The 113522-nt window shown below is 69.3% G+C and carries 107 protein-coding genes, 1 tRNA gene and 2 pseudogenes (2 of these 110 only partly in view); 42 read left to right on the forward strand and 68 right to left on the reverse strand.

Annotated elements, in window-relative coordinates; translation table 11 throughout:
* Window positions 1–333, reverse strand: partial view of a DUF2127 domain-containing protein gene (locus tag ACSHXN_RS13955; RefSeq protein WP_355139479.1) — the 5' end (the start) only. It extends 438 nt beyond the left edge of the window; only the first 333 of its 771 coding nucleotides appear in the window; it begins with the start codon at window positions 331–333; the stop codon falls past the left edge of the window.
* A gap of 355 nt (window positions 334–688) precedes the next feature.
* Window positions 689–2071 carry a cation:dicarboxylate symporter family transporter gene (locus tag ACSHXN_RS13960; protein ID WP_355139481.1) on the reverse strand — a complete coding sequence of 461 codons (1383 nt, stop codon included), beginning with the start codon at window positions 2069–2071 and terminating at the stop codon, window positions 689–691.
* A 205-nt stretch (window positions 2072–2276) separates the two neighbouring features.
* Between ACSHXN_RS13960 and ACSHXN_RS13965 the strand changes: the two genes are divergently transcribed.
* From ACSHXN_RS13965 to ACSHXN_RS13985, 5 genes are all read left to right on the forward strand, one after another.
* Window positions 2277–3935 carry a sensor histidine kinase gene (locus tag ACSHXN_RS13965; protein ID WP_355139483.1) on the forward strand — a complete coding sequence of 553 codons (1659 nt, stop codon included), beginning with the start codon at window positions 2277–2279 and terminating at the stop codon, window positions 3933–3935.
* A complete protein-coding gene (locus tag ACSHXN_RS13970) occupies window positions 3932–4624 on the forward strand; it encodes a response regulator (protein WP_355139485.1) in 693 nt (230 codons plus the stop codon). Before ACSHXN_RS13965 ends, ACSHXN_RS13970 begins: the two co-directional genes overlap by 4 nt.
* Before the next feature lie 169 nt (window positions 4625–4793).
* On the forward strand, window positions 4794–6188 hold the full coding sequence (locus ACSHXN_RS13975; protein WP_355139487.1) for an extracellular solute-binding protein: 1395 nt from the start codon (window positions 4794–4796) through the stop codon (window positions 6186–6188).
* Entirely contained in the window at window positions 6185–7051 is an 867-nt protein-coding gene (locus ACSHXN_RS13980; RefSeq protein ID WP_355139489.1) for a carbohydrate ABC transporter permease, read from the forward strand. The genes ACSHXN_RS13975 and ACSHXN_RS13980 overlap by 4 nt, the downstream gene beginning before the upstream one ends.
* A 1-nt stretch (window position 7052) precedes the next feature.
* A complete protein-coding gene (locus tag ACSHXN_RS13985; protein WP_355139491.1) occupies window positions 7053–7892 on the forward strand; it encodes a carbohydrate ABC transporter permease in 840 nt (279 codons plus the stop codon).
* A 152-nt stretch (window positions 7893–8044) separates the two neighbouring features.
* Here the strand turns inward: ACSHXN_RS13985 and ACSHXN_RS13990 are convergent, their stop codons facing one another.
* Window positions 8045–8734 (reverse strand): cysteine hydrolase family protein, encoded by a 690-nt coding sequence (locus tag ACSHXN_RS13990; RefSeq protein WP_438303185.1) that lies wholly within the window; start codon window positions 8732–8734, stop codon window positions 8045–8047.
* Window positions 8735–8788: 54 nt separating this feature from the next.
* Between ACSHXN_RS13990 and ACSHXN_RS13995 the strand changes: the two genes are divergently transcribed.
* Window positions 8789–9301 (forward strand): PadR family transcriptional regulator, encoded by a 513-nt coding sequence (locus tag ACSHXN_RS13995; protein WP_355805555.1) that lies wholly within the window; start codon window positions 8789–8791, stop codon window positions 9299–9301.
* Window positions 9302–9351: 50 nt separating this feature from the next.
* On the opposite strand, the gene ACSHXN_RS14000 is transcribed toward ACSHXN_RS13995, so the two are convergent.
* The 4 genes from ACSHXN_RS14000 to ACSHXN_RS14015 form a co-directional block, all read right to left on the reverse strand.
* Window positions 9352–10431, reverse strand: coding sequence for a sensor histidine kinase (locus ACSHXN_RS14000; protein WP_438303186.1), 1080 nt, complete (start codon window positions 10429–10431; stop codon window positions 9352–9354).
* Window positions 10424–11119, reverse strand: a complete 696-nt coding sequence (locus ACSHXN_RS14005; protein WP_355139494.1) for a response regulator transcription factor — start codon at window positions 11117–11119, stop codon at window positions 10424–10426. Before ACSHXN_RS14005 ends, ACSHXN_RS14000 begins: the two co-directional genes overlap by 8 nt.
* 68 nt (window positions 11120–11187) lie before the next feature.
* Complete coding sequence (locus ACSHXN_RS14010) at window positions 11188–11898, reverse strand: VanZ family protein (protein ID WP_355139496.1); 711 nt, start codon at window positions 11896–11898, stop codon at window positions 11188–11190.
* 171 nt (window positions 11899–12069) lie between these two features.
* Window positions 12070–13095 (reverse strand): ATP-dependent 6-phosphofructokinase, encoded by a 1026-nt coding sequence (locus ACSHXN_RS14015; RefSeq protein ID WP_355139498.1) that lies wholly within the window; start codon window positions 13093–13095, stop codon window positions 12070–12072.
* A gap of 334 nt (window positions 13096–13429) precedes the next feature.
* Between ACSHXN_RS14015 and pta the strand changes: the two genes are divergently transcribed.
* The 3 genes from pta (at window position 13430) to pyk (ending at window position 18251) form a co-directional block, all read left to right on the forward strand.
* A complete protein-coding gene (pta, locus tag ACSHXN_RS14020) occupies window positions 13430–15517 on the forward strand; it encodes a phosphate acetyltransferase (RefSeq protein ID WP_356114816.1) in 2088 nt (695 codons plus the stop codon).
* A complete protein-coding gene (locus ACSHXN_RS14025; RefSeq protein WP_355139502.1) occupies window positions 15514–16722 on the forward strand; it encodes an acetate kinase in 1209 nt (402 codons plus the stop codon). The genes pta and ACSHXN_RS14025 overlap by 4 nt, the downstream gene beginning before the upstream one ends.
* A gap of 98 nt (window positions 16723–16820) precedes the next feature.
* The gene (gene pyk, locus ACSHXN_RS14030) at window positions 16821–18251 is read left to right on the forward strand and encodes a pyruvate kinase (protein WP_355139504.1); all 1431 of its coding nucleotides are present in this window, start codon (window positions 16821–16823) and stop codon (window positions 18249–18251) included.
* Window positions 18252–18358: 107 nt separating this feature from the next.
* Here pyk and ACSHXN_RS14035 read toward each other — a convergent pair whose 3' ends face one another.
* The 4 genes from ACSHXN_RS14035 to ACSHXN_RS14050 all read right to left on the reverse strand — a co-directional run bounded on the left by ACSHXN_RS14035 (window position 18359) and on the right by ACSHXN_RS14050 (window position 22580).
* On the reverse strand, window positions 18359–19645 hold the full coding sequence (locus ACSHXN_RS14035; protein WP_355139506.1) for a hypothetical protein: 1287 nt from the start codon (window positions 19643–19645) through the stop codon (window positions 18359–18361).
* Window positions 19635–20183: a DUF6114 domain-containing protein gene (locus ACSHXN_RS14040; protein ID WP_355139508.1), complete on the reverse strand. Its 549-nt coding sequence runs from the start codon at window positions 20181–20183 to the stop codon at window positions 19635–19637. Before ACSHXN_RS14040 ends, ACSHXN_RS14035 begins: the two co-directional genes overlap by 11 nt.
* Before the next feature lie 135 nt (window positions 20184–20318).
* Window positions 20319–20984 (reverse strand): DUF6230 family protein, encoded by a 666-nt coding sequence (locus ACSHXN_RS14045; RefSeq protein ID WP_355139509.1) that lies wholly within the window; start codon window positions 20982–20984, stop codon window positions 20319–20321.
* A 621-nt stretch (window positions 20985–21605) separates the two neighbouring features.
* Entirely contained in the window at window positions 21606–22580 is a 975-nt protein-coding gene (locus ACSHXN_RS14050) for a tetratricopeptide repeat protein (RefSeq protein ID WP_355139511.1), read from the reverse strand.
* 269 nt (window positions 22581–22849) lie between these two features.
* Here ACSHXN_RS14050 and ACSHXN_RS14055 point away from each other — a divergent pair, with 269 nt between their 5' ends.
* The gene (locus tag ACSHXN_RS14055) at window positions 22850–23464 is read left to right on the forward strand and encodes a TetR/AcrR family transcriptional regulator (RefSeq protein ID WP_355139513.1); all 615 of its coding nucleotides are present in this window, start codon (window positions 22850–22852) and stop codon (window positions 23462–23464) included.
* 209 nt (window positions 23465–23673) lie between these two features.
* Window positions 23674–24825 carry a DUF3103 family protein gene (locus tag ACSHXN_RS14060; RefSeq protein WP_438303187.1) on the forward strand — a complete coding sequence of 384 codons (1152 nt, stop codon included), beginning with the start codon at window positions 23674–23676 and terminating at the stop codon, window positions 24823–24825.
* Window positions 24826–24900: 75 nt separating this feature from the next.
* Here the strand turns inward: ACSHXN_RS14060 and ACSHXN_RS14065 are convergent, their stop codons facing one another.
* From ACSHXN_RS14065 to ACSHXN_RS14075, 3 genes are all read right to left on the reverse strand, one after another.
* Window positions 24901–26601, reverse strand: a complete 1701-nt coding sequence (locus ACSHXN_RS14065; RefSeq protein ID WP_355139517.1) for an acyl-CoA mutase large subunit family protein — start codon at window positions 26599–26601, stop codon at window positions 24901–24903.
* 122 nt (window positions 26602–26723) lie between these two features.
* Complete coding sequence (locus ACSHXN_RS14070; RefSeq protein WP_355139519.1) at window positions 26724–27062, reverse strand: DUF3817 domain-containing protein; 339 nt, start codon at window positions 27060–27062, stop codon at window positions 26724–26726.
* Window positions 27063–27126: 64 nt separating this feature from the next.
* Window positions 27127–27636, reverse strand: a complete 510-nt coding sequence (locus ACSHXN_RS14075; protein ID WP_355139521.1) for a MarR family winged helix-turn-helix transcriptional regulator — start codon at window positions 27634–27636, stop codon at window positions 27127–27129.
* A gap of 125 nt (window positions 27637–27761) precedes the next feature.
* Between ACSHXN_RS14075 and ACSHXN_RS14080 the strand changes: the two genes are divergently transcribed.
* On the forward strand, window positions 27762–28193 hold the full coding sequence (locus tag ACSHXN_RS14080) for an SRPBCC family protein (RefSeq protein WP_355139523.1): 432 nt from the start codon (window positions 27762–27764) through the stop codon (window positions 28191–28193).
* A gap of 89 nt (window positions 28194–28282) precedes the next feature.
* Here ACSHXN_RS14080 and ACSHXN_RS14085 read toward each other — a convergent pair whose 3' ends face one another.
* The 4 genes from ACSHXN_RS14085 to ACSHXN_RS14100 all read right to left on the reverse strand — a co-directional run bounded on the left by ACSHXN_RS14085 (window position 28283) and on the right by ACSHXN_RS14100 (window position 30605).
* On the reverse strand, window positions 28283–28915 hold the full coding sequence (locus ACSHXN_RS14085; RefSeq protein WP_438303188.1) for a TetR/AcrR family transcriptional regulator: 633 nt from the start codon (window positions 28913–28915) through the stop codon (window positions 28283–28285).
* Window positions 28916–29069: 154 nt separating this feature from the next.
* Complete coding sequence (locus ACSHXN_RS14090; RefSeq protein WP_355139586.1) at window positions 29070–29822, reverse strand: hypothetical protein; 753 nt, start codon at window positions 29820–29822, stop codon at window positions 29070–29072.
* Window positions 29823–29967: 145 nt separating this feature from the next.
* The gene (locus tag ACSHXN_RS14095) at window positions 29968–30264 is read right to left on the reverse strand and encodes an MTH1187 family thiamine-binding protein (RefSeq protein ID WP_355139528.1); all 297 of its coding nucleotides are present in this window, start codon (window positions 30262–30264) and stop codon (window positions 29968–29970) included.
* Window positions 30261–30605, reverse strand: a complete 345-nt coding sequence (locus ACSHXN_RS14100) for a DUF3817 domain-containing protein (RefSeq protein WP_355139530.1) — start codon at window positions 30603–30605, stop codon at window positions 30261–30263. The genes ACSHXN_RS14095 and ACSHXN_RS14100 overlap by 4 nt, the downstream gene beginning before the upstream one ends.
* 250 nt (window positions 30606–30855) lie before the next feature.
* On the opposite strand from ACSHXN_RS14100, the gene ACSHXN_RS14105 reads away from it, so the two are divergent.
* The 4 genes from ACSHXN_RS14105 (at window position 30856) to ACSHXN_RS14120 (ending at window position 33500) form a co-directional block, all read left to right on the forward strand.
* The gene (locus tag ACSHXN_RS14105; protein ID WP_355139588.1) at window positions 30856–31488 is read left to right on the forward strand and encodes an AIM24 family protein; all 633 of its coding nucleotides are present in this window, start codon (window positions 30856–30858) and stop codon (window positions 31486–31488) included.
* A 1-nt stretch (window position 31489) separates the two neighbouring features.
* Window positions 31490–32140, forward strand: a complete 651-nt coding sequence (locus ACSHXN_RS14110; RefSeq protein ID WP_355139532.1) for an AIM24 family protein — start codon at window positions 31490–31492, stop codon at window positions 32138–32140.
* A 38-nt stretch (window positions 32141–32178) separates the two neighbouring features.
* A complete protein-coding gene (locus ACSHXN_RS14115; protein ID WP_438306461.1) occupies window positions 32179–32931 on the forward strand; it encodes an AIM24 family protein in 753 nt (250 codons plus the stop codon).
* A gap of 92 nt (window positions 32932–33023) precedes the next feature.
* A complete protein-coding gene (locus tag ACSHXN_RS14120; protein ID WP_355139536.1) occupies window positions 33024–33500 on the forward strand; it encodes a MarR family winged helix-turn-helix transcriptional regulator in 477 nt (158 codons plus the stop codon).
* A gap of 454 nt (window positions 33501–33954) precedes the next feature.
* Here the strand turns inward: ACSHXN_RS14120 and ACSHXN_RS14125 are convergent, their stop codons facing one another.
* The 3 genes from ACSHXN_RS14125 to ACSHXN_RS14135 all read right to left on the reverse strand — a co-directional run bounded on the left by ACSHXN_RS14125 (window position 33955) and on the right by ACSHXN_RS14135 (window position 37696).
* On the reverse strand, window positions 33955–35310 hold the full coding sequence (locus ACSHXN_RS14125; protein ID WP_438303189.1) for an MFS transporter: 1356 nt from the start codon (window positions 35308–35310) through the stop codon (window positions 33955–33957).
* 180 nt (window positions 35311–35490) lie between these two features.
* Window positions 35491–36447 (reverse strand): methylmalonyl Co-A mutase-associated GTPase MeaB, encoded by a 957-nt coding sequence (meaB, locus tag ACSHXN_RS14130; RefSeq protein WP_355803064.1) that lies wholly within the window; start codon window positions 36445–36447, stop codon window positions 35491–35493.
* Window positions 36448–36493: 46 nt separating this feature from the next.
* Entirely contained in the window at window positions 36494–37696 is a 1203-nt protein-coding gene (locus tag ACSHXN_RS14135; protein ID WP_438303190.1) for an acetyl-CoA C-acetyltransferase, read from the reverse strand.
* A gap of 148 nt (window positions 37697–37844) precedes the next feature.
* Here ACSHXN_RS14135 and mce point away from each other — a divergent pair, with 148 nt between their 5' ends.
* The 7 genes from mce (at window position 37845) to ACSHXN_RS14170 (ending at window position 47548) form a co-directional block, all read left to right on the forward strand.
* A complete protein-coding gene (mce, locus tag ACSHXN_RS14140) occupies window positions 37845–38285 on the forward strand; it encodes a methylmalonyl-CoA epimerase (protein ID WP_345552138.1) in 441 nt (146 codons plus the stop codon).
* A 233-nt stretch (window positions 38286–38518) separates the two neighbouring features.
* Window positions 38519–42304, forward strand: a complete 3786-nt coding sequence (scy, locus tag ACSHXN_RS14145) for a polarized growth protein Scy (RefSeq protein ID WP_355139544.1) — start codon at window positions 38519–38521, stop codon at window positions 42302–42304.
* Window positions 42305–42485: 181 nt separating this feature from the next.
* Window positions 42486–43421 (forward strand): cellulose-binding protein, encoded by a 936-nt coding sequence (locus tag ACSHXN_RS14150; RefSeq protein ID WP_355139546.1) that lies wholly within the window; start codon window positions 42486–42488, stop codon window positions 43419–43421.
* 84 nt (window positions 43422–43505) lie between these two features.
* On the forward strand, window positions 43506–44483 hold the full coding sequence (locus tag ACSHXN_RS14155; RefSeq protein WP_355139548.1) for an ABC transporter ATP-binding protein: 978 nt from the start codon (window positions 43506–43508) through the stop codon (window positions 44481–44483).
* A gap of 3 nt (window positions 44484–44486) precedes the next feature.
* Window positions 44487–45257 (forward strand): ABC transporter permease subunit, encoded by a 771-nt coding sequence (locus ACSHXN_RS14160; protein ID WP_355139550.1) that lies wholly within the window; start codon window positions 44487–44489, stop codon window positions 45255–45257.
* Between the two features lie 174 nt (window positions 45258–45431).
* The gene (locus ACSHXN_RS14165; RefSeq protein WP_355139552.1) at window positions 45432–46682 is read left to right on the forward strand and encodes an ABC transporter ATP-binding protein; all 1251 of its coding nucleotides are present in this window, start codon (window positions 45432–45434) and stop codon (window positions 46680–46682) included.
* The gene (locus ACSHXN_RS14170) at window positions 46679–47548 is read left to right on the forward strand and encodes an ABC transporter permease subunit (RefSeq protein ID WP_355139554.1); all 870 of its coding nucleotides are present in this window, start codon (window positions 46679–46681) and stop codon (window positions 47546–47548) included. Before ACSHXN_RS14165 ends, ACSHXN_RS14170 begins: the two co-directional genes overlap by 4 nt.
* A gap of 7 nt (window positions 47549–47555) precedes the next feature.
* Here ACSHXN_RS14170 and ACSHXN_RS14175 read toward each other — a convergent pair whose 3' ends face one another.
* Complete coding sequence (locus ACSHXN_RS14175; RefSeq protein WP_356107031.1) at window positions 47556–47888, reverse strand: ATP/GTP-binding protein; 333 nt, start codon at window positions 47886–47888, stop codon at window positions 47556–47558.
* Between the two features lie 218 nt (window positions 47889–48106).
* On the opposite strand from ACSHXN_RS14175, the gene ACSHXN_RS14180 reads away from it, so the two are divergent.
* Complete coding sequence (locus ACSHXN_RS14180; protein WP_355139558.1) at window positions 48107–49135, forward strand: LLM class flavin-dependent oxidoreductase; 1029 nt, start codon at window positions 48107–48109, stop codon at window positions 49133–49135.
* 102 nt (window positions 49136–49237) lie between these two features.
* Here ACSHXN_RS14180 and ACSHXN_RS14185 read toward each other — a convergent pair whose 3' ends face one another.
* Window positions 49238–49630 carry an SCO5389 family protein gene (locus ACSHXN_RS14185; RefSeq protein ID WP_059130027.1) on the reverse strand — a complete coding sequence of 131 codons (393 nt, stop codon included), beginning with the start codon at window positions 49628–49630 and terminating at the stop codon, window positions 49238–49240.
* 417 nt (window positions 49631–50047) lie between these two features.
* Here ACSHXN_RS14185 and nucS point away from each other — a divergent pair, with 417 nt between their 5' ends.
* Window positions 50048–50719 (forward strand): endonuclease NucS, encoded by a 672-nt coding sequence (nucS, locus tag ACSHXN_RS14190; protein ID WP_355139560.1) that lies wholly within the window; start codon window positions 50048–50050, stop codon window positions 50717–50719.
* Between the two features lie 66 nt (window positions 50720–50785).
* On the opposite strand, the gene ACSHXN_RS14195 is transcribed toward nucS, so the two are convergent.
* The 3 genes from ACSHXN_RS14195 to ACSHXN_RS14205 all read right to left on the reverse strand — a co-directional run bounded on the left by ACSHXN_RS14195 (window position 50786) and on the right by ACSHXN_RS14205 (window position 54896).
* The gene (locus tag ACSHXN_RS14195) at window positions 50786–53332 is read right to left on the reverse strand and encodes an ATP-binding protein (RefSeq protein ID WP_438303191.1); all 2547 of its coding nucleotides are present in this window, start codon (window positions 53330–53332) and stop codon (window positions 50786–50788) included.
* A gap of 246 nt (window positions 53333–53578) precedes the next feature.
* Window positions 53579–53902 (reverse strand): STAS domain-containing protein, encoded by a 324-nt coding sequence (locus tag ACSHXN_RS14200; protein WP_059130024.1) that lies wholly within the window; start codon window positions 53900–53902, stop codon window positions 53579–53581.
* Window positions 53903–54047: 145 nt separating this feature from the next.
* Window positions 54048–54896, reverse strand: coding sequence for a 3-hydroxyacyl-CoA dehydrogenase family protein (locus tag ACSHXN_RS14205; RefSeq protein WP_355139564.1), 849 nt, complete (start codon window positions 54894–54896; stop codon window positions 54048–54050).
* Window positions 54897–55230: 334 nt separating this feature from the next.
* Here ACSHXN_RS14205 and ACSHXN_RS14210 point away from each other — a divergent pair, with 334 nt between their 5' ends.
* Entirely contained in the window at window positions 55231–55674 is a 444-nt protein-coding gene (locus tag ACSHXN_RS14210; RefSeq protein WP_438303192.1) for a hypothetical protein, read from the forward strand.
* Window positions 55675–55755: 81 nt separating this feature from the next.
* A complete protein-coding gene (locus ACSHXN_RS14215; protein ID WP_355139570.1) occupies window positions 55756–56328 on the forward strand; it encodes a cob(I)yrinic acid a,c-diamide adenosyltransferase in 573 nt (190 codons plus the stop codon).
* Between the two features lie 18 nt (window positions 56329–56346).
* Here ACSHXN_RS14215 and ACSHXN_RS14220 read toward each other — a convergent pair whose 3' ends face one another.
* The 4 genes from ACSHXN_RS14220 to ACSHXN_RS14235 are packed head-to-tail and all read right to left on the reverse strand — an operon-like array spanning window position 56347 to window position 59232.
* On the reverse strand, window positions 56347–56574 hold the full coding sequence (locus tag ACSHXN_RS14220; protein ID WP_355139572.1) for a hypothetical protein: 228 nt from the start codon (window positions 56572–56574) through the stop codon (window positions 56347–56349).
* Window positions 56574–56975: a hypothetical protein gene (locus tag ACSHXN_RS14225; protein WP_356293866.1), complete on the reverse strand. Its 402-nt coding sequence runs from the start codon at window positions 56973–56975 to the stop codon at window positions 56574–56576. The genes ACSHXN_RS14220 and ACSHXN_RS14225 overlap by 1 nt, the downstream gene beginning before the upstream one ends.
* A gap of 48 nt (window positions 56976–57023) precedes the next feature.
* A complete protein-coding gene (locus ACSHXN_RS14230) occupies window positions 57024–58487 on the reverse strand; it encodes a sensor histidine kinase (protein WP_383356406.1) in 1464 nt (487 codons plus the stop codon).
* A gap of 49 nt (window positions 58488–58536) precedes the next feature.
* Entirely contained in the window at window positions 58537–59232 is a 696-nt protein-coding gene (locus ACSHXN_RS14235) for a response regulator transcription factor (protein WP_355139578.1), read from the reverse strand.
* A gap of 226 nt (window positions 59233–59458) precedes the next feature.
* Between ACSHXN_RS14235 and ACSHXN_RS14240 the strand changes: the two genes are divergently transcribed.
* Window positions 59459–61285 (forward strand): glycosyl hydrolase family 18 protein, encoded by a 1827-nt coding sequence (locus ACSHXN_RS14240; RefSeq protein WP_438303193.1) that lies wholly within the window; start codon window positions 59459–59461, stop codon window positions 61283–61285.
* Window positions 61286–61348: 63 nt separating this feature from the next.
* Here ACSHXN_RS14240 and ACSHXN_RS14245 read toward each other — a convergent pair whose 3' ends face one another.
* From ACSHXN_RS14245 to ACSHXN_RS14365, 25 genes are all read right to left on the reverse strand, one after another.
* Window positions 61349–61795, reverse strand: coding sequence for a DUF2550 domain-containing protein (locus ACSHXN_RS14245; protein WP_355139582.1), 447 nt, complete (start codon window positions 61793–61795; stop codon window positions 61349–61351).
* Between the two features lie 131 nt (window positions 61796–61926).
* The gene (locus ACSHXN_RS14250; RefSeq protein ID WP_059130015.1) at window positions 61927–62301 is read right to left on the reverse strand and encodes a F0F1 ATP synthase subunit epsilon; all 375 of its coding nucleotides are present in this window, start codon (window positions 62299–62301) and stop codon (window positions 61927–61929) included.
* 176 nt (window positions 62302–62477) lie between these two features.
* On the reverse strand, window positions 62478–63914 hold the full coding sequence (gene atpD / locus ACSHXN_RS14255; RefSeq protein WP_355133550.1) for a F0F1 ATP synthase subunit beta: 1437 nt from the start codon (window positions 63912–63914) through the stop codon (window positions 62478–62480).
* Window positions 63914–64831, reverse strand: coding sequence for a F0F1 ATP synthase subunit gamma (locus ACSHXN_RS14260; RefSeq protein ID WP_355133548.1), 918 nt, complete (start codon window positions 64829–64831; stop codon window positions 63914–63916). Before ACSHXN_RS14260 ends, atpD begins: the two co-directional genes overlap by 1 nt.
* A 21-nt stretch (window positions 64832–64852) precedes the next feature.
* Complete coding sequence (gene atpA / locus ACSHXN_RS14265) at window positions 64853–66445, reverse strand: F0F1 ATP synthase subunit alpha (protein WP_355133546.1); 1593 nt, start codon at window positions 66443–66445, stop codon at window positions 64853–64855.
* A gap of 115 nt (window positions 66446–66560) precedes the next feature.
* A complete protein-coding gene (locus tag ACSHXN_RS14270; protein WP_355133544.1) occupies window positions 66561–67376 on the reverse strand; it encodes a F0F1 ATP synthase subunit delta in 816 nt (271 codons plus the stop codon).
* The gene (locus ACSHXN_RS14275) at window positions 67373–67924 is read right to left on the reverse strand and encodes a F0F1 ATP synthase subunit B (protein WP_329509640.1); all 552 of its coding nucleotides are present in this window, start codon (window positions 67922–67924) and stop codon (window positions 67373–67375) included. The genes ACSHXN_RS14270 and ACSHXN_RS14275 overlap by 4 nt, the downstream gene beginning before the upstream one ends.
* A gap of 39 nt (window positions 67925–67963) precedes the next feature.
* On the reverse strand, window positions 67964–68209 hold the full coding sequence (gene atpE, locus ACSHXN_RS14280) for an ATP synthase F0 subunit C (protein WP_059130009.1): 246 nt from the start codon (window positions 68207–68209) through the stop codon (window positions 67964–67966).
* A gap of 77 nt (window positions 68210–68286) precedes the next feature.
* Window positions 68287–69057, reverse strand: coding sequence for a F0F1 ATP synthase subunit A (gene atpB, locus ACSHXN_RS14285; protein WP_355133566.1), 771 nt, complete (start codon window positions 69055–69057; stop codon window positions 68287–68289).
* Between the two features lie 273 nt (window positions 69058–69330).
* Window positions 69331–69768, reverse strand: coding sequence for a hypothetical protein (locus tag ACSHXN_RS14290; protein WP_356107003.1), 438 nt, complete (start codon window positions 69766–69768; stop codon window positions 69331–69333).
* Between the two features lie 299 nt (window positions 69769–70067).
* Window positions 70068–71402: an MraY family glycosyltransferase gene (locus ACSHXN_RS14295; protein WP_355133539.1), complete on the reverse strand. Its 1335-nt coding sequence runs from the start codon at window positions 71400–71402 to the stop codon at window positions 70068–70070.
* Window positions 71403–71529: 127 nt separating this feature from the next.
* On the reverse strand, window positions 71530–72771 hold the full coding sequence (gene glyA / locus ACSHXN_RS14300; protein WP_355133537.1) for a serine hydroxymethyltransferase: 1242 nt from the start codon (window positions 72769–72771) through the stop codon (window positions 71530–71532).
* A gap of 126 nt (window positions 72772–72897) precedes the next feature.
* A complete protein-coding gene (locus ACSHXN_RS14305) occupies window positions 72898–73566 on the reverse strand; it encodes a protein-tyrosine-phosphatase (protein WP_059130005.1) in 669 nt (222 codons plus the stop codon).
* The gene (locus ACSHXN_RS14310) at window positions 73563–74210 is read right to left on the reverse strand and encodes an L-threonylcarbamoyladenylate synthase (protein WP_059130004.1); all 648 of its coding nucleotides are present in this window, start codon (window positions 74208–74210) and stop codon (window positions 73563–73565) included. Before ACSHXN_RS14310 ends, ACSHXN_RS14305 begins: the two co-directional genes overlap by 4 nt.
* 55 nt (window positions 74211–74265) lie before the next feature.
* On the reverse strand, window positions 74266–75111 hold the full coding sequence (prmC, locus tag ACSHXN_RS14315) for a peptide chain release factor N(5)-glutamine methyltransferase (protein ID WP_059130003.1): 846 nt from the start codon (window positions 75109–75111) through the stop codon (window positions 74266–74268).
* Between the two features lie 26 nt (window positions 75112–75137).
* Window positions 75138–76205 (reverse strand): peptide chain release factor 1, encoded by a 1068-nt coding sequence (gene prfA, locus ACSHXN_RS14320; protein ID WP_355133534.1) that lies wholly within the window; start codon window positions 76203–76205, stop codon window positions 75138–75140.
* A gap of 144 nt (window positions 76206–76349) precedes the next feature.
* Window positions 76350–76571 carry a 50S ribosomal protein L31 gene (rpmE, locus tag ACSHXN_RS14325; protein WP_059130001.1) on the reverse strand — a complete coding sequence of 74 codons (222 nt, stop codon included), beginning with the start codon at window positions 76569–76571 and terminating at the stop codon, window positions 76350–76352.
* A 235-nt stretch (window positions 76572–76806) separates the two neighbouring features.
* A complete protein-coding gene (locus tag ACSHXN_RS14330) occupies window positions 76807–77946 on the reverse strand; it encodes an LCP family protein (protein WP_355133532.1) in 1140 nt (379 codons plus the stop codon).
* A gap of 413 nt (window positions 77947–78359) precedes the next feature.
* Window positions 78360–80312, reverse strand: coding sequence for a transcription termination factor Rho (gene rho, locus ACSHXN_RS14335; protein ID WP_438303194.1), 1953 nt, complete (start codon window positions 80310–80312; stop codon window positions 78360–78362).
* A gap of 408 nt (window positions 80313–80720) precedes the next feature.
* Entirely contained in the window at window positions 80721–81638 is a 918-nt protein-coding gene (gene thrB, locus ACSHXN_RS14340; protein WP_355133528.1) for a homoserine kinase, read from the reverse strand.
* A 244-nt stretch (window positions 81639–81882) separates the two neighbouring features.
* Entirely contained in the window at window positions 81883–82941 is a 1059-nt protein-coding gene (thrC, locus tag ACSHXN_RS14345; RefSeq protein WP_438303195.1) for a threonine synthase, read from the reverse strand.
* A 6-nt stretch (window positions 82942–82947) separates the two neighbouring features.
* The gene (locus tag ACSHXN_RS14350) at window positions 82948–84294 is read right to left on the reverse strand and encodes a homoserine dehydrogenase (protein ID WP_355133564.1); all 1347 of its coding nucleotides are present in this window, start codon (window positions 84292–84294) and stop codon (window positions 82948–82950) included.
* A 167-nt stretch (window positions 84295–84461) separates the two neighbouring features.
* On the reverse strand, window positions 84462–85853 hold the full coding sequence (gene lysA, locus ACSHXN_RS14355; RefSeq protein ID WP_355133524.1) for a diaminopimelate decarboxylase: 1392 nt from the start codon (window positions 85851–85853) through the stop codon (window positions 84462–84464).
* A 17-nt stretch (window positions 85854–85870) separates the two neighbouring features.
* Window positions 85871–87181: an ArgS-related anticodon-binding protein NrtL gene (gene nrtL / locus ACSHXN_RS14360; protein ID WP_438303196.1), complete on the reverse strand. Its 1311-nt coding sequence runs from the start codon at window positions 87179–87181 to the stop codon at window positions 85871–85873.
* 235 nt (window positions 87182–87416) lie between these two features.
* The gene (locus tag ACSHXN_RS14365; RefSeq protein ID WP_438306462.1) at window positions 87417–88019 is read right to left on the reverse strand and encodes a response regulator; all 603 of its coding nucleotides are present in this window, start codon (window positions 88017–88019) and stop codon (window positions 87417–87419) included.
* Between the two features lie 281 nt (window positions 88020–88300).
* Here ACSHXN_RS14365 and ACSHXN_RS14370 point away from each other — a divergent pair.
* Window positions 88301–88372, forward strand: a tRNA-Arg gene (locus tag ACSHXN_RS14370).
* Window positions 88373–88831: 459 nt separating this feature from the next.
* Window positions 88832–89596 carry a hypothetical protein gene (locus ACSHXN_RS14375; protein ID WP_438303197.1) on the forward strand — a complete coding sequence of 255 codons (765 nt, stop codon included), beginning with the start codon at window positions 88832–88834 and terminating at the stop codon, window positions 89594–89596.
* A gap of 197 nt (window positions 89597–89793) precedes the next feature.
* Here ACSHXN_RS14375 and ACSHXN_RS14380 read toward each other — a convergent pair whose 3' ends face one another.
* The 12 genes and pseudogenes from ACSHXN_RS14380 to ACSHXN_RS14435 all read right to left on the reverse strand — a co-directional run bounded on the left by ACSHXN_RS14380 (window position 89794) and on the right by ACSHXN_RS14435 (window position 99362).
* Complete coding sequence (locus ACSHXN_RS14380) at window positions 89794–91836, reverse strand: TerD family protein (protein WP_438303198.1); 2043 nt, start codon at window positions 91834–91836, stop codon at window positions 89794–89796.
* Between the two features lie 236 nt (window positions 91837–92072).
* Window positions 92073–93446 carry a tyrosine-type recombinase/integrase gene (locus tag ACSHXN_RS14385; RefSeq protein WP_438303199.1) on the reverse strand — a complete coding sequence of 458 codons (1374 nt, stop codon included), beginning with the start codon at window positions 93444–93446 and terminating at the stop codon, window positions 92073–92075.
* A complete protein-coding gene (locus ACSHXN_RS14390) occupies window positions 93443–93613 on the reverse strand; it encodes a helix-turn-helix transcriptional regulator (RefSeq protein ID WP_181923369.1) in 171 nt (56 codons plus the stop codon). Before ACSHXN_RS14390 ends, ACSHXN_RS14385 begins: the two co-directional genes overlap by 4 nt.
* A gap of 16 nt (window positions 93614–93629) precedes the next feature.
* Complete coding sequence (gene repSA / locus ACSHXN_RS14395) at window positions 93630–94997, reverse strand: replication initiator protein RepSA (RefSeq protein ID WP_438303200.1); 1368 nt, start codon at window positions 94995–94997, stop codon at window positions 93630–93632.
* Window positions 94990–95175 carry a hypothetical protein gene (locus tag ACSHXN_RS14400; RefSeq protein ID WP_438303201.1) on the reverse strand — a complete coding sequence of 62 codons (186 nt, stop codon included), beginning with the start codon at window positions 95173–95175 and terminating at the stop codon, window positions 94990–94992. The genes repSA and ACSHXN_RS14400 overlap by 8 nt, the downstream gene beginning before the upstream one ends.
* Before the next feature lie 92 nt (window positions 95176–95267).
* The gene (locus ACSHXN_RS14405) at window positions 95268–95579 is read right to left on the reverse strand and encodes a SpdD-like protein (protein ID WP_356293852.1); all 312 of its coding nucleotides are present in this window, start codon (window positions 95577–95579) and stop codon (window positions 95268–95270) included.
* 22 nt (window positions 95580–95601) lie between these two features.
* Entirely contained in the window at window positions 95602–95757 is a 156-nt protein-coding gene (locus ACSHXN_RS14410; protein ID WP_220292400.1) for a hypothetical protein, read from the reverse strand.
* Between the two features lie 13 nt (window positions 95758–95770).
* Window positions 95771–95962: a mobile element transfer protein gene (locus ACSHXN_RS14415; protein ID WP_345547375.1), complete on the reverse strand. Its 192-nt coding sequence runs from the start codon at window positions 95960–95962 to the stop codon at window positions 95771–95773.
* A gap of 22 nt (window positions 95963–95984) precedes the next feature.
* On the reverse strand, window positions 95985–96647 hold the full coding sequence (locus ACSHXN_RS14420) for a DUF2637 domain-containing protein (protein WP_438303202.1): 663 nt from the start codon (window positions 96645–96647) through the stop codon (window positions 95985–95987).
* Between the two features lie 82 nt (window positions 96648–96729).
* Window positions 96730–98084 (reverse strand): annotated as a pseudogene (locus tag ACSHXN_RS14425) (FtsK/SpoIIIE domain-containing protein).
* Window positions 98085–98086: 2 nt separating this feature from the next.
* Entirely contained in the window at window positions 98087–98443 is a 357-nt protein-coding gene (locus tag ACSHXN_RS14430) for an SCO3933 family regulatory protein (RefSeq protein ID WP_115976300.1), read from the reverse strand.
* Between the two features lie 139 nt (window positions 98444–98582).
* Window positions 98583–99362, reverse strand: coding sequence for a GntR family transcriptional regulator (locus ACSHXN_RS14435; RefSeq protein WP_361162028.1), 780 nt, complete (start codon window positions 99360–99362; stop codon window positions 98583–98585).
* A gap of 18 nt (window positions 99363–99380) precedes the next feature.
* Between ACSHXN_RS14435 and ACSHXN_RS14440 the strand changes: the two genes are divergently transcribed.
* Together ACSHXN_RS14440 and ACSHXN_RS14445 are read left to right on the forward strand one after the other, a co-directional pair.
* Complete coding sequence (locus ACSHXN_RS14440) at window positions 99381–99848, forward strand: NUDIX hydrolase (protein ID WP_438303203.1); 468 nt, start codon at window positions 99381–99383, stop codon at window positions 99846–99848.
* Window positions 99849–99868: 20 nt separating this feature from the next.
* A complete protein-coding gene (locus tag ACSHXN_RS14445) occupies window positions 99869–100078 on the forward strand; it encodes an e9imm peptide (protein ID WP_438303204.1) in 210 nt (69 codons plus the stop codon).
* Between the two features lie 190 nt (window positions 100079–100268).
* Here ACSHXN_RS14445 and ACSHXN_RS14450 read toward each other — a convergent pair whose 3' ends face one another.
* Entirely contained in the window at window positions 100269–100991 is a 723-nt protein-coding gene (locus tag ACSHXN_RS14450; RefSeq protein WP_438303205.1) for an NUDIX domain-containing protein, read from the reverse strand.
* Between the two features lie 525 nt (window positions 100992–101516).
* Between ACSHXN_RS14450 and ACSHXN_RS14455 the strand changes: the two genes are divergently transcribed.
* The 10 genes and pseudogenes from ACSHXN_RS14455 to ACSHXN_RS14500 all read left to right on the forward strand — a co-directional run.
* Window positions 101517–102254, forward strand: coding sequence for a hypothetical protein (locus ACSHXN_RS14455; RefSeq protein WP_438303206.1), 738 nt, complete (start codon window positions 101517–101519; stop codon window positions 102252–102254).
* A 683-nt stretch (window positions 102255–102937) separates the two neighbouring features.
* Window positions 102938–104416: a PIN-like domain-containing protein gene (locus ACSHXN_RS14460; protein ID WP_438303207.1), complete on the forward strand. Its 1479-nt coding sequence runs from the start codon at window positions 102938–102940 to the stop codon at window positions 104414–104416.
* A 35-nt stretch (window positions 104417–104451) separates the two neighbouring features.
* Window positions 104452–106980: an ATP-binding protein gene (locus ACSHXN_RS14465; protein ID WP_438303208.1), complete on the forward strand. Its 2529-nt coding sequence runs from the start codon at window positions 104452–104454 to the stop codon at window positions 106978–106980.
* Entirely contained in the window at window positions 106977–108773 is a 1797-nt protein-coding gene (locus ACSHXN_RS14470; protein ID WP_438303209.1) for a DEAD/DEAH box helicase family protein, read from the forward strand. Before ACSHXN_RS14465 ends, ACSHXN_RS14470 begins: the two co-directional genes overlap by 4 nt.
* On the forward strand, window positions 108773–109360 hold the full coding sequence (locus ACSHXN_RS14475; RefSeq protein WP_438303210.1) for a hypothetical protein: 588 nt from the start codon (window positions 108773–108775) through the stop codon (window positions 109358–109360). The genes ACSHXN_RS14470 and ACSHXN_RS14475 overlap by 1 nt, the downstream gene beginning before the upstream one ends.
* 638 nt (window positions 109361–109998) lie before the next feature.
* Entirely contained in the window at window positions 109999–110676 is a 678-nt protein-coding gene (locus ACSHXN_RS14480; protein ID WP_438303211.1) for a hypothetical protein, read from the forward strand.
* Window positions 110677–110836: 160 nt separating this feature from the next.
* A pseudogene (locus ACSHXN_RS14485) lies at window positions 110837–111558 on the forward strand (LysR substrate-binding domain-containing protein).
* Window positions 111559–111601: 43 nt separating this feature from the next.
* A complete protein-coding gene (locus tag ACSHXN_RS14490; protein ID WP_355133484.1) occupies window positions 111602–112180 on the forward strand; it encodes a MaoC family dehydratase in 579 nt (192 codons plus the stop codon).
* Entirely contained in the window at window positions 112177–113034 is an 858-nt protein-coding gene (locus ACSHXN_RS14495; protein ID WP_438303212.1) for an HpcH/HpaI aldolase/citrate lyase family protein, read from the forward strand. The genes ACSHXN_RS14490 and ACSHXN_RS14495 overlap by 4 nt, the downstream gene beginning before the upstream one ends.
* Window positions 113031–113522, forward strand: partial view of an acetyl-CoA hydrolase/transferase family protein gene (locus ACSHXN_RS14500; RefSeq protein WP_355133480.1) — the 5' end (the start) only. The gene runs 801 nt beyond the window's last position; the window shows 492 of its 1293 coding nt (coding positions 1–492); the start codon lies at window positions 113031–113033; the stop codon falls past the right edge of the window. The genes ACSHXN_RS14495 and ACSHXN_RS14500 overlap by 4 nt, the downstream gene beginning before the upstream one ends.

The raw sequence follows: 113522 nt of genomic DNA on the forward strand, positions 1-113522 counted from the left end.
GAAGAGCCGCCGTACCGCGTCCTGGCTGTTGCTGAACCTCCATACGGCGACCGCCACCAGGACGATGAACACACCGCGCACGGCCCGTTCGGCGGCGAGGAAGCGCAGGATGAACAGGTCACGCAGCACCTTGCCGCGCGGCACGAGCGGCGCCTCGGCCGCCGGCCCCGAGCCGTGCGGCGCACCGAGGACGAAGTCGCCGCAGCGCAGGCACCGCCACACCTCGCCCAGCGCGCTGTCGGCGCGCAGCCGCACCCGAAGCCGGGGGTCGTCCGGCGCGTAGGTCACATGCCCCCGGCGTGCGCAGGTCCGCCGGTCCCAGTCGATCTTCATACCCCCGTGCCTCCCGCGGAAGGTGCCGTGCCGGGTCCCTACGGCACGGCACGGTAGTGCATGCCCTACAAGACGTAGGAGCGGGGCACGAGGTTCCGCGGCAGGTCAGCGGGCTCCGCGGCAGCGCTCCCGGACCGCCCGCCCGGTCGCCCGCCGGACCACCGGGCGGGCGGTTCCGGGCAGGACCGAGCGGCCGCGCCCACGGGGGGAGGCTCGGCCGCTCGGTGGTCTTTCCGTGGTCCCGGGCGCCCGGCCCGGGTTCAGGCAGGGCCGGGCGCCCGGCGTACAGGGCGGGCAGGTGCGCATCGCACCGCCGGAGGGCGTCGGGCCGCGTGGCCCACCTCCGGCCAGGCGCCTACGCCTTGGCCAGCTCCCTCTCGCCGCCGTCCCCGGAGGGCTCGGCGGGCGTGGACGCCTCGTTCTCGTCGAGCAGCGTCCGCTCGTCGAAGGGCAGCCGTCCGGCGAGCACCTCCTGGACGCGCTCCTTGTCGATCTCCTTCGTCCACGTGCCGATCAGGACGGTGGCCACGGCGTTGCCCGCGAAGTTCGTGAGGGCGCGGGCCTCGCTCATGAAGCGGTCGATGCCGACGACCAGGCCGACGCCGTCGACCAGCGCGGGCTTGTGGGACTGCAGGCCACCGGCCAGCGTGGCGAGGCCGGCGCCGCTGACGCCCGCCGCGCCCTTGGAGGCGAGGAGCAGGAAGAGCAGCAGCGGGATCTGCTCGCCGACCGACAGCGGCGTGCCCAGGGCGTCGGCGATGTAGAGCGACGCCATGGTCATGTAGATCATGGTGCCGTCGAGGTTGAAGGAGTAGCCGGTCGGGACGGTGATGCCGACGACCGGCTTGCTGACGCCCAGGTGCTCCATCTTCGCGATGAGCCGCGGCAGCGCGGACTCGGAGGAGGACGTGGACAGGATCAGCAGGAATTCACGGCCCAGGTACTTCAGGAGCGTGAACACGTTCAGGCCCGCGACGATGCGCAGCAGCGCGCCGAGCACGACGAAGACGAACAGCACGCAGGTGATGTAGAAGCCGAGCATCAGCACCGCGAGGCTCTTGAGCGCGTCCAGGCCGGCCGAACCGACGACCGCGGCGATCGCGCCGAACGCACCGATCGGGGCGGCCCACATGACCATGGCGAGGATACGGAAGACGAGCCGCTGGATGTGCTCGATGCCGCGCAGCACCGGAGCGCCGGCCTGTCCCATCGCCTGAAGGGCGAATCCGGTGAGGAGCGCGATGAGGAGGGTCTGCAGGACCTGGCCCTCGGTGAAGGCGGAGACGAAGGTGACGGGGATGATCGAGAGCACGAAGTCGACCGGCGGCAGTGCGTCCGCCGACACCTGGGCGTGACCCGCGTCCTTGATCGCGTTCGTCAGGTGCAGACCCTCACCGGGGTGCAGGATGTTGCCGACGACCAGGCCGATGGCCAGTGCGACCAGGGACATCACCAGGAAGTAGCCGAGCGCGAAACCGCCGACGGCGCCGACCTTGGCGGCCTTGCGCACCGAGCCGATGCCCAGCACGATCGTGCAGAAGATGATCGGCGAGATCATCATCTTGATCAGGTTCACGAAGCCCGTACCGAGGGGCTTGAGCTCGACCGCGGCATCGGGCCAGATGAGGCCCACGGCTATGCCCAATGCCACCGCGACGATCACTGCGATGTAGAGATAGTGGGTGCGGTCCCGCTTGACCGCGGGCGCGGCGGATGCCGTTGGGGGTGTGCTGGCCACGGCTGCCCTCCTCGACGACGTCGTCGGATCTTCCGGCGTGCGGCTCACGTCCGGGGGGAAACGGGAGATGTGCTCCCGGCGGCCGGGAGGCGGCGTGCTCCCCGGCGATGCGGTGACTATCTCCCGCCCTGTGACGGCGGTCACCCTTCCGTTCATTTAGTTCACGCTTATATGGAGAGCCGGAGCCGCAAGGCAGACTGAACGCATGCGCGTCCCCACCCTCCCGAGCCCCCGCAGCCTCGCCGGCCAGCTCTTCGCGATGCAGGCCGTGCTGATCGCGGTCCTCGTCGCGGGGTACGCCACCTTCACCTACCTCAGCGACCGCGGCCAGGCCCAGGACGCGGCCGGCCGCCAGGCGATGGCAGTGGCCCGCTCGGTCGCGGACGCCCCCTCCGTCCGCGCGGCGATCCGCACCCCCGACCCGACGAGCACGCTCCAGCCGTACGCGACCGAGGTCCAGCAGCACACCGGCGTCGACTTCGTCACGATCATGAACCCGCGCGGGATCCGCTGGACGCACCGAGATCCCGCGAGGATCGGCGAGCACTTCCTCGGCCACACGGCCCGCGCACTCGCGGGCGAGTCGTTCACCGAGACCTACACCGGCACCCTGGGGCCTTCGGTGCGCGCCGTCACGCCCATCCACGACGACGGCCGGATCGTCGGCCTGGTGAGCGCCGGGATCAAGGTCGACACGGTCACGGCACGGGTCCAGGAACAGGTGACGACCCTGCTCGGTGTCGCGGGCGGCGCCCTTGCGCTGGGCGCGATCGGCACCTATGTGATCAACGCCCGGCTGCGGCGCTCCACCCACGGCATGAACGCGACCGAGTTGAGCCGGATGCACGACTACCACCAGGCGGCGCTGCACGCCGTGCGCGAGGGCCTGCTGATGCTGGACGGCCGGTTCCGGGTGGCACTGATCAACGACGGCGGCCGGGAACTGCTCGGAGTGAGCGGCGAGGTGGTGGGCCGCTCGGTGGCGGAGCTGGGTCTGCCGGCCCAGCTGACGGGCGCGCTGCTGTCCTCCGAGCCCCGGGTGGACGAGGTTCATCTGACCGCCACACGTGTCCTGGTCGTGAACACCTCCCCGGTCTCCGGCGGCGAACGGCGCGGCACGGTGGTCACCCTGCGCGATGTCACGGAGCTCCAGTCCCTGACGGGCGAGCTGGACTCGGAACGCGGCTTCACCCAGGCGTTGCGCTCCCAGGCGCACGAGGCGGCGAACCGGCTGCACGCCGTGGTCTCGCTGATCGAGCTGGGTCGCGCCGACGAGGCCGTCGACTTCGCCACGGCCGAGCTGGAACTGGCCCAGGCCCTGACGGACCAGGTCGTCGCAGCCGTGAACGAACCGGTCCTCGCGGCCCTGCTGCTGGGCAAGGCGGCGCAGGCCAACGAGCGGGGCGTGGAGCTGGTGGTGTCGGACGACAGCCGGATCGACGACGGCCTGCTGCCGCCGTCCCTGCCCGCCCGGGACCTGGTGACGATCCTCGGCAATCTGATCGACAACGCGATGGACGCCGCTCAGGGCACGACGGGCGCCCGGGTCACCGTGACGGCGCGCACCGACGACTCCGGCCTGGTCCTGCGCGTCTGCGACACGGGCGCGGGCGTGGATCCGTCGCACAAGGAGGCCGTGTTCGAGCGCGGCTGGTCGACCAAGCCCGCGACCGCCACCGGGGGCCGTGGGCTGGGCCTTGCCCTGGTCCGCCAGACCGTCCGCCGGCACGAGGGCACACTGACCGTGTCGCAGGCGGCCGCGGGCGGGGCCGAGTTCACGGTGCGGGTGCCCCTGCCCACGGTGAGGGTGCCCGCGCCGGCGGTACCGGAGGCCGGGGCCGCCCTGTCAGGAGGTGTCGCATGACCGAGCCGATCCGCGTCCTGGTCGTCGAGGACGACCCGGTGGCCGCCGACGCGCACATCATGTACGTCGGCCGGGTCCCGGGCTTCACGGCGGTCGGCACGGCGCACACGGGCGCGGAGGCACGGCGGCTGCTCGACCGTACGCGGGTGGATCTGCTGCTGCTCGACCTGCACCTGCCGGACGTGCACGGACTGCAGCTGGCGCGCTCGCTGCGGGCCGCCGGATACCAGGCGGACGTCATAGCCGTCACATCGGCACGCGATCTGGCCGTGGTGCGGGAAGGGGTCTCGCTCGGGGTGGTCCAGTACGTGCTGAAACCGTTCACTTTCGCAACACTGCGGGACCGTCTTGTGCGCTATGCGGAGTTCCGTGAGGCGGCGGGCGAGGCGAGCGGGCAGGACGAGGTGGACCGGGCCCTGGCGACGCTGCGGGCGCCGGGGCCGGCGGCGCTGCCGAAGGGACTGAGCGCACCGACGCTGGAGCGGGTGACGAGCGTGCTGCGGGAGCGTGCGGAGGGACTCACCGCCGCCGGGGTCGCCGAGAACGTGGGGATCTCACGGATCACCGCCCGGCGGTACCTCGAACACCTCGTGGAGGCGGGGCGTGCCGGACGCAGTCCGCTCTACGGTCAGGTGGGGCGACCCGAGTTGGTCTACCGCTGGGTGCGGGGGGCCGAGAAGTCCCGCTAGGCCAAGCGGAGTTCGGGGTGCGGCACGGGCGCCGCAGGGTGGCGCCGCAACCGGAGCGCAGGTCACGGGCGAAGTATCCCCCGCACACTCATTGACCTGACTAGACCACTCCTCTTACCTTCACACGGCAGTCGTCCCGGCCGACAACGATGTAGGCCAGTAGGAGGTCGTGCCCGTGCGCCCCACCGCCGCCCGCTTCCGTTCCACTTCCGTACTCACTGCACTCCTCGCCGTCTCCCTCGCCGCTCCCACGCTCACGGCGTGCGGCAGCGGGTCCGGCAGCGACCCGGACACGGTGAAGATCTCCTTCAAACAGTCGACGGACAACTCGATCCATGTCATGGACGACTATCTCGCCGGCATCAAGAAGCAGTTCGAGAAGGAGAATCCCGGCAAAAAGGTCGAGCTCGTCCCCATCAAGGCTCCGGACTCGGAGTACTACACCAAGCTCCAGCAGATGCTGCGCTCCCCGAAGACGGCTCCCGACCTCGTCTACGAGGACACCTTCCTCATCAACTCGGACATCACCAGCGGCTACCTCAAACCCCTCGACCCCTACCTCGCCAAGTGGAAGGACTGGGATCAGTTCATCGACACGGCGAAGGCCGCGGCCAAGGCCGAGGACGGCAAGACGTACGGAGTCCCGGACGGCACCGACACCCGTGGGCTCTGGTTCGACAAGGGCATCTTCGAGAAGGCGGGACTGCCCACCGACTGGCAGCCGAAGACCTGGGACGACGTCCTGGCCGCCGCCCGCACGGTCAAGGAGAAGGTCCCCGGCGTCACGCCCCTCAACGTCTACACCGGCAAGCCCGCCGGTGAGGCCGCCACGATGCAGGGCTTCGAGATGCTCCTGTACGGGACGGGCGACGGCACGGCGGATCCCCTGTACGACAAGGGGACCAAGAAGTGGATCGCCGGCGGCCAGGGCTTCAAGGACGCCCTCGGTTTCGTCCACACCGTGTACCAGGAGAAGCTGGGCACGGATGTCTCCCAGGCGCTCGACCCCAACATCCAGACGATCGTGCGCGGTGAGCTGCTTCCCAAGGGCAAGCTCGCCATCGACCTCGACGGCTCCTGGCTCCCGCAGGACTGGCTGCCGGGCAGCGGCCACGAATGGCCCGAGTGGTCGAAGGAGCTGGGGCTCGCGTACATGCCCACCCAGCACGGCCAGGCCCCCGGCAAGGTGAGCATGTCCGGCGGCTGGACCTGGTCGATCCCCGCCAAGGCGGGCAACCCGGACCTGGCCTTCAAGTTCATCCAGACGATGCAGACCAAGGCCAACGCGCAGAAGTGGTACATCGCCAACTCCGGCATCGCGGTCCGCAAGGACGTGGCGTCCGACCCCGCGTACGTGAAGGCGCAGCCGGGGATCAAGTTCTTCACGGACCTGGTGAGCAGCACCCACTACCGGCCTGCCTACCCGGCCTACCCGAAGGTGTCCACCGCGATCCAGGAGGCCATGGAGGGCGTGACGACGGGTGACGCCTCGGTGGACAAGGCGGCGAGCGACTACGACGACGCGCTCAAGGCGGCGACCGACAACCAAGTGGTACAGAAGTGACCGATCCGCGCCGCTCCCTGGCCCGTGCGCTGCCGGTGGCCCCCGCCGTGGTCCTGCTGCTGCTCTTCCTGGCGGGCCCGATCGCCTACTGCGCGTACATCGCCTTCACGGACCTGCAACTCACGGGCCAGGCGCACTCGTCCTTCGTCGGCTTCGCCAACTTCCGTACCGCGTTCGGGGACGAGGCCTTCCTCAACGCCGTCTGGCTGACGCTCGTCTTCACCGTGGTGTCCTCTCTGGTCGGCCAGAACACACTGGGGCTCGCCCTGGCGGCGCTCATGCAACGGGCCTCGAAGCCGGTGCGCACTCTGACGGGCGGGGTCGTGATCACGGCCTGGGTGCTGCCGGAGGTGGTGGCGGGCTTTCTGCTCTACGCCTTCTTCCGCAAGGAGGGCACCCTGAACGCGATCCTCGACGCGCTGCACCTCCCGTCCCAGAACTGGCTCTACACCCTGCCGATCCTGGCCGTCTCGTTCGCGAACGTCTGGCGGGGGACGGCGTTCTCCATGCTGGTCTACTCGGCGGCCCTGAACGAGATCCCGAAGGAGATCACGGAGGCGGCCGAGGTGGACGGCGCGGGCGGACCCCGCCGTCTGTGGCACATCACGCTGCCGATGATCCGCCGGTCCATCGGCACGAACCTGATGCTGAACACGCTCCAGACGCTCTCGGTCTTCGGGCTGATCTGGGTGATGACGAGGGGCGGCCCCGGCAACAAGAGCCAGACCCTCCCCCTCTTCATGTACGAACAGGCCTTCCAGAACAGCATGATCGGGTACGGGACGGCGGTGGCGCTGCTGCTGCTGCTCGTCGGTTCGGTGTTCTCGGTCATGTACATGCGACTGCTGCGAACGGAGGTGTGAGGTGGCGTCCACGCTCGCCTCCCGCCGCACGGGGCGCCGGCTGGCGGCCGACACCGGTCTGCTGGTGACGGCCGCCGCGTTCGCGCTGCCCCTCGTGTGGGTGATCCTCTCCTCGGTGGACCCGCAGGCGGACCTGCGGGTGAAGGCCCCCGACGGCATCACCCTGGACAACTTCGACGCCGTGCTCAAACCCGACATCACCTTCACACCGCTGCTCAACAGCCTGATCCTGTGCGGCGGGGGAACGCTGCTGACCGTGGTGTGCGCGGCCCTCGCCGCGTACCCGCTGTCGCGCTTCAGGTCCCGCCTGAACCGGCCTTTCCTGCTGACGATCCTGTTCGCGACCAGCCTGCCGATCACGGCGATCATGGTGCCGGTCTACGCGCTGTTCGTGCAGGTCGACCTGATCGACACGATGCAGGGCACGATCCTGTTCTTCGCCGCCTCCCAACTGCCGTTCGCCATCTGGCTGATGAAGAACTTCATGGACGGGGTGCCGAAGGAGCTGGAGGAGGCGGCGTGGACGGACGGCGCGTCGCCGATGCAGTCGCTCGTACGGATCGTGCTGCCGCTGATGGGTCCTGGAGTGGCGGTGGTGACGGTGTTCTCGTTCGTGATGATGTGGGGCAACTTCTTCGTGCCCTTCATGCTGTTGCTGACCCCGGACCAGATGCCGGCGTCGGTGAGCATCAACGAGTTCTTCGGCAACCGGGGAATGGTGGCGTACGGCCAACTGGCCGCGTTCTCCGTCATCTACTCGACGCCGGTGATCCTGTTGTACGTGCTCGTCGCACGGCGTCTCGGCGGCGGATTCGCGTTGGGCGGGGCCGTCAAGGGGTGAGCGCGAGGAGGCGGGCCGCCGCCCTGTGCACCGGCTCCACGCCGGGCGGGGCCGCCGCGGGCGAGGACACCCGCGCCGGCCCCGCCCGCATCGTGGAGAACCTCGGAGCGCGGTGGGGAGGACCGTTCGCCGGAGCGGCTCCGAGGGCTGCTTCAGGCGCTGTCGTCCCCGCCCTCGCCGACTGACGCGCCCGGGGGCGCGCTCAGTCGGTCCGTGATCTCCTCGGCGCTCAGCACGAGCGCGAACCCCTTGCGCAGGACCGCGAGTTCGGGCTCCTGCCGGGACTCGTCGTCGGTGGCCGTGACATCGGATCCGAAGACGACTCGGTAGCCGCGTTCGTATGCCTGCCGGGCGGTGGTGCCGCAGCAGTAGTTGGTGAGTGTTCCCGTCACGACGACGGTGTCCCGGCCGAGGTTGCGCAGCATAGTGTCGAGCGGGGTGTCGTAGAACGCGCCGTAGGAGGGCTTGCGGATCAGGGCCTCGTCGGGGCGGCGGTCCATCGGGGCCCATACCTCGGCGGGGCCCGGCCGGTGCCAGTCGGTGTCGGCGTGCGGGAGGAAGCGCAGGCCGTGGGGCCGGTCGAGCCCGAGATGCGTGTCGTCGAAGACGGTCCAGATCACCGGGACGGCTGCGGCCCGGCACACCTGCACCAACTGCCGCAGCCGGGGTGCCATCCGGGTCGCCGCGGGCACCCAGTAGGGGCTCCAGCCGGGCCGGACGAATTCGTCCTGCATGTCGATGACCAGCAGCGCCGTCCGCTCGGGCCGTATGCCGAACGACGCCCGGCCGTGCCGGTAGGCGTCCCGTGCCCGGGCGGTCACCCATTCCTCGGAGTACGTCACCCTCACCCCTACATCGATTCGATGTACCTCGGTTCGATGTGCGAGAGTAGCAGCATGCTCGAACTCGCGATCCTGGGATTCTTGGCCGAAGGGCCGCTGCACGGCTATCAGCTGCGCCGTCGAATCGCGTACTTGTCCGGCCATACCCGGCCGGTCAGCGACGGCAGCCTCTACCCCGCGATCAACCGGCTGGTCGATGCCGGGCTGCTGGAGCGCCGCACCGAACCGGGCGCCTCAGCCGCTCATCGGCACACCCTGCGCCTGACCGACGCCGGCCGGCGTGAGCTGCTGCACCGGCTGCGGGACGCCGACGGCCTGGACATCAGCGACGGCACCCGGTACTTCACGGTGCTGGCCTTCCTCTCCCAGCTGCCCGACACCGCCGACCAGCACGCGGTCCTGCGCCGCCGCCTGGACTTCCTGGAACAGCCCGCGAGCTTCTTCCACGACGGTGACCGCCCACTGACCGCCGCGGAGACCGACGACCCCTATCGCCGGGGCATGCTTGTCGTCGCCCGTGCCACCAGCCGCGCCGAACGCTCCTGGCTGCGGGAAGTCCTGGCGTGACGCGTCGCCGCACACCCCGGCGAGACGCAGGGGCCGCTCGGGGACGATGCCTACGGCGTACCGGGAAGCCGGACCGTGACGAGGAGACCGCCGGCGGGGCGCGCGGCGAGCTCGAGGGTCCCGTCATGGGCGCGGACGATGCTGTGCACGATGGCCAGGCCGAGGCCGACGCCGGCGTGTTCGTCGGTGCGTACGCGTTCCGTGCCGCGCTGGAAGGGTTCGACGAGGGTCGGTACCCGTTCCGGTGGGAGCCGGCGGCCCGTGTTCTCCACCCGCAGCACGCTCGTGCCGCCGTACGCCTCGGTGTGGACCGCCACGGTGCCGCCGGCGGGGAGGTTGTGGACGATGGCGTTCTGGACGAGGTTCGTCACCATCCGCAGCAGGAGCTCCGCCGAGCCCCTGGTCGGTGTCGCCCGGCCGGTGACGTCGAGGGTGATCCCGCGCTGTTCGGCGAGGTGGAGCAGGGTTTCGGCGGCCTCCTCGACGACGAGGGAGAGGTCGACGCTCTCGCGGACGAAGTTCCCGCGGTCACTGCGGCTGAGCAGCAGAAGGGCCTCGGTGAGGTCGATGGCGCGCGTATTGACGGTTTGCAGGCGTTCGATGAGTTCGCCCCGGTCCCGCGTGGGGTCCTTGCGGGCGACGTCGAGAAGTGTCTGCGAGATGGCCAGCGGGGTGCGCAGTTCGTGGGAGGCGTTCGCGGCGAACCTCTGCTGCTCGACCACGTGGGACTCCAGTTGTTCGAGCATCGAGTCGAACGCGTCGGAGAGTTCGCGGAATTCGTCCTGGCGGCCCTTCATGCGGATCCGGTGGGACAGCGATCCGTTCCCGGCCGTCCGTGCCGCGTCCGTGATCTGGGTGAGCGGTGCGAGCATCCGGCCGGCGAGGATCCATCCCCCGACCAGGCCGAACAGAAGCAGGAAGACCATCGCCACGGCCGCGGCGGGGGCGAAGGTGCGCACAAGGAGGTAGCGGTTGGGCGCGATCCCGAGAAGGCCCTTGGAGGTGTCGGGTACGTAGCGCAGCAGGAACGCCCACACCACGGCCAGCAGGAGAGCGCCGGCGACGGCGAGGAACCCGGCGTAGCTGACGGTGAGTTTCAGCCGGACGCTGAGCCCTGGGCGCCTAGGCACGCGTACTGCCGGGGCGGACGGTGCCGGGGCCGGTGTCGATGCGGTAGCCGACACCCGGCACCGTGGCGATGATCCATGGCTCGCCGAGCCGCTTGCGCAGTGCGGAGACGGTGATGCGGACGGCGTTGGTGAAGGGGTTGGCGTTCTCGTCCCAGGCTCGCCTCAGCAGCTCTTCGGCACTGATGACCCCGCCCTCGGCCGCGACGAGGACTTCGAGCACGGCGAACTGTTTGCGGGTGAGCGCGACGTGGCGTCCGTCGCGGAAGACCTCCCGGCGGAAGGGATCGAGCCGCAGGCCCGCGATCTCGCGGACCGGGGGCCGGGCGTACCCGCGTCTGCGGTCGAGCGCCCTCAGCCGCAGGACGAGCTCCCGCAGCTCGAACGGTTTGGTGAGGTAGTCGTCGGCGCCGAGCCCGAACCCGGAAGCCTTGTCGTCGATCCGGTCGGCGGCGGTGAGCATGAGGATCGGGATGCCGCTGCCGGAGGCGACGATGCGCCGGGCGACCTCGTCACCGGAGGGGCCGGGGATGTCGCGGTCGAGGACCGCGAGGTCGTAGGCGTTGACGCTGAGCAGTTCCAGGGCGGAGTCGCCGTCGCCGGCGATGTCGGCGGCGATCGCCTCCAGACGCAGACCGTCACGGACGGCTTCGGCCAGGTAGGGCTCGTCCTCCACGATCAGTACGCGCATGCCCGAAGCCTAGGCACCCCGACATATCGCCGCCGTATGCGAAGACGTGCGGACACCGCAGCCGCGGGTCAGCCGGCCGCTGCCGGTGCGGGCCGAGGCCGGTCCGACGGCGCTTGTGCCGCAGTGCGCCACCAGCGCCGTGACGCAAGCGCGGCCAGCAGGGCGCCTGTGGCGTTGACCAGCACGTCGTCCACCGAGGACACCCGGTCCAGCCACAGGACGTACTGTGCGGTCTCGACCAGGACCGAGCAGCCCGCCCCGATCGCCAGGACCCTCGGCACGGACGCCAGGGCCGCGAACCGCATCGGGGCGAAGAACCCCAGCGCCGCGAAGACCAGCAGGTTGCCGACGATCCCGAGCGGGCCCATCGTGACCAGGTCCCGCAGCGGTACCAGGCTCACCCGACGGGGAGCGACACCGGGACCGGCGCCCGGCATCATCGTCAGCCATACGAGCGGCACCGTCCCGTGGACCATGCCCACCTCGGCCAGCGACGTGCGCCACGCCCGCGCCGACGGGACCCCGGCGGCGCGCCGGACGCGCGCCAGAGCCCACACCACCAGCGCGGCCAACGGCAGCGCGACCAGCGTCATGAGCACCACACCGTTGAACGTGTCGAAGCAGCCGTGCCACCGCCCCGCCATGCACATCGGAGCCGACATCATGAGCGGCCGCCGCACGACGGACACGGCGCTCCCGATACCGAGGATCGCCAGGCCGAGGAGCACCGTCCGCCGTGTGCGGCCGGTCGGCGCCGACGGGGATGCGTTGTGGTTCATGCCCCCATCGCAGACGGAGGGCCGTTGCGGTGGCGTATGCGATTTTCGATACGCCCGCGATACACGCGGTCCCCGGCGCCGGGGAACCGGGGCGGACCGGCTGCGGGACGGTCCCGCCGCCGGTGATCGACAGCTGCAGCGGTCGCGGGACGACCCGTCGCGGGCGAACCCTCAGAAGACCGACTCCGCCTCGTCCATCCGGTCCTTCGGCACCGTCTTCAGCTCGGTGACCGCCTCCGCGAGCGGCACCATCAGCACGTCCGTGCCCCGCAGCGCCGTCATCCTGCCGAACTCCCCGCGGTGCGCCGCCTCGACCGCGTGCCAGCCGAAGCGGGTCGCGAGCACCCTGTCGTACGCGGTGGGCGTGCCACCGCGCTGGACGTGGCCGAGGATGACCGGCTTGGCCTCCTTGCCGAGCCGCCTCTCCAACTCGTAGGCGAGGGCCGTGCCGATGCCCTGGAAGCGCTCGTGTCCGTACTGGTCGATCTCGCCCTTGCCGTAGTCCATGGTGCCCTCGGCGGGGTGTGCGCCCTCGGCGACGCAGACCACCGCGAACTTCTTGCCGCGGGCGAAGCGCTCCTCGACCATCTTGACCAGGTCGGCGGGGTCGAAGGGGCGCTCGGGGAGGCAGATGCCGTGGGCGCCGGCCGCCATGCCCGACTCCAGCGCGATCCAGCCGGCGTGGCGGCCCATGACCTCCACGACCATCACGCGCTGGTGGGACTCGGCCGTGGTCTTCAGGCGGTCCATCGCCTCGGTGGCCACGGTCACCGCCGTGTCGAAGCCGAAGGTGCGGTCCGTCGAGGAGATGTCGTTGTCGATCGTCTTGGGCACGCCGACGACCGGCAGGCCCGCGTCCGAGAGCATGCGCGCCGCCGTCAGCGTGCCCTCGCCGCCGATCGGGATCAGGGCGTCGATGCCGAAGTCGCGGATCATGTCCGACGCGTTCTCGCAGGCCTCGCGCAGACGGTCGCGCTGCAGGCGCGAGGAGCCGAGGATGGTGCCGCCGAGCGCCAGGATGCCGCTGACCGCGTCGAGGTCCAAGGTGCGGTAGTGACCGTCGAGCAGACCGCGGTAGCCGTCGTCGAAACCGATCACCTCGTCGCCGTACTGCGCCACCGCCCGGTGCACGACCGACCGGATCACTGCGTTCAGGCCCGGGCAGTCGCCGCCTGCGGTGAGTACTCCGATGCGCATCGTGCTGTGTCTCCTGCTCGCTGTTGATTCCGGTGAGCCAATCCGATTGTTTCACGGCGCACAGACGGGTGCCGCGCCCGCACCCCGTCTTGCGCCGAGCCCTTGACCCCGGGATGCTGACGGGCGCCTTATCCAGCCCCAGGGGTATTGTCAAGAGGGTTCTGCCGACCCCCCATGGACGACAGTCGCGTGCCGCAGAACCCCACAAAAACATGCAGAACCGGTCAATGACGCCCGCCTCGGCTCCGGCCGCAGGGGGAGGGCGCGGAACGACCGGAGGGCCGCCCGCGCCCCTGCCCGCCACCCCGCACGAGAGACGAAACGGAGAGCACGCGTGACGCGCAGCGTGTACGTGACCGGGATCGACCGCGGCGACGGCCGCCAGGTCGTCGAACTGGGAGTCATGGAGCTCCTGACCCGGCAGGTCGACCGGGTGGGCGTGTTCCGCCCGCTCGTCCACGACGGCCCCGACCGCCTCTTCGAGCTGCTGCGCGCCCGCTACCGGCTGTCGCAGGACCCGACGACGGTGTACGGCATGGACTACCACGAGGCGTCCGCGCTCCAGGCCGAACAGGGGACGGACGAGCTGGTGTCCACCCTCGTCGACCGCTTCCACCTCGTGGCCCGCGACTACGACGTGGTCCTCGTCCTCGGCACCGACTTCGCGGACACCCAGCTCCCCGACGAGCTGTCCCTCAACGCCCGGCTCGCCAACGAGTTCGGGGCGTCCGTGATCCCGGTGGTGGGTGGGCGCAGCCAGACCACCGACTCGATACGGGCCGAGGTCCGCAACGCCTACCGGGCGTACGACGGACTGGGCTGCGACGTCCTCACCATGGTCGTCAACCGGGTGGCGGGCGAGGACCGGGAGGAGATCGCCCAGCGGCTCGACTCCCGGCTGCCCGTCCCCTGTTACGTGCTCCCCGACGACCCCGCCCTCTCCGCGCCCACGGTCGCGCAGATCACCCAGGCCCTCGATGCGCGGGTGGTTCTCGGCGACGACGCCGGCCTGGCGCGGGACGTCCTCGACTTCGTCTTCGGCGGCGCCATGCTGCCCAACCTCCTGGGCGCCCTGACTCCGGGCTGCCTGGTGGTGACGCCGGGCGACCGCGCCGACCTGGTCGTCGGCTCGCTCGCCGCCCACAGCGCGGGCAATCCGCCGATCGCCGGACTGCTGCTCACCCTGGACGAGGTGCCCGGCGAAGGGATCCTCTCCCTGGCCGACCGCCTCGCCCCGGGCACACCGGTGCTCTCCGTGTCCGGCAACAGCTTCCCCACCGCCGCCCGGCTGTTCTCCCTGGAGGGGAAGCTGAACGCGGCCACACCGCGCAAGGCGGAGCGCGCGCTCGGTCTGTTCGAGCGGTACGTCGACACCGCCGACCTGCTCCAGCGGGTGTCCGCCCCGAGCAGCGACCGGCTCACGCCGATGATGTTCGAGCACAAGCTGCTGGAGCGGGCCCGGGCCGACAAGCGCCGGGTGGTGCTCCCCGAGGGCACCGAGGAACGCGTGCTGCACGCCGCCGAGGTGCTGCTGCGCCGGGGCGTCTGCGACCTGACGCTGCTCGGACCGATCGACGGGATCCGCAAGAAGGCCGCCGACCTCGGCATCGACCTCGGCGACGCCCAGCTGATCGACCCCGCCACCTCCGCGATGCGCGACACCTTCGCCGAGCGGTACGCCCGGCTGCGTGCCCACCGGGGCGTCACGGTCGAGCTGGCGTACGACGTCGTCGCCGACGTGAACTACTTCGGCACGCTCATGGTCGAGGAAGGCCTCGCCGACGGCATGGTGTCCGGGGCGGTGCACTCCACGGCCGCCACCATCCGGCCCGCCTTCGAGATCATCAAGACCAGGCCGGACGCGAAGATCGTCAGCTCCGTCTTCTTCATGTGCCTCGCGGACAAGGTGCTCGTCTACGGCGACTGCGCGGTGAACCCCGACCCGAACGCCGAGCAGCTCGCCGACATCGCCGTCCAGTCGGCCGCCACGGCCCGGCAGTTCGGGGTGGAGCCGCGGATCGCGATGCTGTCGTACTCCACCGGGACCTCCGGCTCGGGCGCCGACGTCGACAAGGTGCGTGAGGCCACCGAGCTGGTGCGGCTGCGCGGCGGCGACCTGATGATCGAGGGCCCGATCCAGTACGACGCCGCGGTCGAGCCCAGTGTGGCGGCGACCAAGCTCCCGGGCTCGGACGTCGCCGGACAGGCGTCCGTGCTGATCTTCCCCGATCTCAACACCGGCAACAACACCTACAAGGCCGTGCAGCGCTCGGCCGGTGCGATCGCCGTCGGCCCCGTACTGCAGGGTCTGCGCAAGCCCGTCAACGACCTGTCCCGGGGCGCTCTCGTCCAGGACATCGTCAACACCGTCGCCATCACGGCGATCCAGGCCCAGAACCCCGTCGAGAAGGCAGACCGGTGAGCCCGACCCACGTACTCGTCCTCAACTCCGGCTCGTCGTCGGTGAAGTACCAGTTGCTGGACATGCGCGACAGCAGCCGGCTGGCCACGGGCCTCGTCGAGCGCATCGGCGAGCAGACCTCGCGGATCAAGCACACGGTGGCCGCCACCGGTGACACCCGTGAGCAGAACGGCCCGATCGCGGACCACCAGGCGGCGCTCAAGGCGGTCGCCGAGGAACTGGCCAGGGACGGGCTGGGGCTCGACTCGCCCGAGCTGGCCGCCATCGGCCACCGCGTGGTGCACGGCGGCATGTTCTTCAGCGAACCCACCGTCATCGACGACGCCGTGCTCACCGAGATCGAGCGGCTGATCCCCGTGGCACCGCTGCACAACCCGGCCAATCTCACCGGCATCCGCACGGCGATGGCGCTCCGTCCGGACCTGCCGCAGGTCGCCGTGTTCGACACGGCGTTCCACACCACCATGCCGGAGCACGCGGCACGCTATGCCATCGACACGAAGATCGCGGACCGGCACCGGATCCGCCGGTACGGGTTCCACGGAACCTCGCACGCGTACGTGTCCCGGAAGACCGCGGGGCTGCTGGGCAAGGCGCCGGAGGACGTCAACGTCATCGTGCTGCATCTGGGCAACGGTGCGTCCGCCTCTGCGGTCCGGGGCGGACGGTGCGTGGACACCTCCATGGGGCTCACACCCCTGGAGGGGCTCGTGATGGGGACGCGTTCCGGTGACCTGGATCCTGCCGTCATCTTCCATTTGGAGCGTGTTGGCGGAATGTCCATGGACGAGATCGACACTCTCCTCAACAAGAGGAGCGGTTTGTTCGGTCTGTGCGGCGACAACGACATGCGGGAAATTCAGCGCAGGATCGACGAGGGCGACGCACAGGCGCGGCTCGCTTTCGACATCTACATCCACCGGCTGAAGAAGTACATCGGCGCCTACTACGCGGTACTCGGCAGGGTGGACGCGATCGCCTTCACGGCGGGAGTGGGTGAGAACGCCGCCCCGGTGCGCGAGGCTGCCGTCGGGGGCCTCGAGGGGATGGGTCTCGCGGTGGACGGCGATCTGAACGCGGTACGCGGCGACGGGCCGCGGCTGATCTCGCCCGCCGGTGCGCGGGTGGCGGTCGCCGTGGTGCCCACCGACGAGGAACTGGAGATCGCCACACAGACCTACGCATTGGTCGGAAAGGGCAGCTGAACCTATTCGACGGCTCTCGCCTGAGCGCGAACCCGCCCATTTGTATCTTCCGCCAGACGGAATATTCCGTAGCGAAACAAACCGATAGGATCGCCCCCATGCGCCGTTCGAAAATCGTCTGTACCCTCGGCCCCGCGGTCGACTCCCATGAAATGCTCGTAGCGCTGATCGAGGCCGGCATGAACGTGGCCCGCTTCAACTTCAGCCACGGCACGCACGAAGAGCACGAGACCCGGTACGTCCGCGTCCGCTCCGCAGCCGCCGAAGCCGGCAAGGCCATCGGTGTCCTCGCCGATCTGCAGGGCCCGAAGATCCGCCTGGAGACCTTCGCGGAGGGTCCCGTCGAGCTGGTGCGCGGTGACGAGTTCACCATCACCGTCGAGGACGTCCCGGGCGACAAGCACATCTGCGGTACGACGTACAAGGGCCTGCCGGGCGACGTCTCCAAGGGCGACCCGATCCTGATCAACGACGGCAACGTCGAGCTGAAGGTCCTGGACGTCGTGGGCCCGCGGGTGAAGACGATGGTCATCGAGGGCGGCGTCATCTCCGACCACAAGGGCATCAACCTGCCCGGTGCGGCGGTGAACGTCCCGGCGCTGTCCGAGAAGGACATCGACGACCTGCGGTTCGCGCTGCGCATGGGCTGCGACATGGTCGCGCTGTCGTTCGTGCGCGACGCCAACGACGTCAAGGACGTCCACCGGATCATGGACGAGGAGGGCCGGCGCGTCCCGGTCATCGCCAAGGTGGAGAAGCCGCAGGCGGTGGCCAACATGGAGGACGTCGTGATGGCGTTCGACGGCGTGATGGTCGCCCGCGGCGACCTGGCCGTCGAGTACCCCCTGGAGAAGGTCCCGATGGTGCAGAAGCGGCTCATCGAGCTGTGCCGCCGCAACGCCAAGCCGGTGATCGTGGCGACCCAGATGATGGAGTCGATGATCACCAACTCCCGTCCGACCCGCGCCGAGGCCTCGGACGTCGCCAACGCCATCCTGGACGGCACCGACGCGGTCATGCTGTCCGCCGAGTCGAGCGTGGGCGCGTACCCGGTCGAGACCGTCAAGACGATGTCGAAGATCGTGCAGGCGGCCGAGGAGGAACTGCTCTCCAAGGGTCTGCAGCCGCTCGTGCCGGGCAAGAAGCCGCGCACGCAGGGCGGTTCGGTGGCGCGCGCCGCGGCCGAGATCGCCGACTTCCTGGGCGGCAAGGGCCTGGTGGCCTTCACCCAGTCCGGAGACACCGCCCGCCGGCTGTCCCGCTACCGGGCCTGCCAGCCGATCCTGGCGTTCACCACGGACGAGTCCACCCGCAATCAACTGGCACTGAGCTGGGGCGTGGAGTCGCACGTGGTGCCCTTCGTGAACAGCACCGACGAGATGGTGGAGCTGGTCGACCAGGAGCTGACGCGGCTCAAGCGGTTCGACGACGGAGACATCGTGGTCATCACCGCCGGCTCCCCGCCCGGTGTCGCCGGCACCACGAACATGGTCCGGGTGCACCACCTGGGCCGGGAGCACCGCGGCTGACGCTGCGCGCGCCGTCCCGCACAAAGAGCCGTGGCCCGGTCCCCCTTCGCGAAGGGGGACCGGGCCACGGCTCTTTGTGCGGCTCCCGGACAGGTCTTGGGGAGTGCTCAGCCACCGGTGACGTACTGGTGCATGCCGGGCACCGTCAGCGTGCCGCCGAACTGGCCGGCCTGCGTGACCTTCACGTTGGTGAAGTAGATGATCGGGATGTTCAGCGGCGGCGGGCTGTCCGGGCTGAACGTCACCGGGATCAGCCCCAGCAGGTTGCCGGAGATGCTCTCGGTGTACATCACCGTCTTGCCGTCGCGGATCGTCGAGGTCGATCCCTTGGCGGCCTGGACGTGGTACGTCTCGCCCTTCTGGCCGTCGACGAGCTGGTGCAGGTCGCCGATGTCGGTGCCGTTGGAGATGACGTACTTCAGGACCTTCTTGACGGTGCCGTTGGCCGTGCGCACCTTCACGACGCCCTGGTAGTCGGCGCCCTTGAGCAGCAGCGAGCTGGCCTGCAGGTGCCACGGGGCGTCCGGCAGGGCCGTGATCTTCTCGACGCCGCCCTCGTCGTCGGTGGCCGCGACACAGTCGTCCGGGAGCTCGCTGGAGCCCGGGGACGGGGTGCCGGCCGCGGACGCCACGGACTTCACCGCGTCGTCGGCCGACTTGGTGACCTCCGAGACCGCCTTGCCCGCCGTGTCCGTCGTGTCCTTCACCGTGTCGTTGACGGTGTCGGTCACCTTCTTGGTGGTGTCCTTCACGGCGCCGGACAGGGACGAGTCCTTCGTCGCGGAGGCCGAGGCGGACGGCGCGGGGCTCGTGCTCGACGACGCACTCGAACCGGAGTGGGAGCCGCCGAGGATGCCCGAGAGGGTGTCCCCGATGGTGCCCAGCAGGTCGCCGCCCTCGGAGGCCGACGGGGCCGGTGTGGTCGTACCGCCACCGGACGCGCCGGTGGAGGACGCGGACGGCTTGGGCGTGCCCTTGTCGTCGGAACCTGAATCCGACGAAGAGGTCTTGCCCGGCGTACCGTCCGACGGCTTGTCCGCGGAGGCCGACGACGTCGGATCCGGCGTGTCCGACTCGGACGCGCTCGCCGAGGCGGACGGCGACGGCGAGGCCGAAGCGTCCTTGGAGTCCTGGGGGTCCAGGGCCTCCACGCACTTCTGGTACTCGTCCACGGACATGCTCTTGGACGGCGAGTGGTCGTCGCCACGGGCGAACGCCGTGTTGATCCCCACCCCCATGAAAACCGCTGTCGGCATCGCCGCCAGGGCCATCGCCTTGCCCGCAGGCATGTGGAACCTGGTGAACAGCGGCTTCCTGGGGGCCGCGTGGCGCGGCCCGGTTCTCGCACGGGACGCGTCCACGTCAGTCCCGTCGGTCACCTCGTCAGCCGGCACTGTGCCTCCCGTTCGCCCCGTTGGCCGGGCTCGTTCCTGACAGATCGTTCGGCGCGATCATTCCGTCCACCGTCTTGCCGTGCCCGGTCTCCGGAGCGCCGCCCTGCGCCCCGTCGGCATCCTCGGCCGCCTGCGGCTCCGACGACTTCCCCGGCGCCCACGACACGGCCATCGCCCCGCCGATGAGCGCGAGCAGGAAGCCGACGATGAAACCGCCGAAGTTGGAGACGGGAAGGGACACCAGTCCCAGCAGAATCGCCGCGACACCGGCGAAAGTGCGGATGTGCTTCTGGAACCAGAGGCTGATGCCCAGGACGACGAGCAGCACACCGATGATCAGGGAGCCGGCGCCGGCGGTGGTGGCCATCGCCAGGGTCAGGTGTCCGACCTGCAAGTGCGCATACGGGAAGTACATGATCGGAAAGCCACCGAGCATGACGAACAAGCCGGCCCAGAACGGCCGGGTGCCCCGCCAGGCGCGGAACTGCAGCCTCCGGCGGGTGAACTGGCCGGATACGGCAGGAGTCTCGGCGCTCATGGAAAACAGCTCCCAGGTGCAGCGTTGCTGTGGTGAGGGTGTGGTGCGATGGAGATGTGGGGGGTGTGTGAATCGCGACCGGAGATTGGTACGGGCGGGAGGCGCCGTCGGCTCCCCCCGCCCGTCACCGAGCGCCTAGTAGCACTCGTGCGTGCCCGTCTGCAGCTTCATCTTCAGCCCGGGGAGGGTGAAGGTGCCGGCCGTGGTCGCCCACGCCGTCTGCTGCACGCCGTACAGGTCCGCCCCGGCGGCCTGCTGAGCGAAGCCGTAGGGGTTGGCCTGCTCCTTGCCGCCCTTCATGCCGGGGCCCTTGCCGCCCTTGTCGGCACCCGTGTCGCCCGCGGCAACACCGATGTCGATGCCATGGAAGACGGCGCCGCCCTTGGCCTCCAGGTCCGCGACATCGATGTACAGATTGTCGGCGGAGACCTGGTTCTTCTTGTCGTCGCTGTTGCCCGCCGTCAGCGTCAGGCTGACGGATCCCAGAATCGGGATGTTCGGGGTGACGACCGACTGGCACAGGTTCTTGATCGTCGCGTCCTTGAAGGACGAGACCGCCACCGGGTGAATCGTCTTCTCACCGGTGAGCGTGTAGCCGGAGTCGATCGCTCCGTACTGCGCGAAGCCGTTGCCGTGAAGCTCGTCGGCCGAAACCTTGAACGACTGTCCCGACACGCTGAACGACGCGGCCAGTGCGCCCTGCGCCAGGGCCACGCCTATCGCTGCCGTCGCGGCGACGCTGGGCACCATGACCACAGCGAACCGCTTCCATCTGGTCCCGCCACGCACCTGGGACTCCATATTTCCTCCTTCTCGGACGTACATCTCCTGACCCCGAATCACCACCGGTCGGCGGCTCTGCCGGGCAGGGATGGGAGAAGTGCTACGTCCTCGGGAAGGAGAGCGCCCGAGCTCGGAGGCGCGAATCGCGCCCCAATCACTGGCGATCACCCCCGAGCGACAACCACTGGTCGCGCCTGACACGCATCACGCACAACCTGCCGGACAGGCTCCGCTTCAGCGGAGACCCCCCTGTCCAGGAGCCGACGCCACTGCCGCCGGCTCCTGCTCGGTGGGGACCCACGGACACCCGTATCCCCGGCTGGTTGTCGGGTACGGCGATGGACCGAGCGTCGCCGATCGTGGTGCATTCTCGCCTCCCCCGCAAGGGGGTTCGTTACTCGGCAGTAACGGCCGGATAACCGAACCACGACGGGCGGGCGTCGGCCGGCAACTCTTCGTGGCGCAAAGGGAGATGACGAAACAGCCGAAGAAGGGACAGAACCCGACAGAACAACGGCCCCGACTTACTCCAAGTAACAGCGACCGCGATTACCAAGATTTGGTAAAGCGCGGCCGCCGTGCACTTCTGTCGGCAAATCTTTCACCTGGGCATCACAGGCCCTGGCGTTTAGCGACTGGTCAGAACAAGGCCCTCGCAAGCGCTCTGCGCGCCGCGGTGACCCGCGGGTCCTCGGCGCCGACGACTTCGAAGAGTTCCAGCAGCCGCAGCCGCGCGGCGTCCCGGTCCTCACCCGCCGTACGCCGCACGGTCTCGACGAGCCGTCCGAAGGCGTCCTCCACGTGCCCGCCGACCAGATCCAGGTCCGCCGCAGCGATCTGCGCCGCCACGTCGGCGGGCTTGTCCGCCGCTTCCGTGCGCACCTTCTGCGGGTCGAGGTCCTGCACCCGCTGCAGCAACTCGGCCTGCACGAGGCCCAGCTTGGCCTCGGTGTTGCCCGGATCCTCCGCCAGCACGTTCTTGTACGCCTGGATCGCCCCGCCCAAGTCGCCCGCGTCCAGCGCCTGCACGGCCGCCTCGAGCGTCGCGTCATAGGGGCCCTCGGGGGCCGGGGCGACCGTCCGGACGGCGCCCGGCTCCGCGTCGGGGTCGACGGTCAGGCCGGTCAGCCCGAAGCGCTGCTCGGCCACCTGGACGAGCTGGTCGAGGGTCTCGCGGATCTGCTGCTCCGGGGCGGCGCCCTGGAAGAGGGGCAGCGCCTGCCCGGCGACGACGGCGAAGACGGCCGGGATCCCCTGGACGCCGAACTGCTGCATCAGCATCTGGTTGGCGTCGACGTCGATCTTGGCGAGCACGAACCGGCCGCTGTACTCCAGGGCCAGCCGCTCGAGGATCGGGCTCAGCTGCTTGCAGGGCTGACACCACTCGGCCCAGAAGTCGATGACGACCGGCACCTCGGTCGACCGCTGCAGGACGTCGGTCTCGAACCCCGCCTCGTCTACGTCGACAACGAGGTCGGCCGGGGAGACCGCCCCTCCCCCGCCCTGCCGGGCCGCTTCGGCGCGCGCCTGCTCCGCCTTCGCCTTGGCCTCCTGGGCCGCCTTCACCGCGGCGAGGTCGACGACTCCGCTCATGGACATGTTCCGTGGCTGCATGAGTACATCCTCCCCCTTCCGTACGCTGCTGTGAAAAGCACTGTGAAAGCCGTGCCCCGGCCGGTGGCCGGTGCGCGCCGGGTCCCCACTCGGCGCCGGTGGTCGTCGCTCGGGCGGGCGCCGCACCGGAATGCACAGGCCCGCTTTCGCTACGAGTCGTAGCGTAACTGCACCCGGGGCCCGTCGTGACCGGTCCACCGGTGATCTCCCTCACCACTCCACATGACGTCCAGAAGTGGACTGCGGCACGGCCGGATATGGTCACCGACATGGAGAGCAGCACTTCCGCCGCCCGTACGGGGCGCCCGCGCAGCGCCGCCGCGGACGCTGCGATCCTGGCGGCCACCCGGGAGGTGCTCGTCGACCTCGGCTGGTCGGGACTCACGCTGGGGGACGTGGCGACCCGGGCGGGCGTCGCGAAGACCACGCTCTACCGCCGCTGGGCCGGCAAGAGCGAACTCGTGGTGGACGCGGTGGCGGAACTCTTCGACGAGCTCGAACTTCCCGACCGCGGCAGCCTCCAGGCCGACGTGGAGAGCGTGGTGCTGGAGTTCGCCGCCCTGCTGGAGCAGCCGGCCACCAAGACCGCACTGATGGCGGTGGTGGCCGAGGCCACCCACGACGAGCCGCTGCGCCGGCGGATCCGCGACGCGATCGTCGACCGGCAGAAGCGGCTGGTGGTCGAGGGCCGGCGGCGGGCCCAGCGACGCGGCGAGATCCCCGCCGACCAGGGCGACCCCGCCCCGCAGGTCGACCTGATCTTCGACGTGATCGCGGGCGCCGTCGTGCACCGCACCCTCGTCTCCTGCGAAGCCGTCGACGCCGACTGGGCTGCGCGCTTCACCGCGGTACTGCTCGGCGGGCTCACGGCGTACGGCGCCTGACGGCGCAGAACAGGCGTCCCCGGAACGTACGGCGAGTCTTCCGGCCCGCGCCTGCGGAAGTTCATCCAGTACGCGGCACGGGCCTCTTGCCCATGTGTCATGTCACCGCCATGCTTGTCCGCGGCGGGAATCTACCCGCATAGATCCGCGTCACGTGTTCCACCCGACAGTGAGCCATCGTCCACTCGCTTCCCGGAGGACCGATCCACGTGAGACCTCGTCCCCCCCGTCGGCGCGGCCTCGGCGCCGTCGCGGCGTCCCTGGTCGCCCTGTGTGCCGCCCAGAGCCTGGTCGCATTGCCGGCCACGGCGGCACCGAAGCCCCCCACCACCTCGTCCGTCGTGAGCACGGCGGAGGACCACGCCGCCCGTGCCATCGCCGGCTCGCTCACCGACTCCGCCTGGCGCGCTCGCGTCAAGGAGGCGGCACTCGGCTCCCGCGAGGTGGCCGTCACCGCCCTCGCCGACAAGGCCGGCGGCACCCTCGAGTCCGACCTGGCCGCCGCCGACCGCCGGATCGCCGCCGCCAAGGGCCTGGACGCCGGGGTCGGCTCGCTGCTCCGGCTGCGGCTGGGCGACGGGTCCATGCGCGCCGCGCTCGCGGCCGGGACCACGCCCTGGGTGGCCGCGGCCACCTCGGACGACGACGCCACCACGGTGACCGCCTACGACAGCAGGGGCCGGGCACACACGCTCGACGCCCGCACGGCACCGGCGCACCCGGTGTACGTCGTGGACATCGACGGCTCCAAGGCCCTGGCAGCCGGTCTGGGCGTCCTGAACGACGAACTGGCCCGCTACGGCATGGACTCTGCCGCGCCGGCCTCCCGGAAGGCTTCTGAGGCGCTCTCGCGGGCGTCGGCGGCCGCAGGCGGCTTCTGGACCACCCGCATCACCTCGGTCGAGCTCTCGGACGACGAGGAGCCCTGGATCAAGGGCGACGCCGAGATCTACACGCTCGTCACCGGCTTCGGCCAGGACGGCACGGTCCGGGTGGACCCCGTCGACATGCCGTACCTGGACAACGACGGCACGGTCTACCGGCCCAACCAGATCCTGGTGAACTGGTCGCTCTACAAGTACAACCTGGCCGACGCCGTGATGATGGAGGACGACGGCAGCACCAACTACCGCGACCTCGCCAAGGCGATCGCCACGGCGCTGCTCACCATCGCCGACCAGGGCACCTACATTCCGCTGGTGAACGCGGTCCTGGACGCCATCCCGGACGACTGGTGGACGGACGACCCCGACTACGTCGACTCTTGGTACACGCTGGCCCAGAGCGACAACGGCACCCGCTACGGCGCCCGGGGCAACGGCTGGATGACCGTGGAGCCCTACTTCGTGCAGGAGTTCTGAGGCACCGGGCCGATGACCGCACGCGAAGGGGCCGGCGGGAACATGGTTCCCGTCGGCCCCTTCGCGTGTCCGGTCTCAGAAGTGCACGGGCTCGGTGTAGACGCCCCACTCCTCGCGCAGCACCCCACAGATCTCCCCGAGCGTCGCCTCCGCGCGCACGGCCTCGAGCATCGGCTCGATCATGTTCGCCCCGGACCGCGCGGCGGCCAGCATGCGGTCGAGCGCCGAACGAACCATGGCGTCGTCCCGCCCGGTCCTGCGCTCGCCCAGCACCCGCACCTGCTCCCGCTCGACCTCGTGGCTGACCCGCAGGATCTCCAGATCCCCGGTGACCGACCCGGTGTTGACGTTCACACCGACGACGTTCTTCTCGCCCTTCTCCAGCGCCTGCTGGTACCGGAACGCGGACTCCGCGATCTCACCCGTGAACCAGCCGTCCTCGATGCCCCGCAGGATTCCGGAGGTCATCGGCCCGATCGGATGGCGGCCGTCCGGATGCGCCAGCAGACCGCGCTCCTTGATCTGCTCGAAGATCCGCTCGGCGTCCGCCTCGATCCGGTCCGTCAGCTGCTCGACGTACCACGAACCACCCAGCGGGTCCGCCACGTTGGCGACCCCGGTCTCCTCCATGAGCACCTGCTGGGTGCGCAGCGCGATCTCCGCGGCCTGCTCGCTCGGCAGTGCCAGGGTCTCGTCGAGGGCGTTGGTGTGCAGCGAGTTGGTCCCGCCCAGCACGGCCGCGAGCGCCTCCACCGCCGTACGCACCACGTTGTTGTACGGCTGCTGCGCGGTCAGCGAGACACCGGCCGTCTGGGTGTGGAAGCGCAGCCACTGCGCCTTCTCGCTCCTCGCCCCGTACACATCGCGCATCCACCGGGCCCAGATGCGGCGCGCCGCCCGGAACTTGGCGATCTCCTCGAAGAAGTCGACGTGCGCGTCGAAGAAGAAGGACAGTCCGGGGGCGAAGACGTCCACGTCCAGCCCCCGGCTCAGGCCGAGCTCCACGTATCCGAACCCGTCGGCCAGCGTGTAGGCGAGCTCCTGCGCGGCCGTCGCACCCGCCTCCCGGATGTGGTAGCCGGAGACGGAGAGCGGCTTGTACGCGGGGATGCCCGAGGCGCAGTACTCCATCAGGTCGCCGATCAGGCGCAGATGCGGCTCGGGCTGGAAGAGCCACTCCTTCTGGGCGATGTACTCCTTGAAGATGTCGGTCTGCAGCGTCCCGTTGAGCACGCCCGGGTCGACGCCCTGCCGTTCGGCCGCGACCAGGTACATGCAGAAGACGGGGACGGCCGGACCGCTGATCGTCATCGAGGTCGTGACGTCACCGAGCGGAATGTCCTTGAAGAGGACCTCCATGTCCGCCGCCGAGTCGATCGCCACACCGCAGTGGCCGACCTCGCCCAGGGAGCGCGGATCGTCGGAGTCACGGCCCATGAGGGTCGGCATGTCGAAGGCGACGCTCAGCCCTCCGCCGCCGGCGTCCAGGATCATCTTGTAGCGCTCGTTGGTCTGCTCGGCGTTGCCGAAGCCGGCGAACTGCCGGATCGTCCACGTGCGCCCCCGGTAGCCGGTCGGGTACAGACCGCGGGTGAAGGGGTACTCACCGGGCCAGCCGATCCGGTCGAATCCTTCGTACGTGTCACCCGCGCGCGGACCGTACGCAGGCTCCACGGGGTCGCCGGAGAGCGTGGTGAAGTCGGCCTCACGCTTGCGTGCGGCGTCGTAGCGGGCCTGCCAGCGTCGGCGGCCGTCCTCGATGGCGTCAGCGTCCATACCATCGAATTTACTAGGACGTCCAAGTAAATGTCGACCGCTCACAGAGGTGATCCGCGACAAAGACGCGTACGGCGGCAACGGACCGCCGCACACGGCCGTCGTACGGCGGCGGTGGGGCCTCAGGCCTTGACGACCGCGGGCGCGTCGTCCGTGAGCCTCGTCCCCAGCTCGCGGGTGACCTTGCGCTCCACGAAGAAGGCGGCCGTCGGGACGGTCCCCGCCAGCAGGACCCACAGCTGCTTGCCGACCGGCCACTTCGCCTTGGCGCCGAGGTCGAAAGCGAAGATCAGGTAGACGACGTACAGCCAGCCGTGCGCGATACCGACGACGCGGGTGAAGTCCGCGGCCCCGTCGACGTCCAGCAGGTACTTGGCGATCACACCGAGGGTCAGCAGGACCAGCAGCACGCCCGTGACGTAGGCCATCACGCGGTAGCGGGTCAGCACGCTCTTTTTCATGGGGACGAGCGTAACGGCCGGATTCGGGCGATCTTCGGGCGCCCCCGTGCCGTCGGGGCGCGCGCTACTCGGCCTCGAAGTCCCCCGCGGCGACCCGCAGCGGGCGCAGCATCGCGAAGATCTCGGCGCACTCCTCCGCGTCGTACGTCCCGAGCCCGAAGTCCATCGCCATCAGGTCGCGGGTGGCCGCGTCGCAGACCTCGCGGCCCTTGCCGGTGATGGAGGCGAGGGTGCCACGTCCGTCGTTGGGGTTGGGCCGCCTGGCGACGAGCCCGGACTTCACCAGGCGGTCGACGGTGTTGGTGACCGACGTGGGGTGCACCATCAGGCGCTCCCCGATCTTCGACATGGGCAGTTCGCCCGCCTTGGAGAAGGTGAGCAGCACCAGTGCCTCGTAGCGCGCGAAGGTCAGCCCGTACGGCTTCACGATCGCGTCCACCTCGGCCAGCAGGATCTGCTGGGCCCGCATGATCGAGGTGATCGCGGCCATGGACGGCACACTGCCCCATCGCTGCTTCCAGTGCTCGTCGGCACGGGCGATGGGGTCGAAGGTGAGGCTGAGCGGCTTCGGCACGTCCTCGACCTTACCGGCCGGTCACATGGTGGTCAGCCCTGTCTCGCCTTTCGGTCGGCGGACCGCCCGCGGGCGCACACTGGAAGCGGAAGGCATGCGTCATGAGCCGAACGCGGAGGTGGGCCATGAGCACCCTCGAAGAACACGTCGACGTGGGCGTCCCCGTCGACACGGCCTGGAACAGCCTGCACCGCGTGGAGAACTATCCGCGCTTCGTGGACGGGATACGCGCCGCCCGGACGGAGGAGGGCGGCCGGGCACATGTGGACATCGACGCGGGCGGCGGTACGACGGGCTTCGACGCCGAGATGTCCGACCGCGGCGGGGGCCACGTGATGGAGTGGCGCACCACGGGTGGCCCCGAGCTGACGGGCTCCTTCTCGCTGCACCCCGTCGGCCGCGACCGCACCCGGGTGCAGCTGCGCCTCGAGTACGACCCCGCGACCGTCCGCGAGGCGTTCGGCGGGCCGAAGGGGTTCGCCCAGGCGAACGCGATCGAGCGGCTCGTCCGCAGCGATCTGGAGCAGTTCAAGGAGTACCTGGAACGCGAACGGTGAGCGCGGTGCCGTGAGGCCGCCGCAACCGGGACGGCCCGTCGGCACCCGTCCGCACGTCCGCCGAGGACGGCGGCCCCGGCGGGCGCCGGCTAAGGCCGTGACGCCCTGCGCAGCGCGTGCCGGACCGCCCGCTGGGCCACCGGGCCCAGGTCGTCCAGCGCGGCCAGCAGGGACGCCAGCTGGTCCAGGGCGGCCAGGGCCGTGCCCGCCCCCTCGGCGTCCACTCCTTCGTACAGCTCGATCCCCACGAAGGAAGCGGACACGGCGCGCGCGAGCCCGCCGGCATCGGCGAACTCCCCGAGCGGTGTCGCCGCCAGCACCCGGGTGAGCACCCGCTCGATCTCCACGATCCACAGATCGAGCCCCGCCACCGTGGCGGGCGCCAGACGCGGATGGGTCTGGGCCCCGGCCAGCAGCTGGCCGAGCACGGCGACATACCCCGCCGCCTTCTCCTCCTCGTGCATCTCCCGTCCGAAGGCGAGGAGTTCACCGAGCGAGCCGATCCCGTCGAGCCGCTCCCGGTAGCGGGCCACCCGCTGCTCCGCCCCGTACCGGCACGCCGCCGCGAGCAGCTCCTCCACCGAGCCGAAGTAATAGAAGACCAGCGCCTGGTTGACCCCCGCGGTCGCCGCGACCGTCCGGGCCGAAGTCCCTGCGATGCCCTGCTCGGTGAGCGTTCGCAGCGCCCCCTCCAGCAGCTTGACCTTGGTCGTCCCGCTCATGTCCACGCCTGTCGCCGGGCCGGCCGCCGACCCGGCTGCGCGCCGCACATCCGCGCGTGCCCCGGCGCCGCACACGGGCGCCGTCCGCCCGCGCCCTGTGCCGATGCGCGCGGCACCGGGGCGGACAGGGGGTGTCGGGCACGGAGGACCGAGGTCATGACGGGTGCTCCAGGGTGGCGAGGAGCCGCGGCGCACACGCCCAGGTGGGCGGGGTGCGCAGACAGCGGCGGGCGGCGGGCGTGCCGGGAAGGGGCGGGGTGAACAGGGCGAAGGCGATCACGATGGCCAGCAGCAGCGGGCACAGATAGGCCATCGACGCCGCCACCGGACCGAAGAGGCGCAGGAAGGGGTCCAGGAAGAGCCCGGTACAGGCGGCGGTGACGACCAGGGCGCGGACGGCGAGTTCCACGAGCCAGTTCACCAGCGCGCGCTCCGGCGCGACGCCGCGCTCCAGCCAGAGCCGGAGCCGGTCGAAGGACCAGGCCGTCGCCCAGCCCACGAGGCGCCGCAGGACCAGGCGGTCGGCGAGCGCACCGAACGCGCCCCAGCGCGGCCGGTAGTCGTACCCCGTCAGGAAGCGGACACCGTCGCCGTCGGGCACGTACTGCCAGTAGCCGCCGCCCTCCGCGATCAGCGACAGCGGATGCGGGGCGGAGAACCGCAGCGCGGAGGCGCGCGTACCGTCCGGTCGCGTCTGCTCCCCCGCCGACACCCCGGTCCCGGAGAACGTCAGGAAGGGCAGGACGCGTATCGCGTACCCGAAGCGCCGCGGTCCCCCCTCCACACCGGGAAGGGGATCGATCTCGGTGAAGCGCAGATCCCAGCGGCGGTGCTGCCGGGGGTCCTGCGTCCGCGCCCACAGGTCGTCGAGGTCACCGCGTATGCACGCCTCCGCGTAGAGCCCCAATGCCAATCCCCCTGCCACGGCACCCTTTTGAGCGACTGCTCAAGCGACCGGCCCGACAGTACAACGGAGTTGAGCGAACGCTCAATCACCGGGCACAAGAGAACCCCGGCCCTCGGGGCCGGGGTTCTCCGTGGTCGGGGCGGGCTCACGCGCCGGACAGATACCGCTCCACCGTCTCCACCTTCGAGGTGAGGCCGTCGGTCACACTCGGGCGGATGTCCGCCTTCAGCACCACGGAGACCCGTGGCGCGCGCTCCTCGACCGCGGCGACGGCGCGCTTCACGACGTCCATGACCTCGTCCCACTCGCCCTCGATCGAGGTGAACATGGCGTCGGTGCGGTTCGGCAGACCCGATTCCCGCACGACCCGGACGGCGTCGGCGACGTACTCCCCGACGTCCTCGCCGACCCCGAGCGGTGTCACGGAGAAGGCGACGATCACGCGTTCACGACCCCTTCCTTGCGGGCGCGTGCGGCGATCACGGCGTTCTCGGCCTCACGGCGCAGCATCCGCTCGGCGAAGAAGCCGCCGGTCGGCAGCACGGAGAGCACGAAGTAGAGGGCGGCGGTCCGCAGCGGCCACTTGGTGCGGTTCCAGGCGTCCGCCCAGAAGATCACGTACAGGATGAAGAGGATCCCGTGGATCGAGCCCATGACGGGCACCGCGTTGAAGTCCGTGGTGCGCTTCAGCACCGAGCAGAGCAGCAGCAGCAGGAAGGAGACTGCTTCGGGGGCCGAGACAAGGCGGAGCCGGCGGAGGGCGGTGGCGGTCTTTATGTCCACGGGTCACCTTCGGTGGGAGATTCGCTGACGACGCAGTCGCTTTGTGAACGCACGCACAAGCGTCGGACCCATTGTGACATCAGGGACCCGGCGGGCCCGGAACGGGGTGCGGGGTGTCGGCCGTCCGCCCGTCGCCCGTCGCCGGCGGGACCACTGGTACGCCTGTTCCCTCAGGGACAGGTCAGGGACGGGATCCACCACACGGCTCTGTCCGCTGCCCCCGCCCGGCCGCTACCGTCGCCCCGTGGCGATGTTCCGACTCCAAGGCAGCAAGGTGCTGGCCGTCGACATGACCGGGGACGCCGTGAAGGCGAAGAACGGCTCCATGGTCGCCTACGACGGGCAGATGGCCTTCAAGAAGCTCACCGGCGGCGGTGAGGGACTCCGGGGGATGGTGACCCGGCGACTCACCGGCGAGCAGATGACCGTGATGGAGGTGCGGGGGCAGGGTACGTGCTGGTTCGCGGACCGGGCCTCCGAGATCAACCTCGTCGATCTCCAGGGGGACAAGCTGTACGTCGAGTCGAGCAACCTCCTCGCGACCGACGCCGGACTGCGCACGGGGACGACGTTCACCGGACTGCGCGGCGCCTCGCAGGGCAACGGCCTGTTCACGACGACCGTCGAGGGCCACGGCCAGGCGGCGATCATGTCGGACGGTCCGGCGGTGGTGCTGCGGGTGAGCGCGCAGTACCCGCTGACCGTCGACCCCGGCGCGTACGTGGCGCACCGGGGCAACCTGCGGCAGTCGTTCCAGTCCGGGGTGACCTTCCGCACGTTCCTCGGCGAGGGCGGCGGCGAGGCCTTCCAGATCCGCTTCGAGGGGGACGGACTGGTCTACGTCCAGCCCAGCGAGCGCAACACGATCGCGGGGGACGTCTGACATGGCCTTCCGTGAAGTCAACGCGAAGATGATCGAGGCGACGGTCGTCCCGGGGCAGCGGCTGTTCAGCCAGCGGGGAGCGATGCTCGCCTACAAGGGCGACGTCTCCTTCACGCCCAACATCCAGAGCGGCCAGGGCGGGGTCATGTCGATGATCGGCCGTCGCGTCGCGAACGAGGCGACCCCGCTGATGACCGTCGAGGGCAGCGGCACGGTGCTGTTCGGGCACGGCGGCCACCACGTCCAGGTGATCCACCTCACGGGCGACACCCTGTACGTCGAGGCGGACCGGCTGCTCGCCTTCGAGGGGACCCTCCAGCAGGGCACGATGTTCATGGGTTCACAGGGCGGGGTCATGGGCCTGGTGCGCGGCCAGGTCACGGGCCAGGGCCTGTTCACCACGACGCTCACGGGGCGCGGCGCGGTCGCCGTGATGGCGCACGGCGGGGTCTTCGAGGTGCCGATCACCCCGCAGCGCCCGGTCCACGTCGATCCCCAGGCGTACGTCGCCCACCACGGCGACGTGCGCAACAAGCTCTCGACGGCACTCGGCTGGCGCGACATGGTGGGCCGCGGCTCGGGCGAGGCGTTCCAGCTGGAGCTGAGCGGCAGCGGTGCGGTGTACGTACAGGCGTCGGAGGAGAAGCTGTGACCACCTACCCGGGCGCCGGCCCCGTCGTCCACGACCCGATGAGCCTCCCGGTCGACGAGAACGTCAACAAGTACACCTTCTGCGTGGAGCTCAAGGGGAGCCAGTGGTTCCTGCAGAAGGGCAAGATGATCGCCTACTACGGCTCGATCGAGTTCAACGGCGTCGGGCACGGACGGCTCGAGCGCGTCGTCCGCACGTCCTTTCATTCGCCACTGCACGCGGGCGACTGGGTGGTGGCCGACGGCTCGGGCAAGATGCTCCTCGCCGACCGGGCCTTCGACGTGAATTCGTACGACCTGGACGAGGGCAATCTGACCATTCGCTCGGGCAACCTGCTCGCTTTTCAGCCAACTCTCTCCCTCAAGCAGTCGATCATTCCGGGCTTCCTGACCCTGATCGGAACCGGCAAGTTCGTCGCCGCGTCCAACGGTCCGGTGGTGTTCATGGAACCCCCGATCCGGGTGGACCCGCAGGCCCTGGTCGGCTGGGCCGACTGCCCGTCGCCCTGCCACCACTACGACCACGGGTACCTGACCGGTGTATGGGGCGGTCTACGTGCGATGACGGGGCTCGGCGGCGCCTCCGGGGAGGAGCACCAGTTCGAGTTCGTCGGAGCGGGTACCGTCCTGCTCCAGTCCACGGAGACCCTGATGGCGGAGCAGGCCACGGGAGCGGTCCCGAACGAGCCCGGAGTACCGGGCGGTGGCGGGGTACCCGGTCACCAGGGGTCGCCGGGGGCACCGCGCCTTCCCGGACAGCTGGGGGACCTCCAGCGTCGCTTCGGGCTGTGAGCGGTAGTCTGCGGAGTGTGACATCGAACGCGTGCGCACCGTCACACCACCCTCACTAGTTCGCCTTTCAACCTTTTAGGTAGACTTGATTCATGGAGACCGAGACGGCCACGCGCTGGCTGACCGATGCGGAGCAGTGCGCCTGGCGCACCCACCTGGAGGTCAACAGGCTGTTGACGTACCAGCTCGAGCGGGACTTGCAGCCGTTCGGCCTGACGATGAACGACTACGAGATCCTCGTGAATCTCTCGGAGTCGGAGGGCATGCGGATGCGGATGAGCGACCTCGCGGCCGCCACCCTCCAGTCCAAGAGCCGCCTGTCGCACCAGATCACCCGTATGGAGAACGCGAATCTGGTACGCCGCGAGAACTGCGAGTCGGACCGCCGGGGCCTGTTCGCGGTCCTCACGGACCACGGCCTGGAGACGATGCAGAAGGTCGCACCGCACCACGTGGCGTCCGTGCGACGGCACTTCATGGACCTGCTGTCCCCCGACGACCTGGAGCAACTCCACAAGTCCCTGCGCCCGATCGCGGAACACCTGCGGGGGCAGCGGGGCAAGCCCTAGCGGCACCCCCGGGTCACCCTGAGCCGCGGGCGGCCGGCGGATGCGCCGGCGCCCCCGCTCGGGAGGCGGACGGCCGGGGACCCGACCCCGGCCTCCGCCGCGGCACCCGCGACCGGCCCCGCACGACGGTGACCGTCACCGGGCCTCCGACGCGACAGCCACGCGCAACGCACCGACGGATCGTTCCCGGTCCGCGCCGACGCCCGCGTCGCACGGGACGGACGGAACGGCCCCGGCCTCCGGCACGGCATCCGCACGTACGACGCCGACGGACCGCTCCCGCGCCGGCGGCCCCACGACCCTGACCGTCAACGCCGCCCACCACCCCGACGCCCCTGCCGCACACGCCGGGAGGACGGAACAGACGGCGACCCGACCCCCGCCCCCGGCACGACATCCGCACGTACGACGCCGACAGACCGCTCCCGCGACCGGCGCCCCACGACCCTGACCGTCAACGCCGCCCACCGCCCCGGCGCCCCTGCCGGGAGGACGGAACAGACGGCGATCCGACCCTCGCCCCCGGCACGGCATCCACCCTCCCGACGCCGACGGACCGCTCCCCGTCCGTCCCCTGCGGTCCGGGCCGGTACCGCCGCGCCCCGGGCACAAGGCCCCGACGACCGGCGAGAGCGGCGACGGCGGCGGTCAGCGTGACCGCGCCGGACACGGCGAAGCAGACGCCCAGCGGCAGACGGCCCAGCAGCGCGCCCACCGCCGCCGAGCCGGCCGAGCTGCCCGCGTTGACCGCCGTGTTCACCCAGGCTCCCGCCCGGGTGCGCAGGCCCGGCGGCGCCGACTCGTCCGCGATCAGGTACGCCGTCGTCAGGGCAGGGGCGATGAACAGGCCCGCACACGCCACGGCCGCCGTCAGAACCGCGACGCCGGGAGCGACGCCCGCCACGGCCAGGGTCAGCCCGAGCGCCGCCGCGAGCAGCGGCAGCCTGACCCGGGCGCTCGTGCGCCAGTCGACCGCGCCGTTCAGCAGCCCGCCGACGGCACTGCCCGCGGACAGCGCCGCCAGCACCCACGCCGCGACCCCGTCGCCGTAGTGCCGCTCCTCGGCGAAGGCCAGGACCAGCAGGTCCAGCGCGCCGATCCCCAGCCCGACCCCGGCGGCCACCGTCACCGGCTGGGCGAGCCCCCGCGCGACCCGCGGGCGCCCCGTGGACCGGGCCCGCCGCGCCGTGCCCGGTCGCGTACGGGCCACCGGCGGGGACACGACGAAGACGGCGGTGCCGACGGCCACCAGCAGCGCGCTGAGGGCCACCCCCGTCGCGGGCGGCGCCCACCGCACGAGTGCGCCCACCAGCAGCGGCCCTGACACGAACAGCAGTTCCTCGACCACTCCGTCGAGCCCGAAGGCGCGCTGCAGCAGCCGCGGATCGTCGATCAGCCCGCTCCACACGGCCCGCATCGTGGGCCCCAGAGGGGGCGGAAAGGCACCGGCGGCCAGGGCGAGGCCGGCGAGCAGCGGTGCCGGCGCACCGGGCCGCCAGCTCGCCACGGAGAGCGCCGCGAGCAGTCCGGCGTAGATCAGTGCCATGGGTGGCAGCGCCCGGCCGGGCCCGTACCGGTCGACGAGCGCCGCCCGAAACGGCGAGAGGAGGACCGTGGTGGCGCCGAAGAGCGCCATGACCGTACCGGCCACGGCGTAGGACCCGGTGGCCCTGGTCACGGACAGCAGGACGGCGATGGACACCGTCCCGTACGACAGCCGGCCGACCAGTGCGGCGGCGAAGGTGCGGCGGGCGTGGGGAACACGCAGGACGGCGGCATACGAGGGCCGCCCGTAAGCAGGCGTGGGCATGTGGAGGTTCCTCGACGGGAGGCATGGAAGGGGACGCCTGAGTCCCGCGACGACCACGGCCGGACGCCGTGTGCCGATCGCGGACCTGGGCGGGCCCTATGCCAAGAGGAGGAACATGCGGATCAACGTAGCAGCGGGTGCCGGGGCCCGCCACGGGCTTTCCCGGCACCCGGCGGCCGTTCAGCCGTTCGTGAGCCCCGCCACGAGTTCGTCCGCGGCCCGGTAGGGATCAAGCTCCCCCGCCACGATCCGCTCGGCCAGCGCACCCAGACGGCGGTCGCCGTGCAGATCGCCGATCCGCTCCCGCAGCGCCGTCACCGCGATCGTCTCGACCTCGTGACCGGCGCGCTTGCGCCGGCGCTCCGCGAGCACCCCGCGCTCCTCCATCCACGCCCGGTGCTTCTCCAGCGCCTCGACGACCTCGTCGACACCCTCGCCGCGCGACGCGACGGTCTTCACGATGGGCGGACGCCAGTCGCCCGGGGCGCGCGACTCACCGAGCCCCAGCATGTGGTTCAGCTCGCGCGCGGTCGCGTCCGCACCGTCGCGATCGGCCTTGTTGACGACGTACACGTCGCCGATCTCCAGGATGCCCGCCTTCGCGGCCTGGATGCCGTCGCCCATGCCGGGCGCCAGCAGCACGACCGAGGTGTCGGCCTGCGAGGCGATCTCCACCTCCGACTGGCCCACTCCGACGGTCTCCACCAGGATCACGTCGCAGCCGGCCGCGTCCAGCACCCGGATCGCCTGCGGAGCGGCCCAGGCGAGGCCGCCCAGATGCCCGCGCGTCGCCATCGAACGGATGTACACGCCGGGGTCCGACGCATGCTCCGACATCCGGACGCGGTCGCCCAGCAGCGCACCGCCCGAGAAGGGCGAGGAGGGGTCGACGGCCAGGACGCCGACCCGCTTGCCCTGCTTGCGGTACGCGGTCACGAGCGCCGACGTGGAGGTGGACTTCCCCACCCCGGGTGAGCCGGTCAGGCCCACCACATAGGCCCCGCCGGTGAGCGGGGCGAGGGCCGCCATCACCTCCCTGAGCTGCGGGGACGCCCCCTCGACCAAGGAGATCAGCCGGGCCACGGCCCGCGGCCGGCCTTCCCTGGCCTGGGCGACCAGCGAGGAGACGTCCTGCATCACAGCTCCGTTCCGATTCATGACGACGTGACGAGGTACGGGACGGTCAGGCCTTGGGCACCCGCACGATCAGGGCGTCACCCTGGCCGCCGCCGCCGCACAGGGCGGCCGCGCCGACCCCTCCGCCCCGCCGCTTCAGCTCCAGGGCGAGGTGGAGGACCAGCCGCGCCCCGGACATCCCGATCGGGTGCCCCAGGGCAATGGCGCCGCCATGGACATTCACCATTTCGGAGGAAACCCCGAGATCCTTCATCGACTGCACGGCAACCGCCGCGAACGCCTCGTTGATCTCGATCAGGTCGAGGTCCGAGACCTCGAGGCCCTCCTTCTTCAGCGCGTGCCGGATCGCGTTCGACGGCTGCGACTGCAGGGAGTTGTCCGGGCCCGCCACGTTCCCGTGGGCGCCGATCTCGGCGATCCACTCCAGGCCCAGCTCCTGCGCCTTGGCCTTGCTCATCACGACCACGGCCGCCGCACCGTCGGAGATCTGCGAGGAGGAGCCGGCCGTGATCGTGCCGTCCTTGCTGAACGCCGGACGCAGCTTCGCGAGCGTCTCCACCGTCGTCTCGCCGCGGATGCCCTCGTCCTCGCTGACGAGGACCGGCTCGCCCTTGCGCTGCGGCACCTCCACCGGAGCGATCTCGGCCTCGAAGACGCCGTTCTTCCGGGCGGCGGCCGCGCGCTGGTGGGACAGCGCGGCGATCTCGTCCTGCTCCGCCCGGCCGAGGCCCAGGCGGACGTTGTGCTTCTCGGTCGACTCGCCCATGGCGATGCCCTCGAAGGAGTCGGTCAGACCGTCGTGGGCCATCGCGTCGAGCATCTGCACCGCGCCGTACTTGAAGCCCTCGCGGGACTTCGGCAGCAGGTGCGGAGCGTTGGTCATGGATTCCTGGCCGCCCGCGACGATCACGTCGAATTCACCCGCACGGATCAGCTGGTCGGCGAGCGCGATCGCGTCGAGACCCGACAGGCACACCTTGTTGATCGTCAACGCCGGGACGCTCATCGGAATGCCCGCCTTGACCGCGGCCTGACGTGCGGGGATCTGCCCCGCACCGGCCTGCAGCACCTGGCCCATGATCACGTACTGCACCTGGTCGCCGCCGATCCCCGCACGGTCCAGGGCGGCCTTGATCGCGAAGCCGCCGAGGTCGGCTCCGGAGAAGGTTTTCAGCGAGCCGAGCAGCCGTCCCATCGGGGTGCGGGCGCCCGCCACGATGACGGAGGTCGTGCTGTTCGTTCCAGACATGAGCTGCGATCCCCTTCCGGCCTGCACAGCCGAGGAGTGAACGAGGGTTTACTTCGAATGTACTGAGCGGTAGTCCGCCGCGTCATCAAGCCGTCGGTGTGATCGCGCGCACGTTGCGTAACCACTTCAGGAGCGCTGCACTAACAACATGCTGACGCGAATCGACCACATCGGGATCGCCTGTTTCGACCTCGAGAAGACCGTCGAGTTCTACACCTCGACGTACGGCTTCTCCGTGTTCCACACCGAGGTCAACGAGGAACAGGGCGTGCGCGAGGCCATGTTGAAGATCAACAACACCGACGACGGCGGCGCCTCCTACCTCCAGCTCCTCGAACCCGTCCGCGAGGACTCCACCGTCGCCAAGTGGCTGGCGAAGAACGGCGAGGGTGTGCACCACATCGCCTTCGGTACGGCGGATGTCGACGGGGACTCCGCCGACATCCGCGACAAGGGCGTACGCGTTCTGTACGAGGAGCCACGAGTCGGCTCCATGGGGTCGCGGATCACCTTCCTGCACCCGAAGGATTGCCACGGAGTTCTGACAGAACTGGTCACATCCGCGGCTGTTGAGTCACCTGAGCACTGACTCCCGTACATATGGGCCGGTAGGGTTGGGGGCGGTCGCCGCTCCACCAGGGCGACCGGGTCCCGCCTGACCGGTGGGACACGAGGCCGGGGTCCGGGTTTCGGGGGACGAGCGTCGGGGCAGCAGCCCGTGCTCCGCCGTTGATCTGACACCATTCCCCGGGGGCACCGTTCGGCGGATGGACGGAGCTCGTTTGGAGAGACTTGCGACCAGGGGACGGATGGGACCGCGCAGTGCGGGGCTACGAACGCCAGGAGCGAGAGCCGGCGGCTGACGTCGATCACCTCTCTCGGTTCGAGGCCGAGATGGAGCGGCTGAAGACCGAGCGGGAAAAGGCGATCCAGCACGCCGAGGACCTCGGCTACCAGGTCGAGGTGCTGCGCGCCAAGCTGCACGAGGCGCGCCGCACCCTGATGACCCGTCCTGCCTACGACGGGACCGACATCGGCTACCAGGCCGAGCAGATGCTCCGTACTGCCCAGATGCAGGCGGACCAGTTGCGGGCCGACGCCGAGCGCGAGCTGAGCCAGGTCCGCGCGCAGACGCAGCACATCCTCCAGGAGCACGCCGAGCAGGTCGCGCGCCTCCAGGCGGAGCTGCACGCGGAGGCCGTCACCCGTCGGCAGCAGCTCGACCAGGAGCTGGCCGAGCGCCGGCAGACCGTCGAGTCGCACGTCAACGAGAACGTGGCGTGGGCCGAGCAGCTGCGCGCCCGCTCCGAGTCCCAGGCACGCCGTCTGGTCGAGGAGTCGCGCACCGAGGCCGACCAGGCGCTCGCCGCCGCCCGCGCCGAGGCCGAGCGGGTCACCGCCGAGGCCCGGCAGCGGCTGCAGAGCGACGCGGAGGCCGCCCGCGCCGAGGCCGACCAGATCCTGCGCCGCGCCCGCACGGACGCCGAGCGCCTGCTGAACGCCGCTTCCTCCCAGGCCCAGGAGGCCACCGACCACGCCGAGCAGCTGCGCTCGTCCTCGGCCACCGAGTCGGACACCGCCCGCCGGCAGTCCGCCGAGCTGAGCCGTGCCGCCGAGCAGCGGATGACCGAGGCCGAGGCGGCGCTGCGCGAGGCGCGTGCCGAGGCGGACAAGGTGGTCGCCGAGGCGAAGGAGGCCGCCGCCAAGGCCCTGGCCGGCGCCGAGTCGACCAACGAGCAGCGCACCCGCACCGCCAAGGAGCAGGTCGCCCGGCTCGTCAGCGAGGCCACCAAGGATGCCGAGACCACCAAGGCCGAGGCCGAGCAGGTCGTCGCCGACGCCAAGGCGGAGGCCGAGAAGGTCCTCGCGGAGGCCTCGGAGAAGGCCCGCAGCATCACGGCCGAGGAGACCGCCTCCCAGCTCGCCAAGACGGCCCGCACCGCCGAGGACGTCCTGACCAAGGCGGCCGACGACGCCAAGGCGACCACCAAGGCCGCCGGCGAGGAGGCCGAGCGGATCCGCCGCGAGGCCGAGACCGAGGCGGACCGGCTGCGCGCCGAGGCGCACGACATCGCCGAGCAGCTCAAGGGCGCGGCGAAGGACGACACCAAGGAGTACCGCGCCAAGACGGTCGAGCTGCAGGAGGAGGCGCGCAGGCTGCGCGGCGAGGCCGAGCAGCTGCGTGCCGAGGCGGTGGCCGAGGGCGAGGGGATCCGGGCCGAGGCCCGTCGCGAGGCCGTCCAGCAGATCGAGGAGGCGGCCAAGACCGCCGAGGAGCTGCTCGCCAAGGCGAAGGCCGACGCGGACGAGTCGCGCGCGACCGCGGCCACCGACAGCGAGAAGGTGCGCACCGAGGCCATCGAACGCGCCTCGACGCTGCGCCGTCAGGCCGAGGAGACCCTCGAGCGCACCCGCGGCGAAGCCGAGACGCAGCGCGCCGAGGCCGTCGAGCTGTCGGAGGCGATCAAGGAAGAGGCCGAGCGGGTCGCCCGCGAGCTGCGCGAGGAGACCGAGCGCGGGGTCGAGGCGCGCCGGGCGGACGCGGCCGCGGAGCTGACCCGTCTGCAGACCGAGGCCGAACAGCGGTTCACCTCCGCCGAGGAGGCCCTCAGCGACGCACGCGGCGAGGCCGAGCGGATCCGCCGCGAGGCCGTCGAGGAGGGCGAGCGGCTGCGCTCCGAGGCAGCCGAGCGCATCCGGACGCTCCAGGCGCAGGCAGAGACCGAGGCCGACCGGCTGCGCACGGAGGCCGCCGCCGACGCGTCCGCCTCCCGTGCCGAGGGCGAGGCAGTGGCCGTGCGTCTGCGCACGGACGCCGCGACCGAGGCCGAGCGGCTCAAGTCGGAGGCGCAGGACACCGCCGACCGGGTACGCGCCGAGGCGCAGGCCGCCGCCGAGCGGCTGGGCACCGAGGCCACGGAGACGCTCGCCGCCGCGCAGGAGGAGGCGGCCCGGCGCCGCCGCGAGGCCGAGGAACTGCTCGGTTCGGCGCGCCAGGATGCCGACCAGGAGCGCGAGCGGGCCCGCGAGCAGAGCGAGGAACTGCTCGCCGTGGCGCGCGCCCGGGTCGAGGAGGCCCAGACCGAGGCCGTACGGCTCGTCGAGGAGGCCGACCGGCGGGCCACCGAGATGGTCTCGGCCGCCGAGCAGCACGCCCAGCAGGTGCGGGACTCCGTGACCGGGCTGCACGAGCAGGCACAGGAGGAGATCACCGGCCTGCGCTCGGCCGCCGAGCACGCGGCGGAGCGCACGCGCACCGAGGCGCAGGAGGAGGCCGACCGGGTCCGCGCCGACGCCTACGCGGAGCGCGAGCGGGCCGGCGGCGACGCGGCACGCCTGCGGCGGGAGGCCGCCGACGAGACGGAGGCCGCCAAGTCCCTGGCGGAGCGGACGGTCTCGGAGGCGATCGCCGAGGCCGAGCGGATCCGTTCGGACGCCGCGGAGCACGCGCAGCGCGTGCGCACGGAGGTGTCGGACGCGATCGCCACCGCCGACCAGGACGCGGCGCGCACCCGAGCGGAGGCGCGCGAGGACGCGAACCGGATGCGGTCGGACGCCGCCGCCCAGGTGGACACCCTCATCACCGAGGCGACGGCGGAGGCCGAGCGGCTCACCGCGGAGACCGCCGCCGAGTCGGAGCGGCTGCGTGCCGAGGCCGCCGAGACGGTCGGTTCCGCGCAGGCGCACGCCGAGCGCATCCGCTCCGAGTCGGGGCGGGTCAGGGCCGAGGCGGCGGCCGAGGCCGAGCGGATCACCTCGGCCGCCCGCGAGGAGGCCGAGCGGACCCTGGACGAGGCCCGCAAGGACGCCAACAAGCGGCGTTCCGAGGCGGCCGAGCAGGTCGACACGCTCATCACGGAGACCACCTCCGAGGCCGACAAGCTGCTCACGGAGGCCCAGCAGACCGCGCGCAGGACGACCGCGGACGCCGAGTCGCAGGCCGACACCATGGTGGGCGCCGCCCGCCAGGAGGCCGAGCGCCTGGTCTCCGAGGCCACGGTCGAGGGCAACTCGCTGGTGGAGCGTTCCCGGTCGGACGCGGACGGGCTGCTCATCGGCGCGCGCCGGGACGCGACCGCGATCCGGGAGCGGGCCGAGGAGCTGCGCGACCGCATCACGAGCGAGATCGAGGAGCTGCACGAGCGGGCGCGGCGCGAGTCGGCCGAGGCGATGAAGTCGGCGGGCGAGCGGTGCGACGCGCTGATCAAGGCGGCCGAGGAGCAGCTGGAGAAGGCCAAGGGACAGGCGAAGGAGATCGTCTCCGAGGCCAACTCCGAGGCGGGCAAGGTCCGTATCGCCGCGGTCAAGAAGGCCGAGGGGCTGCTGAAGGAGGCCGAGCAGAAGAAGGCCAGCCTGGTCGCCGAGGCGGAGAAGATCAAGGCCGAGGCGATCCACGAGGCCCGTACGGCCGTCGAGGAGGGCAAGCGGGAGCTGGAGATCCTGGTGCGCCGCCGGGAGGACATCAATGCGGAGATCTCCCGTGTCCAGGACGTCCTGGAGGCGTTGGAGTCCTTCGAGGCCCCGTCGGGCGGCGGCAAGGACGGAGGCGTCAAGGCGGGAGCCACCGTGGGGGCGCCCCGTTCGGGTGGCAAGGCGTCAGAAGGCTAGTCAGGAGAGCGGATTCTGTGCTCGCCGAGACGTTTCACACAGCTTCTGGCAAGGCTTCGGACAGCCAGCCACCCAAAAGGAGGGTCATTCTCCAGATCAAACACGCATCCGCTCGATGACACGCCGCTTTGGCCCCTAGGATTCCCCTATCACCTCACCGGTCTCATTCGACAGGAACCCCATGAGCGACACTTCCCCCTACGGCTTCGAGCTTGTGCGGCGTGGGTACGACCGCGCTCAGGTGGACGAACGGATCTCCAAGCTCGTCTCCGACCGTGACAGTGCTCTCGGCCGTATCACCGCCCTGGAGAAGCGCATCGAGGAGCTCCACCTCGAGACGCAGAACGCCCAGGCCGCCGTCACCGACGCGGAGCCGTCGTACGCGGGTCTCGGCGCGCGCGTCGAGAAGATCCTCCGCCTCGCCGAGGAGGAGGCCAAGGACCTGCGCGAGGAGGCCCGTCGCGCCGCCGAGCAGCACCGTGAGCTGGCCGAGTCGGCCGCTCAGCAGGTGCGCAACGACGCCGAGTCGTTCGCCTCGGAGCGCAAGTCCAAGGCCGAGGACGAAGGCGTCCGGATCGTCGAGAAGGCCAAGAGCGACGCCTCGCAGCTGCGTGCCGACGCCCAGAAGGACGCGCAGTCCAAGCGCGAGGAGGCGGACGCCCTCTTCGAGGAGACCCGCGCCAAGGCCGCGCAGGCCGCCGCCGACTTCGAGACGAACCTCGCCAAGCGGCGCGAGCAGTCCGAGCGCGACCTGGCCTCCCGTCAGGCCAAGGCCGAGAAGCGCCTCGCCGAGATCGAGCACCGTGCCGAGCAGCTCCGCCTGGAGGCCGAGAAGCTGCGCACGGACGCCGAGCGCCGCGCCCGCCAGACGGTGGAGACGGCCCAGCGTCAGGCCGAGGACATCGTGGCCGACGCCAACGCCAAGGCCGACCGCATCCGCTCGGAATCCGAGCGCGAGCTGGCGGCGCTGACGAACCGTCGCGACTCCATCAACGCCCAGCTCACGAACGTCCGCGAGATGCTCGCGACGCTCACGGGCGCCGCTGTCGCCGCCGCGGGCTCGCCGGCCGAGGACGAGCCGATCTCCCGCGGAGTCCCCGCGCAGCAGTCCCGGTAACACGGGGCGTACGGCATCCGAACATCCGAGAAGCCCTCCGCCACTGCAGTGGCGGAGGGCTTCTCGGCGTTCTAGCGTGACCGCATGATCGAGCTCGAGGGGCTGACCAAGCGGTACGACGAGAAGCCGGCGGTCAACAACCTCACCTTCACCGTGAGACCGGGTGTCGTCACCGGTTTCCTCGGGCCGAACGGAGCCGGCAAGTCCACCACGATGCGGATGGTGCTCGGGCTCGACCACCCCACCTCCGGTGACGTCCGTATCGACGGCAAGCACTACGACCAGATCGAGGACCCGCTCAGGTACATCGGCGCCCTCCTCGACGCCAAGGCCGTGCACGGCGGCCGCAGCGCCTTCAACCATCTGCTGTGCCTGGCGCAGAGCAACGGCATCCCCTCCGCCCGAGTCCACGAGGTCCTCGACACGGTCGGTCTGACCGGCGTCGCGCGGAAGAAGGCCAAGGGATTCTCGCTCGGCATGGGCCAGCGCCTCGGCATCGCCGCCGCGCTGCTCGGCGACCCGCGGATCCTGATGTTCGACGAGCCGGTCAACGGGCTCGACCCGGAGGGCATCCACTGGATCCGCACCCTGATGAAGTCCCTCGCGGCGCAGGGCCGGACCGTGTTCGTCTCCAGTCACCTCATGAGCGAGATGGCGCTCACCGCGGACCATCTCGTCGTCATCGGCCAGGGGCGGCTGCTCGCGGACACCTCCATGGCCGACTTCATCGCGAAGAACTCCAGGTCGTACGTCCGTGTCCGCTCACCACAGCGCGAACGGCTGCTCGATGCGCTGCACGAGGCGGGCATCACCGTCGTCGAGGCCGGCGGCGGGGCGCTGGAGGTGGACGGCGGCAAGGCCGAACCGATCGGCGAGCTGGCCGCCCGCCACCAGATCGTGCTGCACGAGCTCAGCCTGCAACAGGCCTCCTTGGAGGAGGCGTTCATGCGGCTGACGGCACAGTCGGTGGAGTACCACGCGCACTCCGAAGCCGCCGGCGGCACCTGGGCACAGCCCGTTCCGCGCGGGGAATGGGGCGCGGACTGGAAGAAGGGAGCCTGAGCCATGGCGATGGCCCATGTCATCAGGTCGGAGTGGACCAAGATCCGGTCGGTGGCGTCCACGGTGTGGACGCTGTCGGCCGCGCTGGTCGTCACCGTGGCCCTCGGCATGCTGATCTCGGCCCTGACCAGGCGGGAGTTCGACACCATGAGCCCGCGGGACCGGCTCGCCCTCGACCCGACCTTCGTCAGCTTCGCCGGAATGAGCCTCGGCCAGCTCGCGATGATCGTGTTCGGGGTGCTCGTCGTGTCGAACGAGTACAGCACCGGCATGATCCGCACCTCGCTCGCCGCGGTCCCCCGCCGCGCCACCTTCCTGTTCGGGAAGATCGCGGTCGCGACCGCGCTCGCCCTCGTCGTCGGCATGGCCACCAGCTTCCTGGCCTTCTTCCTCGGGCAGGCGGTCCTCGGGCCGCACGGCGCACGGCTCGGCGACCCCGGCGTACTGCGCGCGGTCTTCGGCGGCGGGCTCTACATGACGCTCATCGCGATGTTCTCGATGGGCATCGCCGCGATGCTGCGCTCGCCGATGCTCTCCCTCGGCGTCCTGATGCCGTTCTTCTTCCTGATCTCCAACATCCTGGGCAACGTCTCGGCCACGAAGAAGATCGGCCGTTTTCTGCCCGACCAGGCCGGCAGCAGGATCCTGCAGGTCGTGCCCGGGGCGGGCGACAACACGCCCTACGGTCCCTGGGGCGGGCTGGGGATCATGGTCCTGTGGGTGGCCGCGGCTCTGACCGGCGGATACGCCCTGCTGAAGAAGCGCGACGCCTGAGCGCTCCTGACCAGGCAGGACCCGCAGGGAGCCCGGTCGGGGCCCGTTGACGCCGGTGACCTGCGGGCTTTTACAGTCTCTTGAGTGGAACCGCCGGAGCCCGGATATCCTCCTAAGCCTTACGGGGGCAGTGTGGGTGCCCCGACGTCCTGAACCTTTCGATGGGTGCGGAGCATGATCGAGGCAGTCGGCCTGACGAAGCGCTATGGCGACAAGACGGCCGTGTACAACCTTTCCTTCCAGGTGCGACCGGGTACCGTCACCGGCTTCCTCGGGCCCAACGGCTCCGGGAAGTCGACGACCATGCGGATGATCCTCGGCCTGGACAACCCCACGTCGGGGCAGGTGACGATCGGCGGCTTCCCGTACCGCAAGCTGCCCAACGCCCCCCGCCAGGTCGGTGCACTGCTCGACGCCAAGGCCGTGCACGGCGGCCGGGCGGCCCGCAATCACCTGCTCTGCCTGGCCCAGCTGTCCGGGATCCCGGCCCGCCGCGTCGACGAGGTGCTCGGCGTCGTCGGCCTCCAGGACGTGGCCAGGAGGCGTTCCAAGGGCTTCTCGCTCGGCATGGGCCAGCGGCTCGGCATCGCCGCCGCGCTCCTCGGCGACCCCCAGGTGCTGCTCTTCGACGAGCCGGTCAACGGGCTCGACCCCGAGGGCATCCTCTGGGTGCGCAATCTGATGAAGTCGCTCGCGGCGGAGGGCCGCACCGTCTTCGTCTCCTCCCACCTCATGAGCGAGATGGCACTCACCGCCGATCACCTGATCGTGATCGGTCGCGGTCAGCTGCTCGCCGACATGAGCGTCCGGGACTTCATCTCCGCCAACTCCGCGGACTTCGCCCGTGTCCGCACCCCCGACACCGAGCCCCAGCAGCGGGAGAAGCTGTCCTCGGCGCTCACCGAGGCGGGCGGCCATGTGCTGCCCGAGCAGGACGGTGCCCTGCGCGTCACCGGTCTGCCGCTGCCCCGCATCAGCGACATCGCGCACGGGTCCGACGTACGGCTGTGGGAGCTGTCTCCGCACCAGGCCTCGCTGGAGGAGGCGTACATGCGGATGACGCAGGGCGCGGTGGACTACCGCTCCACCATCGACCAGCGGGCGGGGCTGATGCAGCCGCTGCCGCCCGGCTTCCAGCCGCCGATGCCGGTGCCGGGTCAGGGCCAGCCGGGCTGGTACGCCCCGCCGCCGCCCCAGCTGGGCGGGCAGCCCTTCGCGATGCCGGGACAGCCCGGGCAGGTCCCCGCGGGCCCGTACGGCGCTCCTGTGGCGCCCGCAGCACCGGGCGCGGCCGGACCGAACCCGTACGCCCGGCCGGCCCCCGAGGACCGGGCACCGGCCGGGCCCGCCGCGCCCGCACCCGCGCAGCCACCCGCCTCCCCCACTCCCGCCGCCGACCTGACCAAGCCCGAGGACGCCCGATGAGCACGCCCCAGCCCCCGCTGCCGCAGGCCCCGCCCGCCTGGCAGCCCGCGCCCGGTTCCGGGACGCCCGGTTACACCTCGCCGATCCCGGTGGTGCGGACCCATCTCGGACACGCCATCGCCTCGGAGTGGACGAAGATCAGGTCGGTGCGCTCCACGATGTGGACGCTCGGGGTGTTCGTCCTGCTGGTGATCGGCATCGGCCTGGGCACGGGCGCGCTGGTCGCGAGCTCCTCCTCGGAGCTCGGGGGCGAGAGCCCGCTCGCCCTCGGCTTCTTCGGACTGCTCCTCGGCAGCATGTGCGTGATAACACTCGGCGTGCTGACCACCGCGTCGGAGTACGGCACCGGCATGATCCGCACCACCATGACCGCGTGCCCCAGCCGCGGGCGGGTGCTGGCGGCGAAGGCGATCGTCTTCTTCCTCGTCGCCTTCGTGGTCACCCTGGTCGCCGCCTCCGCCGTCGCCCTCGCCCAGACGTCCATGCTGGAGAACCACGGGGCCCGGGTCCCCACCGGCAGCGAGTGGTTCAAGGGAACGGTCGGCGTCTCCCTCTTCGTCGCCCTGCTCGGGCTGCTCTCGCTGGTCATCGGGTCGATCGTCCGGCACTCCGCGGGCGCCATCACGATCATGATCGGGCTGCTGCTCGCCCCGCTGGTCATCGCGCTCTTCATGTTCGCGGAGTCGCTCGCGAAGGTGCGCACGGGCCTGCTGGAGTACTCGATCCCCAACCAGCTCAGCGTCTTCTACTCCAACTCGCTGACCTCTTCGGGCCCGTCCGGCTGGGACCCGCTGTGGATCGCGCTGGGCGTGACGGCCGTCGCGTTCGCAGGCGCCTTCGTGCTGCTGGAGAAGCGGGACGTGTAGCCCGGACTCAGTGTCTCGGTGTGTTACGGGACCGCTGCACCCGCGAGGTGCGGCGGTCCTTGGCGTTCCAGCAGGCCTTGTGCCAGTGCCGGCGGTCGTCCACGCCCGCGTGCTGGGGCCAGGCCACCACGTGCGGGACGCCGGAGGGGATCATCTGGTCGCAGCCGGGGCAGCGGTAGGTCTTGCCCTCGGCACCGGCGCCCGCCACATGGCGCACGCTCCAGTCCTCGCCCTGCCAGCTCTCGGTGGACTGCCAGCCTCCGTAGCGGGACCTGTCGTCGTCGTCCCCGTTCCGGCCGGACGAGCCGGATCCCTGCGGTCGGTTGCGACGCGGCGACACAGAACACCTCACGGGGCCTTACGGGGGCTCGGGCACCGTCCAGCCTACGCGGCGCGAACAGGGGTACGCGTTCGTCGCCGTCTTCCGCGGAACCCGCCCATCAGCCCATTCTGCAGACAATCCGCAAATCCCTCCGTCCAGCCGTGACTTGGGCACATGTCAGGCAGTTATGCCGGGTGGGGGAGCTCCGCGTCGGAGCCAGGAAAGCAGGAAGTGCGATGCGCGTAGGAAGTTTTGTACTGGCCGCCCAGTTTCCGGGACAGGGCCAGGGGGAGGCGCTGCACCGCGCGGTGCGGTCAGCCGAGGCCGCCGAGGAAGCGGGCCTGGACACGGTGTGGCTGGCCGAGCACCACTTCGTGCCCTACGGGACATGCCCGTCGGCGATCACGCTGGCGGCCCACCTCCTGGGCCGCACCAGCCGGATCAGGGTCGGCACGGCGGTGAGCGTCCTGCCCACCGCCCACCCGGTGGCGCTCGGCGAGCAGGCGGCGCTGCTGCACGTGGTCTCGGGCGGACGGCTCTCGCTCGGGGTCGGGCGCGGCGGGCCCTGGGTGGACCTGGAGGTGTTCGGCTCGGGCCTCGCGGCCTACGAGACCGGGTTCCCGGAATCACTCGATCTGCTGGTGCGCTGGCTGCGCGAACCGTCCGTCGCCGCCACGGGTGAACGATTCAGCTTCCGCGAGGTCCCCGTGGTCCCGCGTCCGTCGGAGTCGCTCGGCGAGGCCCAGGGCCCCGAGGTCGTGGTCGCCTGCACCTCCCCCTCGAGCGTACGGCTGGCCGCCGAGCGGGGACTGCCGATGCTCCTCGGTATGCACGTCGGGGACGAGGAGAAGGCGGAAATGGTGGCGCTGTGGCGGAAGTTCGCGCGCACGGCCGGGGTCGACGGCGATGTGATCACCGGTGCGGGCCATGTCTCGGCCGGCGTCTGCCAGATCGCCGACCGGCGCACGGACGCGGTGGAGGCGCTGACGAAGGCGATGCCGGGTTGGCTGAAACAGGGACTCGACGCCCATGTGACGGTGGACGGCCGGGCCCGCTCGATGCGGGACCCGCTGGCCTACACCGAACTGCTGAGCGCGCTGCATCCGGTGGGCACCCCGCGGTTGTGCGTCGACCGGCTGACGGCGACCGCGGAGCGAACCGGCATCGCGCGCTTCGCCCTGCTCGTCGAGGGCTCGGGCGACCTCGCCGCGACGGAGGAGAACGTGCGCAGGCTGGGTGCCGAGGTACTCCCCCGGCTCCGGTGAACCGCCGGACCGGGCCCGTCACCCGGCCTGGCGGGAGCTTGCCGCTCCGGTACAGATGCACCTCCCGTGTACGGAGCGGCAAGCGTGGCGGTCGCGCGCGCGTCAGCAGTCGCGTAGTTCGGGCGACTGGTTGAGGAGCTGATTGCGGACCGAGGTGAAGCGCGCCAGTGTGTCGTCCACCGAGGAGTCCAGCGGGAACACCGCCACCCGGTGGCAGTTCTGGAAGGCCAGGCGCACTCCGAAGTGCCGCTGCAGGGCGCCGCGTATCGCGTCACTCGCGAGCGCACGCAGCAGTTGTCCACGTGCCTGCTCGTCCGGCGGGGGCGTCTGGTTGTCGGCGAACTCTCCGCCGTCCACCTTCAGCTGGGCCACCAGGGAGCTGATCATCTCCCACGCATAGGGCAGGGAGGTCCGGACGCAGTCGACGAAATCGGCTTCGTCGACCTCGCCTCGCTCGGCCTGTTCGAGTAGGGCCGGTGAGACGTCGAGCGACATGGGTACTCCTCTCGCACCCCAAGACAACAGGGGTTGACGGACAGGGAAGGAAGGCCGGTGGTGCCGAACACGCTGAGTACACACCGCGCGACCTCCCGTTCACTACGGTAAGCAACGGACCGTGACGGCACCAGGCGAATGCACATACCGCGAACTCCCACCAGGCACACAACCAGCCACTGACGAACAGGGGCATCCCGGAAGAAAGGGAGGGGCCCCCGGGGCCGCGCCGAGAAGCCCCCGAAGGCCGTCTGAGAGGGCCGTGAGGCGGGCCCGGAGGCATGGCCGTGCCGCCCGAACGCAACGCACGGGAAACGGCCGAGAGATCACGGGGAACGGGCCGGCGGCGCGGACGGCGCCGACGGCTCACGAGGGCGAATCGCGTCGGGGCCACGGCGTCGAGTAGCGTTGCCGACCATGCGTCTCGTCATTGCCCGGTGTTCCGTCGACTACGCGGGCCGTCTCACCGCTCACCTTCCGTCCGCACCCCGTCTGATCCTCGTGAAGGCGGACGGCAGCGTCTCCATCCACGCGGACGACCGGGCCTACAAGCCCCTCAACTGGATGTCGCCGCCCTGCACCCTGAAGGAGGGCGAGGGCGACGAGGCGGGCGTCTGGACCGTCGTCAACAAGGCGGGCGAGAAACTGATCATCACGATGGAGGAGGTCCTCCACGACTCCTCGCACGAACTGGGCGTGGATCCGGGCCTGATCAAGGACGGTGTGGAAGCACACCTGCAGGAGCTGCTCGCCGACCGCATCGAGACGCTCGGCGACGGCTACACGCTCATCCGGCGCGAGTACATGACGGCGATCGGGCCGGTGGACATCCTGTGCCGGGACGCCGAGGGCGGGACCGTGGCCGTGGAGATCAAGCGTCGGGGCGAGATCGACGGTGTGGAACAGCTCACCCGCTACCTGGAGCTGCTGAACCGGGATCCCCATCTCGCCCCGGTCCGCGGCATCTTCGCGGCCCAGGAGATCAAACCGCAGGCCCGCGTGCTCGCCACGGACCGCGGCATCGGCTGCGCGGTCCTGGACTACGACGCGCTGCGGGGCATCGAGGACGACAAGCTGCGGCTGTTCTGACCCCAGCACAACGCTGAAGGCCGGATCCGCGGTGCGGACCCGGCCTTCGCCGTGCGGACGGCGCCCTCAGATCACCGTGCCCGTACCCGACGGCGCACCCGGGTCGGTGCCCTCCGGGGCGCTCGCCGAGCTCGTGACGGTGGCGGGGGCGCTGGAGGAGGCGGGACCGCCGGCCGAGTTGGAGGCGGGCGGGGTGGTGGTCTCGGTCGGCGGATCCGACGGAGTCACTGGGTCCGAGGGCGTGGTCGGCGGGTCCGTCGGATCCGAGGGATCCGAGGGCGTGGTCGGCGGCTTCGTCGTCTTCGTCGGCTTCGAGGTGGGCGACTTGGACGGCGACTTCGTGGGCTTCGACCCCTTCGTCCCCGTCGGTTCGTCGACCGGCAACCCGCTCGTGCTGGTCGGCGTCGGGTCGTCCGATGTGCCGTACGTCCCGTCCGGGCCGGGGTCGGTCGGCGTCGGCGGTTCGGCGGTGCCGGAGGCGTCTCCGTCGTCGCCCTTGTCCACCTTGGCCGCTCCGAGGCCGTCGTCGTCCGCGCCCTGGCTCGCGGAGGGGCCCACACGGACGTTGTCGGACGGGGCGTTCGGGTCGTTGTTCGATGTCATGCCGAGCGTCACGACCGTGCCGAGCAGAGCCGCCAGCGCCGCGCCCGCGCCCGCGGCCACGAGGTTGCGCCGGGTGCCCTTCACCACGCCGCGCAGGCCCTTGGGCGCTGTTCCGCCCGCGGTGCCGCCCCCGGGCTCGTTCGCGGCCCGGTGCGTGACGAGCGTGCCCGTGTCCCCGGTCGGGGCGGGCAGCATGAAGCCGGCCGGTACGCCGCCGGGCGGCGACGCCGACTCCTCGTGCCGCGCGTCCGACACCTCCTCGGCCGCCGCGGTCTGCCCGCCGACCGGGGTCGTCCCGGAACGGTCGGCCACCAGCGCGAGGGCGCGCCGTCCGGCGACCGCGCCCCGCTTGTCGGAGAGGGTGCCGCGCAGCCCTATGGATGCCTCGAGCTCGGCGCGGGCCCGGTCCAGCTGTCCGCCGCAGAGCGCGAGTATGCCCAACTCATGGTGGAAGTAGGCCTGTTCGCCGATCTCTTCGGACAGCTGGGACGCCTCGGCCCCGGCCCGCAGCGCCCGCTCCCAGGCGCCCCACTGCAGCCCCGCGGCGAACGCGGGGGCCGCCTGCCGGGCCAGCCCGACGGCGGGGGCCTCCTCGTCGCCCTCCGGCGGCGTGGTGTTCGGCACCAGGGCGGTCAGTGCGGCCAGTACGGCGTCGGCCTCCGCCGCGACCCGCTCCGGAGTGACGGAGGGGTGTCCGGCCCACCAGGCGTAGTGCCGGCCGGCCTTGAGCGCGTACTCCTCGGCGCCGGTGGTGTACCCGGCGGCCTCCAGCTGGGCGAGCACCCCGGCCGCGAGCCGGTAGTGGGAGCCGACCGGCGAGACCAGGGCGCAGCCGACGAGTTCGGCGAGCGCCGCGTCCGCGTGGGTGTCGTCGACGAGGGCCGGCAGATGCGTCTGATGGGGCACCTCGCCGCCGAGTGCGACCGCGAACTTCAGGGTCTCGCGGGCCGACGCGCTCAGCCGGGAGGCGAGCAGCGGGGCGGCCGCGGCGGCCTCGGCGAGCGAGGGCAGCGGGACGTCGTTGCCGTCTCCGGCGTCGAAGGGCGCGTCCACCGGGACGTCCTCGAAGACTCCGAACTCGTCCACGGCGCTCTCGTCGGCCTGCTGCCGGTCACGCTGCCGCAGCAGAGCCCCCGCCTGCACGAAGCGCAGGGGCAGCCCTTCGGACTCGAACCACAGGTCGCCCGCCCAGTTGGCCTCCTCCTCGCTGAGCTCGCGGCCGACGGCCTGCTCGAGCAGTTCCACACCGCCCGCACGGTCGAGGCCGCCGAGGAAGACCTCCTCCACGTGCGAGTCGGTCGAGGGCGCGGGCACGTCGGGCGTGGCGGACAGCAGGAACGCGCACTCGGGCGTCGCGTCGAGCAGCTCGTCGAGCGCGCCGCCGCCGATCTCCAGGTCGTCGAGGACGACGACGGCGCCGATCTCGTGGACGTACTGGAGCAGCTCCTGAAGCCCCGGGCGGTACAGGGGTGCCCGGTAGACGGCGGCGAACAGGTCGTACAGGAGGTCGCTCGCGGTGCGGCGGTTGCCGGACAGGCGCACGACGCCGTCGGGCGCGAGGTCCGAGCAGTCCTCGGCGACGACGTCCAGAAGGGCGCTGCGCCCGGAGCCGGCGGGTCCGGTGAGACGGACCGAGCGTCCACGGGCGAGGAGCCTCACCAGTCGCTCGCTTTCATCCTGGCGCTCCAGCAGCGCCGGCGGCCGCTGGACGGGCCCCGCGGGCGCCGGCGGCCGGGCGGCGGCGGCGCGCGCGGCCCGTTCCGCCGTGGTGTACTTCACCGGCCGCTCGGGCCCTGAGGCCGCCTCCGGCGGACGGACCTCTATCTCGCTGCCGTCGACCGGGTTGACGGTCAGCAGGAGATCGCCGGACACGAGTTCGACGGTGCGCACGGGCGTGGGTACCGGCTGTCCGAAGTCCAGGGTCATGGGATCCCGCGGCGGGCGCTGACGCGGCGCGTCACCGGCGCCGTCGTGGCCGTACTCCTCGGGTCCCGTGTTGTTCGGGTCCATAGGTCCTAGCCCCCCAAAAGCGTCATGTGCCTGAGCCCCTCCCGGCCTCGCTGCACACTGCGCTGTCGCTTCTGGTCCGGTGCCCGCTCTAGGGTGTCGGGCGGCGGGCAGCCGAACCCTAAACCTTCGCACAGTATCTCTGACAAGCCGGGGTACCGTGCCGTCCGGGACATCACAGTCTCGTGAGGATTGCGCGCGACGTGCGTTTCGTCAGCGTTCACTCCCGCGACGCGACGTGCTCCTCGCTCACACCCGGGGGAGGGACTCCACCCCGATGCCGCCCTCGATGGCCAGGATCCGGTGCAGCCGGGTGGCCACCAGCAGACGCTGCATCTGGGCCGGCACACCGCGCAGCACCAGCCGCCGTCCGCACCGTCCGGCCCGCCGATGGACCCCCATGATCACCCCGAGTCCGGTGGCGTCCCAGGAGTCCAGTTCGGACAGGTCGAGGATCAGATCGCCCACTCCGTCGTCGACGGCCGCGTGCAGGACCGTACGGGCGTCCGCCGCGCTGTGGACGTCGAGGCGGCCCCCGACGACCACCCCGGCGTGGTCGCCCCTGATGTGCATATGCGCTCCCCGAGAGTGCGTCGTTCCTGCTCCGCGTTGTGGTTGTGCAACTTCTGACTGCCCGAAGGACGATCTGGTTGCCGTCTGTAAGCGAACCGATACCGAATTCACCCCACGGGGTGAGGCCCCAGAGGTGCGTGCGGATTCAGTACGTGTAGAACCCCTGCCCGCTCTTGCGCCCGAAGTCACCGGCGTCAACCATCCGGCGCATCAGCTCCGGCGGAGCGAACTTCTCGTCCTGGGACTCGGTGTAGATGTTGCTCGTGGCGTGCAGCAGGATGTCGACGCCCGTGAGGTCGGCGGTGGCCAGCGGACCCATGGCATGGCCGAACCCCAGCTTGCAGGCGAGATCGATGTCCTCGGCCGTGGCCACGCCCGACTCGTAGAGCTTGGTCGCCTCGACGACGAGCGCCGAGATGAGACGGGTCGTCACGAATCCGGCCACGTCGCGGTTGACCACGATGCAGGTCTTGCCCACGGACTCGGCGAACTCGCGGGCGGTGGCGAGGGTCGCGTCGCTCGTCTTGTACCCCCGGACCAGCTCGACGAGCTGCATCATCGGCACCGGCGAGAAGAAGTGCACACCGACGACCCGCTCCGGGTGCTCGGTGGCCGCCGCGATCTTGGTGATCGGGATCGCGGAGGTGTTGGAGGCGAGCACGGCGTCCTCGCGGACGAGCTTGTCCAGGGTCCGGAAGATCTCGTGCTTGACCTCGAGCTTCTCGAAGACCGCTTCGACGACGACGTCCGCGTCGGCCGCGGCGTCGAGGTCGGTGGTCGGGGTGATGCGGGCGAGCGCCGCGTCGGCGTCGTGCGCCTCCAGCCTGCCCTTGCTCACGAACTTGTCGTACGAGGCCTTGATGGCGTCCGTGCCACGCGTCAGCGCCTCCTGGGTGACGTCGCGCAGGACGACGTCCCAACCGGCCTGAGCCGATACCTGGGCGATACCGGAACCCATGAGTCCGGCTCCGATGACGGCAAGCTTCCGTGCCACTGTGCGACTCCCCTGACGCGCTACGTATGCCTCTCGGCCGGACCCTAGCGCTCGTGGGGGGCTGTGTGAGCAGTTAGTAATGCGCGTCACGTCTCACATGACGGACATCACACCGGCACGGGTCATTCCTGGGCCCGGACGGCGTAGTTGAGCACCTTGTCGCCCAACAGCACCTCGATGCCGTCGAGAAGCACACGGCCCTCGCGGGACACTTCGTCCGGATCGCGGCCGGCCGTCATCTCCCGGTCCATGACGGCCGTCGCCGTCCGGTGCGCCCGGTCGATCCGACCTGCTGCTCACCGGCCTGCCGCCGGCCTCACGGGGCTCCCGGCAGATGCCGGTACCGGACCCGCTGCTCCAACTCGTGTTCTTCGGCGCCGCGTTCGCCGGCCTCTCGACCGTCTTCGCGAAGAGCCCGGACGTCGCGGAGCGGAGGCGGGTCGCACCCGTCGGCCGCCCGGCGCTGCCGCTCGGCCGGGTACTGCGCGACGCCGTGGTCCTCGTCCCCCAGGCGGGGCGGCCGGCCGTCCCCCTCGTCTCCCCGCCGTACGCATTGGCCATGGAGGCGGGCACCCCGCGGGAGTTCGCACCCGTCGTCAACACGACCACGGGTGCCCCGCATGCTGCTCCCCGGGACGGTCCTGTTGATGTCCCCTGCCCCGGGCCGGCCGGACGGGCCGGCTGTCCCACCCGGTGCCGTTCCGCCGTCCGGTGGACGCGGTCCCGGACGCGTACGTCGGCTCCTGCGCGACGGCGCACATGCGGTACGGGGCCCTGATCGCCACCGGCCTCGCGACACTCGCCGTGACGGCGGGCACACGGGTGTTCCGGACAGCCGAAGCGTAACTACGCTGGTCACATGGTCAATCTGACGCGCATCTACACGCGGACCGGCGACAGCGGGACGACGCACCTCGGCGACATGAGCCGGGTACCGAAGACCGACCTGCGGATCGCCGCGTACGCGGACGCCAACGAGGCGAACGCGGTCATCGGCACCGCGATCGCCCTGGGGGGACTCGACGAGGGGGTCGTCAAGGTCCTCACCCGCGTGCAGAACGATCTGTTCGACGTGGGTGCGGACCTGTCGACGCCCGTGGTCGAGAACCCCGAGTTCCCGCCGCTGCGGGTCGAGCAGTTCTACGTCGACCGGCTGGAGGAGGACTGTGACCGGTTCCTCGAGCAGCTGGAGAAGCTGCGCTCGTTCATCCTGCCCGGCGGCACGCCGGGAGCCGCCCTGCTGCACCAGGCCTGCACGGTCGTGCGGCGTGCCGAGCGCTCCACCTGGGCCGCTCTGGAGGCCCACGGCGAGGTGATGAACCCCCTGACCGCGACCTATCTCAACCGGCTCTCCGATCTGCTGTTCATCCTCGCCCGGTACGCGAACAAGGAGACCGGCGACGTGCTGTGGGTGCCGGGCGGGGAGCGCTGAACGACGCTCCCCGGCCCGTCAGCGGTCGCTGCCGTCCTGCGCGGCGTCCCGGTCGGCCCGCGCGAGCGCGGACTCGGCGGCGGACACCGCCTTCTGCGCCTCGGCGAGACCGGAGGGTCGTGCCGAGGGGACCGCGGACGAGGACGGCGTGGCCGCCGCGCCGTGGTTCCCGGCACAGCCCGCGGTGAGCCCCACCAGGAGGACCACCGCGGGCACCGCCCGGCACAGCGCCCGGCGCGCCCGCATCAGCTCGCCGCCTTGCCGTTGCCGTGGGCGGCGCACCAGCTCTTGACGCCCTCCAGGTCCTTCTGACGCTGCTGGAGCGTGGGCACCAGTGACCTGCGGAAGGTGAGCCGGTCCTGGAGGACCGTGGCGATCCCGTCGTGGTCCGCCTTCTTCGCGTTGTCCACACGCCGCTGGAGCCGCGCGACGGATCCACGCACGCCCACTCCCCCGTCGAGCCGCTTCAGCGCCCGCTCGAGCCGCCGGTCGATCTTCGGCACCCGCTTGCACAACGCGTGCGCCCCGTCACCCGTGGGTCCGGGCGCGGGTGAGCTGTCGGCCGCGGCCGCCCCGGTCCCGGTCGCCAGCAGCGCCGCGGCCGCCAGTCCCGCGAGCAGGGTGCGGCGCCCTCGTCGTGCGTCCATCTCCGCCTCCGTTCCGGACGGCCCGTCGTCCGTCCTCCGCCGCGGAGGCTAGGAACCCACTTTGTGGGAACTCTGTGACCGGTTTGCCCCGGCTGCTGCGATCAGCCAGTCCCGCCGGCCGGGCAGCTCTCCGCCGACCCGGGGCAGCCGCACCTCGAAGCGCGCCCCGACGCCGTCCGGACCGTCCCCGACCGTGACGCTCCCCCGGTGCAGCGCCGCCTGCTGCGCGACCAGGGTCAGGCCGAGACCCGACCCGGCGCTCTCCGGCCCGCGCAGGAACCGCTCGAAGATCCGCTCGCGCGCCTCGGGCGGCACACCGGGACCGCGGTCGTCCACCGTGATCACGACCTCCGTGCCGGTGCCCCGCATGCCGACCGCCACCCACGCGTCGCCCCGTACGTCCCGTCCGTGCGCCAGCGCATTGGCGAGCAGATTGTCCAGCAGCAGCCGAAGTCCGGGCTCCCAGCCGTGCACCGTCAGCCCGGGTTCGGACCGCAGCGCGATCCGGGCGTGCGGAGCGCGCCGCCCGGCCTCGGCGACCGCCGCGTCCGCGCTCTCCGCGACGTCCACCGTGCGGAACGCCTCCGCCTCCACCAGATCGCCGCGCCCCAGATCCCGCAGCATCACCAGCAGGCCCAGGAGGCGGGCGTGCTCGTCGCGCAGATCGCCGAGGACCTCCGCGCGGTCCGGTTCGGGCAGGCCCGGGTGGCCCGTGAGGATGTCGAGGTTGGTGCCCATGCTCATCAGCGGCGTGCGCAGTTCGTGCGAGGCCGCGGCGGAGAAGGAGCGCGCCGTCTCCAGCGCCTCACCGGTGCGGGCGGCCTGTTCGTCGTAGCGGGCCAGGACCGTCCGGAGGGTGTCCGCGAGGTCGTCCACCTCTCTCACCCCGGTGTGCTCGTGATGCAGCCGGGTGGTGCTCGTGCGCGGGTCGAGGCCCGCGGTGCGGCGGCCGAGCCGGCGCAGTGGACCCGTGGCCCCGGTGGCGACGCCCCAGGCGAGCAGACCGGACAGGGGGGCCGCGAGCAGAGCCGTCATGACCACGCGTCGTCGTACGAGCCGGAGCTGGGTCCGGTCGGCGGTGTCGGCCTGGAACACCCAGAGGGTGCCGTGGGCACGGGCGATCTCGACCGGCACGGACAGCGCCCGCCAGCTGTGCCCGGCCCGGCGCACGGTCACCGGTGCGGCGGCCCGCGCCGGCAGCGCCACCGAGGCGCCTGGCTGCGGTCCGCCGGTGAAGGTAGCGGTGGGTCCGACGACGCGTATGCCGACGTCGAGCGCCGCGCTGTAGAGCCGCCGTTCCCTGGTGTCGGCCGCCTGGGAACGGCCCGCGGCCGTGGCACGCAGCAGGGCGCGGGCGTCCGGGAGCACGGCCGCGGCCCGCTCGCGCAGCCGGCGGTCCTCCTCCCGGTGCAGATCCTGGGCGACCAGGCGGAGCAGCAGCCAGCCGGAGGCGAGCACGAGCAGCGGGACGGTGAGTCCGACGGCGATTCCGATGCGGGTGGACAACCTCATGTCGACTCCTCCGCCGGCCCTGACGGCGTGCGCCGGGCGGCTCGATCGGTCATGGTTCCTCCCGCAGCACGAAGCCGACTCCGCGCACGGTGTGCACGAGCCGTCTGCCGCCGTGCGCCTCGAGCTTGCGCCGCAGATAGCTGACGAAGGTGTCGACCGCGTCGGTGCGCACATCGAAGTCGTATCCCCACACCCGGTCCAGGAGCTGGTCGCGGGTGAGGACGAGACCGGCGTTGCGGGCGAGGACTTCGAGGAGTTCGAACTCCCGCCGGGTCAGTTCCAGCGGCCGGCCGCCCCGGTGCGCCGTACGGGCCGCCGGGTCGATCACGAGGTCCGCCACCCGGAGCGTGTCGCGGTCCACCGGCGGCCTGCGGCGCAGCAGGGCGTGCAGCCGCAGCACGAGTTCCTGCAGGGCGAACGGTTTGACGAGGTAGTCGTCGCCGCCCGCCTGGAGGCCGGCGATACGGTCGGCGGTCTCGTCGAGCGCGGAGAGCATGAGGACGGGCAGGTCCTGGCCGTCGGCGCGGAGCCGGGTGCACACCTCGATGCCGCTCATACCGGGCATCGACACGTCGAGGACGAGCACGTCCGGCGGTGTGTCCCGGATCGCCGCGAGCGCCTCGGGGCCGCTGCCCGCGGTGCGGACCCGGAAGCCGCCGAGCCGAAGTCCGCGCTCCAGCGAACGGCGGATGGCCGCGTCGTCGTCCACGACGAGCACCGCACCCGGGCGTATGCCCTGACTCATCCGCCCCTCCCGGATCACCTTGCAGTCCGGTCAGCGTACGGCCCTGCTGCGCGTCGGCGGCGGCCGGACGCGAGCGGGGAATTCGGCGTTCCCGCCCACCAACTCCCCGATGGTCCAGACCTATTGACCGATGGTCCAGACCTTTCTATTCTCGCGGCACTTGGGCGTGAAGGCTCAGTCATGCCCCTGACACCCCCTGGCGCACAACGACCGAAGGAGGCGCGGAATGCGCTTCAGACACAGAGCCGCGGCAGGGCTCGCCACCCTGCTGCTTCCGCTCGCCGGCCTGGTGGGACTCGCCGGTCCCGCCCACGCCGCCACATCGGCCACCGCCACCTACGCCAAGACCCAGGACTGGGGCAGCGGCTTCGAAGGCAAGTGGACCGTGAAGAACACCGGCACCACCAGCATCAGCTCCTGGACGATCACCTGGGACTTCCCCTCCGGTACGTCCGTCACCTCGGCGTGGGACGCGGACGTGACGAACTCCGGCACCCACTGGACCGCCAAGAACAAGTCCTACAACGGCACCCTCGCCCCCGGCGCCTCCGTCTCCTTCGGCTTCAACGGCGCCGGTTCGGGGGCACCGAGCAACTGTTCCCTCAACGGCGCGGGTTGTGACGGCGGCACCACCGTTCCCGGCGACAACCCGCCGTCCGCGCCGGGCGCTCCGACCGCCTCCGGCATCACGGACACCTCGGTGAAGCTGTCCTGGAGCGCGGCGACCGACGACAAGGGCGTCAACAACTACGACGTGCTGCGTGGCGGCACCAAGGTCGCCACCGTGACCACGACGTCGTACACGGACACCGGTCTGAGCGCCGGCACCGACTACTCGTACACGATCCAGGCCCGTGACACCGCCGACCAGACCGGCCCGGTCAGCGGCGCGGTCGCGGTACACACCACGGGCGGCACCACGACCCCGCCGACCACCGGGGACAAGGTCAAGCTCGGCTACTTCACCGAGTGGGGCATCTACGGCCGCAACTACAACGTGAAGAACCTGGTGACGTCCGGCTCCGCCGCGAAGATCACGCACATCAACTACGCCTTCGGCAACGTGACCGGCGGCAAGTGCGCGATCGGCGACTCCTACGCCGACTACGACAAGGCGTTCACCGCCGACCAGTCCGTCAGCGGCGCCGCCGACACCTGGGACCAGCCGCTGCGCGGCAACTTCAACCAGCTGCGCCAGCTGAAGGCCAAGTACCCGAACATCAAGGTGCTGTGGTCGTTCGGCGGATGGACCTGGTCCGGCGGCTTCGGCGAGGCGGCGAAGAACCCGGCCGCCTTCGCCCAGTCCTGCTACGACCTGGTGAAGGACCCCCGCTGGGCCGATGTCTTCGACGGCATCGACCTCGACTGGGAGTACCCGAACGCCTGCGGTCTGTCCTGCGACACCAGCGGGCCCGCGGCCCTGAAGAACGTGATGGCCGCGATGCGCGCCAAGTTCGGCCCCTCCGCCCTGGTCACCGCGGCCGTCACGGCCGACGGCTCCTCCGGTGGCAAGATCGACGCGGCCGACTACGCGGGCGCCGCGAGCTACGTCAACTGGTACAACGTGATGACGTACGACTTCTTCGGCGCGTTCGACGCACAGGGCCCCACCGCCCCGCACTCGCCGCTGACCTCGTACAGCGGCATTCCGCGGGCCGGCTACACCACGGCCGACGCGATCGCCAAGTACAAGGCGGCGGGCGTACCCGCCGCCAAGCTGCTGATCGGCATCGGCTTCTACGGCCGCGGCTGGACCGGCGTCACCCAGGACGCCCCCGGCGGCACGGCCACCGGCGCGGCGCCCGGCACCTACGAGCCGGGCATCGAGGACTACAAGGTGCTCAAGACGTCCTGCCCGGTCACCGGCACCATCGCGGGCACGGCGTACGCGCACTGCGGCAGCAACTGGTGGTCGTACGACACTCCGGCCACCATCGGCACCAAGATGGCGTGGGCCAAGACCCAGGGTCTGGGCGGCGCGTTCTTCTGGGAGTTCAGTGGTGACACCGGCAACGGCGAACTGGTGAGCGCCATCAACAGCAACCTGTCGTAGGACGTCCTCCCCACCAGGGCCGCGGTCGCTCCTACCGGCTTCGTCCGGGGGAAGCGGCTGCGGCTACGCCACGTTCACCCGCTGCCCGGGCGGGGCCGCCTCCAGCCAGGCGAGGAAGCCGGTCAGCGCGTCGTCGCTCATCGCAAGCTCCAGGCGGGTGCCCCGGTGCCGGCAGGCGAGGATCACGGCGTCGGAGAGCAGGGCCAGTTCCTCCTCGCCCTCCGGGCTGCGCCGGCCCGCCACCTCGATCGCCGAACGTTCGAGGACGCGGCGCGGGCGCGGGGCGTAGGAGAACACGCGGTACCACTCGACGCGGTCGCCGTTGTAGCGGGCGACGCCGTAGCTCCAGCCCTTGCCGTTGGTGTCGGGTTTTTCCGGGACGTCCCAGCGCAGGCTGCAGTCGAAGGTGCCGCCCGACCGCTGGATGAGCCTGCGGCGCAGACCGAAGACGAACAGCCCCACCACCACGAGGGCGACCACGATTCCGCACACAGTCAGAGCGAGGACCATCGGCACCGACCTCCTCGTCTCCTAGGTAACGGAACGGAAAAAACACCCCGATTTGCCTCAGCCGCGGCTGGGACCGGATTGCTCCGGTCCCAGCCGCGGCTGAGTGTCACGTCATTGCGTACGCGCTGTGGTCAGCTCGACGCCGCCGCACGCAGTCGGACGTCCGCTCGGCGTTCCGCGGAGGCGTCGGCCTCCGACTTCGCGCGCTCGAGCGCCCGCTCCGCGCGCTGGACGTCGATCTCGTCCGACAGTTCGGCGATCTCGGCCAGCAGCGACAGCTTGTTGTCCGCGAACGAGATGAAACCGCCGTGCACCGCGGCGACGACCGTTCCACCATCACTCGTACGGATGGTCACCGGGCCCGACTCCAGCACACCGAGCAGCGGCTGGTGACCGGGCATGACGCCGATGTCGCCGGACGTGGTACGCGCGACGACCAGGGTGGCCTCGCCGGACCAGACCTTGCGGTCGGCCGCGACCAGCTCGACGTGCAGCTCAGCAGCCAAGGGTGGCTCCTCGGGTCACCACCCGGCGGTCGCCGGGTGTTGGTCTGAATTCTAGTAGGCGTGGGGAGAGGGGCGGACCGCACCCCGCGGGAACGCGCCCACGAGGTGCTTCTCCACCCCTCTCGCCAAGAGGCAGTCCTGTCGCGGGCCCGGAAAGGGCCCGCCACAGGCGGCCGTCAGGAGACGCCCAGCTCCTTCGCGTTCTTCTTCAGGTCCTCGATACCACCGCACATGAAGAACGCCTGCTCCGGGAAGTGGTCGTACTCGCCGTCGATGATCGCGTTGAAGGCCGTGATCGACTCCTCCAGCGGGACGTCCGAACCGTCGACGCCGGTGAACTGCTTGGCGACGTGGGTGTTCTGGGACAGGAAGCGCTCCACACGGCGGGCCCGGTGGACGACGAGCTTGTCCTCCTCGCCGAGCTCGTCGATACCGAGGATCGCGATGATGTCCTGGAGGTCCTTGTACTTCTGCAGGATCGTCTTGACGCGCATGGCGGCGTTGTAGTGATCCTGCGCGATGTACCGCGGGTCCAGGATGCGGGACGTGGAGTCCAGCGGGTCCACGGCCGGGTAGATGCCCTTCTCGGAGATCGGACGGGACAGCACCGTCGTCGCGTCGAGGTGGGCGAACGTGGTGGCCGGAGCCGGGTCGGTCAGGTCGTCGGCGGGGACGTAGATCGCCTGCATCGAGGTGATCGAGTGACCGCGGGTCGAGGTGATGCGCTCCTGGAGGAGGCCCATCTCGTCGGCGAGGTTCGGCTGGTAGCCCACCGCGGACGGCATACGGCCGAGCAGGGTGGAGACCTCGGAACCGGCCTGCGTGAAGCGGAAGATGTTGTCGATGAAGAACAGCACGTCCTGCTTCTGCACGTCGCGGAAGTACTCCGCCATCGTCAGACCCGCGAGGGCCACACGCAGACGGGTGCCCGGCGGCTCGTCCATCTGACCGAAGACCAGCGCGGTCTTGTCGATGACGCCCGAGTCGCTCATTTCCTCGATGAGGTCGTTGCCCTCACGGGTGCGCTCACCGACACCGGCGAACACGGAGACACCGTCGTGGTTGTTGGCGACACGGTAGATCATCTCCTGGATGAGCACCGTCTTGCCGACGCCGGCACCGCCGAACAGGCCGATCTTGCCACCCTTGACGTACGGGGTCAGCAGGTCGATGACCTTGACGCCGGTCTCGAACATCTCGGTCTTCGACTCGAGCTCGTCGAAGTTCGGGGCCTTGCGGTGGATGGACCACCGCTCGCCCTCGTACGTCTCGTCGACGTTCAGCACCTCACCGAGGGTGTTGAAGACCTTGCCCTTGGTGAAGTCGCCGACCGGGACGGTGATGCCGTCGCCGGTGTCGACCACCGGGGCCTGGCGGACCAGACCGTCGGTGGGCTGCATGGAGATGGTGCGCACCAGGCCGTCGCCCAGGTGCTGCGCGACCTCGAGGGTCAGCGTCCGCTTCTCCCCCTCGTTCGCCGGGTCCTGGACCTCGACATGGAGGGCGTTGTAGATGTCCGGGATCGCGTCGACGGGGAACTCCACGTCGACGACCGGGCCGATGACCCGCGCGACGCGGCCCGTCGCCGTGGCCGTCTCAACAGTGGTGGTCATTAGTAGTCACTCCCCGCGGTCGCGTCGGCCAGGGCGCTGGCGCCTCCGACGATCTCGCTGATTTCCTGGGTGATTTCGGCCTGGCGGGCCGCGTTGGCAAGCCGGGTGAGGCTCTCGATGAGCTCCCCGGCGTTGTCGGTGGCCGACTTCATCGCGCGCCGTGTGGCGGCGTGCTTCGAAGCGGCCGACTGGAGCAGCGCGTTGTAGATACGGCTCTCCACGTAGCGCGGCAGCAGGGCGTCGAGGACGTCCTCCGCCGAGGGCTCGAAGTCGTACAGCGGAAGGATCTCGCCCTTGCCGTGCGACTCCTCCGCCACCTCCTCGAGGCTGAGCGGCAGTAGCCGGGCGCCGAGCGCCGACTGCGTCATCATCGAGACGAACTCGGTGTAGACGATGTGGAGTTCGTCCACGCCGCCGTCCGCCGTCTCCTTCTCGATGGCCTCGATCAACGGAGCCGCGACATTCTTGGCGTCCGCGTACGTCGGGTCGTCGGTGAAACCCGTCCACGACTCCGTGATCTTGCGCTCACGGAAGTTGTAGTGCGCGACACCACGACGGCCGACGATGTAGGTGTCGACCTGCTTGCCCTCGCGCTCCAGCCGCTCGGTCAGCTGCTCCGCCGCCTTGATCGCGTTGGAGTTGAAGGCGCCGGCCAGACCGCGGTCGCTCGTCAGGAGCAGTACCGCGGACCGCGTCACCGTCTCGGCCTGCGTGGTCAGCGGGTGCTTGGTGTTCGAGCCGGTGCCGACCGCCGTGACCGCGCGAGTGAGCTCGGTCGCGTACGGCGTGGAGGCCGCCACCTTGCGCTGCGCCTTGACGACGCGCGAGGCGGCGATCATCTCCATCGCCTTCGTGATCTTCTTGGTCGCGCTGACGGATCGGATGCGACGCTTGTAGACCCGGAGCTGGGCTCCCATGAGTCAGGTCCCTTCCTTACGTCACTTGGCGGCTGCGGCCGGGGTGTCCTCGCCGAGCAGCTTGCCGTCCGAGGTCTCGAACTGCCGCTTGAACTCCGCGACGGCGTCGTCGATCGCCTGGATCGTGTCGTCCGACATCTTGGCGCCCTCCTTGATGGAGGTCATGAGGCCCTGGTGCTTGCGGTGCAGGAAGTCCAGGAGCTCACGCTCGAAGCGGCGGATGTCGGCGACCGGTACGTCGTCCATCCGGCCGTTGGTGCCGGCCCAGACCGAAACGACCTGGTCCTCGGTGGCCATCGGCTCGTACTGGTTCTGCTTCAGCAGCTCGACCATCCGCTGACCGCGCTCCAGCTGCGCCTTCGACGCGGCGTCCAGGTCGGAACCGAAGGCGGCGAACGCCTCCAGCTCGCGGAACTGGGCGAGGTCCACGCGCAGACGGCCGGACACCTGGCGCATGGCCTTGTGCTGGGCGGAGCCACCGACGCGGGAGACCGAGATACCGACGTTCAGGGCCGGGCGCTGGCCGGCGTTGAACAGGTCGGACTCCAGGAAGCACTGGCCGTCGGTGATGGAGATGACGTTGGTCGGGATGAAGGCCGAGACGTCGTTGGCCTTGGTCTCGACGATCGGCAGACCGGTCATCGAACCGGCGCCCATGTCGTCGGAGAGCTTGGCGCAGCGCTCCAGCAGACGGGAGTGCAGGTAGAAGACGTCACCCGGGTAGGCCTCACGGCCCGGCGGGCGGCGCAGCAGCAGGGACACGGCGCGGTAGGCGTCGGCCTGCTTCGAGAGGTCGTCGAAGATGATCAGGACGTGCTTGCCCGCGTACATCCAGTGCTGGCCGATGGCCGATCCGGTGTACGGCGCCAGGTACTTGAAGCCGGCCGGGTCGGACGCCGGGGCGGCGACGATGGTCGTGTACTCCAGCGCGCCGTTCTCCTCCAGCGCGCGGCGGACCGACGCGATGGTCGAGCCCTTCTGGCCGATGGCGACGTAGATGCAGCGGACCTGCTTCTTCGGGTCGCCGGAACGCCAGTTGTCACGCTGGTTGATGATCGTGTCGACGGCCAGGGCGGTCTTGCCGGTCTGCCGGTCACCGATGATCAGCTGACGCTGGCCGCGGCCGATCGGGGTCATGGCGTCGACGGCCTTGTAGCCGGTCTCCATCGGCTCGTGCACCGACTTGCGCTGCATGACCGTGGGGGCCTGCAGCTCGAGGGCGCGGCGGCCCTCGGTCTCGATCTCGCCGAGACCGTCGATGGGGTTGCCGAGCGGGTCGACGACGCGGCCGAGGTAGCCCTCGCCCACCGCGACCGAGAGCACCTCACCGGTGCGCTGCACCGGCTGGCCCTCCTCGATGCCGCTGAACTCACCGAGGACGATGGCACCGATCTCGCGCTCCTCGAGGTTGAGGGCGAGGCCGAGGGTGCCGTCCTCGAACTTCAGCAGTTCGTTGGCCATGGCCGAGGGCAGACCCTCGACCTTCGCGATGCCGTCGCCGGCAAGGGTGACCGTACCGACCTCCTCGCGCGAGGCCGCGTCCGGCTTGTACGACTGGACAAAGTTCTCCAGCGCGTCCCGGATCTCCTCCGGCCGGATCGTGAGCTCCGCCATCTGGGTTCCCTGCTCTCCTTGTTGGGCCCGAAGTTTCTGTGGGGGTCTGGGGGCGACCCCCAGGAATCCTCTGCACGGCCCAACTCGGGCCGTAGTACTGCGTATGGAGTTGCTGCTAGCTCGCCATGCGGCGGCGGGCGTCCTCGAGCCGGTCCTCGATCGAACCGTTGATGACCTCGTCGCCGACCTGCACCCTGATCCCGCCGAGGACCTCGGGGTCCACGTCCAGGTTGAGGTGCATCTGGCGGCCGTAGAGCTTGGCCAGTGCGGCACCGAGGCGCTGCTTCTGGGTGTCGCTCAGCGGCGCCGCCGAGGTGACGACGGCGACCATGCGGTCACGGCGCGCGGCAGCGAGCTTGGACAGGGACTCGAGTCCCGCTTCCAGGCTACGTCCCCGCGGCGCGGTCACAAGGCGCGTCACCAGACGCTCGGTCGTCACGTTGGCGCGACCACCGATCAGCCGCCGCAGCAGCTCGATCTTGGCCGAGGCGCTCGCGGCCCGGTCGGTCAGCGCGGCACGCAGCCCGGTGTTCGAGGAGACGATCCGGCTGAACCGGAACAGCTCGTCCTCCACGTCGTCGAGCGCGTCCGCCTTCTCGGCGGCGGTGAGGTCGGCGAGGTTCGCCAGCTCCTCGAGCGCGTCCACCAGGTCGCGCGGCTGCGACCACCGGGTACGCACCACGCCGGACACCAGGTCCGCGGTCGGCCCGCCGACCTGTGCGCCGAGCAGGCGCTGCACCAGTTCGGCCTTGGCCTCGCCGGGCTGCGCCGGGTCGGTGAGGACCCGACGCAGCGACGCCTCGCGGTCGAGCAGCGCGGTGACGGCGGCCAGCTCGTCGGCGAGCTGCGCCGCGTCCACGGACGTCGAGTCCGTCAGCGCGTCGAGACGCTCGCGTGCGGCAGCCAGGGCCTCGCGGCTCGCTCCGTTCATCGCGCGGCCTCGGCCTTCTCCTCGAGCTCGTCGAGGAAGCGGTCGATGACGCGGCTCTGCCGGGCGTGGTCCTCGAGGGACTCACCGACGAGCTTGCCGGCCAGTTCGGTGGCCAGCGTGCCGACGTCCTGTCGCAGCGCCTGAGCGGCGGCCTTGCGGTCGGCCTCGATCTGCGTGTGGCCGGCGGCGACGATCTCCTCGCGCTGCCGCTGGCCTTCCGCCCGCATCTCGGCGATGAGGGTGGCACCCTGCTCCTGCGCCTCCTGGCGCAGACGCGCGGCCTCGTGCCGGGCCTCGGCGAGCTGGGCCTTGTACTGCTCAAGGACGCTCTGGGCCTCGACCTTCATGGCGTCGGCCTCTTCGATACCGCCTTCGATCGCCGCGCGACGCTCCTCCAGAACCTTGTTGATGTTCGGAAGCAGCTTCTTCCAGAAGAAGAAGAACACGATGGCGAAGGCGATGGTGCCGACGAGCAGCTCCGGGCCCGGGGGGACGAGCGGGTTCTGCTCCGTCTCCTCGGCCGCCAGCTGTACCAGGTTGGCGATCACATCAGTGCCTTTCGTCGATTCGTGTCGGGTAAGAGCTGATTACTTACCGAACACGAACGGCATAACGATGCCGATGAGGGCGAGCGCCTCACAGAAGGCGAAGCCCAGGATCTGGTTGGCACGGATCAGACCGGCGGCCTCGGGCTGGCGGGCCAGGGCCTGCGTGCCGTTACCGAAGATGATGCCGACGCCGATGCCGGGGCCGATCGCAGCGAGGCCGTAGCCGATCGAGCCGACGGAGCCGTGGACACCAGCGGTGGCGGCGAGGGTCTCAAGAGCGGACATGCCGGTTCTTCCTTCTCTTTCATGGACCGGTGGGGGTTGGCCACCGGACGTCTCGGGGTGGGCGAAGGTGGTACGGATCAGTGGTGCTCGGAGAGAGCGCCCTGAACGTAGGAGCAGGCGAGGAGCACGAAGACGTACGCCTGGACGGCCTGGACGAAGAGCTCGAAGCAGATCATGGCCATCGTCATCACGAAGGAGACGCCGGCACCCACGACCAGCCAGCTGTTCAGCAGGTACCAGGAGGCCACGGTGAACATGACCAGCATCAGGTGACCGGCGAACATGTTGGCGAAGAGTCGCACCGCGTGCGTGAACGGGCGGACCAGCAGGTTCGAGAAGAACTCGATGACCATCACGAGCGGCAGCACCGCGCCGAGCGACTTGTCGTAGCCGGTGACGTTCTTGAAGAAGCCGACGAAGCCGTGCTTCTTGAAGGTCAGCACCACCCAGGTGATGTAGACGATCGCGGCGAGCACCGCCGGGTAGGCGATGACCGACGACACCGGGAACTGGGCCAGCGGAATCACGGACCAGACGTTCATGATCCAGATGAAGAAGAACAGCGAGACCATGAGCGGGACGTACTTCTCGCCCTCGCGCTTGCCCAGCGTCTCGTACACGATGCCGCGGCGCACGAAGTCGTAGCCGGCCTCGCCGATCATCTGCACCTTGCCCGGGACGACCTTGGCCTTGCCGAAGGCGGCCCAGAAGAAGGCGACGATGACGAGGGTGGCAAGGAGGGCGAGCAGCATCACCTTGTTGAACTCGAAGCCCCCCACCGTGGCGAGCGGCTTGAACATGAAGGACTGCAGGCCCGGGGCCGGGAAACCGCACCCGTTGTCGGACAGGACCCGACAACTCCAGTCAAAGGCGAGCTGGGTCTGGTCAGCACTCACCGCGGGCTCCTTCGGCGTGACGCATGGGTACGGCAACCTCGTTGTGTCGGCGCGGCGCGCAGCCGCGGGTCGGCACCGGACTGGTGTTACGGATGTGGGGGCGGCTTGGGGCCCTCGAGCCTCGCGATTGAGCAGGCGTCAGCTCAAGTGCCCGCGCCCGCGATGCCGCAGTTGGCACCGGACGATAGCAGGATCTCTCACACGTCTTTATCCCGGCCCTACCCCTCACGTCGCGGAGCCCGCTTTCTGGGACTTCTCGCGCTCCTGGGAGTCCGGGTCGACGTAGAACAGCTTGGCCTTCATGTGCGCACGAGCCTGCGCGGCCATCCAGACGACGGTCGCGACGACGAGCGAGAGGGCGAACGCCTTCGCGTTGAAGAGGGTCGTGTCCCTGAAGAGGCCCACGAAGATCAGAAGCAGCAGCAGCTGTGCGACATAGAGCATCAGGCCCATGGCCTGGAACAGATGCGGGAGCGTTTTTGCGGTCCACTGCAGGACGTACAGTCCGATCCCCATGAAGACGATGGCCAGCACCACGCCGACACCCGCGCCGAGCGCCCCCTTGCCACCCGCGACCACACCACCGGCGGCCACGGCGATCACGCCGACGGCCGCTGTGGGCACAGCGGTCTGCAGTAGGTTCCGGGCGTCATTGGACGGCATGGCGGCAACTCCGCTTTCACAGGGGGGCAGGGTGTCGTCATGGACGAGCGTAGTCCCGGGCCGAGTGGGGTCCTCACACCGAGGGTCCCTCTCACTGGGCCCATCGGCTCTGTCCCGGGGGTTCTCGTGAACCGTATCACAAACTATTTGATGCGGTCTTTACCTAGACGGTGTGCTCGCCGTCACACATGAGGGTGAACCTGCGCGTCTGCGCGGGCGGCGGGGCGAGTTGTCTGGTATTGCAACCGTTTGCACCCTCACGGGTAGGCAATGCGTTAGTCAGATTCTTACCTTGTAGGTCAACGCGACGACTCGGCCTTGTGCCGGGCCGGCCGGAGCCGGGTGCTCATGGCCGTGGCCCCGTTGACACCCGCGGTGATCGGCGCGAGGTGCTCGGACTCCGGCTCCGGTTCCTCCTCCGCCTCGCATGCGGCGGATGCCTCCGGCTCCGGGAGCTCGCCGTCGCGGCGGCGCCGGTAGCGCGGCGGGACGAAGCTCTCGGCCCAGCGCGGGGCACGCGGTGTGAACCTCGGCAGCAGAAGCAGCACGAGGCCGACCGCGCTCAGCGCGACGATGCCGAGCACGATCCACAGGGACGCCGAGTTCACGGAGTACGCCAGGGCGCCGAAGGCGATCAGCGCCGACCAGAAGTACATGATCAGCACGGCCCGGCTGTGCGAGTGGCCGATCTCCAGGAGCCGGTGGTGCAGATGACCGCGGTCGGCGGCGAACGGCGACTGTCCGCGCCAGGTGCGGCGCACGATCGCGAGCACCAGGTCGGCGGCCGGGATCGCGATGATCGTCAGCGGCAGCAGCAGCGGGATGTAGACCGGGACGGTCTGGTGGACCGTCTCGCGCTCGGAACCGGAGAACAGGTTCATCGCGTCCGGGTCCACCTGCCCGGTGATCGAGATGGCGCCCGCGGCGAGCACGAGTCCGATCAGCATCGACCCCGAGTCGCCCATGAAGATCCGAGCCGGGTGCATGTTGTGCGGAAGGAAGCCCAGGCACATGCCCATCAGGATCGCCGCGAACAGGGTCGCCGGGGCCGCGGCCTCCAGGCCGTAGCCGTACCAGATCCGGTACGCGTACATGAAGAACGCGGCCGACGCGATGCACACCACACCGGCGGCGAGTCCGTCGAGGCCGTCGACGAAGTTCACCGCGTTGATCGTGATGACGACCAGCGCCACGGTCAGCAGGGTGCCCTGCCACGGGGTGAGCGAGACCGTGCCGACGCCGGGGACGGGCAGCCACAGGATCGTCAGACCCTGCATGACCATCACGCCCGCGGCGATCATCTGGGCGCCGAGCTTGATCAGGGCGTCGATCTCGAACTTGTCGTCCAGCACGCCGATCAGCCAGATCAGCGCGGCACCCGACAGCAGTGCCCGGGGCTCGTTCGACTTGGCGAAGACCTCGTTGAGGTTCTCCAGGTGGTCGGCGACCAGCAGGCCCGCGCACAGGCCGAAGAACATGGCGATACCGCCGAGCCGGGGGGTCGGTTCCCGATGCACGTCACGGGCCCGGATCTCCGGCATGGCTCCGGCCACGATCGCGAATTTGCGTACCGGCCCAGTCAGCAGATACGTCACCGCGGCCGTGATGCAGAGCGTCAGCAGGTATTCACGCACTGGCTTCCCCACAGGTCTCGCTGAACGTCCTCAGCACCACACCCTAGCTTCGCGTGCATATGGTTGAGGACAATCGGGTAGCGACGATGGTTGCACGTTCGGCTGTGCACTCCGCTGCGCCTACCCTCTACCAGCCCGGATACGGCGGAAATCCACCGGCCAGCTCCCGCACTTCTTCACGCGCCTTCCTCCCGTCCACCTCGTCGCGCAGCACGGACACGAAGAGCGCGGCGATGTACGACATCTCGGCCTCGCCCATGCCCTGCGTGGTCAGCGCGGCGGTGCCGAGGCGCAGGCCGCGTGCGTCGCCGTGCGGCAGCGCACATGTGTCCAGGATCATGCCGGCCGCCGTGAGCCGCCCCCGAGCGGTGCGGCCGTCCACCCCGAGCGGGGCGGGGTCCACGGTCAGCAGATGGGTGTCGGTGCCCCCGGTGGTGATCGCCAGCCCCGCGGCGCCCAGGTCCGACGCGAGCCGCCGGGCGTTGGCCACCACCTGGTGGGCGTATGCGCCGAAGCCCTCCGTCGCGGCCTCCCCGAAGGCGACGGCCTTGGCCGCGATGCTGTGCATCTGCGCGCCGCCCTGGGTGAACGGGAAGACCGCCCGGTCCACGCGCTCCGCCAATTCGCTCCCGCACAGGATCATGCCGCCGCGTGGCCCGCGCAGCACCTTGTGCGTGGTGGCGCAGACGACATCGGCGTACGGCACCGGATTGGGCGCCGCTCCCCCGGCGACCAGCCCGATCGGATGGGCGGCGTCCGCGATGAGATACGCGCCCACCTCGTCGGCGACCTGCCGGAAGAAGGCGTAGTCGATGTGGCGCGGATAGGCGATGGACCCGCACACGATGGCCTTGGGGCGGTGTGTACGGGCGAGGGAGCGCACCTGCTCGTGGTCGATGAGCCCGGAGTCCGCCTCGACCCCGTAGCCGACGAAGTCGAACCAGCGGCCGGAGAAGTTGGCGGGCGACCCGTGTGTGAGATGCCCGCCGTGCGGCAGCCCCAGGGCGAGCACGGTGTCACCGGGCCTGAGCAGCGCGGCGTACGCGGCCAGCACCGCCGACGATCCCGAGTGCGACTGCACATTGGCGTGCTCCGCTCCGAAGAGCGCCTTCGCCCGGTCCACCGCGACGCGCTCGGCGACGTCGACGATCTCGCAGCCCCCGTGGTAGCGGGCGCCGGGATAGCCCTCGGCGTACTTGTTGGCGAGCGGCGAGCCGAGGGCGGCGAGCACGGCCGGCGAGGTGAAGTTCTCGGCGGCGATGAGCTGCAGCGTCGTGGACTGCCGGTGGAGCTCTCCGAGGATGATGTCGGCGAGTTCGGGGTCCTGCCGACGCAGGACGTCTGCCTCGAGGGTGTGCGTGACCGCCATGGTGGGCTCCGGGGCTCCGGGCATCGGAAACGTACGTCCAATGTAGGCCCGGGTTCCCCGGGGCGCCGGGTGGTTACCGCCGTGCAGGTGCAACGCTCCCGTTCGGAGCCGGCCCGCGTCACCCGGTCAGGCCCGGGTGGGCACTCCCGTCAGCGCCGTCACGACCGGTTCCAGCGCCTGGTGGATCTCGTCCCCGACCGACCGGAAGAACGTCAGCGGGGCCCCGTACGGGTCGTAGACCTCGTCCGCACCCGCCGTGGGGGCGAGCAGCCAGCCGCGCAGCGCCGCCGCGGCCCGGACCAGGGCACGGGCGCGGGCGACCACGCCGTCCTCCAGCGGAGGCAGCGTGGCCGGGTCTATCGCCCGCACGAGCCGGGTGAACTCCTTCAGCGTGAAGGTGCGCAGTCCCGCCGAATGGCCCATGGAGATCACCTGGGCCCGGTGGTCTCGCGTCGCGGTCAGCACCAGGTCGGCCCGGATGACGTGTTCGTCCAGGAGTTCCCGGCCGACGAAGCCGGAGGCGTCCGCGCCGAAGTCGGCGAGGACCGCCGCCGCGTTCGCCTCCATGGGCGCGCCCTCGTGACCCCAGGTGCCGGCACTCTCCACGATCAGCCCGCCCCACAGGGGGTCGCCGAGCCGGTCCGCGAGGAAATGCCGGGTCAGCCGCTCGGTGATCGGCGAGCGGCACACGTTGCCGGTGCTGACGTGGAGGATGCGGAAAGTGTCGCGGGGAAGCCCGAAGGTCCCCGTCTCGTCCCCGTTGCCTATGCCACGCCCCGCGTCAGGGGCTGTCAATTCGCCACCTCGAGGTCGGGTACGACCTTTCGCAGCTCGTCCGCGGACAGGGCACCGGCCCGCAGCAGGACGGGCACCTTGCCGGTGACGTCGACGATCGAGGAGGGGATGTTCCCGGGGGTGGGACCGCCGTCCAGGTAGACGGAGACGGAGTCGCCGAGCATCTCCTGGGCGTCGTCGCAGTTCTCCGGTGCCGGGTGGCCGGTCAGGTTGGCGGAGGAGACGGCCATCGGGCCGACCTCGGTCAGCAGTTCGATGGCGACCGGGTGCAGCGGCATGCGCACGGCAACGGTTCCACGGGTGTCCCCGAGGTCCCACTGCAGCGACGGCTGGTGCCGCGCGACGAGCGTGAGGGCGCCCGGCCAGAACGCGTCGACCAGTTCCCAGGCCATCTCGGAGAAGTCCGTGACGAGGCCGTGCAGGGTGTTCGGGGAGCCGATGAGGACGGGCGTGGGCATGTTGCGGCCCCGGCCCTTGGCCTGGAGCAGGTCGGCCACGGCCTCCGAGGAGAACGCGTCGGCGCCGATGCCGTACACGGTGTCGGTCGGCAGCACCACGAGTTCGCCACGGCGGACGGCGGACGCGGCTTCGCGCAGACCGGTCGTGCGGTCGGTCGCGTCGTTGGTGTCGTATCGCCGTGCCATCTTCAGCTGGCCTCCTCGTACACGTACTGCTGCGGAAAGAGAGTCTTCGGGGTGCTCACGGCAGCGCCCTGCGGGCGGTCGCGAAGCGGGGGCGGTTGTTGAGGTCGGGGTGATCGGCCGCGTCGGCCCAGCCCCGCTCCTCGGTGAAGATCCACGGCACCTGGCCGCCCTGGGTGTCGGCGTGCTCGATGACGACGACGCCGCCGGGGCGCAGCAGCCGGTGCGCCGTGCGCTCCAGGCCGCGGATGAGCTCGAGGCCGTCCTCGCCGGAGAACAGGGCGAGCTCCGGATCGTAGTCCCGGGCCTCCGGCGCGACGTACTCCCATTCGGTGAGCGGGATGTACGGCGGGTTGGAGATCACGAGGTCGACCTGGCCGTCGAGGTCGTGGAAGGCGTCCAGGGCGTCGCCCTGGCGCAGGTCGACCCTGGAGCCCTCCATGTTCTTGCGGGTCCACTGGAGCGCCTCGTCGGACAGCTCCACGGCGTGCACACGGGAGCGCGGCACCTCCTGGGCCAGGGCGAGCGCGATGGCACCCGAACCCGTGCACAGGTCCACGATCAGCGGCTCGACCACGTCCATCGCCCGCACGGCGTCTATGGCCCAGCCGACCACCGACTCGGTCTCCGGGCGGGGTACGAACACCCCGGGCCCGACCTGGAGTTCCAGGTACCGGAAGTAGGCGCGCCCGGTGATGTGCTGGAGCGGTTCGCGGGCCTCGCGGCGGGCGATGACCTCCCAGTACCGGGCGTCGAAGTCCGAGTCCTTCACGGAGTGCAGCGCGCCCCGCTTGACGCCGTGCACGAAGGCGGCGAGCTCCTCCGCGTCGTTGCGCGGCGAGGGCACGCCGGCGTCGGCCAGCCGCTGGGTGGCCTGGGCCACCTCCGCGAGCAGCAGGTTCACGCTGGTCCTCCGGTTGTGTACGTGCCTTACGCGGCTGCGAGCTTGGCGGCCGAGTCCGCGTCGACGCAGGCCTGGATCACCGCGTCGAGGTCGCCGTCCAGGACCTGGTCGAGGTTGTAGGCCTTGAAGCCGACGCGGTGGTCCGAGATGCGGTTCTCCGGGAAGTTGTACGTACGGATCTTCTCGGAGCGGTCGACGGTGCGGACCTGGCTGCGGCGGGCGTCGGCGGCCTCCTTCTCCGCCTCCTCCTGCGCCATGGCGAGCAGCCTGGAGCGCAGGATACGCATCGCCTGCTGCTTGTTCTGCAGCTGGCTCTTCTCGTTCTGGCAGGAGGCGACGACTCCGGTCGGCAGGTGTGTGATGCGCACGGCGGAGTCGGTCGTGTTGACGGACTGGCCGCCGGGGCCCGAGGAGCGGTAGACGTCGATCCGAAGGTCGTTGGCGTTGATCTCGACGTCGACCTCCTCCGCCTCCGGCGTGACCAGCACACCGGCCGCGGAGGTGTGGATACGGCCCTGGGACTCCGTCGCGGGCACGCGCTGCACACGGTGCACCCCGCCCTCGTACTTCAGGCGGGCCCACACGCCCTGGCCGGGCTCCTGGCTGCCGCGGGCCTTCACGGCGACCTGGACGTCCTTGTAGCCGCCGAGCTCGGACTCGGTGGAGTCGATGATCTCAGTCTTCCAGCCGACGCGCTCGGCGTAGCGCAGATACATGCGCAGCAGGTCGCCGGCGAACAGGGCGGACTCGTCCCCGCCCGCGCCCGCCTTGACCTCGAGGATGACGTCCTTGTCGTCGCTGGGGTCGCGCGGGACGAGCAGGAGGCGCAGCTTCTCGGTCAGCTCCTCGCGCTGCCTCTCCAGGTCCTTGACCTCGGCCGCGAAGTCCGGGTCGTCGGCGGCCAGTTCGCGGGCGGTCTCGATGTCGTCACCGGTCTGCTTCCAGGAGCGGTACGTGGCGACGATGGGACTCAGCTCGGCATAACGCTTGTTGAGTGTGCGTGCGTTGGCCTGGTCGGCGTGGACCGACGGATCCGCCAGCTTCTTCTCCAGGTCGGCGTGTTCACCGACCAGCTCTTCGACCGCCTCGAACATCTCCGACTCCCTGGATTGCCCCCAGCCGGACCGGGCATGGGGACGTACGTACGACGAACTGTGGCTGCACCGCAAAGCGCCGGTCCCGGGCCCCCGCTTCCACACGTGAAGACGGGAACACCGGAGACCGGCGCTGTGGGCTCGCTACTTCTTGGCAGCGGCAGCCTTGCCGAAGCGGGCCTCGAAGCGGGCCACACGGCCACCGGTGTCGAGGATCTTCTGCTTGCCCGTGTAGAACGGGTGGCACTCGGAGCAGACCTCGGCCCGGATGGTGCCGGACCCGATCGTGCTGCGGGTGGTGAACGACGCGCCACAGGTGCAGCTGACCTGCGTCTCGACGTACTCGGGGTGGATGTCGCGCTTCAAGGTGTCTCCTAGGTTTCGGGAGGGCGCCGGGTCGCAGACGCGGGATGCGGGAGCGTGAACCGGAGCCGACGTACCAGTCTGCCAGGACTGGCCGCATCCCCCAAAACCGGGGGCACAAGTGATCTATTCCCCGCCCGGGACCGGGGCCCCGGGAGCGTCCCTGCTACCTCGGCGCGTCGCTGCCGCCGCCCGCGCCACCACCGCGCCCGGGGGTCCGCGCCGGTGGCCGCCGGGCTCAGGACGACGCCACGACGCCCTTGGCCTCGCCCGTCGCCGTGCCCTGTGTCGCCCTCGCCGGGATCGGCTTGTCGTTCTCCAGGGCGCTCCAGATCAGCCGGGCCTTGGATGTGTCGGTCAGCACCCGGTTGGGGTTCGCCGGGTCGTACTGGACCGGCATCGTCACCATGTTCATGTGGGAGGAGCTGATGCCCTTCAGCCCGTTGGCGAAGGACGCCAGGGCCTTGACCGAGGCCAGGTCGGAGTCGGTGGTGACCGCCTTGGTCGCGGTGTCGGCCAGGTCCACCAGCTTCGTCGGACTGGACAGGATGCCGATCTGCTTGACCTGGTCGACCAGTGCCTTGACGAAGGCCTGCTGGAGCTGGATGCGGCCCAGGTCGGACCCGTCGCCCACACCGTGCCGGGTGCGGACCAGGCCGAGCGCCTGCCGGCCGTCCAGGGTGTGCGTGCCGGCCGGGAGCGCGAGGTGACTCTCCCGGTCGTCGATGGCCCTGGTGGTGGTCACCTGGACGCCGCCGAGGTCGTCTATCAGCTTCTGGAAACCGGCGAAGTCCACCTCGACGTAGTGGTCCATGCGGATACCGGTGATCGACTCGACGGTCTTCACGGCGCACGTGGCGCCTCCGGTGGAGTACGCGGAGTTGAACATGACGCTCTCGGCCGCGGGCTGCGCGTTCCCCTTGCCGTCGGTGCACTCCGGGCGGTCCACGAGGGTGTCGCGCGGGATGGAGACCACGCTGGCCTTCTTGTGGCCCTTGTAGACGTGCACGATCATCGCGGTGTCGGAGCGGGCGCTGCCGTCGTCGGTCCCTCCGCCCAGCGTCTTATTGCTGCCTGAGCGGGAGTCCGAGCCCAGGACCAGGATGTTCTCGGAGCCGTTGTCGACCTTCGCGGGCCGGTCGGTGCCGAGGGCCTGGTTGATGTCGACGCTCTTGATGTTGCCGTTGAGCTTGAAGTACAGGTACCCGACACCGGTGCCGCCGAGGACGACGATGCCCGCGGCGGTCCAGGCCATGACGAGGAGGGCCCGGCGTCCCTTGCCCCGGGGCTTGCGGCGGCGGCCCTTGGCCCTGCGTCGCGGCTCGGGCGTCACGGTCTCGTCGGCTATGCCGGCGTCCGGCGTGCTCTCGGCAGGCATGTGCTCCTCAGTTCTCGTCCCGGTCGGGTACCCCTTGCGTTCAGGGTCACGCCTGGTCGGTGGCGAACCTCCCCGGAGCGTTCGGCTGCGTCGAGCCGGGGGACCGTGCGGGATCCCCGTCACTCCGACGGTCGCTCCGTCCGGTCAGACGGAGGAACCGGAGCCAGGGTTGCACGACGCACCGTGGCCATAGCGTGGACGCACCATCACGGACAGTGACCGGATCATGGTGACGAACGGTGCTCACCTGCGGTTTCACCCGATGAGGGCGTAGTACCGGAAAACGGTACCGACACTGATTCTTGTGGCGAACGTCTCGTTCGCGAGCACAGGGAAGCACCCGGGTCCGGACAACGCAGAGGGCCGCCCCCGTCGCATGGCGACGGGGGCGGCCCTCAGGCCTTCGGACGGGCTCAGTCGCCGTTCGGCGTGGGCGTCGTCTTCTGGATCTGCATCAGGAACTCGATGTTCGACTTCGTCTGCTTCATCTTGTCGAGGAGCAGCTCGATCGCCTGCTGCTGGTCGAGCGCGTGCAGCACCCGGCGCAGCTTCCACACGATGGCGAGCTCCTCGTTGCCGAGCAGGATCTCCTCCTTGCGGGTGCCGGACGCGTCGACGTCCACCGCCGGGAAGATGCGCTTGTCGGCGAGCTTCCGGTCGAGCTTGAGCTCCATGTTGCCGGTGCCCTTGAACTCCTCGAAGATCACCTCGTCCATGCGGGACCCGGTGTCCACCAGCGCGGTGGCGAGGATGGTCAGCGAACCGCCGTCCTCGATGTTCCGGGCCGCGCCGAAGAAGCGCTTCGGCGGGTAGAGGGCCGTGGAGTCGACACCACCGGACAGGATGCGGCCGGAGGCGGGAGCCGCCAGGTTGTACGCACGGCCCAGACGGGTGATCGAGTCGAGCAGCACGACGACGTCGTGGCCCAGCTCCACCAGGCGCTTGGCCCGCTCGATGGCCAGCTCGGCGACCGTGGTGTGGTCCTCGGCCGGACGGTCGAAGGTCGAGGAGATGACCTCGCCCTTCACCGACCGCTGCATGTCGGTGACCTCTTCCGGACGCTCGTCGACGAGGACGACCATCAGGTGGCACTCGGGGTTGTTGTGGGTGATCGCGTTGGCGATCGCCTGCATGATCATGGTCTTGCCGGTCTTCGGCGGGGCCACGATCAGACCGCGCTGGCCCTTGCCGATCGGCGACACCAGGTCGATGATCCGGGTGGTCAGCACGCCCGGGTCGGTCTCCAGACGGAGCCGGTCCTGCGGGTACAGCGGGGTGAGCTTGTTGAACTCCGGGCGGCCGCGGCCGTGTTCGGGCGCCATGCCGTTGACGGAGTCGAGCCGGACGAGCGCGTTGAACTTCTCGCGCCGCTCGCCTTCCTTCGGCTGCCGGACCGCGCCGGTGATGTGGTCGCCCTTGCGCAGACCGTTCTTGCGGACCTGGGCGAGGGAGACGTACACGTCGTTCGGACCCGGCAGATAGCCCGAGGTACGGATGAAGGCGTAGTTGTCGAGGATGTCCAGGATGCCCGCGACGGGGATCAGGACGCCGTCCTCGGCCAACTGCGGCTCGGGGGCGATGTCGTCGCGGCCACGGCGGCCACGGCGGTCGCGGTAGCGGCCACGACGGCCACGGCGGCCGCCCTCGAAGTCGTCGTCGTCCTGCTGCTGCGCCCGGTCCTGACGACCGCCGCCCTGCTGCTGGCTCTGCTGCTGACGCTGCTGGCCGCCCTGGCTCTGCTGCTGGTCGTCGCCCTTGCCGCGGCGGTCGCGGTCACGTCCGCGCTCGCGGCGGTCGCGGCGGCGGCCCTCGCCGTCGCCGCCGTCGGCCCTGCCGTCGCCCTGCGGCTGCGCCTGCGCGGACGTCTCGGCCTTCGACTCGCTCTTCGCCTCGGCGGCGACCGTCTCGGGGCTGCCCGCCTCGGCGGTGGCGCGACGCCGACGGCGCTCGCCCTGGGCCTCGTCACCGGCTCCCTGGCCGGGAATCTCGATCTGCTGCGCGGCCGCGGACTGCTCGGGGGCCTTCTCCGCCTGAGGTTCGGCTGCGGCCGCCTCGTCGCCGGTGCGGGTCCTGGAGGTGGACCGGCGCTTGGGCTTGGCCTCGGTGGCCGCCTCGGCCTTGGCCGGGGCGCCTCCGGACTGCGCCTCCTTGATGACCTCGATCAGCTGGCTCTTGCGCATGCGCGCCGTGCCCCTGATGCCGAGGCCGGATGCGACCTGCTGCAGCTCGGCCAGCACCATGCCCTCGAGGCCGGTACCGCGGCGCCGCCGGGAGCCGGCACCGGTGGCAGGCGCAGAGGCGTCCGTGGCGGGCGCGGCAGCGGTCTCGTCGACACGTGCGCCCATCAGATCGGTGGTGTCGCTCACGAAGGGTCCTTCCCTGGAGCGGACGTCGGCCTGTCTGGCTCGGCGACCGGTTGTGCTGTCCGGCTTCGATCCCGTCTGTGTGGACCGTGCCGGGGCGGTGGTCCGCCAAAACGGCGGAAGAGATATCTGGTGATTGGCGTTTCCCGAAGGCGTGGCACTCGGATTTGTGTCACTCGGCTCGGTGACGCCGATTCCGGAGCGTGCTCTGCAACCCGCTCAGTGTCCGCGTACGACGTACCGATCACGTACGCGGTACGAAACACAGTGCGGCTTGGGAGGCTCCCGGAAGAATGGTTGTCCCGGACGGGGACACGAAGCACCTTGCCATGGCGGGGTGGGGTGCAGACTTGAGGTTAACACTACCGGATCCAACAAACATTCCCCCTCTCCAAATCCGGCAACCGTGTGTCAGGACGCAAGCGGCAGCACGCTCGCTCCCTGGCTGTCCAGCTCCAGCCGGTTGGCGGCCCAGCCCTCGCCCGCCAGATCGGCCACCTTGTCGGCGCTCGCGCCGTCGGCCAGCGCAAGGACGGTGGGTCCCGCGCCGGAGATCACCGCGGGGATCCCGTCCGCCCGCAGCCGTTCCACCAGCGCCGCGCTCTCCGGCATCGCCGGGGCGCGGTACTCCTGATGGAGACGGTCCTCCGTGGCGGGCAGCAGCAACTCGGGGCGCCTGGTCAGCGCCTCGACGAGCAGTGCGGCGCGGCCCGAGTTGGCGGCTGCGTCGACGTGCGGCACGGTGCGCGGGAGCAGTCCGCGCGCCGTCTCCGTCAGTACCGGCTTTCCGGGCACAAAAACCACCGGAACGACGGAATCGACGGGGTCCATGCGGATCGCACGGGCGGCGCCGCGCTCCATCCAGGAAAGGGTGAATCCACCGAGGAGACAGGCCGCGACGTTGTCCGGGTGGCCCTCGATCTCGGTGGCGAGCTCCAGCAGTGCGACGTCGTCGAGCCGGCTGTCCGCGCCTATGGTCACGGCGCGGGCGGCGACGATGCCGGCGCAGATGGCGGCGGAGGAGGAGCCGAGGCCGCGGCCGTGCGGAATGCGGTTGGCGCAGACGATCTCCAGGCCGCGCGGCTGACCGCCCAGGACGTCGAAGGCGGCGCGCAGGGACCGTACAAGGAGATGTCCCTCGTCACGCGGAAGCGTCTCGCTGCCCTCGCCCGCGATGTCGATGTGCAGCCCGGAGTCGGCCACTCGGACGACCACGTCGTCGTACAGCCCCAGTGCAAGGCCGAGGGCGTCGAAGCCCGGGCCGAGGTTGGCGCTGGTGGCGGGGACGCGCACCCGGACGGCGGCGGCGCGGAACGCTGGACCGGCCATCGCTCGATGACTCTCCTTGAGCTGCGTGATGGTCGAGTGACTGTCGATACGTGCGGGAAACCCGGGGCCGGGCCGCAGGGACGACGCGGTACCGCGGCATATGCGGCGGGCGGGTTCGGTACAGCCTATCGAAGGAAGGTTCTGTGGCGACATAGGGCGCACGGGAGGCGCACGATGCGTGTCGTAAGCCCCCTGTGCCCCCTCTGCCGGACGCCATCAGGGTTATCCCCCGGCAGCGCCCGCGTTACGCAAGCCCGAGCCGCTCGGCCGCCGCCGCCGCGTCGACCGGGACCGTGACCGGCTGCGGGGCGCCCGCGACGGCCCAGTCGGGGTCCTTGAGGCCGTTCCCGGTGACGGTGCACACGATCCGCTGACCGGGGTCGACCTCACCCCGCTCGGCGGCCTTCAGCAGACCGGCGACGGACGCGGCGGAGGCGGGCTCCACGAAGACGCCCTCCCGTGCGGCCAACAGACGGTAGGCGCGCAGAATCTCACGGTCCGTCACCTCATCGATGATCCCGCCCGATTCATCCCTCGCCGCCAGGGCGTACTTCCAGGACGCCGGGTTGCCGATGCGGATCGCGGTGGCGATGGTCGAGGGGTCCTTCACGACCTCGCCGCGCACGATCGGGGCCGAGCCGGAGGCCTGGAAACCCCACATGCGCGGGGTCCGCCGGGCGATGCCGTCCGCGGCGTACTCCTTGTAGCCCTTCCAGTAGGCCGTGATGTTGCCCGCGTTGCCGACCGGCAGGACGTGGATGTCGGGTGCGTCGCCGAGCATGTCGACGATCTCGAAGGACGCCGTCTTCTGCCCCTCGATACGCACCGGGTTGACGGAATTGACGAGCGCGACCGGATAGTTGTCGGACAGCGCCCGGGCGAGGGTGAGGCAGTCGTCGAAGTTGCCGTCCACCTGGAGGATCTTCGCGCCGTGCACCAGGGCCTGACCCATCTTGCCCAGCGCGATCTTGCCCCGGGGCACGAGCACGGCCGACACCATCCGGGCGCGCACGGCGTAGGCCGCGGCCGAGGCGGAGGTGTTCCCGGTGGAGGCGCAGATGACCGCCTTGGCGCCCTCCTCCTTGGCCTTGCTGATGGCCATGGTCATACCGCGGTCCTTGAAGGACCCGGTCGGGTTCGCACCCTCCACCTTGAGGTGGACCTCGCAACCGGTGCGCTCGGAGAGCACCTGCGCGGGCACGAGCGGGGTGCCGCCCTCACGGAGCGTCACGACGGGCGTGCTGTCGGACACCGGCAGCCTGTCCCGGTACTCCTCGATGATTCCGCGCCACTGGTGGGTCATTGCTGACTACTCTCCTTCAACCCGCATGATGCTGGCGACACCCCGCACGGTGTCGAGGCTGCGCAGCGCCTCGACGGTCCCGGCCAGGGACGCGTCGGACGCACGGTGGGTGACGACGACGAGCGAGGCCTCCCCGCCCTCCCGTCGCTCGGATCCGCCCTGCTCGGCGGCGGCCGCGTCGCCGCCGCCCTGGCTCCTGGACTGCTGGCGAACCGTATCGATCGAGACGTCGTGCTCGGCGAAAACGGTCGCGACCTGAGCGAGAACACCCGGTTTGTCGGCGACGTCGAGGCTGATGTGATAGCGCGTGACGACATCGCCCATCGGGGACACGGGCAGCGCCGCGTAGGCGGACTCGCCGGGCCCGGTGGCGCCGCTGAGACGGTTGCGGCACACGGCGACGAGGTCACCGAGGACGGCGGAGGCCGTCGGCGCACCGCCGGCACCGGGGCCGTAGAACATCAGCCGGCCCGCGGCGTCCGACTCGACGAACACGGCGTTGTAGGCGCCGCGCACCGACGCGAGCGGATGGGCGAGCGGAATCATCGCGGGGTGCACACGCGCGGTGACCGAGCCCCCGTCGGCGGCGCGCTCGCAGATGGCGAGCAGCTTGATGGTGCAGCCCATCTTCTTCGCCGAGGCGAAGTCCGCGGCCGTGACCTCCGTCATTCCCTCGCGGTAGACGTCGTCGAGGCGCACGCGCGTGTGGAAGGCGATCCCGGCGAGGATGGCGGCCTTGGCGGCCGCGTCGAACCCCTCGACGTCGGCGGTCGGGTCGGCCTCCGCGTATCCGAGGGCGGTGGCCTCGTCGAGGGCCTCCTGGTACCCGGCCCCCGTCGAGTCCATCTTGTCGAGGATGAAGTTCGTGGTCCCGTTGACGATCCCCAGCACCCGGTTGACCTTGTCACCGGCGAGCGACTCCCGCAGCGGGCGGATCAGCGGGATGGCACCGGCGACGGCCGCCTCGTAGTACAGGTCGCGTCCGTGCTCCTCCGCCGCGGCGTGCAGGGCGGCACCGTCCTGGGCGACGAGCGCCTTGTTGGCCGAGACGACCGACGCGCCGTGCTCGAAGGCGGTCGTGATCAGCGTGCGCGCGGGCTCGATCCCCCCGATGACCTCCACCACCACGTCGATGTCCCCGCGTTTGACCAGCGCGGTGGCATCGGTGGTGACGAGTTCGGCGGGAATGCCCTGCCGCACTTTGGACGGCCGGCGGACGGCGACCCCCGCCAGTTCCACGGGGGCCCCGATCCTCGCGGCGAGATCGTCGGCGTGCGTCGTCATGATGCGCGCCACCTCTGAGCCGACAACCCCACAGCCCAGCAGCGCCACCTTCAGCGGACGCGTACGCATCATGCGACCTCGTTTCCTCATGCGGTCTACGGTTGACCCAGTCTCACTCACCGGACGGCGCTTTCCGCCCTTTGTCCGAATCATGAGACGTCTATTTCATTTTTCGGCGGCGGGCGACCGGAAGATCTTCCGCCGCGACAGCGGTCCCCGGGAGGGTGTCCGGGCGGTCACCCGACATCGAGCCGCAGCAGGTCCTCCTCCGTCTCACGACGGACGATCACCCGGGCCTCGCCGTCTCCCACGGCGACGACGGGCGGGCGGAGCACGTGGTTGTAGTTGCTGGCCATCGACCGGCAGTACGCGCCGGTGGCGGGCACGGCGACAAGGTCGCCGGGCGCGAGGTCGGCGGGCAGGAAGGCGTCCCGCACCACGATGTCCCCGCTCTCGCAGTGCTTGCCGACCACACGCACCAGCATCGGCGCGGCATCGGACGTACGGGAGACGAGAGCGACGCTGTACTCGGCGTCGTACAGCGCGGTGCGGATGTTGTCCGACATGCCGCCGTCGACGGAGACATAGGTGCGCAGCCCGTCGAGGGGCTTGATGGTGCCGACCTCGTACAGCGTGAACGCGGTGGGCCCGACGATGGCGCGCCCCGGCTCCACGGAGATACGGGGGGTCCGCAGACGGGCGGACTCGCACTCGCGGGAGACGATCTCGGTGAGCGCCTTGGCGATCTCGTGCGGCTCACGCGGATCGTCGTCGCTCGTGTACGCGATCCCGAGCCCTCCGCCGAGGTCGATCTCGGGCAGCTCGATGCCGTGCTCGTCGCGGATGTCCTTCAGGAGCCCCACCACACGGTGGGCCGCGACCTCGAAGCCCGACATGTCGAAGATCTGCGACCCGATGTGACTGTGGATGCCGATGACCTCCAGCCCGTCGAGCTGGAGAGCGCGGCGCACGGCCTCCGCCGCCTGCCCGTCGGCGAGCGGGATGCCGAACTTCTGGTCCTCGTGCGCGGTGGCGATGAACTCGTGGGTGTGCGCCTCGACGCCCACGGTGACCCGGATCTGGACGCGCTGCCGCCTGCCGAGCGAGGAGGCGATGTGCGCCACCCGCACGATCTCCTGGAACGAGTCGAGCACGATCCGCCCGACACCGGCCTCGACGGCCCTGGTGATCTCCTCGGTGGACTTGTTGTTGCCGTGGAAGGCGATGCGGTCGGCGGGCATCCCGCCCGAGAGGGCGGTGGCGAGCTCCCCGCCCGAGCAGACGTCGAGGTTCAGCCCCTCCTCGTGCAGCCAGCGCACCACGGCCCGGGACAGGAACGCCTTGCCCGCGTAGAAGACGTCGGCGTCGGGCCCGAAGGCGGTGCGCCAGGCCCGGGCCCGGGCCCGGAAGTCCGCCTCGTCGATGAAGTAGGCGGGGGTCCCGAACTGTTCGGCGAGCGCCTTGACGTCGATCCCGCCGACCGCGACCACCCCGTCGGCGGTGCGTCCGACGGTCTGCGCCCACACCTTGGGGTCGAGGGCGTTGAGGTCGGCGGGCGGCGCGGAGTAGTGGCCCTCGGGCAGGACGTCGGCGTGGCGGGGCCCGGCGGGATGTGCGGAACGGCTCATGACAGGTCTGGGCTCTCTCAGAGATAGTCGGGTGCGCTGATGCCGAGCAGGGACAGGCCGCCGGCCAGCACCGTCCCGGCGGCTACGGCGAGAGCCAGCCGGGCCCGGTGGGCGGCCGAGGGTTTCTCGTCGCCGAGCGGGAGCACGGTGTGCTGAAAGGCGAGCAGGGCATCGGCGACGGCCACGAGATGCCGGGCGAGCCGGTCGGGCGCGCGGTGGGCGGCCGCCTGGGTGAGGGCGTTCGGATACTCCGCGAGGGCCCGCACGAGCGGATCGGCGGCGGTCACGTCCGCCAGGTCACCGGGAACGGCGTCGAACCCGAGCCGCCCGGCGTTGCGACCGAGCGCACGGGCCCGGGCATGGGCGTACCGGACGCGGAAGAGAGGGTTGCTCTCACGCTGCAGCAGATGATCGGCGGTGATCCGGGGCCGGTCGTGCGGCGCCGGATACAACAGGGCCCAGCGAGCGGCGTCGGCACCGAGCGGGGCGGGATCCTCCGGCGCCGGCACGGGCCGCAGATCAACCCGCTCCCCGGCCCGCACATGATCGACTTCGGCCCGCCCGCCCTGGGTGGCGATGATCCGCACCAGGCTGTCGGCGACGACTTCGGCCCGGATCTCGTAGGGCACACGCAGCGGAATGACACGGCCTTGGAGAGTGGGGGCGTGGCCGTAGGGGTGGCTGTTGCGGCGGGGGGCTGTGCCGAGGTCTGCGTCGCTGTCGACGTCTGCGTCGCGGTCGACGCGGGCGTTGCTGTCGACGTCTGCGTCGCGGTCGATGTCCGTGTTGCCGTGTGCATCGGTGTCGCGGTCGGCATCTGTGCTGCCGTCGGGATCGGTGCAGCGGTCGACATCTCTGCTGCTGTCGACGTCTCTGTGGCTGTCGACATCTCTCTGGCTGTCGACGTCTCTGTGGCTGTCAACAGCGGGGCCACTGTTGATGCCGTTGATGCCCTTGATGCCGGTCCGGAGGATGCCCTGCCTGGCCGCGGCGTCCCCGCCACCGCACTGGAGGATCTCCCGCACGAGGGAGGCGGTGGCGCCGGAGCCCTCGAGGTGGATGTTGAGGAAGCCGGGCCCGGTGATCTCGACGTCGGCCACTCCGGCGGTGTCACGGAGGTGGGACCGCAGGATCTCGGCGACCTGGAGTGCCGGCCGGCCCGCGGGGCGGGCGAGCTGGAGGGCGATGTTGGTGGCGTAGTCGCCACTGCCCCCGGGCCCCGGCGGAGTGACGACGGCACGTGCAGGCACGGCCACGCTCAGTTCCCCGTCGTCCACAGCGCGACGCACCGCGCACAGCACGGTACGGGAGAGCTCGACGGGGGTCACGGGACAAGGGTATGGGAGGAGGGGGGTGGGTCTGCGACCTGGTTTGGACGGAAGTCCGGGATGTGGACGGGGGCGGCGGGTCCGGGTCGGGAGGCGGCCGGCAGACCCGGCTGGGGGCGGTCAGGATGCCAGCGCCGGAGGCCTCGGGCAGGCGGCGCCGATGCGCTGCCCGTCACAGCGACGATCACTCACTGATCAGGCCCTCCGACAGGCTCCCCGCCGGCCGAACAGCCGTTCAGGCACCCGCGCGCCCGACGTGATCACCGCGCCCGGCCCGCTCGCCCTCCCCGGAGTCACACCCACTGCCGACCACGAGCCCGGCGCCGGCACCGGCACCGGCACCGCCGACGGTGCGGGAGGCATCAACGGTGCGGGAGGCGTCGACACGCCCTCGACGCTCCATCAGGTCCTTCACCAGGTCGACAAGTTCGGTGGGCTCGAACGGCTTGGCGAGGAACGCGTCGACACCCACGTCGAGGCCGCTCTCGACCTCGTACTGCGTGCACGCGCTGATGATGGCGAGGGGGAGCTCCCGAGTCCGCGGATCGGACCGCAGTCGCGCGGCGGTCCGCAGTCCGTCGAGCCGCGGCATGACGACATCGAGGGTGACGACGTCGGGCTGTACGTGATGAACGATGTCCAGACACTCGGCACCGTCGGCCGCGGTCACGACCTCGATACCCTCCAGCTCGAGGTTGACCCTGATCAGCTGCCGGATGACCTTGTTGTCGTCCACAACAAGCACCCGGCCGGACGCGCCTGGCACATGTCGAGAGTAGGTCGCCCCGAGGGGCCGCGTCCGGGTTTTCCCCACTTCCACCCCGTCCGGGGGAGGCACAACGGAGCCGGCGGACTTGCTCACGGGTCGAGACGGCCGGTGTACGCAAGGGAAGTTCCCGCGAGAGCAGGGGCTCGCCGGTGAGCTGATGCGCGAGAGGGCGACGCCACACACCCGGGCGTGTCCTAGTGAGCGGCTTTCGACACCGGGGGCGCCCGGTGGTCGACAGAGGGACCCCTGCCGAGGGACCGGTGGGCACCCGACGGCCCGGTAAACCTGTTCATGGCGACCCTTAAAGAGCTGGTAGGGTTCTACCCGTCGCCGCAGAGAACGCCCGACACGCCCCCGTAGCTCAGGGGATAGAGCAACGGCCTCCGGAGCCGTGTGCGCAGGTTCGAATCCTGCCGGGGGCACCCTGTATAAGGTGCCTAAAGACCCCGTCACCAGCGGAAACGCTGAGGCCGGGGTCTTCGTGTTTGTGCAGCCGTATGCGGCCCGGAGCGGCCCTATGACGCCGTCCGTGGACTATTCGTGGACAGGATCTTGAAGCATCCGCCCAGGTCAGCTTCGCAAAGTGGCGACGCTCGGGTACCTCCATCGGGTCCTGCGACTCTTCAACCGACACCGTACGTTGCAGGCAGGCGCCCTTGTCGCTGCCCTCCCACGGGCTCTACACACGCGGAGTCGTGTCGCGGTATCCGCCGACGGTCGGCCGCACTTGGGGTTCATCTCCAAAACCTGAGAGCGGCGCAACCCCACCACGTACGACGCCGGCGGATGAACCACAAGGCCGGGATGGGGGCGCCCAGGGCAGGAGGAAAACGATCAGGTAGCGTCCCGCCGACAGTGATCACTGGGGAGGGGTGCTTGTCATGAAGGTGAATGGCCGAAGACTGGTCGCCGTAAGTGCGGCGGTGGCTGTGAGCGGGGCGCTCCTGTCCGGATGCGCGCCGGGAACACTCGCGGGGCAAGCGCGAAATGCGCATTCCCCCAAGCCAGGGCCCCTCAGCGACGAGCTGGCCCAGGCCCTGTCGTTCCAGTACATCGGCGACTCCGGTGTCGACGAGACCATAAATCAGATATTGATGATCAAAAACGTCGCTCGCGACTCGCTGGCCCCAGTCCTCTCCTTCAAGGCGCTGGATAAAAATGATCACGTGCTGCCTCACGTCAAGGTGAGCACGGTGTTTGGAAGCGATCGAGGCGACCTGGTTGCACCGTACGGATCCAGCTCGGACATCCTGCGCTTCTCCGGTCCAGGGGAGCATGACGTGGCAGACGTCCGTGTGACAGTGCGGAGCACGACCAAGGCTCGGTTCCCCGCTGGTCCCCACGATGTGACCACTCAGGCACTGGACAGCCACGGACGCGAAATCGAGAGATTCGAGCGATTCTCGGCTGTCAGGCTGACCAACGAGGATGACATTCCCGTCTTCGTGCGGGTCGCCTACATCCTCTGGGACCAGCCCCCCAAGGGAGTCACACAGCAAGCCGTCGAGGTCACCCCCGTGGGCGACCTGACAATTGTGCCGGCCCACAGCACCGCAGTAGTGAAGGTGTCTGGGAGAGCCGCCGCTGCGGTGGCGCGCAACTCTTACGGCCCGGCAGTGAGCATCAAGGCCTACAACTCGCAGTAACGCCGAAAGCCTGCGGTGTCCTCCTGCTCATGAGGGCACCGCAGGCCTCAGCGGACCTCCGTAGCGGCAGTTGGCCGCGAGATCACGCTCGGTACTCGTACTCGCGCAACAACTCTTCGATCTTGCGGTTGGCGACCTTCTGTTGAGTGTCACTCAACCAAGCCACCGGCAGTCTGAGGCGGCCAAGGTGATCGCTGTCAGCCCGTCGTCGCCCCTCCCTTAGACGGCGCTCGGCGAGGCTCCGCACCGTCCAAGTGGACCACCACGGTGGTGTAGAAGCGATGTACCGCGTCGTCGACACTGCGGATGAATCCGGACTCTGCGCTGCCGCGGCTGCTTCCCATGCTCTTGAGGAGGGACAGGCGGAAGCCGACGATCTGGGTGCCGTTCTCCTTGGGCAGCATGTCTGCCGGCTCAGGGCGGAGCCGTTCGAGCGTTGCCCGTGGCCCACCCGTTTCCCCATCGGTGAGAGTTTCGATGTGGAGATCCGCCGGCGCATCGGCCAAGCGCCGGACGAGCCGTTTCGCCCACGTCAGGGGGTAGCCCTGCTCAGGCACCGGGATCTCGATCGAGCTGCGGAGCTTGCCCGTACGGAGGTCCGCGTTGATAGCCAGGACCCCAGGCGTGCCCTCGATGCGCAGCTCCGCTTGAACTTTCCCGTCCAGGCAGAGCTGATCAGCGAGACTGGCCCGGAGTGCCTTGGGATCCGTTCCGCGCTTTGCGCGGCGAATGGGCAGGACTTTCTGCCCGAGTTCGCCGCCCAGCCGGAGGCAGACCTGGCGGATGAGCCGCTCCCAGCTCTCGACGACCTCCAGCGCGCGAGGATCTCCCTGGCATAGGGTTTCGTCATCGATCCCGTTGCGCACTGGCACCCAGGCCGGACCCATATTCTGGAACCCATGGCAGCCGGAGTTCTCGTGCTGCAAGTAGTACAGCAGCTCATGCAGGAGCCAGGCGTGCGCCGCATTGCCAACGCCCTCGTGCCGGATCAGCATCTGGGCCTGATGCGCGACCTCCGCCCATGAGAGGTGCCAGAGAGCCACCTTGTGCTTACGCCGTCCGTCGATCTTCACATCGACCAGCGGACTACCCTCCAACGCGACATCATTCGACAGAGTGATCACGGCCTCATAGCCACGGCGGGCGGCGATATCCATATATGCCTGAACCTGATCGGCTTTGAGGCCATTGCCGTTGGTCTTCGTCTCAAGAAGCGCCGTCCACAGCTTGCCGGCCCGCTCAACACGGATCACGCCGTCGGGGCGTCGCGGGCTATCGCCGTGAGGAAGCGTGACCTCGGTGAAGGTCTCCATGCGACCGGCCGGCGCTCCAAACGCGGCGGTAAGCCTCCTGCCGAACTCGGGCACCTGCGCCATCACCGAGAGCAGTACTGAGGTCGCCCGCATTTCACGGTCCCGGTCGCTCTTGAGCGCCGTCACCGGGAAGAGCCTTGCCTCTTTCCACGCCTCGTTCTCCGCCAACGTCTTCTTGGCCGCCTTGGGCAGGGTGACCTTCTTCTTGGCGGTACGTGGTCGCGCGGTCGACTTCCTCGGCTCGGCCTCGTCGTCAGGCTGGCGCGGAGCGGGCACGGCCTCAAGCAGCCCTTGCGGCGCTGATTCGCCAGAGGACGCCGGCGCCGTGTCAGCGGGCTGATCATCGACGGCGGAGTTGACCTGCTCTTCCTCGGCTGCCGCGTCATCCTCGATATCGACGCCGAAGTCCATGGCCAGGCCGGCGAGGCCCGTGTCGTAGCCCTGGCCGACGGCGCGGAACTTCCACTCTTCTCCACGCCTGTACAACTCGCCAAAGATGATCGCGCTCACCGAGTCGGCGTCGTCGATGGCGAAGCGGAGAAGTTCCTCACCGCTCCCGTCCGCCAATGACAGCTTCACGTCCTCCAACTCACCGAAGCGCGCGCCCTCGTAGCGGCTGGCAGCCACAACGATGCGGTCGACCTCGGTCGGGACCGCGGTCAAGTCAAAGCTGATCCGGTCCTCGCTTCCCCCTGCTGTCGGCGTCTTACCGAGAACCTGCACGCTCCCATCAGCAGCAACCGGGTTGTTGTAGAAGTAGAAATCGGCATCGTTCCGAACCTTGCCGTTCGCGTCCAGCAACAAGACGGACACGTCGGCGTCCCCTTCGCCGGTCGAGCTCCCCCAGCCCAGACTTACGATCACCGAATCAATGTGCTCACTCAGGACTGCCAGAGATGCATTCGAGCCCTTGGTCATTTCATGCATAAATCCCCCCAGGACAACGCAAGCCGGGCGCTTGAGATCTCATCCCAGCCACCTGATCGCAGCTCCGTGTGACGAGCCGCACACAGATAACTGTAGAGCCCACTGAGAGCAGTTGTGGGGATCTCGTGGAACCTGTGAAACATCCGCGGAGGCAATTTTGAAGTATCCGCCCCGGTTAGCCCAGAAATGGGAAAGCCTCAGACGAGTCCAGAGGCTTGAGGCTAGCGCTGACGGAGTCACTCGTACTCGCGCAACAACTCTTCGATCTTGCGATTCACGATCTCCTGCCGCCCGTCGATGCACTTCGCGTAGCGGCTCAGCAACACCTCCACACTGTTGCCCGCTCGTGCAGCGACCTCGGTCGGGTCCACCCCGGCATTGAGCCAGGTCGACAGTGCCGAGTGACGCAGATCGTACGGCCGGGCAGCGAGCGGTGAGGCGACCGCGGCCGGCGGGAGCGCCAGCATCCGAGCCTCCTGCCAGACGCGGTAGTACGTGGACGAACCGACCACTCCCCCACGCTCGTTCGTGAACAATCGCCCGTCTTTCGCGGCGCCGAACGTTTCCAGGTGCTCCCGGAGCATCACAACGAGCTGAGGCGGAATCGGTACGGGACGGACCTCCTCCACGGGCCGATTCTTGAGCCCGCGGTCGTCGTGCGTCTCCCCGGAGTCGGTCCACTGCTTGCCGACGCTGGGGCGGGTGCGATTCAGCAGCGCTGTTCCCCAGCCGTTTCCGGGCAGCTTCAGATCTGCTTCCGTGAGGCCGACAACTTCGGCAGGACGTAAGGCGCCGTAGTACATGCAGGCGAACAACCCGACGAGTCGACGACCGCGAGCACGGCCATATCCACCCACGTAAGAGACCGCGGTCAGCAGTGTGCGAGCCTGCTCGGGATTGGCCACGACGCGTGGGTCGACCTCGTTGGCAACCTTCGGCTTTTTCCAGCGGACCGCCGTGATCGGGTTCTCCTTGAACTCGCCAAGGTCCACGGCGTAATGCAACGCATTGACGAGCGTGCGTCGCTTGCGCCGTACCGTCTCCGCTGCGGCCGCCGTACCATCTAGCTTGACCTTCAATGAGTCCAGGACCGCTCTGCCGATAGCTGCATCGGCAAGATCCGAAAGTGGTCGCGATGCCTTGGCCACCCAATGCAGGACGTCCGCCACGTCAGGCGGCAACTCGCGATCACCAGGGCTGGGCAGGACGAAGGCCCAGTTGCGAAGGGACTTCCTCAGCAGCTCGTCAGCCGGCCTCCCTGGACGCTCGTCGAGAAGCGCCACCGTCACGGCGGTCAATGCTTCGTTGATCCCGTTACGCGTGTTCGGCGCCGCATGCGGCCACTTCATTGCAAGGTATTTCAAGGCGAACGCGTACCAGGTCATCGAGGGCGCCCTCTCGACCAGCGAGTCTGGCAGGCCCGTTACAGTGTCGAACTCCTCGCCAGCGTGGGAAGCGCGAAGAAGCTTGGAACGGTGATGATCGGCCAGCCCCTTGGTACGGAACTGCTCTGAGAACACGTTCCCGGCGACGGTCCACCTGACGTCATAGGACGACTTCTTGGTGTTCCTCTTTCGAACACCCCAGACTTTCACGTCGAGAGACTTCACGCGGCTGTCTCGAGCTGTCGCAGCCACGTCCTGAAATCACTCCGCCAAACCCTCAGTTCACCGTTGGGGAGCTTGAACGCAGCGGGCCCGTGCCCCAGCTCGCGCCAGCGGTAGAAGGTACGCCGGGAAACTCCGCCAAGCTCTTCGAGGATTTGCGGGACGGTCATCAGCTCGTCTTTCACATCAGGCTCCTTCCAGCGCGGCAAGTTCTTGGCGAGCGGTTTCACGGTTGAGTTGGAGGTCTCGGGCGATGGTGGCGGCGAGGGCAGATTCGCCGGGGGTGTGGCCGTGTCCGGCGTATCGCCAGTCGGCCAGGACGGTGTCCGGCTCGATGTCCTCCAGGGCTTCGAGGCCGAGGGCTTCACGTTCCTGGGCGGCGCGATAGTCGGCGCGTTCCTGGCGGAGGGCGCCGAGGGTGGTGGAGTAGTGGCGTGACTTCGAGCTGAAGTGGCCGCGGAAGCCGAGCATGTGGGCCCAAGCCCAGAGGCGGCGGTCCGGGTACAGGGGGTCAAGAAGCTTGCAGGCCGCGATGAGGCGGCGCGCGTGGTCGGGGACGCCGTGGCGGTCGAGTTCGGCGAGTTCGCCGATGCGGCGGTCGAGGGTGCCGGTGGTCTCGGCGGCTTTGGTGGCGTACTTGGCGACGTAGGCGGCGACGGCTTGTTCGGTGATGTCGGAGCCGTCGCCGAAGGTATGCACGGGGCGGACGTCGAGCTGGGTGCCCCAGCGGAAGGTGCGGGCGGGCTGGTCGCCAGCGGCCGGCACCGAGACAGAGGTGTAGGAGTGCGCGGCGGCGGCGCGGATTGCGGCGGTGAGGAGTTCGACCGTTGCCCAGGCCGGGGGTGGGGTGTCTGGACCTTCGGGTCCGTCGAGGCGGATGACGGCGTGGAAGTGCACGGCGCCCCGCTTTTGGAACTCGGCGACCTTGCCGTACGACAGGCGGGCGTGCTCGGGGAGTTCACGGCGGGTGAGCCCGGCGCGGGCAGCGATCTCGCGGCGCAGGCGGGTAGTGAACCTCATCCACAGCTGCCCGGCGTGGTTGTTGAAGAGAACGGCGCCCGTGTAGTCGTACGTGGCCGGGTCCAGGGCCGTGCCGAGGGCGGGGTCGTCGGCGGTGTGGCGGGTGCCGCAGCGGCAGACGCCTCGGTCGGGCCGGTTGTGGACCGGGCCGAAGGAGGGTGCGGTGAGGGTGGCGAAGACGCGGGGATGGTCGCGGACGGTGGCGGGGATGTCGCGCCGGTCGTCTCCGGCCAGGCCGGCGCGGATGAGATGGTAAGTGTCGCCCGCGTAGGTGAAGGCGCAGGCCGGGCAGCGCGAGGCGCGACGGTTGCCGCACGCGATCCGGAGGCGTCCACCGGGCTCGTTCTCGGTGGAGTAGTGGTGCAGGGTTTCGCCGGTGGCCTTGTCCTTGTGGAGGGTCCAGCCGGTCAGGTGGATGGGGTCGGCGCAGCCGCCGGTACGACGGACCTGCTCTTCCCAGCGGTGGAAGTCGTCGGCCGAGGCCACCCTCAGCAGGTTGCCGAGGGTGACCGGGTCGATCAGCGTCTCAGGCACGGGCACCCTCCCGGTTGCGGCGGGTGGGGGCAATGCCGGTGCCGTGGCAGGCTGGGCAGTGCGCGGTGATGGTGCGCAGCTGTCCGCGAGCGCTGCGGCCACCGAGGGTGACGGCGGCGGAGGCGAAGCCGTCGCAGTTCGGGCAGATGCGGGCCGAGGGCGTGGTGCGGTCGGTCATGCTGGAGGTTCCTTCCGGTTCCACGGGATCGGTTGGGGGCGTGGCTCCCGGGCGGTGGATGCCTGGCGGTATCTGGGCCGCCCGGGGGCTGGTCAGCGCCGCTGGGCGTCGGCGGTGATCAGGGAGCGGATGACCAGTGCGCAGATGGCGAGCGAGGCGCCGGTGATGGCGACTGCGAGGAGCATGGACACCAGTACGGCACCGACGACTAGGACCACGGCCGTCCCACCGCCCACGAGCGCGACCACAGCGCCCGGAGTGAGCTGGACGGTCGGCCGGGCAGGGGCCGGGGCGACCGGAGCGGGGGCAGCCGGGTGCCGGATGACGGTGGTCGGCTCGATGACGGCAGGCGGGGTGACGACGCCGGTCGGCATCGGGTTGGTGGGGATCTTGGGGCGGAGCATGGTCGATCTCCTTTCGGCGGGGTTACTTGAGGAAGGTGTCGATGGCGGGGGCGAGGACGCTGTCGGCGAGGAGGAAGCCGCCGAGGAGGAGTACGGCGACGAGCCAGGCGGGTGGGCGGATGAGCTTGACGCCGAGGTAGCCGACGACGATGAGGGCGAGCCAGAGCGGAACCTGCACGGCGGCGGTCTCCTTAGCGGGCGTGGCAGCGGTGGGTGCGTGCGGCGAGCTGGGCGGCGGAGGAGCTGGAGTAGTCGGCGGACCAGCCGCACCGGTCGTTGGTGCACACGGCGGCGTGTTTGGTCTGGCCGTTGCGGTCGCGGTGGGTGCCGATCTGCACCGGGCCGATCCGCATCACGGAGTGGAAGTGATCACGAGCAGGCATGACGGGCGTTCTCCTTTCGAGGTCAGGTGAGTTGGGCGGCGATGGCGTCGGCCAACTGGGGCGGGACGCCGAGGCGGGCACGGAGGGTGTCGGTGTCGATTCGGGTGCCGGTGCGGGCCTGGTGGTCGTCGGCGACCTTGCGGGCGTGCTCGATGAGCACGGCCGGAACCGCGGGCGCCGGATCGGCGGCCGGAAGAGCCGGGGCCTGCTCGACCGATACGGGCTCGGGCTGTGGAGCGCTGACGGGCTGGGGTTCGGGGGCGGGCTCGATGTGGGGTGCGGGGTCCGGGACCACAGGTGTCGGCGGAACCGGCTCCCGGTGTCCACCGGAGTGGGCGAGGAGGGTGCCGCCGAGGAAGGCGAGTGCGGGCCATCCGGCGATGCCGAGTCGGAGCAGGGCGGGCGGGTTGGCCAGGTCGAGGAATCCGGCGGTGGCGATGTTGGCGCCGAGTGAGGCGAACAGGGCGATCACGAACCAGCACCAGGCCAGCCGCGACGGCCCATCGGAGCGCAGACGTCGCCAGGCGGCGACCATGAGGAGGTCAACGCTGACCGGGTAGGCCCACGCCTTCCACCCGGCTTGTCCGGCAGCGGCAGCCAGGTCGTGCAGGTGGGCGAAGGACAGCGCCCCGGCGATGACGGCCTGGACGAGCACGGCGTCGATGCGGAGAGCGGGGCGGCTCATCGTTGGCTCCTTCCTGTTTCAGGCATGGAGGGGGTAGGGACTCGGCGCGAAGACGGTCACGCCAACCGGAGAACGGGGAGGGTCAGGCCGTCGCTGGGGCGGCCTTGGACAGCGTCACCGGAGCGGCAGGAGTGCCGGGCAGGGCGGGCCGGAAGGGGGCCAGTTCGGGCAGGTCCGGGGTCCGGTCGGCGTGCCGGTTGCAGACGTTGACGGCCTGACGCAGCGTGGTGTGCGGGGCGCGGATGCGGTGCCAGCCCCCGGTGGAATCTCCGGCAACGGCGATCCCGCGCATCTCGGCGGGGATCTGAATGGCGGCGAGGACGGCGTCCGGGTTGATGTCGCCGAAGGCCATGTTGGCGCTGGTTTCGTCGTTGACACGGTGGGCGGTGCGGCCGTGAGCTGGGCGCGGAGCATGGTGATGCCCTTGCCGAGTTCGGAGCCGAAGCGCTGCCCGCAGATCTCCAGGTAGATGCCGGCCGCACGGCCGAGCTGGGCGAGACGGACCAGGGCTGTGATGATCCGGTCCCGCCGCTTCTCCTCCTCCTTCGAGGCGAACAGGGCGAGTTCGGCAACCTCATCCACTAGCACCACGACCGGGGTCGGGCGCAGGCTCTCGGGCAGGTCCCAGATGTCGGCGGCGATCTCCGCGTCCGGAACATCAGCAGTGATCCGCTGTTCGGCACGGATGAGCTGGTACACCTCCCCCATGCGGGCCACGAGGGCGTCGAGGAGTTCGGCGGCGGTGTCGGGGTTGTCGGCGAGCGCGGAGAACCGGCGGGCCAGCGGGAAGAGTTCGACCCCTTGCTTGCAGTCGATCCCCACCAGGGCAACATCCTGTGCGGCGAGTCCGGCGACGAGGTTGCGTTGGTAGACGGACTTGCCGGACTCGGTGGCGCCGAGGGTGAGGGCGTGGGGTATCGCCCGGTAGTCGCGGTAGTGGACCGAGCCGTCCTCCCGCAAAGCGACCGCAACCCGCATGGGGCGGGTTTCAGTGGTGGCGGGCATCTGCACCCGCTTGAGGACGTCGTAGCCGGTCATCCGCACCTCCACCACGCCCGAGCGGATCTCCCGCGAGGTGACGCCGTACATGGAGAAGGAGTGTCGGAGCCGGTCGGATGCGGCGGCGACGTCGAAGGCGTCCTGCCCGGGCCGCAGCTTCAACCTCAGGACCAGGCCGGTGCGGGTCGGGCGCAGCAGCAGGATGCGCGGCGGGCGGGAATCGGGTGCGGGGCGGTTGGTGGACCGGGCTAACGCCAACCGCCACCGCGACGGAGGAACGGTCAGCCCGCAGGCGTCCATCACGGTGCCGTAGCGGACCAGGACCCGCAGGCTGGCGAGGGTGACTCCGAAGGTTATCCAGTACCAGGCGGGGCGCCGCCACCGCAGGAGACCCGCAGCAGCAGCGACCAGCACCAGCGCGACCGTGAACCCGGTCATGATCAGGCCGCCTTCGACGCCGAACCGGTGGCGGCCAAGGAGGTGACCGCGACCGCGCGGAACGCGATCCCGTGGCGCTTCTGGCCGTTGAAGTCGTTCTCCCACGGCCGGGCGATCAACCCCGTCAGCGCCACGGGGGTCCCCATGGCCAGCTCACCGGAGATACCCGGCTCCGGCACGGTGACGGACAAGATCTCGACCTCGTCGTTCGCCGCGAACATCACGTCCACGGTCATCAACTTCGCCCCGGTCTCGGCATCCGTGGCGATCTCACCGGTTCGGCGGTCCTTGACCTTCGGCTGCGGGGTCTTGGCGACCATTACGGTCGCGGCGGAGGTGTCGACGGGAATCTGACGCACAGCAGTTCACTCCTCTATAGAGGCTGGACTCCGTCACTCATGTACATGAGTGACATGAAGAAGAGTGCCTGACTCCTATACATGAGTCAACCCGCCGCGAAGAAGAACTCGCGACGGGCTGCGGAGAGTTGAGGCCGCGTCAGTCGGCCGCAGGGATCCGATACTCGAAGATGAACTGGTCAGCGGCCATGAGCGTGTCACAGACCTCCACCACACGACCCTCGGTCGTACGCGCTTCGCGGATCAGGTGAACCACCGGCGCACCGGGGCTGAGCGCCAACTCCGACGCCTCCGCCTTGGAGGCCGTACGCGCCTGCAGCGTCTCCACGAACTCGGCGAACTCGTGCCCGTGGTCTTCGAGTCGGGCGTAGATGCCTCCGCCACCAGGGTTCTCGGCGAACAGCTCGGGGATGTCCTTCACGACATCCCACGGGAGATACGACGTCGCGGTCTCGACGGGGGTGCCATTGCGGAAGTAGAGGCGACGCCGGGCGAGCACCTGGGTGCCGGCGGAGACGCCCAGCCGCTCGGCGGCATCCTCGGAAGCCTCCATGGGGCCGATGTAGAGGACGCTCACCTTGGCCGTGGCACCAGACTGCGCGGACTCCGCCAGATACGCGGCCTTGCCGCCCTGCCGGTGCGAACGCCGGAAGCGGTCCGAGGAGCGATGCCGTACCGGCGGGCGATCCTTCACGATCGAGCCCTTGCCGTGCCGCGTCTCGACCAGCCCGCTCGCACGCACCTCCACCATGGCCTTACGAATCGTGCCGCCCGAGACCCCGTAGCGGTCCACCAGCTCCGACTCACTCGGCACCATCTCACCCGGCTTGAGGACACCAACCCGGATCTGCTGCACGATCTCCTCGGCGATCTGGACGTACCGAGGTACGGCCCTCTCACCTCCTACCGCTGTTCCCATAGTCCTTCTCTTCCTCCTATGCTCCTGTACATGAGTAACAGTGCCCAGGAAGGCCAGTCAACGCCGCTGCACTCCGTGTCCGTGGCCGGAGTAGTAGTGCGCGAGGACGGGCGCCTCCTGGCGATCCGCCGTGCCGACAACGGCACTTGGGAGCTCCCCGGCGGCGTACTCGAACTCAACGAGACCCCCGAGACCGGCGTCGCCCGCGAGGTCCTGGAAGAGACCGGCATCCACGTCGAAGTCGACGAACTCACCGGGGTCTACAAGAACACGACGCGGGGCATCGTGGCCCTCGTCTTCCGCTGCAAGCCCTCGGGCGGTACCGAGCGCACGTCCACCGAGTCCACCGCGGTCGAATGGCTCACGCCCGACGAGGTCAGCGAGCGCATGGCCGAAGTCTTCGCGATCCGACTCCTGGACGCCTTGGACGGCAACGGCCCACACGTCCGAAGCCACGATGGCAAACAGCTGGCCCCGGCCCAATGACCATCGAACATGGCCAGAAAATGAGCCGCGACCAGGCGATAGCCCTCGTGCAGCGCCTCCTGAACGGTGACACAGCCGACGACGCAGAGGACTCCGACATCCTCGAAGCCCTAGAGCGTGGACTCGGCTGTCCGCACATCTCGGACTACATCTTCTGGGACTACGACCCCGCGTTCTCTGCCGAGAAAGTCGTCGACCGCGCCATGGCATACAAGCCCATCGCGCTTTAACGGATCTCTGCCACTCCAGGCCTATCGGTACCTACCCTGCCGCCCACAGCGGTCGAGTCAGCTCGCGGCACCACGGTCAGCGCCGTCCTGATGGCCCCTCCGGCGGGCAACGAGCAACGCTCACAAGGCAGCAAGTGGAGCAGCAACGTCAGGCATCAACCGAGACAAGACAGCGGCATGCCATCCCTGCCTAGTCCCACCACATGCTTGACGAATCCCTCCCAGCACATGCACGACAGTCGGCCTTGGTTCCTCGGTCGTCCTGGTTACAGTCGGTGACATCTGAGTGGCTGCGGGCACACTCAGGCTCAGGCAGAGAACGAACCAACGCTGCCAAGTCGCCATGCACGAGGGGAAGGCCGCCCAGCTCGCTGATCCCGACCCATGCGATGTCGTCATGCTCGTCAGGTGCACGGTTGGTGGGAGAGCCAACCCAGTCTCCAATTTGCCAGACACCCACGTGAACGGCGTCATCACCACTGCCGGCATGCAAGGCGCCCAACCGTGAAGAGGACTCCGCCACAATGTGAACACCGAGCTCCTCGCGCATCTCACGTGCGAGGGCTTGTAGTTCCGACTCACCTGCTTCGACATGCCCCCCGGGCAGATCCCAGAGATCTGGGTATGCCCGACGGGTCGGGCTGCGGTGTACTAGCAGGACCGCGCCGTTTTCAATGAGTGCGCCTGTGACGACGACATGCATGACGGGATTAGAGCACAGGGATAGGACAAGCTCGCTCCAGCCAAAGGGGACGTCCGGATCTGCCGCGATGCGATCGCTACGGGGCGTGGCAGCCCATCGCCAGCGGTTCGGCCATGCCGCGATGCGCGCCCGTGTCGCGGACCGTGAAGGCTTCCGCGGCGCCCTTTGAGGATCATGTCGGGCATCAGCTGGGATCGAACTGTCAAGCATCTACCGGGATCGGACAGCGGCATGCCATCCCAGCGGGATAGAACTTTCCCTACTCCATCAAGCCCCGGCTGCGCTCCGCTCCGCCGGGCGCGCTCCCGGCTCCGCTGCGCGCTGCGCTCCTGCCTTCGGCCCGCTCCGCCCGCGCTGCGCCGACGCGCGCCCACGAGGCTGGCCGGGCCATGAGTCGATCACCGTAGAGAGCGGCCACCGGTCACAGCCAGCCTCCGGCGGGGGCGCTCAGGCTCCGAGATGGCGGGGGACCGTACGCGACCACCGGCCCGTAAATGGCGTGCGTGGGGTGCTCTCATCCCGTCTGCCGTCGACCCAGGCAGAGCCGAGCAGGCGCGGCCCAGGGCGTCAAGGTCGTTCGTACAGTAGCGCGCTCCACCTTGACGCCCTGAACCACGCCCGCTCCACGGTGTGTGGGTCGACGGCAGACGGGATGGGAGCTGGGGAAGGTCTGGGGTTGCTGCGGGAGGGGAAAGTACGGTGTTGTTCAGGCCCCCGAACGAGCAGGAGCCGCCCGTGATCCCGGTTATCGACCTTGACGTCGATCCTTCGCTTCCAACGGATTTGATACTTGGACTGCCAGTCGAGGGCGCGTTTGATGAAGAAGGGTATGGCTTCTTCCGGGACGTTTGGGCCGTGGGTCATGTGAGTCACGAGGAAGCTGTCGCCATGCTCAAAGAGGAAGGGCACCTCCTGAGCCTCGCGGACCAGGCAAGCACGAACCATGCCGAGTTCGAGGCCGTTGCCAAGGCTCTTGAGACGAGGGAAGCGGAGTACTTGCCGTCTGGCTTCGCTGCACAGCATCCGGACAGCGAGATCATGGAGGTAGTTGCCGCGGGTGATGAGGACGGAACGAGCCTCGGAGCGCTCGAACTTGGCGTCGCTGGTCTGACTTACGCTCTCACGTCAATTGGGTGCTTCACTGCTGCGAGCTGCCGAAGTCACTGTTCTGACTCTTCATGGTCGGATCGACCAGTCATCTTCTTCGCGGCTGAGCGCTCCACCGTTCAGTGGCTGGCACCGTTGGTACAGCAGACAGGGTGTGGCTTCGACGACGGCAGTGAGCGAGGTGAGTGCCTCCTAGTGGTGGAAGCACCATCGATCGCGAACTTCATGGACTTGGCTGACAGAATCGTGAGGCAGGTAGATCAGCAAACCCCGTCAATCCTCCGGTCGGTGTCTGACATCAATGGCGGTTCCGTCGATGTAACCCGATCAGGTCACCGCATGGGCGAGATTTGGCCAAGCTCGTAGAGGGCTATGACGGCCGTGGACGCCCCCTCCGTGCTTGCAGGGAGCCGGGGCATGTAGGTCTTACTGTGGTCGCGATAGAAGCCCGGGGCGAGGAGCTTCGAGGACGAGTGGCCCGCTACTACTCGGTCCTCGCTGCACGCCATCCCGCGCGCATACCTCCTCAGGAACCTGATCTGGTGGCCTTCATCCGCGCGGTACCGGACGACTGGGTAGAGGAATGAGGGGAGCCATCGGTGCCGAGCCCCCACGCGCTCACGTGAGGGCCGAGGAGTCTGGCGCCGGGCCGGTAGGGGCAAACTCTCAGAGAGCAGCAGAGAGCTTCATGTGCCCCCTAAGTGCCCAGCCCAAGGGCGCGAGACGGAGGACAGCGGGAAGTCACGGCGCCCGGACCAGATAGCTACAGGTCAACACCTTGCCAGGTCCAGCAGCGTCGACACACGCGATCTTCCAAACTAATGCGGCAGGACTGCGAGACAACGTACGGCGACTGACTCCGACAAGCACCAACAGCACGGGTCGGCGCCGGACTTCAATGGACGATCGACCAAGGCGCAGGACGCCTGGTAGGCATTGACAGACCTCGCGATGGATCTACACGACCTGCTGTCCTCTTACCGTTTGACCCGAACCCCTCGTGCACGCCAGCATGTACTGCAGTTCTTGCCGGGGGATGGGGATACCGCGTGGGGGATGAAGAATCGCCGTTCGTCCGTCGCTATGGAGCGTGGCTCGCGGGACCGTACGCGCTCGACGACGCGGGACGAAAAGATTACTTTACGTCTGCGATAGTAGTGCTCGACACAAATGTCCTTTTTAATCTGTACGAGTTCACTGCACTCGCGCGCGCTCAAGTCGCTACAGCTCTGGAGAAGGTCGCACCGCGCCTGTGGATGCCCCATCAAGTTGGCCTTGAGTTTGTTAGCGGTAGGCATCGCGTCATCAACGCCCGCATAAAAGCACTAACAGAAGCCTCGGCGACCGTCAACAAGAAGTTCGGCGAGGCTAGGAGCGCTATCGCTGCAGCAAAACGCCACGTTCAGAACATGCTTACGAGGTACGGCAACGACCCCGACGCCCTCACCGAACTAGATGAGCTGCTGGGCGACGCCGCTGTCTCGGCAGCTCAGCAGGAGTGGGCCGACGCACTCCTCACCCGGATCAGTGCGCTCAAAAATGACCAAGACATCATGCCGAGCAGCGTCGATGGCGCCGACCCCGTGATCGATCTCGTCGCACACCTGTATGGGGACCGCATTGGCGCCCAGCCCAGCGACGAGGTCGCACGGATACGAACGGAACACGCGCTCACACACCGGTTCCCAAACCACATCCCGCCAGGGTTCGCGGACTCCAACAAGCCCACTCCCATGGCTTCGGCCGGCGACTACCTCCTGTGGGAAGAAATCCTCGACCATGTGCGGACACTGCCAGATCCGCGGCGGGTCCTCCTCGTTTCTGCCGACACGAAGGATGACTGGTATCAGCCGCCCGAACACGGTCGCCGCGAGCGTCCCTGGCCACTGCTCGTCAACGAGATGCAGAGGAGCGCAGGAGCGAGTCTGCGGATTGAGACGCCTCAAGACTTCTTCGAAGGGATCAGTCGATTCCTCGACGTAGAGATTGCAGTCGCTACGACCGAGGAGATTGCCCGGGCAGCAGTACAGCCGGTCCCTGAGCTTGAAGAACCCGCCGCGGACGAGAGAAACCTCATCCATGAGGCCAACGCCAGTGCGGTGGAACCGCCGCCAAGGCTTCTGAGCGCCGCCTGTTACGGAGCCCGCCTGTCGACCCAAGCGATTCGCAGCACTCGGAGCAAGCCTCCCCACTGGCCCTTCTGGTGGTGGCTGATCGACGCTACCGCTGAACTAGGCCTCCGGGAAGCTGAGACTGAGGAACCTCTGATCGATCTGGCTGCAGCCCACCTGGGAGAGCTACCACCTGCTCCGTACTGGGAGCCTGGGAGCCTACTCCAACAGGGCGAGTGGCCCTATCGGACGAGTTCGTGGATCGCGCCATGGATGTTCCACGTCATCTCCCGGACCCCCGAAGCCGACAGGGTCACTCTGCTCCGTATAGCAGCACGGCAGCTCGATGCAACCTCTGCTCCTCAGAAGCCGGACGGCTATATAGAGCGCCACTCTGATGAGCGCAAGGATAAGTAGTCTTTGGGTCAACTAACCAGAACGGAGCAGGCACGTTGACCAACTCGCACAAACTGCTTGATATCTCGCCGACTACGCAGGTGCTCGTCGCTCTCACTAGGACGCCAATCACCCCGCTTGACGCCATAAGTGAGTTGATCGACAACGCGATTGACTCGTTTCGCGCTGCCGAATCAGATGGGCGACCCATCGCTGTTCGCCAGATCATCCTCGAGATTCCCGGACCAGCCGAGATCAACCGCGGCGAGGGCCAGATCCGTATCAGAGACACTGGTCCGGGCCTCACCGAGGAGCACATCGCCAACGCCATGCGGGCCGGCTACTCAGATAAGAACCACTTTGACACTCTGGGTCTCTTCGGCATGGGCTTCAACATCGCCACCGGCAAACTCGGCCGAACAACCAAGGTCATTTCGGCGCGGGCGGAGAACGACTACGCCATCGAAGTGATACTGGACCTGCCGAAGTTGCTTAGTACGGGCACATTTGAGGTCGAGGCTCGACAGATCCCAAAGCCCCCTGAGCTGCAGCACGGTACTGTCATTGAAATCCGAGGCTGGTGGCCTTCCGGAGATGCGAACAGCGGTTTCATCCTTGACCTAGCGAAGATCCCAAAGAAGGCTCTGCGCGAGCGCATCGGCCGCCGCTACGCAACCCTGCTGCGCTCCGACTCGCCGCGCCAACTCGCAATCACCGTCAATAAGGATCGGTGTGAATCATTTGAGCACTGCGTTTGGTCCGAAGAACGGTTCGTCGAGCACCGTGATCACGGACGCATCCCTGCAAAGATCACCTTCGACCAAGTCGTAGACCGTTCGCGCCGCTGCCTTCACGATGGGGCAGAGTTCGGTGATGCATCAAAGTGTCCCCGCTGCGAGCGCAGCGAAAGCAGGGAGATCGTCCAGCGAATCCGTGGCTGGGTGGGCATTCAGCGCTTCGACAGTAAAGACTCCTTCGGCATCGACCTGATCCGCAATGGTAGGTGCATCCGCACCGGCGAGCGGGCTGCTTTCTTCTACCACACCGACGAACTCTCCGGAAGATCCGAGTTGGAATATCCGGTGGACGCACAATACGGGCGGATTGTTGGCGAGGTGCATCTCGACCAGGTTCCCGTAGATTTCCAGAAGCAAAACTTCCAGCAGGCAACCACCGAGTGGGAAACTGCGATGCAATTCCTGCGCGGTGGTTCGCTCTTGCCATCTAAGTGGAAAGACGAAGAGATCAATCTTACGCCCGTCTCTCGGCTATTCCAGGGCTACCGGCGAGTCCGCAACATCGGGCGCGGCGACATGTACATGGGAACGTTCAATCGGACTAAGGGGAAAGCGGATCGCATCTCCCGCGAAGTCGAGCAGGAATACTACCGCGAGTTCCTGCGCAAAACCCCGGGCTACTACGATGACGCTAAATGGTGGGAACTGGTGGAGACCGCCAACCAGCCGCCGCTGGAGCAACTCCCCGAGTGCCGCACGTGTGGCTTCCAGAATCCCAATGGGGCCGAGTCGTGTACTGGGTGCGGTGAGATCCTCGACGGCAAGCAGTGCGTCGCTGATGGGTGTGGTGCTGTTCTAGCGAAATCAGCAACAACCTGTCCTACCTGCGGCAAGTCGCAACTCCCGAAGATCACAATGCCCTGGTCATGCCGGTTCTGCGACCAGGCTAACGGCGCCGATGACGCAGCTTGTACGACCTGCGGCAGCGTCAAGGGAGCACCGCACCCGGCGAGTCCAGAGTCGCTTGCGGCTGCGGCAGAGGATCGACCAGAACTCTCTGCAGAGAGTCTGTCGATTCGCCTCGCAGACGGCACCTTCAGCGCTCCACTGAAGGTCGTTGTGCGTGCCGTCCATCGCAAGATCATTCCATCCCCGGGGGCCGATCCGGTACCGCTAGTGGTGGATAACACGATTACGCGAATCACCGTATTCGTCGATCTGGACCATACGGCATTCACTGGGCTGGGTTTGCGCTCAGAATTCCTCATCGCGGCCGAGGTTGCACAGTTCCTTCACGCTCTGCACAGTAACCTTCGGGGAAGGCCTGGCCATACCATCGCCACCATAACAGCGTTGGTACTCCGAGAAGGCTGGGGAGATAGCGTCGCCGAGGATGCAGACGCGGTTCGCGGCGACATCAAGCGGCTCTTCGCGGACATTACCGAGAAGGTACTCCATGTGCCAGGTGCTGCTGATTTCTATTCTGAACTCGATGAATCTCAGCAGCGGGCGATGGCAGAATCACTGATCGAATCGGGAGTAGACCTTACGGAGCTAAACGCCTTGCGCGAGACAGGCGGCTACCTAGCGTACTGCGATCGGGAGACGCTTGCAGGCTTCTTCGCCCGCCACCCGCAGGGCTGGTTCGATAAACGAGTGTGGGGCCAGCCTTGGCCGCGGGAAGAATTCGGCGAAGTCGTCGCTGCCAAATTGCGGGAAAATCTCCGCCTCACCTATCTTCGATGTATGGAAGACGCCGCCTCCTACCTGCGCTACGAGCAGCCCGAAGCACTCATTGTCACCCGTGCTCGAGCAGCCGTCGAATTCCTCAGCGACAAGCTCGCATGAGCCGCCAGCGCATTGTCACCGACCTGAACCTCTCTGGAACCGGATGGCAGGCATTCGAGCGCACTGTTCAACGCCTGCTCATCGCCCGGGGCTACCAGGGTGTCCAGCTCGCAGGCGCCTCTGGGGATGGGGGCGCGGACGTAACCGGCACGCTCAACGGCAAGCGCTGGCTGTTCCAGGCCAAACGGTGGCGTCGTGCCGTAGGGCCATCGGTCATAGCAGAAACGGTAGCCGCATGTCGCCGTTACGACGCCCAGATTCCCGTAGTCGTCAGCCTTTCCGGGTTCGACCAGGCTGCCCGGACTCAGCAGCGTGACCTTCAAGCCCGTGGCATACCGCTGCAGTTGTGGGACCGGGCAGCCCTTGAGCGGCAAGCTTCCCTCCTGCCGGCGCAACCGCTGTCCCAGCGCGACCTAGATCGCTTTGCGCTCCGCTCATACCAGGTCCAAGCAGTGGACCAGATGATGGGCGAACTCCTTAACGGTGCCCGCAGCAGCTTGGTGGTACTCGCCACCGGCCTGGGGAAAACCTTCGTCGCAGCCGAGTTTTATCGCCGCTTCACCGCTACCCGCCCGCGGGCTAAAACCCTCGTCCTCGCACACCGCAATGAGCTGGTCTACCAGTTGGAGCGGTCCTTCTGGCCGATGCTCCCCCCTGAAATTGCGACTGGTGTATGGAATGGCAACGAGCGTCCTGACCACGAAGCTTTGGCTGACCTTGATGTGGTCTTCGCTTGCGTTGACTCCGTCGCCTCTGCTGTCAACTCTGGCCGGGAGTTGCCGCATTTTAGTCTTGTGATCGTCGACGAATGTCACCACCTCGGCACCGGCAACTATGCCGCGGTGTTGGGCGAGCTTTCTGCGGCTGACGGCGGTGCGTTCCTAGTCGGGATGACTGCTACTCCGTGGCGGCCTGATGGTCAAGGCCTACATAGGTGGTTCGACTACCCTGTAGTTGACCTCGACATGGTGCGTGGTCTTCGCGAGGGATACCTTGCGAATGTCGACTACCGGATGTTCACCGACAATATCGACTGGGACGCCCTAGCCCACGGACTTGCAGCAGCCACTCCCGGCAGTACGACAGATCGCAGCCTCACCCCCCGCGGTATCAACCGCACCCTATTTATCGAAGAGTGGGACGATGCCGTCGTCGAGCGCCTGGCGGAGGTGTGGCGGGAACAGGCGCGCCCTCGCGGGATCGTATTTTGTGGCACCGTCGATCACGCCGAACGGATGAGCGCGCGCATCAATGCTCTCGGTTTTACGCGCGCAGGAGCCATAGCCTCCAAGACATCCAACGGAAAGGCCGTCGACGCTGCAACTCGAGCACGAACCCTCTGGGATTTCGCAGACGGTCGGACTGGTGTGCTATGCGCCGTCGATATCCTAAACGAGGGTGTTGACGTACCGGATGTCAATATCGTTGTCTTTCAGCGCGTTACTCACAGTCGGCGCATCTTTGTGCAGCAGCTGGGCCGTGGCCTGCGCCTGGCGCCAGGAAAAGACCGCGTCATCGTGTTGGACTTCGTCTCTGATATCCGCCGTTTCGCTGCCGGACTCGAACTACAGGACTCGCTTACCTCACGCTCAAACAAGCAGCACGAACCACGCGTGCAGATGGGCAACAAGGTCACGTTCATGCGCGCCAATGCCGAAGACAAGCAAGGGGCCACATTCCTCCGGGAATGGCTAGGGGATCTGAGAGAAGTTCAGGACGCTGACGAGGATGTCCAAATCCTCCGCTATCCACCTACACCCGACATCCGCCGCACCATCAAGGGAGACTCCTAATGCCAGCCACGATAGATTCGCATTCTGACTGGCATCGCCTGCGCCCCGCCACAACTCATGCCGTACATGTACTTCTTGAGCAGCTTGAGAATTCCGAGGCTACCGAACAGGGCATACTTGACGCCTACCTCTACGCTAAGAGACTCCTCGCCGAGTCCACTCAGGCGCTGCTTCGCGCCGGCCTGCCGGAAAGATACGAGCCTTTTCATGAAATGAGATCTAATCTGGAAGAGGAGCTCAGGCGTCGCTACGGGGACCGCATCGACTCAAGGTACCTGACGGTGCCATATGGGTCACGAGTCCACGAACAGTTGTTCACTGTCTTGGTCCAACACCTTGGGGAACCGGTCACGGCAGACTATTTGCGCGTCGTCACTGCTGACTCGGTACACGCGGAACGACGTACCCGCGAACTCCGCGAGCTCGGCTTGCGAGTGGAAAGCAAGAAGGTCAATTCCGGAGACGTGTACATCCTGGCCAGTCTGGAGTTGGATTTCAACCTCATTCCAGCCGTCATCAAAAATAACATCCGCGCTAAGGGCCCCGGGCCAGGAACTGCGGAGCTCCTCGCCGAACTTGGCTACTGACCTCTGAAATCCGGATCGGCTCCCTCAGAGCTGAGAGGCGCACACGAGGGAACCAGCATCGTGCGAGCCTGGCCTCGTTGCCCCGCTCCAAGCAACTGCGGTCGACCGTGGACTATCCGAGGACGCGGGAAGGTGGTGGCCGTCTCTGAATAGCTCTGACCAGGTCAGATGCTGAGGAATCAAGCGGCCTCCGGAACCGTGTGCGCAGGTTCGAATCCCGCCCGGGGCACCCGTTGTGAGGTATCCAAAGACCCGTCACCAGCGGAAACGCCGAAGCCGGGGTCTTCGTCTTTGCGCGGCAGTCCCTGGACGGGGTCTTGGAGCCTGCCTTCCTGCACGTGAGCACCGGGCCCCTTGCCCAGGGAGCGGTCCCGCTCTCGGGCAGGGTTGACCAGTCGCACCGGCAGAGACAGTCCTCACCCTGCGCGCCCGCCCCTCGAGCTGGTTCTGCCGGGATACGGAAGCGCAAACCCTTCCGCGAACCCCTCACAGGCTGCCGTGCAACCTTGGTCTCTGGCTGATGGACGTTGGGGTCGAGGGGGCGGGCGATGACGACAGCAAGAGCGAGGGCTCATAGCGCGGGCAGACCGCCGAGCAAGGAAGATGCCGGCCTTCGACCGCCGGGGCGGGCGCGGTTCATGGGCGTGCTGCTGATTCTGTCGTCCCTGATACCGGCGGTGCTCAGCTACCTCGTGTTCGCTACGTGGTTGCCCTCTGACAGGGAGCGGTACCGGGACTACCAGGCAGCCGAGCCATGTCCTGCTCATGCAACGGCTCAGGCAGCGAGAGGCTGCCTGAGCACCTGGCATTTCACCGTCGTGACGACGGTCGACAAGTCCGGGAAGCCTTCCAAGTACGAAGCGACCCTGAAGGGTGCGGACTCCTGGCGTGGAGTCGTTCGGTTCGGTAACCCTGGACCGCTCCTCGAGCGGCTGAAGCCGGGTGACCGGGTCACGGCCACCGTCTGGCACCGCGACATCGTGGTGCTCAGCAAGGACGGGGTACGGCAGAACAGTTCCGAGGCGCCCCGTGACGAGCTTCAGATGAACGCCGCCGTCGGCATGCTCGCCGCGCTCGTCGCAGTTGAGGCATTTGTGTTCGGCTCGGTCCGCCTTGTCAGACCCCGCGACTATGAGCCCTTCACCTGGAATCCGTACGGCGCGCAACTGCTCATCATCTCTGCCGTTGCCTGCTTCGGGGTGGGGCTGCCGGCCGTGTGGATCGGTATCCCGTGGTGGACCGTACCTCTCCTCGTGCTGTGCGCGGCGGGGCTGATGCATCACCGCCTACGGCGCCGAGCCGCAGGCGGCGCGTGACGGCCCTGGCGAATGCCAAGTGTGCTCGTGTGAGGGGCGGGTGAGCCGGACAAGATCAAGCGGCCCGTACACCTCCCCCGCAGGTCAAAGCGGCAGCTCCCGGGCGGCCTCTCCAGCGGATGCCCCTCTCCTGACCCACGCGTGACGTCGCGCACCGGAACTGACGGCGGCGAGCGAGCGCAGCACCGCCCTCAACGATCCCGCGCTCGGGCTCGCTCGCCCGGCGTTTCTTCACTCGGCCGCGACCTGGCTGGTTCCGCAAGTACTCAAGGGCTATCGGGCAGAGGCTCCAGCGGTACGGTTCGAATTGCGTCAGGCGGCAGGCCACGAGACTCTTGAGGTGTTACAAGACCAACACGCTGACGTCGCGGCAACCGGTCCTCGCCCTGTCCGGCCGAATTCTCGTGGCACATTCTTGCGCGTGAGCAGCTCTGCCTGGCCGTCCCGCGGACCCGTGCGCCGGCCAGTCGCCGGAGCCTGGCGTGGGGAGAGGCGAAAGCCGAGCCCTTTGTCGCTGTGCAGCCCGGGTTCGGGTTGTGCCGGCTGATGGATGAACCGTGCCGCGCGGCGGATGGGCAACCTTGGATTGTGTTCGAGAGCACAGAGATCGTCTCGGTGGAAAGTCTGGCGGCCACCGACTTCGGCGTTGCGATCGTGCCGTCACCACTCCCGAACCGTGCTGACCCCGAGGTCGCCCGCATCCCGCTTCGGGACGGTCGTGCACACCGCGTCATCGGCTCGACCTGGCTGAAGGCCGGCCCGCTGCGCCGATGTCCGCGAGGTTCGCCGAGTTCGTCATCTCCGGCCGATGGGACCGACGCCGCCCGCAGCCTTATGTGTCGGATGCATGAGCCGAGCGCAAAACGCTCATCGGACGCATGAAGCCGGGCGTTCCACGATGGCTACCAGGAACGAGGAGATAGCCATGGGACTCCCCGACACGACCGAACCGGCGCCCGACGACGAGGCGACGGTCAGCTGGACGGGCCGCTATTTCGAGGACTTCAAAGTGGGTGACGTCTACCGCCATCCGTTGGGGCGAACGGTTCTCTCCACCGACAACAGCTGGCTGACCATGTTGACGCAGAACACCGCGCCACTCCACTTCGACCATCACTATGCGGCGCAGACGCCGTTCGGCAAGCCGCTCGTCGACTCGACCTTCACCTTGGCGCTCGTCACGGGCCAGAGCGTCGTGGACGTGTCCCAGCACGTGATGGCCAACTTGGGTTGGGACAGGGTGCGGATGCCCAATCCGCTCTTCGAGGGCGAAACGGTGTATTCCCAGTCGAAGGTCCTGGCGATCCGGGATTCAGCGTCTCACCCCGAGATAGGCATTGTGACCGTGCGCACGGTCGGTTATACGGAGAGCGGCAAGATCGTCATCACCTTCGAGCGCACTCTGATGGTGTACCGACGTGGTCATGGCCCGAGATTTGTTGCCGCCGAGCCCGTTTGGGACGACCGTTCGCGGCGCGCTGCCGGACTGGAGGAGGGGGCATGAGCGCTCTTCCGCACAGCACCACATCCGCTCATGAACGGGGAGTGCTCTCCCGGTCGTGGTTGTTCGTGCCGGGAGACCGGCCGGAGCGGTTCGCGAACGCCCTGAACAGCGATGCTGATGCCGTCATCGTCGACCTGGAGGACGCGGTCGCTCCCCAGCACAAGACAGCGGCACGCGACAACGTCGTCGAACTTGCAGCCTCCTCCGCGATATTCGTGCGGGTGAACGGCGCCGACGCCCCTTGGTACAAGGACGATCTGGCAGCCCTGCGAGACTGCCGCCCACCTCTGGGCGTGATCCTGCCGAAGACCGGCTCGGCCGATGACGTGGCCGCTGCAGCCGCGCTCCTCGGCCCGCAGATCCCGATCGTCGCCCTGGTGGAGACCGCGTCGGGAGTGCAGAACGCCGGCGAGATCGCTGCTGCGGAGTGCTCCATCCGGCTGGCTTTCGGCAACCTCGACTTCGGCCTCGACATCGATGCGGAAACAGACGACACCACTCTCCTGTACGCCCGCTCCGCGCTTGTGATCGCCTCGCGCGCCGCGGGGCTGCCCGGCCCGATCGACGGTGTCACCACCGAATTGGACGATCCGGCGGCGGCCGGTCGTGACGCAGGGCGGGCCCGCCGACTCGGCTTCGCGGGCAAAATGTGCATCCACCCCCGCCAGACCACCCCCGTGAATGAGGCCTTCGGTTACTCCCCGGAGACAGTGGCCTGGGCCCGGCGCGCCGTGGAGGCCGCCGGGAAAGCTGACGGGGCCGCTGTGCGCGTGGACGGCGAGATGGTCGACAAGCCCCGTCTTCAACTCGCCGAGAGGGTCTTGGCATTCTCGGCCGAGGGGGACAAGCCATGACCGGGGACGCATGGGCAAGCGTGGAGCGGCCCGGAACCGCTGACGACGTCCTCAGCTTGGTCGACGACGGAGCGGACCTGATCGTCCCCATCCACCACGGCGAGCCCCACACGGTCATCGACGCACTGGAACGGCACGCCGAACAGTTCAAGGACGTGCGGATTCACCAGATGGATCCGTCGGTGGAACGTCCCTACATCGTGGGCAAGTTTCCTGGCCGTCTGACGCATGTCAGCTACTTCCTGGGCCCGGGCGACAGGCACGCCTACTGGAACGGCCTGTGCGAGCTCGTGCCGGCGCACTTCAGCGAGGTGCCGAGGCTGCTGAGGAAGCACACCCGGCACAGCTTGGTGTTGGCCGCGTCCAGCCTCCCTGACAAACACGGGTACTTCAGCCTGGGCACGAATGCCGACTACGTTTCGTCGTTCATCGGCGAGGTGCCGTTCTTCCTCGAGGCGAGCCCGCGCATGCCGCGCACGTTCGGGCAG

It is taken from the genome of Streptomyces sp. HUAS TT11, from assembly GCF_051553595.1.
In the GTDB taxonomy this organism is placed as follows: domain Bacteria; phylum Actinomycetota; class Actinomycetes; order Streptomycetales; family Streptomycetaceae; genus Streptomyces.

Excerpts from the sequence above, each read along its gene's own strand:
- prfA (WP_355133534.1), bottom strand. The coding sequence starts at position 76,205 with ATGTTCGAGGCGGTCGAAGAGCTGGTCGGTGAACACGCCGACCTGGAG.
- ACSHXN_RS14475 (WP_438303210.1), top strand. The coding sequence starts at position 108,773 with ATGCCAGCCACGATAGATTCGCATTCTGACTGGCATCGCCTGCGCCCC.
- thrC (WP_438303195.1), bottom strand. The coding sequence starts at position 82,941 with ATGACCCACCAGTGGCGCGGAATCATCGAGGAGTACCGGGACAGGCTG.
- ACSHXN_RS14070 (WP_355139519.1), bottom strand. The coding sequence starts at position 27,062 with ATGAAAAAGAGCGTGCTGACCCGCTACCGCGTGATGGCCTACGTCACG.
- ACSHXN_RS14415 (WP_345547375.1), bottom strand. The coding sequence starts at position 95,962 with ATGCCTGCTCGTGATCACTTCCACTCCGTGATGCGGATCGGCCCGGTG.
- ACSHXN_RS14065 (WP_355139517.1), bottom strand. The coding sequence starts at position 26,601 with ATGGACGCTGACGCCATCGAGGACGGCCGCCGACGCTGGCAGGCCCGC.
- ACSHXN_RS14015 (WP_355139498.1), bottom strand. The coding sequence starts at position 13,095 with ATGCGCATCGGAGTACTCACCGCAGGCGGCGACTGCCCGGGCCTGAAC.
- meaB (WP_355803064.1), bottom strand. The coding sequence starts at position 36,447 with ATGCAGGACGTCTCCTCGCTGGTCGCCCAGGCCAGGGAAGGCCGGCCG.
- ACSHXN_RS14200 (WP_059130024.1), bottom strand. The coding sequence starts at position 53,902 with ATGCACATCAGGGGCGACCACGCCGGGGTGGTCGTCGGGGGCCGCCTC.
- ACSHXN_RS14240 (WP_438303193.1), top strand. The coding sequence starts at position 59,459 with ATGCGCTTCAGACACAGAGCCGCGGCAGGGCTCGCCACCCTGCTGCTT.
- ACSHXN_RS14470 (WP_438303209.1), top strand. The coding sequence starts at position 106,977 with ATGAGCCGCCAGCGCATTGTCACCGACCTGAACCTCTCTGGAACCGGA.
- ACSHXN_RS14440 (WP_438303203.1), top strand. The coding sequence starts at position 99,381 with ATGCTCCTGTACATGAGTAACAGTGCCCAGGAAGGCCAGTCAACGCCG.
- thrB (WP_355133528.1), bottom strand. The coding sequence starts at position 81,638 with ATGGCCGGTCCAGCGTTCCGCGCCGCCGCCGTCCGGGTGCGCGTCCCC.
- ACSHXN_RS14330 (WP_355133532.1), bottom strand. The coding sequence starts at position 77,946 with ATGCCTGCCGAGAGCACGCCGGACGCCGGCATAGCCGACGAGACCGTG.
- ACSHXN_RS14115 (WP_438306461.1), top strand. The coding sequence starts at position 32,179 with ATGAGCCTCCCGGTCGACGAGAACGTCAACAAGTACACCTTCTGCGTG.
- ACSHXN_RS14290 (WP_356107003.1), bottom strand. The coding sequence starts at position 69,768 with ATGCCGTCCAATGACGCCCGGAACCTACTGCAGACCGCTGTGCCCACA.
- ACSHXN_RS14110 (WP_355139532.1), top strand. The coding sequence starts at position 31,490 with ATGGCCTTCCGTGAAGTCAACGCGAAGATGATCGAGGCGACGGTCGTC.
- ACSHXN_RS14080 (WP_355139523.1), top strand. The coding sequence starts at position 27,762 with ATGAGCACCCTCGAAGAACACGTCGACGTGGGCGTCCCCGTCGACACG.
- lysA (WP_355133524.1), bottom strand. The coding sequence starts at position 85,853 with ATGAGCCGTTCCGCACATCCCGCCGGGCCCCGCCACGCCGACGTCCTG.
- ACSHXN_RS14155 (WP_355139548.1), top strand. The coding sequence starts at position 43,506 with ATGATCGAGCTCGAGGGGCTGACCAAGCGGTACGACGAGAAGCCGGCG.
- ACSHXN_RS14010 (WP_355139496.1), bottom strand. The coding sequence starts at position 11,898 with ATGAACCACAACGCATCCCCGTCGGCGCCGACCGGCCGCACACGGCGG.
- ACSHXN_RS14180 (WP_355139558.1), top strand. The coding sequence starts at position 48,107 with ATGCGCGTAGGAAGTTTTGTACTGGCCGCCCAGTTTCCGGGACAGGGC.
- ACSHXN_RS14185 (WP_059130027.1), bottom strand. The coding sequence starts at position 49,630 with ATGTCGCTCGACGTCTCACCGGCCCTACTCGAACAGGCCGAGCGAGGC.
- ACSHXN_RS14405 (WP_356293852.1), bottom strand. The coding sequence starts at position 95,579 with ATGCTCCGCCCCAAGATCCCCACCAACCCGATGCCGACCGGCGTCGTC.
- ACSHXN_RS14260 (WP_355133548.1), bottom strand. The coding sequence starts at position 64,831 with ATGGGAGCCCAGCTCCGGGTCTACAAGCGTCGCATCCGATCCGTCAGC.
- ACSHXN_RS14215 (WP_355139570.1), top strand. The coding sequence starts at position 55,756 with ATGGTCAATCTGACGCGCATCTACACGCGGACCGGCGACAGCGGGACG.
- ACSHXN_RS14165 (WP_355139552.1), top strand. The coding sequence starts at position 45,432 with ATGATCGAGGCAGTCGGCCTGACGAAGCGCTATGGCGACAAGACGGCC.
- ACSHXN_RS14450 (WP_438303205.1), bottom strand. The coding sequence starts at position 100,991 with ATGCTTGACAGTTCGATCCCAGCTGATGCCCGACATGATCCTCAAAGG.
- ACSHXN_RS14375 (WP_438303197.1), top strand. The coding sequence starts at position 88,832 with ATGAAGGTGAATGGCCGAAGACTGGTCGCCGTAAGTGCGGCGGTGGCT.
- ACSHXN_RS14055 (WP_355139513.1), top strand. The coding sequence starts at position 22,850 with ATGGAGAGCAGCACTTCCGCCGCCCGTACGGGGCGCCCGCGCAGCGCC.
- ACSHXN_RS14380 (WP_438303198.1), bottom strand. The coding sequence starts at position 91,836 with ATGCATGAAATGACCAAGGGCTCGAATGCATCTCTGGCAGTCCTGAGT.
- ACSHXN_RS14120 (WP_355139536.1), top strand. The coding sequence starts at position 33,024 with ATGGAGACCGAGACGGCCACGCGCTGGCTGACCGATGCGGAGCAGTGC.
- glyA (WP_355133537.1), bottom strand. The coding sequence starts at position 72,771 with ATGGCGGTCACGCACACCCTCGAGGCAGACGTCCTGCGTCGGCAGGAC.
- ACSHXN_RS14445 (WP_438303204.1), top strand. The coding sequence starts at position 99,869 with ATGAGCCGCGACCAGGCGATAGCCCTCGTGCAGCGCCTCCTGAACGGT.
- ACSHXN_RS14195 (WP_438303191.1), bottom strand. The coding sequence starts at position 53,332 with ATGGACCCGAACAACACGGGACCCGAGGAGTACGGCCACGACGGCGCC.
- ACSHXN_RS13995 (WP_355805555.1), top strand. The coding sequence starts at position 8,789 with ATGCTCGAACTCGCGATCCTGGGATTCTTGGCCGAAGGGCCGCTGCAC.
- ACSHXN_RS14310 (WP_059130004.1), bottom strand. The coding sequence starts at position 74,210 with ATGGCACGGCGATACGACACCAACGACGCGACCGACCGCACGACCGGT.
- ACSHXN_RS14160 (WP_355139550.1), top strand. The coding sequence starts at position 44,487 with ATGGCGATGGCCCATGTCATCAGGTCGGAGTGGACCAAGATCCGGTCG.
- ACSHXN_RS14480 (WP_438303211.1), top strand. The coding sequence starts at position 109,999 with ATGGGCGTGCTGCTGATTCTGTCGTCCCTGATACCGGCGGTGCTCAGC.
- ACSHXN_RS14235 (WP_355139578.1), bottom strand. The coding sequence starts at position 59,232 with ATGAGTCAGGGCATACGCCCGGGTGCGGTGCTCGTCGTGGACGACGAC.
- ACSHXN_RS14170 (WP_355139554.1), top strand. The coding sequence starts at position 46,679 with ATGAGCACGCCCCAGCCCCCGCTGCCGCAGGCCCCGCCCGCCTGGCAG.
- ACSHXN_RS14420 (WP_438303202.1), bottom strand. The coding sequence starts at position 96,647 with ATGAGCCGCCCCGCTCTCCGCATCGACGCCGTGCTCGTCCAGGCCGTC.
- mce (WP_345552138.1), top strand. The coding sequence starts at position 37,845 with ATGCTGACGCGAATCGACCACATCGGGATCGCCTGTTTCGACCTCGAG.
- ACSHXN_RS14150 (WP_355139546.1), top strand. The coding sequence starts at position 42,486 with ATGAGCGACACTTCCCCCTACGGCTTCGAGCTTGTGCGGCGTGGGTAC.
- atpA (WP_355133546.1), bottom strand. The coding sequence starts at position 66,445 with ATGGCGGAGCTCACGATCCGGCCGGAGGAGATCCGGGACGCGCTGGAG.
- ACSHXN_RS14230 (WP_383356406.1), bottom strand. The coding sequence starts at position 58,487 with ATGAGGTTGTCCACCCGCATCGGAATCGCCGTCGGACTCACCGTCCCG.
- ACSHXN_RS14220 (WP_355139572.1), bottom strand. The coding sequence starts at position 56,574 with ATGCGGGCGCGCCGGGCGCTGTGCCGGGCGGTGCCCGCGGTGGTCCTC.
- ACSHXN_RS14245 (WP_355139582.1), bottom strand. The coding sequence starts at position 61,795 with ATGGTCCTCGCTCTGACTGTGTGCGGAATCGTGGTCGCCCTCGTGGTG.
- ACSHXN_RS14400 (WP_438303201.1), bottom strand. The coding sequence starts at position 95,175 with ATGACCGACCGCACCACGCCCTCGGCCCGCATCTGCCCGAACTGCGAC.
- ACSHXN_RS14270 (WP_355133544.1), bottom strand. The coding sequence starts at position 67,376 with ATGAACGGAGCGAGCCGCGAGGCCCTGGCTGCCGCACGCGAGCGTCTC.
- atpE (WP_059130009.1), bottom strand. The coding sequence starts at position 68,209 with ATGTCCGCTCTTGAGACCCTCGCCGCCACCGCTGGTGTCCACGGCTCC.
- ACSHXN_RS14210 (WP_438303192.1), top strand. The coding sequence starts at position 55,231 with ATGCCGGTACCGGACCCGCTGCTCCAACTCGTGTTCTTCGGCGCCGCG.
- ACSHXN_RS14045 (WP_355139509.1), bottom strand. The coding sequence starts at position 20,984 with ATGGAGTCCCAGGTGCGTGGCGGGACCAGATGGAAGCGGTTCGCTGTG.
- ACSHXN_RS14135 (WP_438303190.1), bottom strand. The coding sequence starts at position 37,696 with ATGTCTGGAACGAACAGCACGACCTCCGTCATCGTGGCGGGCGCCCGC.
- ACSHXN_RS13970 (WP_355139485.1), top strand. The coding sequence starts at position 3,932 with ATGACCGAGCCGATCCGCGTCCTGGTCGTCGAGGACGACCCGGTGGCC.
- ACSHXN_RS14490 (WP_355133484.1), top strand. The coding sequence starts at position 111,602 with ATGGGACTCCCCGACACGACCGAACCGGCGCCCGACGACGAGGCGACG.
- ACSHXN_RS14495 (WP_438303212.1), top strand. The coding sequence starts at position 112,177 with ATGAGCGCTCTTCCGCACAGCACCACATCCGCTCATGAACGGGGAGTG.
- ACSHXN_RS14125 (WP_438303189.1), bottom strand. The coding sequence starts at position 35,310 with ATGCCCACGCCTGCTTACGGGCGGCCCTCGTATGCCGCCGTCCTGCGT.
- ACSHXN_RS14040 (WP_355139508.1), bottom strand. The coding sequence starts at position 20,183 with ATGAGCGCCGAGACTCCTGCCGTATCCGGCCAGTTCACCCGCCGGAGG.
- ACSHXN_RS14350 (WP_355133564.1), bottom strand. The coding sequence starts at position 84,294 with ATGCGTACGCGTCCGCTGAAGGTGGCGCTGCTGGGCTGTGGGGTTGTC.
- ACSHXN_RS14105 (WP_355139588.1), top strand. The coding sequence starts at position 30,856 with ATGTTCCGACTCCAAGGCAGCAAGGTGCTGGCCGTCGACATGACCGGG.
- nucS (WP_355139560.1), top strand. The coding sequence starts at position 50,048 with ATGCGTCTCGTCATTGCCCGGTGTTCCGTCGACTACGCGGGCCGTCTC.
- ACSHXN_RS14225 (WP_356293866.1), bottom strand. The coding sequence starts at position 56,975 with ATGGACGCACGACGAGGGCGCCGCACCCTGCTCGCGGGACTGGCGGCC.
- ACSHXN_RS14390 (WP_181923369.1), bottom strand. The coding sequence starts at position 93,613 with ATGACCGTCCCGCAAATCCTCGAAGAGCTTGGCGGAGTTTCCCGGCGT.
- ACSHXN_RS14435 (WP_361162028.1), bottom strand. The coding sequence starts at position 99,362 with ATGGGAACAGCGGTAGGAGGTGAGAGGGCCGTACCTCGGTACGTCCAG.
- pyk (WP_355139504.1), top strand. The coding sequence starts at position 16,821 with ATGCGCCGTTCGAAAATCGTCTGTACCCTCGGCCCCGCGGTCGACTCC.
- ACSHXN_RS14005 (WP_355139494.1), bottom strand. The coding sequence starts at position 11,119 with ATGCGCGTACTGATCGTGGAGGACGAGCCCTACCTGGCCGAAGCCGTC.
- atpD (WP_355133550.1), bottom strand. The coding sequence starts at position 63,914 with ATGACCACCACTGTTGAGACGGCCACGGCGACGGGCCGCGTCGCGCGG.
- ACSHXN_RS14050 (WP_355139511.1), bottom strand. The coding sequence starts at position 22,580 with ATGCAGCCACGGAACATGTCCATGAGCGGAGTCGTCGACCTCGCCGCG.
- ACSHXN_RS13965 (WP_355139483.1), top strand. The coding sequence starts at position 2,277 with ATGCGCGTCCCCACCCTCCCGAGCCCCCGCAGCCTCGCCGGCCAGCTC.
- ACSHXN_RS14085 (WP_438303188.1), bottom strand. The coding sequence starts at position 28,915 with ATGAGCGGGACGACCAAGGTCAAGCTGCTGGAGGGGGCGCTGCGAACG.